Genomic DNA, 109335 nt, shown 5'->3' on the forward strand with positions numbered 1-109335 from the left:
CGCGAACGGCGGCGCGCCGTAGCGCTCGGCGTTGTCCATCAGGTTGCCGAGGGCGCGGCGCAGCAGGCCGGGGCGCACCGTGGCGGACAGGTGCTCCGGCGCGTCGAAGCGCCAGTCGTCCGGGTTCCGGCGCAGCGCCAGCAGCTGGCCGGCCAGCGTGGCCAGGTCGGTCTCGCGCGGCGCCTCGTCGCGGCCGTCGCGCACGAAGGCCAGGCACTGCTCCAGCGCGCCGTCCAGTTCCCGCAGGTCGGCCAGCATCGCGTCGCGCCGCTGCGGATCGTCGGCGTCGCCCAGCTCCAGCGCCAGCCGCAGCCGCGCCAGCGGCGTGCGCAGGTCGTGCGAGATGCCGGCCAGCATCAGCTCGCGCTCGCGCGAGGCGCCGCGCAGCTTCTCGCCGGCGGCGCGGATCGCGCCCGCCAGCCGGCGCACCTCGCGCGGGCTGCCGCGCAGCTGCTCGCGCAGCGGGTCGCCGGCGAGCAGCGCCCCGGCGCCGTCGGCGAGCCGCTCCAGCGGGCGGGTGAGCAGGCGCGCCGCCACCGCGGCGGCGACCAGCGCGATCAGGCCGGCGAGCAGGGTGGTCAGCAGGCTGGAGCGGATCACCTGGCCGCGGTAGCTGGCCGCGTGCAGCACGATCCAGCGGCCCGGGTCGCGCGCGCTGCGGATCCAGATCTGCGACTCGGGCACCTGCGTCACCACCACCCGCGAGGGATCGCCCAGCAACCGCCCCACCGCGCGGCCGACGCCGCGCAGCATCGGCGCGACGCGCACGGTGGGGGGCGGCGGCGCGCCGCGCGAGAAGCGCACGCCGGCCCGTTCCAGCGCAGCCAGCGCGCGGGCGGATTCGGGATCGTCCTGCACCGAGAGATCGTCCGCCGCCGCCGCGGTGGCGGCCACCAGCCGCCCGTAGGTGTCGCCCACCGCGCGCAGCCCCGCGCGCAGCGACAGCGCGCTGGTCAGGCCGAGCGCGAGCAGCAGCGCCAGCGCCACCAGCGCCAGCACCAGCGCGAAGGTGGTGGGCGCGCGCTTCACGGGCCGTCGCCCTCGGGCACGAACACGTAGCCCTCGCCCCACACCGTCTGCAGCCAGCGCGGCTGGCGCGGGTCGTCCTCGATGCAGCGGCGCAGGCGCGAGACCATCACGTCGATGCTGCGGTCGAACGCCTCGTGCTCGCGGCCGCGCGCCAGCGCGATCAGCTTCTCGCGGCTGAGCGTCTGGAACGGGTGCGCCACCAGCACGGCCAGCACGGCGAACTCGCCGCTGGTGAGCTTCACCGGCGCATCGCCGTCGAGCAGCTGGCGCGTGGCGGGGTCGAAGGTGAAGCGGCCGAAGCGCACCGGCGCCTGCTCGGCCTGCGGCGCGCCCACCGGCTGGCGCGGCCGGCGGCGCAGCACGGCGCGGATGCGCGCCACCAGCTCGCGCGGGTTGCACGGCTTGGGCAGGTAGTCGTCGGCGCCGATCTCCAGCCCGACGATGCGGTCCACCTCGTCGCCCTTGGCGGTGAGCATGATCACCGGGGTCTCCACGCCCTCGGCGCGCAGGGCGCGGCACAGCTCCAGGCCGTCGCCGTCGGGCAGCATCAGGTCGAGCACGATCAGGTCGACGTGGTGCTCGGCCAGCGCCTTGCGCATCGCCGCCGCGCTGGCCACCCCGCGCGCGTGCAGGCCCTGCCGGGCCAGGTAGCGTTCCAGCAGGTCGCGCAGGCGCAGGTCGTCGTCGACCACCAGGATGCGGGGCGATTCCATGCGGGCACTATCGCGTGCGCCGCGCGGCGCCGGCAAGCCGGCGGGCGGGCGCTTTGCAAGCGAATGTTTCCGGAGGCGGCGGCCGCAACATCTCTTCACAGCGGCCGGCGCGCCGGACACACCTTCGGCGCCGGCGGGGAGGAAAGTGGCGCCACGCCGCCGGGTCCGTCCGGCTTTCCTCGAACGAACAGGAGTCACGCATGGCCACCACATCCCGTCTCCGCATCGTCCCGCTGCTCGCGTTCTGCCTCGCCGCCGGCAGCGCCCTGCCGGCCAGCGCCGGCGTCCATGGCTTCCGCGCCGCCGGCCCCCTCCGCCAGGCCGGCCATGCCGGGGCGACCTTCCGCAACGGCCAGGGCGGACTGACGCATGTCCGCGGGACGCGCGTCGCCGGCCCCAGCGGCACCGCCGCGCACGGCGCCTACACCTCGGTGAACCCGGACGGCAGCGTGCGGCACCAGGGCGGCACCCGCGTCAACGGCGCCAACGGCGGCGGCTTCAGCGGCAGCAACAGCTACACGCGCGACGCGGACGGCTCGGCCCAGGGCAGCTTCCAGCAGCAGGCCCATACCGCGGCGGGCGGCAGCTACAGCCGCAGCGGCGGCTACGACCGCGACGCCGACGGCAGCTGGAATGCCAGCCGCCAGACCAGCGCCAGCGGCGCACGCGGCAGCTACAACGGCAGCACCACCGCTTCCAACGGCACCGCCACGCACCAGACCACGATCACCGACGCCAGCGGCGACACCTACACGGGCCAGACCAGCTACACCAGGGGGCAGGGCGTGACCCACAGCGGCAGCTGCACGGACGCGCAGGGCAACGCGATCGCCTGCCCGTGACCCGTCCCCGGCGTCCGTCCCAGGGACGGGGCGGATGCCTTCCGGGGCATTCCCGTTCCCGGGCGCCACGCCGCCATTCCGGTCGCCGCCTGCCTGTCCGCGTGGCGCTGGTCGCACGCGGGCGGGCCTTCGAGGAGAACCGCATGCTGCATGGACAACGCCACCACGGCCTGCTCGCCGCGATGCTGCTGCTGGTGCTCGCCGAAGCGGCCTGGCGGCACTTCGGCAGGCGCGGCTACGACGTCCATGAAGCCGCGGCCTCGCTGGGCGTGGCCGCCGGCAACCTCGTCGCCGGCGCGATGGGCGCGGTGGTCGTCGGCATGGCGTATGCGGCGGTCTCTCGCCTGGCACCCGTGCACTGGCCGCTCGACGACTGGCGCAGCTGGCTCGCCGGCTTCGTGCTGGTGGAGTTCGCCTACTACTGGTTCCACCGCTGCAGCCACGCCGTGCGCTGGCTGTGGGCCAACCACGCGGTGCACCACACGCCCGAGCAGATGACCCTGCCGTCCGCGCTGCGGCTGGGCTGGACCAACCTGTTCTCGCTGGGCTGGCTGTTCTACCTGCCGCTGGCGCTGGCCGGCCTCGATCCGCGCATGATCGCGGCGCTGCTGGCGTTCGACCTGCACTACCAGTTCTTCCTGCACACCGAGGCCGTCGGCCGGCTCGGGCCGCTGGAGTGGGTGCTCAACACGCCGGCGCACCACCGCGTGCACCACGCCAGCAACGCCGCCTACCTCGACTGCAACTTCGGCGGCGTGCTGATCGTGTTCGACCGCCTGTTCGGCACCCTCGTCGCGGAGCGCGCGGACGAGCCGATCCGCTACGGGCTGGCCCACCCACTCGGCACGCGCCATCCGTGGCGCATCGCGTTCGGCGAATGGCGGCGCCTGCTGGCCGCCCTGCGCGGGGCGACCGACCTGCGGACGGCCCTGCGCGTGGCGCTGGGCCGCCCTTGAACGACATCCGGCAGACTGCGCGGGAGCGCGAGGCGACGACGATGAGTCAGCACGGCAAGACGGTGGGATGGCTGGTGGCCCTGGCATGGCTGGGCGCGCTGGCGTCGTGGAGCGCCCCGCAGGCGCGGATGGACGGCGTGCATGCCGCGGCCATGCCGGCGGGCGTGGTCGCGCCCGCCGGCACGCGGCAGCTCCGCGACGTGGCCTACGGCGACGACCCGCTGCAGCGCTACGACGTGTACGCCCCCGCCGGCGCCCACGATGCGCCGGTCATCGTGATGGTCCACGGCGGCGGCTGGCGACGGGGCGACAAGGCCATGCCGGGCGTGGTCGTGAACAAGCTCGCGCGCTGGGGCGCGCGCGGCTTCGTGGTGGTGTCGGTGAATTACCGCCTGCTGCCGCGGGCCGACCTGCACGCGCAGCTCGACGACGTGGCGCGGGCGCTGGCCTCGGTCCAGCGGCGCGCGGCCGAGTGGGGCGGCGACGGCCGCCGCGTCGTGCTGATGGGCCATTCGGCCGGCGCCCATCTGGTCGCCCTGCTGGCGGCGCGGCCGTCGCTCGCCTTCGGCCGCGGCGCCTCGCCCTGGCTGGGCACCGTGCTCCTGGACAGCGCGGCGCTGGACGTGCCGGCGATCATGCAGGGGCCGCACTTCCCGCTTTACGACCATGCGTTCGGCCATGACCCGGCGCAGTGGACGGCGCTGTCGCCGCTGCAGCAGCTGCAGGCGCGCGGCGCGCCGGTCCTCGCCGTGTGCTCGTCACGCCGGCTCGAGTCCTGCCCTTCGGCGCAGCGCTTCGCCGCCAGGGCGAACGCGCTGGGCACGCGCGCGGAAGTGCTGGAGGAGGACCTGGGGCATGGCGAGATCAACCGCGAGCTGGGCCTGGATTCGCAATACACGCGCCGGGTCGAGCGTTTCCTTGCCGGCCTCGACCCGCGCGTCGCGCAACTGCTGGGGCAACCGGCCGCCCGGGTGCGCGGGGGTGTCGATGGCGCGCTGCGCTGAGCTCTTGCGTCGCGCGACGGGCGTGCACGGAGCGCTTCCGTAGGGGCTGTCGACCCGCAACGGCAGGATGCCTGCCACCGCTTTCGAGGAGAACGATGAGGTCGCTGGACGGGGATTGGTGGGACTGGCGGGATTCGAACCCACGACCTGTCGCTTAGGAGGCGACCGCTCTATCCAACTGAGCTACAGCCCCGTGCCGGTCGCCAAGCATAGCGGCGGCGGTGCACAAAACGAAGCGCCCGTCGTTCCCGTGGCACGGCATGGCTGCTTCCGGGGGCCCGTTGCGAGTGGAGCCGCCATCGATGGCATGTCGATGACGGCTGGATGCAATTCGGCGCTCGGTCGCCGGCCGGGCGGGGTGGCGGCCGCACGTCGGCGTGCCGAGCGGGAACCGCGGCGATGCCGTGCGCTAGCTGTCCGTCCCGCCGCCGGCCAGCAGGTGCCGGGCGACCTGGAAGGCCGTGGCCGTGGCGTCGCCGTCCCCGCAGGCGAAGCCCGCGTTGCGTCCGCCATAGGGGGCGTAGCGTCGCGGGTCGGTGGCGCCGAACAGGCCGATGGTGGTCGCGCCGGTCGCGGCGGCCAGGTGCATGACGCCGCAATCCGCGCTGACGTAGGTGCCGGCGGCCTCGATGAAGGCGGCCAGCCGGCGCGGGTCGCTGGTGAAATAGGTGGGAAAGGCGTGGTCGAGGCGCGATCGCCCGTCGGCGGGAACCAGCTCGACGACCCGGCGCGGCCCGACGTGGCGGAGCAGCTCGTCCAGGAAAATCCTCCACCATGCGGCGTCGAGGCACTTCGAGCCGGTCGCGTTGGGGAAGACCACCAGCACGGGCGTGCGCTCTTCGCCGGCGTCGCCCTGCAGCACCTGGCGCAGGGTATGCCGGGCCGTCTCGCGTTCGGCCGCCGTCAGGCGCAGGTCCGGCGGTGGCGGCGGGAGCGACGGGTCGGCGCCCAGCGCCCAGCGCAGCGCCTGGACGGGACGCGCGGCGAAGTGCGCCGACGGCGGCATGCCGGCGGCGTCGGCGTGCAACTGGAAGCGCGCCCTGGCCATGGCCGCCGCGATGCGGCCCGAGGAGGAGCCGGCGGCGGCATGGATCACCAAGTCGTAGCGCTTCGCGCGCAGCTTGCGCAGCGTGGCGAGGGTGGACAGCGGATGCGCCAGCGCGCGCCGCTCGAGGAGGAAGAGCTGCCCGAGCGAGGCGAAGCCGGCATAGATGCCCCGGCAGGCGGCGCCGGAGCCGAGCACGTCGACTTCCGCGCCCGGGAATTGCCGCTCCAGCTCGGCCATCAGCGGCGTGGTCAGGACCGTGTTGCCCAGCCGGTGGTTCGGCCGGCAGAGCAGGATCCGGTGGATCCCGGCGCGGGGCAGCTGTCCGGCGCCGACGACGTTGGGAGGCCGCGGCAGCAGCCTGCGCACGCACCAGGCGACGATGCGGCGCCTGAACGCATGGAGCCGGCCATGCAGGGGAACGCGCTTCGCGACGGGCCTGGGCTCGTGGGTGACCTGGATCGACGTGAACATGGGTTTCGGGAGTTTCTGGATGACCGGCCCTCGAGGCGCTGCGTCGCCGGGCGAAGGCTGACCCTCGCGGTTGGCCTGCCGGGGCCGGGCTCGGGCCGATGCCTGCCGGCGTGCGGTGGAGCGGGTGCGGCGGACACGTCGCGGGAGATCGGGCGGCCTCGCCGCGGACGACGCGCCGGTCAGGCGGGACGGGAACGGTGCCGCTTGCCGACCTGTTCCGGCGCGGTCGCCCGGCCTCGCGCCGCCGCGGGGCGGAAGAACGTCCGCCACGTTGCCGGGCCGCGCCCGGCCACCGCCGCGGCGAAGTTTTCGAGCAGGCCGGCCTCGGCGCCTTCGCGCGCGCCGTCGCGCTTCAGTTCGCGCAGCGCAGCAAGCAGGTGGAGCTTCTCGGCGCCGCTGGCCTTGACGAGCCTGCCGTCGGCCTTCGACACCACGTAGAAGCTGCTCCACCATGCCCCGAGGCGCATGGGCATCCGTCGCGCCACCAGGTAGCTGGCGTTCTCGAACAGGACGTCGCAGGGAAGTCGGCGAGACAAGGCGCGTTCTCCGTCCACACTCCGGCGAAGATGCACCCGCATGCTTAGCGGAGGCTTATGGGCGAACGCTTCGTTCTGCGGCAATTCCAAGACCCCCCCTCCCGGCGCGCGGCGCGCCGGCCATGCCGGCCAAGCTAGTGGGCATCCGTGTCGTCCCGGTTACGCCGGTGCTGCGGCGTGGGCGCTGCCTGCGTCCCGTCGGCGGGGGCGACCGGCGTTCCGTCCTCCTTCCGCCAGCGCATGCCGCCGTCGCGGAAGGATTCGGCCGCCACCTGGTAGGCGGCGATGGCCTGCTCGAGCGCCGCCTCGTCGGCGGGCAGCGGCGTCGCCCCGCCGGTCGCGAAGTCGGGGCGCACCTGCTCGGCCCGTTCCGGCGGATAGAGGATGGTGAGCCGGTCCTCCTGCAGGAAGCCGAGCTTCTGGTAGGTGGAAGGGAAGGCGTGCCCGTCCCCGGCCGGCACGCGGGCGATGTCGCGGCCGAAGAAGCGGCTGCGGTAGCTGAAGTCGAGCAGGCCGAGCAGGGTGGGCGGTATGTCGATCTGCGCCATCAGCGTGTCGATGCGGCGCGGCTGGAAGTGCTTCGGCGCGTAGACGATCAGCGGGATGTGGTACTTGTCCACCGGGATCGCGGTGTCGCCCGCGCTGTCGGCGCAGTGGTCGGCGGTGATCACGAACACGGTGTCGTCGAAGTAGGGCTTCTCGCGCATGCGCCGGATGAAGTCGCCGAGCGCCCAGTCGGTGTACTTCACCGCGCCGAGGCGGTGGCCCTGCGGCGCGTCCACGCGACCCGCCGGGAAGGTGTAGGGCCGGTGGTTGGAGGTGGTCATCACGTGCAGGAAGAACGGCCTGCCGCTGGCGTGGATGGCGTCCATCCGGCGCATCGCCAGCGTGAACAGGTCCTCGTCGGAGACGCCCCACACGTTCTCGCCGTGGATGGGCATGTCCTTCGGGATCGCGTCGCGGTCCACCGCGGCGTAGCCGTTGTGCGCGAAGAAGTAGTCCATGTTGTCGAAGTAGCCGAAGCCGCCGTAGACGAACTCCGACGCATAGCCGCGCACGTCGAACACGTCGGCCAGCGAGAACAGCCCTTCGTTGCCGGGCTGGCGCACCAGCGAGTCGCCCGGCGTGGGCGGCACCGACAGCGCCAGCGCCTCCAGGCCGCGCACCGTGCGCGTGCCGTTGGCGTAGAGGCGCGTGTAGAACAGGCCCTGGTCGGCCAGCGCGTCGAGGTTCGGCGTCAGCCCCTTGGTGTTGCCGAAGTGCGCCAGGTAGCTGCCGGACAGGCTCTCGACGCTGATCAGCACGACGTTGAGATGCTTCTCCGGGCCCGCGTTGCGGATCTCCCGCGCGAGGTCGCGCGGACCGGCGCCGATGAAGGTCGCATCCGGCGTGGCCAGCTCGCGGCGCAGGACGGCATAGGCCTTGTCCTGCGGCAGGGCGGGATAGAAACCGCGGTAGTCGAGCCGGTTGCCGCGGAAGGCCGCGAAGAACTGGTAGATGCCGTTGCCGGCCAGGGCGTTGATGTAGGGGTTCTCGAAACGGTCCTTCATGTCGGCGTTCACCGCGACGGTGACCAGCACCGTCGCCGCCGCCCAGCCCAGCGCGACCAGCGAGCGGCCGGTCCAGCGCGAGCCGTCGTCGCGCGCGCGCAGGCCCCGCCGCGTCAGCAGCAGCAGCCCCGCGGCGGCCAGCGCCATCAGCGACAGCCAGCGCGCCATCGGATAGGACTGCTCGATGTTGCCGACCACCTCGTCGGTGTAGACGAGGTAGTCCACCGCGATGAAGTTGAAGCGGGTGCCGAACTCGTCCCAGAACACCCATTCCGCGGTGCCGACGAACAGCAGGAAGAACAGCGCCAGGTAGCCGAAGGCATACAGCACGCGCTGGCCGGCGCGCGAGGCGTAGGTGAACGCCGCCAGCGGCAGCAGGTAGAGGAACAGCAGCAGGACCGGCCAGGTCTGCTTCAGCGTCGCCTGGTAGAGCAGGTGCAGCGCGCCCAGGGCCGCCAGGCACAGCGCCAGCAGCGCCGCGGCGTAGAGGCCCCAGCGCGCCCAGCGGCCGCGCGCGCCGTCGCGCGTGGGCACCAGCCACAGGAACAGCACCATCGGCCAGGCCACGTAGACGAAGGTGGCCAGGTCGTAGCCGAGGCCGACGCCGAAGATGTAGAGCAGGTTCGGCGGGGTGTGCGGCACGCCCGCGCCGGCCTTGGCGAGCAGCAGCAGGCGCACGGCGGAGGCGATGGCGAGGAAGCAGAGGCCGAACCAGGCGAGCGGGAGGAAGCGCTGCCGCAGCGCGGCTGTCTCGGAGGTGGCGGGCATGGCGCTGGAGGTCGCATGCGGGATCGCAGCCGCCTAGGGTAGGAAGCACTTCTTAGCTTTGGCTTAGGGCTTCCCGCGGGCTTCTCCGCCATCAGGCGGAGCGCCCGCACGGGGTGCAGCCGCGTCAGTCCGGCTATACGCGCAGCGCGTCGACCACCAGGGTGAATGCGGGTGAAGGCTGCCGGCGGCTCGGGTAGTACAGGTGGTAGCCGGAGAAGGGCGGGCACCAGTCTTCGAGCACACGCACCAGGCGCCCTTCCCCGATGTGCGGCGCAAATTCTTCTTCCGGCAGGAACGCGATGCCGAGCCCGTCGAGCGCCGCGATGACGATGTGGGGCGACGTGTTGAAGATGAGCTGCCCGTCGACGCGAACGTTCAACGGGCGGCCGCGGCGTTCGAATTCCCACACGTAGAGTCCCCCGCGCGTCGGGAAGCGCAGGTTGATGCAGCGATGGTCCACCAGGTCGCGCGGCGTCTTGGGGACGGGATTTGCGGCGAAGTAGGCCGGCGAGGCGACGGCGGCCATCCGCAGCCTGGGGCCGATCGGCACCGCGATCATGTCCTTGTCGATGGTGTCGCCCAGGCGCACGCCCGCATCGAAGCGGTCGGCGACGATGTCCCTGAGCCCGTAGCTGACGTCGAACTCGATCCGGATGTCGGGATACTCGTGCAGCAGCGGCATGAGCTTGGGCAGCAGCGTCGTTCGCAATACGTGATCGCCGCTGGTGATGCGCACGGTGCCGGCCGGCTTGTCGCGCAATGCGGTCAGCGCGTCCAGCTCGGACTCGATCTCGTCGAGACGATGGCCGATCGCCCGCAGCAGGCGCTCCCCGGCCGGCGTGGGCGAAACGCTGCGCGTGGTGCGCGTGAGCAGGCGGATGTCGAGCTGCGTCTCCAGGCCGCGGATCGCCTGGCTGAGGGCCGATTGCGTCACGCCCAGCAGCGCCGCGGCGCGGGTGAAGCTGCCTTCCCGCGCGACGGTCACGAAGGCCAGCAGATCGTTGAGGTTGCGTCGTGCCATGGCCCAGTCTGGCACGAAGCATTGATTAGATTCACTAATTGGCCATAGAAGCATTCATCGTCTAATCAAGGTGATTCCTCCCGGTCACACTATCCATGTCCGCCATGGGCATGGCATGGGACGGGAGCGCTTTCGATGCGCGTCAAGGCCCATGGCGCCCATGCGGGCGACGCCGAATGCCGCTTCGTGATCGACAACGCCCTGGTGGGCGCGATCGAGGAAAGACCGATGAAAAAGCTGCTTCTCGCGTTGGCCCTTCTCGCCAGCGCATCCATTGCAATGGGGCAAGACATGTCCAAGGGCGCAGACAACTTCTACAGGAGCGACAAGGTGACCTTGCGGAAGGTCAGCTTCGACAACCAGTACAAGATGAAGGTCGTCGGGAACCTGTTCACGCCCAGGGACCTGAAGCCGGGCGTCAGGTATGCCGCGATCGTCGTCGGCCACCCGATGGGCGCGGTGAAGGAGCAGAGCTCGAACCTGTATGCGCAAAAGCTGGCCGAGCAGGGCTTCGTCACCCTGGCGATCGACCAGTCGTTCTGGGGCGAGAGCGAGGGCCAGCCGCGCAACGCCGTCGCGCCGGACATCTATGCCGAGGCGTTCAGCGCGGCGGTGGACTACCTGGGCACGCGGCCGTTCGTCGACAGGAACCGGATCGGCGTGCTCGGCATCTGCGGCAGCGGCAGCTTCGTCATCAGCGCGGCGAAGATCGACCCGCGCATGAAGGCGGTCGCGACGGTCAGCATGTACGACATGGGCGCCGCGAACCGCAACGGGCTCGGTCATTCGCAGACGCTCGAACAGCGCAGGAAGATCCTCGCGGAAGCGGCGGAGCAGCGCTACGTGGAGTTCACGGGCGGCCAGGCCAGGTACACCAGCGGGACGGTGCACGAGCTGACGCCCGACACCCCGGCCATCCAGCGCGAGTTCTACGACTTCTACCGTACCCCGCGGGGCGAATTCACGCCCGCAGGCTCGTCGCCGCAGCTGACCACGCATCCGACGCTGAGCAGCAACGTCAAGTTCATGAACTTCTATCCGTTCGACGACATCGGGACGATTTCCCCGCGTCCGATGCTGTTCATCACGGGCGAGAACGCGCACTCCAGGGAATTCAGCGAGGAGGCGTACCGGCTTGCCGGCGAGCCGAAGGAGCTGGTCGTCGTGCCCGGCGCGGGCCACGTGGATCTCTACGATCGCGTCGACCTCATTCCGTTCGGCAAGCTGACCGCGTTCTTCCGGGCCAGCCTGAAGTAGTTCGCCAGGGAGCCTGGAGCGCGTTCATGCGACGGCACGATGCGAAGCCCGCTTGCGAAGCGATGGATCGTCGCGGGCGTCGGCCCGTGAAGCACGGCACGGGAGGTCCAGGCCCCGGATGGCGCGCCATGCCGCGTATCGCGGCGAGGCCGGCGGTTCCCGCGCGCTTCCTGTTCGCCCTGCTTGCGGCCCATGGGGCCTCCGCGAACGCATCGCCGGCCGCCCCGGGTGGCGCGGAAACGGCGGAAGCGAAAACCGTTCCCTTTCGAGAAGGCAGGCATCGCATGGATATCCGCATGGCCATCGGTTCCACGACGTTGACGGCGACCCTGGACGACAACCCGACGGCGCGGGATTTCGCCGCGTTGCTGCCGTTGACCGTGACGCTGCAGGATTTCCATTCCACCGAGAAGATCAGCGGCGAGCTGCCCGGGCGCCTCTCGCAGGAGGGCGCGCCCGCGAGCGCCGCCGGGGCGGCGGGCGACATCGCGTTTTATGCCCCGTGGGGCAACCTCGCGCTTTTCCACCGGCCCGGCCCCGACGCCCGCGGCCTCATCAAGATGGGAAGGATCGTCTCCGGCATCGAAGCGCTCGAGCGGCCGGGGCCGCTGCGCGTGACGATCTCCCGCGCCGACCAGCGATAAGGAATCGAAGGCATGCACGCAGTGGGATCGAACGACTGTGGCTGCCCCAAGGTCCTGCGCCTGATGGAGCTTCCCGTGCTGCATCCGGCGCGGGGCCAGGTGCGCGCGTCCGCCGGGCTTCTGCCGTTGCGGGTCGCCGCGACGTTCCCCGCGGCCGAGACGGCGGCCACCCATCGGCGCCTTGCCGGGGGCGGCCTGCGTGGGCGCGCCATCCTCGCCTTCGACGAACGGATGAAGCACCGATGACGAACGTCGCTCCCTCCACGGCGGCCGCAGGCAGGGGCGCGTGGAGCGCCGTGTTTGCGATGTCGCTCAGCGCGTTCGCGCTGATCGCATCCGAGTTCATGCCGGTCAGCCTGCTGACGCCGATCGCGCGCGATCTGCACATCAGCGAGGGCAGCGCCGGCCAGGCCATCTCCGTCTCGGGAGCGTTCGCCTTGCTGACCAGCCTCGTCATCTCGACGCTGGCCCGGCGGCTCGACCGCAAGGCGCTGCTGCTGTCGCTGACCCTGCTGACGATCGTCTCGGGCGCCATCGTGGCCTTCGCGCCGAATTACTTCCTCTTCATGGCCGGTCGCGCGCTTATCGGGGTGGTCATCGGCGGCTTCTGGTCGATGTCGGCGGCGACGGCCATGCGGCTGGTGCCGGACGCGCAGGTCCCGCGGGCCCTGGCGATCGTGAACGGCGGGAACGCCCTGGCCACGGTGGTCGCCGCGCCTCTGGGCAGTTTCCTCGGCGCGATCATCGGATGGCGAGGCGCGTTCTTCTGCGTCGTTCCGGTCGCGGCGATCGCCTTCGGCTGGAAGCTGGTGAGCCTGCCCCCGATGAAGGTCGAGCCCGGGGAGAGTTCCGGAAACGCACTCAAGCTGCTGGCGCGGCCCTCGGTCGCGCTGGGCATGGCGGCGGTCAGTCTCTTCTTCATGGGGCAGTTCGCGTTGTTCACCTACCTGCGGCCGTTCCTCGAGACGGTGACCCGCGTCGGGGCCTCCGTGCTTTCGCTCATGCTTCTCGTCGTCGGCGTGGCCGGCTTCGTCGGCACCGCCCTGATCGGGCGGTGCCTGAAGGAAGGCCTCTACCGGACGCTGGCCATCATCCCGGTGTCGATGGCGGCGGTCGCCCTGGCGCTTATCGTTCTTGGCGGCTCGGTTGCCGCGACCGCGGTGCTGCTTGGCATCTGGGGGCTGCTAGCGACGTCGGCCCCGGTGGGCTGGTGGACCTGGCTGGCGCGAACGCTGCCGCGGGATGCGGAGGCCGGGGGCGGATTGATGGTGGCCATCATCCAGCTCTCGATCGCGTTGGGCGCGACGGCGGGAGGCGTCCTGTTCGACCTGCGCGGCTATCGGGCGACCTTCGGCATGAGCTCGGTGCTGCTCGTCGTCGCGGCTGCTCTCGCGGTCCGCACGGCGCGCGCCATGTCGCGCACGGCGCCGGTCAATGCCGTCGCCGCTCGTTGCGAAGCCGGTCTGGGGGAGTAGCGGATGTTGCCGGGCCGGGGCGCAGGCAGGGTTTAGCGGAAATTCCGCGATCGCGTCAGGCATCCCGGCCGATGCGCTATGTGCACGGCGCCTGCCGCCGTCAATCCACTTGGCAGAGCGCCGAGCGCCTGACCGGAGCCGCCCGTGCGCCCCAAGGCTGCCGGCACGCGGAGACCCCAGTTCATCCTGATCGCGCGCCACGGCGGGCGAGGGCCGACGCACGCGCACAACAAAGGCCATTCCTTGCGGAATGGCCCAAGTCGCTGGTTCGATTGGTGGAGCGGAGGAGGATCGAACTCCCGACCTTCGCATTGCGAACGCGACGCTCTCCCAGCTGAGCTACCGCCCCACGCGAGCCGCGCATGTTAGCAGGGCCCCGGCGCGGCGCCAAGCCCTCGGCGTCAGCCGGGCAGCAGGGCCGGCAGGCGGTCGGCGAGCAGCCCGCGGCGCCAGCCGTCGAGGAAGTCCGGCCACTCGGCGGTGACCACGTATTCCTCCAGCACCTTGCGCGGGCACAGCAGGCCGGGCGGCAGGTCGAGCTCGGCGGCGCGCCGGTCGACGAAGTCCTTCATCGCGGCCAGGGCCTGCTTGGCCTGGCCCTGCGGGTATCCGGGAATCGTCGCGGTGGCGGCGATCTCCTCCGCCTCCACCGGCGCGGCCAGCAGCTCGAACAACTGCGCGCGTTGCGCCGAGCGCAGCGCGCGCTGGCCGCGCGCGCGCTGCTCCAGCTCGCCCGGCGTGCGCGGCGGCGACTGGGCGAGGTCGAGCGCGAGCGCATCCTCCAGCAGCCACGGGCGCGGGCGGTCCAGCTCGCGCGCGCTGCGCTCGCGCCACAGCAGGATGCGGCGCAGCAGCGCCTGCTTCTCCGCCGGCCATTCCGCGGCGGCGCGGAAGGCGCGCTGCGGCTGCGGATCGGCCGCGCGCTGGCCGGCGCGGGCCTTCAGGCGCGCGCAGTCCTCGGCGTGCCAGGCGCTGCGGCCGCGCCGCTCCAGGCGCTCGCGCAGTTGCGCGTGCACCGGCTCGAGGTGCACCACGTCGAGGGTGGCGTAGATCTTCTGCGACTCGGTGAGCGGGCGCTGCAGCCAGTCCGAGCGCGTCTCGCCCTTGTCCAGCTCCGCGCCGACCAGTTCCGCGACCAGCGCGCGGTAGCTCAGGCCCAGCCCCATGCCGACGAAGGCGGCGGCGATCTGGGTGTCGAACAGCTCGTGCGGGCCGCCGGGCAGCAGCGGCGCGAGCGCCTCCAGGTCCTCGCTGGCGCTGTGCATCACCACGGTGCGGCTCTCGCGCAGCGGGTGCAGGGACTGGCCGATGTCGAAGGCGAGCGGATCGACCAGCGCGTAGCCGCCGTTCCAGCCGAGCTGCAGCAGCGCGAGCTGCGGATAGAAGGTGTTGCGGCGCATGAACTCGGTGTCCAGGCCCAGCGCGGCGTCGGCGGGCAGTCCGGCCAGCCAGGCGTCGAGGCCGGCGCGGCGGTCGATCCATGCGGCGGCGGGGGCCGCGGGCGTCAGTGACATGCGTGAATCCTTGAGGGCGCGACGCGCGCGCATTGCCCTGTCGTGGGCGGGTGCCATATGGTGAGCGGCGCACGATAGCAGGCCATCGCAGGACGCCCAACCATGCCGAGCAACCAGACCGTCCGCCGCCAGCGCGCCCTGGGAGGGGCGATCGGCGTGATCGTGCTCGGCGGCGCGCTGGTCTACCACTTCTTCCCGCGGGTGTTCCACGTCGAGCCGGGCCGGATGGCGTCGCGCGCGGTGCCCGCGGGCACGACGCTGCCGTATGCCCCGGCCACCTCCGCGCCGGCCGTGGTGGACAACGAGCTGGCGGCCGGCCCGCCGCTGACGCTCGCGCCCAGCGAGGTGATCGCCAAGCGGATGCGCCAAGCCGACCAGCACCTGCCCGAGCAGCGCAGCGAGGACACCCCGGAGGTGCGGGCGCTGGTCGAGCGCGCGGCCAAGGCCCTGCAGGCCGGCCGGCTGACCGGCGAGGACGGCGCCGCCGCGCTGTACGCCCAGGCCGCCAAGCTCAAGCCCGACAGCCGCCGGGCCGCCGCCGGCCTCTACGAGGTGCGCGACCGGCTGGCGGCGCAGGCCGGGCAGGACATCGCGCTGGGCGACGCCGAGACGGCGCAGGACCTGCTGGAGACGCTGCGCGGCCTGCCCGACAGCGCCGGTGCGGTGCGGCAGCTGGAGGCCAGCCTCAGGACCCTGCAGCAGGTGCGCCCGATCCTGACCCGCGCCGCGGCCCTGCTGCAGCAGGGCAAGGCGGACCAGCCGGCCGGGGAGAGCGCGCTGGATCTCTACCGCCAGGTGCAGCAGCTCGATCCGCAGAACGCGGTGGCCGAGCAGGGCGTGTTCCAGGTGCAGCGGGTGGTGCTCGACCGCGCGCTGGCCGCGGTGGCGCAGAACGACTTCGCCGCCGCCGACCGCGCCCTGCAGCAGGCCGAGGCGATCCAGCCCGGCTCGCAGCAGCTCAAGGACGCGCGCGCGCGCGTCGACGGCATCCGCCAGCAGCGCGCCGGCGCCCTGATGGCGCAGGCGCATTCCGCGCTGGACGCCGGCAATCTCGCGCTGGCGGCGCAGCTGGCGACGCAGGCCAAGGCGATCGATCCCGCGCAGGAAGGCTATGCCGAGTTCCAGGAGCGCCTGACCAACGCCCGCCTGTACGCCAGCTACCGGCCGGGCCAGGTGTTCAGCGACCGCTTCGTGGACCAGCCCGGCCAGGCGCCGGCGATGGTGGTGATCCCCACCGGCCGCTTCCGCATGGGCGCGGCGGACGACGAGGATGGGCACACCGATGCCGAGCTGCCGGCGCACGAGGTCGTCATCGCCAAGGGCTTCGCGATGGCGCGCAGCGCGGTCACCGTGGGGCAGTTCCGCGAGTTCGTGCGGGCCAGCGGCTACCAGCCCGACTCGGACCGGCTGGGCGGCGCGAGCGTCTACGACGAGCGCACCGGCGCGCTGCGCGACGACTCCCGCGCCGACTGGCAGGACGACTACGCCGGCCATCCCGCGGCGGACAACCTGCCGGTGGTCAACGTCTCCTGGAACGACGCCCAGGCCTACGCCGCCTGGCTCGGCCAGCGCACCGGCAAGCGCTACCGCCTGCCCAGCGAGGCCGAGTTCGAGTACGCGCTGCGCGGCGGCACCACGACGCGCTACTGGTGGGGCGACGGCAAGCCGGACAAGCCGGTGGAGAACCTCACCGGCTCGGGCGACCGTTCCGCGCGCGGCCGGCGCTGGAGCAACGCCTTCGCCGGCTACCGCGACGGCTACTGGGGGCCGGCGCCGGTGCTGAGCTTCGCGCCCAACCCGTTCGGCCTGTACGACATCAACGGCAACGTGTCCGAGTGGGTGGCCGACTGCTGGCACGACAGCTACCTGCGCGCGCCGCAGGACGGCGGCGCCTGGCTGAACCCCGGATGCAGCATGCACGTGGTGCGCGGCGGCTCCTGGGGCAGCTCGCCCGACCAGGTGCGCTCGGCCTTCCGGCAGGGCACCGACGGCAGCCTGCGCAGCGGCCGCGTCGGCTTCCGCGTGGTGCGCGAGCTGTAGGAAAAGCCTGCCGCGGCAGGCACATGCGCACCGGGCGGCGGACATCCGGCCGACTGTTTTTCGTCACGGAGTTTTGCGAGACTGGTTGCCAGCCGCGCCGGCGGCTGCCTGCAGCTTCAGCACCCTCTCTCGCGTCACCGAGAGGCTCGGCCCCTGTTTCGACAGCTTTCCGAGGAGACGCGCCATGAAGCCGGAAACCATACGCCTGTTCGTTCCCTACAGCACGGAAGCGCCGTGGATCGTGCGCCGCGAGGTGGCCCGCGTGGGCACCTACGCCAGCCGCGACGAGGCGGTCTCGGCCGCGCTCGCCATGCGCCTGAAGCTGATCCGCGCCTGGGGCCGGGCGCATCCGCCGGTGAGCGTGCAGGAGAGCGACGGCAGCTGGCACGACGTCACCGAGGGCGGGCCGGACCGGGCCGGCTGAGACATCTTCCATCGCCTTCTACGCTGCTGACGTGCTCACGGCCCGGCGATTCCGATCTGTACCGCCACCGGGACGGTCGACATCACTGATTCGGCCGCAACGATTTCCCTGACGCTTGCGTGCGGGCCGGGGAAGATCGAAGGCGTGAACGCCGGTCCGCGATGACGCAGCATGGCGGGAGAGCGGGCGAGGGTCGGGCATCGCGGCCGGGGGCCGCTCCCACGAGGCTTGCGAGGCCCCTGTGGGAGCGGACTCCGGCCGCGATCGACCTGGCCGCGGTTCATCCCGCTGGCCTTCCCGGCGATCTTCCCCCGGAAGATTTTGAGCAGGCTCCCAGGGCATGGCGAGGGGACCCGGAGGTCCCCCCGCGAAGTGCCCGGAGCATGCCGGCGCCGCCCGGCGCGCGAGGTCAGCCGCGTATGAACGCGAGCAGGTCGGCGTTGATCGCGTCGGCGTGCGTGGTGTGCATGCCGTGCGGGTAGCCGGGATAGATCTTGAGCGTGCGTTCCGCAAGGCCGGGAGCGGCGCGCTCAGGACCAGATCCGGCCGGCCTCCCGTGGCGGCGATGCTGGCCTTCGCCGCGACGCCGATGTCGACGTCGATCTCGGCCAGCCACTTGGGCAACTGGTAGCCATGCACGCCGCGCACCCGCGCGATCTCCGTGGTGACGGGCAGCGCCAGCACGTGCGCGAAGAAGCTGCGCCGCCGCATGGCTTCCAGCAGCTCCACCAGCGCATGCGAGCCCTGCGCGCCCGGCCGGCGGATGACCACGGCGACGGACGCCTCGTCGTAGGGATCGTTGTCGCAGACCGCATAGGAAAAGAACCAGCCCGGTCCCGGGAAAGGCCCGCAGGGGCTCCAGCGGCGTCGGCAGCGTCGCGCGCAGCCGGTCGATCGGGGTCCGCAGGAGCAGCTGGACGCTGCTGCTGCGGTAGTAGAAGTCCGGCGCCCAGACGGGGCCGACGCGGGAGTCGACCAGCCGCTTGGGTATCCGGTGGAAGAAGTCGATGTCGCCCGCCGCGGGGTCGCGCGCGACCTGGTCCAGGTCCGGGTTCATCCGGAAGCGGTCGTAGTACCCGCCGGCCGGCACCTCGACCGCGTGCCCGCCGAACTCCACTTCGGTGAATCGCCTATCCGCCATGCGGCGCCCCTTCGCGGTCGGGCCCCCGGTCAGGCCGGTCGCCCGCCGGGACCGTAACGTTGAACCGGACTTCGAGGTCAAGCATCGGGCGCCCATCCGTCCCGGGCGTGGTCCGGCGCATGGTCGGCCCGGGCGGAGCGCGCCTGCATCCAGCGGCGATAGCGGCGGGCGCGGCGCCTCGCCCGCGCCTGCGCGAGGACCAGCGCCCAGAGCGGCGAGACGCCGGGCGCCGTGCGCCGCTGGCGTCCGAGGCGGAGCAGCTGGTACTTGACGGCCGCCATGTGCGCCGAGGCGGCGAGCGGCTTGTTCTTCCAGGCGATGGGCCTGAGCCGCGACGCCGCCGGCTGGCCGGCGCGCCAGCGGCGGGGCAGGTCCGGCTCGATGGCGAGCGCGGTGGCGATCCCCACCATGGCGATGCCGCCGTCGAGCACCTTCTCCGCGACCTCGCGCCGCCGGATGCCGCCCGTGACCATGAGCGGCATCGTCGCCACGCCGGCGATGTCGCAGGCGAACTCGAGGAAGTAGGCTTCGCGGGCCAGCGTGCGCTCGTCCCGCGCGGCGCCCATCATCGCCGGCGCCTCGTAGCTGCCGCCGGAGAGCTCGGCCAGGTCGACGCCGAGTGGCGCGAGCATCGCCACCACGGCCCGCGCATCCTCCGGCGAGAAGCCGCCGCGCTGGAAATCGGCCGAGTTGAGGATGCGGATTTTGGGACGAGTGGTATTAAAGCAGCCTTCTTGACGACCGCTTTAATTGGCAGGCAAGGTGGTGCTTGAGGCGTTACGGCGAAGCGAAATGCGGCTTCGGCTAAATAGGGAAGGGGCGTCATGGATCGTTGCGCGAGAAGCCGTGAAATATGCGCAATTGGCGTGCTGATGTTGGCAGTTCGAAGGTGCCGTGCGCGCGCCAACGCGCATCGTGCATTACTACTACACCGATCCTCAGGGCAGCGTCCTGGCCAAGACGGATGTCCAAGGCAACATCATCGCGCGGTCGGCTTCGTTGTGAAGGGAGAGGACGGCAAGCTCTCCGTTCAAAATTCCGGTGATACGAAGAGCGGGGAAACCGTCACGGCGAGAACGGCATCGACAACGATCCCGTCCAGCGCCGTTGCTGGCATTCATGGGCATATCGACAACGGGCCGCACCGCTCAAACGGCATGGTCGACGATCCCAAGAGCAACGGCAATTACGGGGACACTCAATCACTGCGGGCAGGTATGCCAATGGCGACCGTTTCGCGTGGACAAGTGGGCTGGCACGAAATGCAGGATGGTCAACTCCAATTTACCTATCCCGCCGGCGCCCTCAACGGCAGCCAGAACCAGCAGATGCAAAACAATCTGAACGTCGAACAGCTGAACTTCCAGCAGCCGTAACCATGAATATCTGCAAAGCCCTATTGGGTGCTGTTCTGGCGGCTGCTCTGCCGAGCGGCCGCTTGCAAGCCTCTGAACATGAAGCCGCTTTGAGCCCGAGTGCGCTGAATGGCAACCCTTCCCAGTACAACAGGAAAACGGTAACTGTACGGGGTTGCATAACGCTTGTTGCCGAAGGCCGCAACATCTATGAGTCGCAAAATATAAAAGCTGAATTTGACCGCCATGTGGCTGCGGGAGGAGCGGACAACTTCAAGCCGCGGGAATGGGACAAGTATTGCCTGACGATTGCGAATCCAGGGCCAATGGATAAGCATCCATCGGTCTTCGACAAGCAAACGCTGACGATCAAGGGAAAGTTCGTTGATGACTATCTGACCCCGCGAACACTCGACTTGGGCGCGTGCCCGCTTCCAACGGCGATATTCATCGACTACACGGACTTGCGGAAGCGGTATCCCGCGCTCTTTCACGAGGACCGAAGGACCAGGTGCTCGCGATCGCCGTGGACGCAATAAAGGATTGTTTGCGCGGGGTGAGCCACAAGTACGATTTTTACTTCACGACGGGCGAGCCCTATTTCGAAGATTAGCTTTTCGAGCGGGATGCATGGCTCGTCGCACGCTCAGTTGACGTTTTGATTGGCGATGCGGAGCAACTTCTTGTTTGCTCTGCCAGCCGGGCGAGAGCCCGCAACGTGATCGCTCGCAGTCGGAATTGGCCCTTCTTCGGCGCGCCCTTTTGGGCAGCTTTGCGTGCCGCTTTCTTGGTGGCCTTGGGGTTTCGTTGCCCGAGTCCGGCCGGTCGGCCGGGGCCGTGGAAGCCTGCTTCGGGCGCGACGCTGACCTTGAAGCCCGGTTTACGGTCAAGGCGGTTCCGCGGCCGTGCGGCGGCGGGCGGGGCCGCTGCCATGGCTTGGCGGCGCATGCGAGTCGGCGCACAGCCTGGCGGGGAACCGCTACGGCTTGACCATCACCTTGACCGACTCGCGCGCGTCCATGGCGCGATAGCCGGCGGGCACCTGCTCCAGGCCGACCACGCGGTCGAAGACGCGGCCGGGCTCGATGCGGCCCTCCAGCACGTCGGGCAGCAAGTCCTCGATGTAGGCGCGCACGGGGGCGGGGCCGCCGCTCACGGTCACGTTGCCGTAGAAGGCAGGCTGCGCGGCGGGGATGGCGTCGTAGTGCGGCACGCCGACCCGGCCGATGGCGCCGCCGGCGCGGACGATGGCCATGGCGGTCGCCATCGACGTGTCGCTGCCCACGCACTCGAGCACGGCATGCACGCCGAAGCCGCCGGTCAGCTCGCGCACCTTCGCGGCGCCGGCCTCGCCGCGCTCGCCGACCACGCCGGTGGCGCCGAAGGCCCGGGCCAGCGCGATGCGGTCGGCGTGGCGCCCAAGCATGATGATCTGCTCGGCGCCGAGGCGCTTCGCCGCGATGACGCCGCACAGGCCGACGGCGCCGTCGCCGATCACCGCGACGCGCTTGCCCGGAGCGACGCGGGCGGCCAACGCCGCATGGTGGCCCGTGCCCATGACGTCGGACAGGCTGAGCAGTGACGCCGCCAGGGCGTCGTCGGCGGGCGTCGGCAGCACGTAGAGCGTGCCGTCCGCCTGGGGGATGCGCAGTGCCTCGGCCTGGGCGCCGTTCACCCGGCCGCTGCCGAAGAAGCCGCCGTGCACGCACGAGGTCTGCAGGCGCTCCTGGCAGAACTCGCAGGTGCCGTCGGAAAACGCGAACGGCATGATGACGAAGTCGCCGGCCTTCACGCGCCGCACGTCGCGGCCGACGTCCTCGACGACGCCGATGGCCTCGTGGCCCATGCTGCGGCCGCCTTCGACGGGCGGCATGTCGCGGTAGGGCCACAGGTCGCTGCCGCAGATGCAGGCGCGGACGACGCGGACCAGCGCGTCGGTGGGTTCGACGATCGTGGCGTCGGGCACGTGCTCGACGCGAACGTCGCCGGCGCTGTACATGAGGGTGGCGCGCATGGGAAAAGTCCTCGGACGGAATGGTGGAGGGGACGGCTACATCGCGTAGCCGGGTTTCTTGCAGAGCCGTCCGGGATGGGCGGCGATGTCGGGCCGGTAGACCTTTTCGGCCCAGTCGCGGGCCGGGATTTCCTCGAACGCGACCGAGACGGCTTCCTCGCCGTAGCCGGGCACGTCCATCACGTCCCGGGCGATGCGCTCGGCCAGTTCCTGCTTCGGCTGCTCGGTCTTGCCGGGCCAGGCCTTGACGATGACGTGGGGCATGGTTGGCTCCGCTCCTGCGTGGAAGGGCCGTTCGGGCCGGCGCGACGCCCGATCACGGGTTTTCCGCGAACGCCTTGCGCGCGATGCCCACGGCGGTGCTCGCGGCCGGCCAGCCGGCGTAGAACGCCAGGTGCGTGATCTCCTCGACGAGTTCTTCCTTGGTCACGCCGTTCTGCAAGGCGTACTTCAGGTGGAACGGCAGCTCGTTCACGCGGTACTGGGCGATCAGCGCGGCGACGGTGGCCAGGCTGCGGTCGCGCCTGGAGAGGCCGGGGCGTTCCCACACTTCTCCGAACAGCACCTGCTGGGTGATCTGGTCGAGCGCGGGGGCGATGTCCGCATAGGGACCCTGGCGGGTGGGGGACTTGTCGGTCATGGTGTGGGCTCCAGGTAGTGCGGTGCTCATGGGGCTCGATGGCGTTCACGACGCGCGCGGAGGACCCGCCAGGTACTGTTCGTCGGTGACGTGCTCCATCCATTCGACGACCTTGCCGTCGAGCGCTTCCTGGACGGCGATGTGGGTCATCGAGGTGGTGGGCGTGGCGCCGTGCCAGTGGCGGTGGCCGGGCGGGCACCAGATCACGTCGCCGGCGCGGATTTCCTCGATCGGCTCGCCTTCGCACTGCGTCCAGCCGCAGCCGGCGGTGACGATCAGGATCTGGCCGAGCGGATGCGTGTGCCAGGCGGAGCGGGCGCCCGGCTCGAAGGTGACGCTGCCGCAGGCCACCCGCGCGGGCGCCTCCGCGCTCACCAGCGGGTCGATGCGGACGTTGCCGGTGAAGTACGCCGGCGATCCCTTGACGGAGGGCTGGGAGCCGTTGCGGATGAGTTTCATGGGAAGTGCTCCGGATGAACAAAGGGGGGCGGCGGCTCGCCGTCGCCGCGGCCTCGCGCCGGCTCGACTAGCGGCCGGCGCGCGCGGCCAGGTGCGCGGGATAGCGCTCGCCCTGCACCTGGATGTGCGAAAGCGCAGCGTCGATCCTGCGCAAGTCGTCTGCGGTCAGTTCGATGGCCGTGGCGCCGATGTTCTCTCGCAGGCGAGGCGACTTGGTCGTGCCCGGGATCGGCACGATCCACGGCTTCTGCGCAAGCAGCCACGCAAGCGCGATCTGCGCCGGGGTCGCCTGGCGCTCGCCGGCGATGCGGCCGAGCAAGTCGACCAGCGCCTGGTTGGCCTTGCGCGCCTCGGGCGAGAAGCGCGGCACGACGTTGCGGAAGTCGTCCTTGGCGAACGGGGTGTTCTCGTCGATCTTGCCGGTGAGAAAACCCTTGCCGAGCGGGCTGAACGGCACGAAGCCGATGCCCAGCTCTTCGCACAGCGGGAGGATGGCTTTCTCGGGTTCGCGCCACCACAGCGAATATTCGCTCTGCAGCGCCGCGACGGGCTGGACGGCATGCGCGCGCCGGATCGACTCGGCGCCGGCCTCGGACAGGCCGAAGTGCATGACCTTGCCCGCGGCAATCAGGTCTTTGACCGTGCCGGCGACGTCTTCCATCGGCACGCCGGGATCGACGCGGTGCTGGTAGAAAAGGTCGATGCGGTCGGTGCGCAGGCGCTTGAGCGAGGCGTCGGCCACCTCGCGGATGCGCTCGGGCCGGCTGTCCATGCCGGCCCTGGAGTCGCCGTCGCGGAAGCCGAACTTGGTGGCGATCACCACGCGGTCGCGGAACGGCGCTACGGCCTCGCCCAGCATTTCCTCGTTGAGGGCGCCGTAGGCTTCGGCCGTGTCGAAGAAGCCGACGCCTCGGTCGAACGCCTCGCGGATGAGCGCGACGCCTTGCGCGCGCTCGAGGCCGGGACCGTAGCCGAAGCTCAGCCCCATGCAGCCGAATCCGAGCGCGGAGACGACGGGGCCGTGTCGGCCGAGCGTGCGGGTCTGCATGGCGGTGCTCCTGGCGGGTTCGAAACGTCCCCTAGTCTGGTGCCGATGTGCCTATCCGATAAGCCGGGTAATATCGAAAGGACTTATGTTCCGAATAGATGAATAGGCCGGGCATGGGCGGCGAGAACTACAACGACCTGCAGGCGTTCCTCGCCGTGGCGCGAGAGGGCAGCTTCACGCGCGCCGCGGCCCAGCTCGGCCTTTCGCAGTCGGCGCTGAGCCACAAGATCCAGGGACTCGAAGCGCGGCTGGGCCTGCGCCTGCTGACCCGCACCACGCGCAGCGTCTCGCCCACCGAGGCGGGTTCGCGGCTGCAAGAGGCACTGGTCCCGAACTTCGAGAACATCGACGCCGCGCTCGCTGGCCTGAGCGAGCTGCGCGACAAGCCCAGCGGCAACATCCGCATCACCTCGAGCGAACACGCCGCGGCCACGATCCTCTGGCCGGCGCTGGAGAAATTCCTGCCGCAGTACCCGGACATCCGCGTCGAGGTGGTCAGCGATTCCACGCTCACCGACATCGTGGCCGAGCGCTTCGACGCCGGCATCCGCCTGGGCGAGCAGGTCGCGCAGGACATGATCGCGGTGCCGATCGGGCCGCCCACGCGCCTGGTGGTGGCCGGCGCGCCGGAGTACCTCGCCGCATCGCCGCCGATCGCGACGCCGCGCGACCTCACCGCGCACGACTGCATCAACCTGCGTTTCCTGACGCACGGCGGCCTGTATGCGTGGGAGTTCGAGAAGGACGGCCACGCGCTCAACGTGCGCGTGCAGGGGCGGCTGATCTTCAACAGCCTGCAGCGCATCCTCGAGGCCGCGCTGGCGGGCTTCGGGCTCGCCTACCTCCCCGAGGACATGGTCCTGCCGCACATCCGCGGCGGACGCCTGCGCCAGGTGCTGGACGACTGGTGCCCGCTGTTCGCCGGCTACCACCTTTACTACCCGAGCCGGCGGCAGCCTTCGCCGGCCTTCGCGTTGCTGGTCGACGCGCTCCGCTACCGGAAGCGCCGCTGAGGCGGGGTGGGCACCGGCCAGGGCCGGTCCGGGCTCACGGGGGCGCCGCCCAAACAAAAGGCCCCGGAAAGGGGCCTCGGATCACACTGGTACCGGTGATAGGACTCGAACCTACACTCTGTCGCCAGAAGCGGATTTTGAGTCCGCCGCGTCTACCATTCCGCCACACCGGCACGTGGGCAGGCGATTATGCCGGCATCAATGGACCGGGTCGAGCCCCAGCTGGCGCTCGCAGCGCTGGTACCAGTGGTCCTCCGGCAGCGGCTGGAAGACCGCGCAGTGGGTCATGTTGCCCGAGTAGATGTGCAGGCTGACCGCCACCGTGTCCTCGCTGGGATTGCGGATGGTGTGATACTCGTGCGGCGGGATCAGGCTGCCGGCCGAGCCGGGGCCGGCCTGGATCGAGCCGACCGGCTGGAAGCACACGCGCTGCTCGCCGTCGCTCTGCACCCGCTCGTACTGCACCACCTCCAGCGCGCCGCTCCACACGCCTTCCACGCACCACATGCCGCAGTGGTCGTGGATCGGGGTGCCCTGGCCGGGCGCCCAGGTCATCGCCACCACGCAGTAGCCGTGCTCCTCGCTGCGGTACAGCTCGCGGCGGGCGTAGCGGCCCTCGGCGGTCTCGAACACGCAGTCGGGGAGCTTCACCGCGCCGCTGCGGATCAGCTTGCACAGGCTGTTGCGCAGGCTGTCGGTGATGGCGTGGGTGGACTCCTTGCTGACCGCGGTGTCGATCGCGTCGATCAGTTCGTGGCAGCCGGGGAATTCCGTGGTGAGCATGGTGCTTCTCGAATGGCGGCGTCGCGCGCCGATTTTATCAGCGCGGGCCGGAGCCGGCGTGCAGGCGGTTCAGGAAGCCGCCGATGGCGCGGCTGTAGTTGGGGATGTCGACCAGGAAGGCGTCGTGGCCCTGCGGCGAGTCCAGCGCGACGAACTCGACCTCGGCGCCGGCCGCGCGCAGGCCCTCGGCGATCTGCTCCTGCTGCTCCAGCGGGAACAGGATGTCGGTGCTCACGCCGATCACCAGCGCGCGTTCGACGCGGATGCGCTTCAAGCCCTCCAGCACGCTGCCGCCGCCGTACTCGGCCACGTCGAACCAGTCGCTGGCGCGCGACAGGTACAGGTAGCTGTTGGGGTCGAAGGTGCGCACGAAGCGCTGGGCGTGGCCTTGCAGGTAGGACTCCACCTGGAACTCGAAGCCGAACGGCTGCTCCTCGCGCTGCTCGGGATCGAGCCGGATGCGCGCGAAGCGGCCGTTCCATTCCATGGCCGAACGGTAGGTGATCACGCCGAGCTTGCGCGCGATGCTCATGCCGGCGTCGGGGTAGGTGCCGCCCTCGGCCGCGTGGAGGTCGTAGTCGCCGCCGGCCCAGCCCGGATCGAGCCGGATCGCCTCGCGCTGCAGCGAGCGGATCGCGATGGCGAACGGCTGCGCCTGCGGCGCGGTGTCCACGCTGACGTGCGCGCGCACGCTGCCGGGGTGCCGCAGCATGTAGGCCAGCGCGCTCATGCCGCCCATCGAGCAGCCGACCAGGCAGGCCAGCCGCTCGACGCCGAGGCCGTCGCGGACCACTGCGTGCGCGGCGTCGGCGACGTCCTCCAATGACAGTTCCGGGAAGCGCAGCCGGTACGGCCGGCCGGTGGCCGGATCGACCGAGGCGGGGCAGGTGGAGCCCTTGTCGCTGCCCAGCGAGTTCACGCAGACCACGAACCAGCGGTTGGTGTCGATCGCCTTGCCGGGGCCGATCATGCCTTCCCACCAGCCCGGCGAAGGGTCATCCGGGCTGGAGGCGGCGTGCGCGCTGGGCGAGAGGCCGGTGAGGATCAGCAGCGCGTTGTCGCGCGCGGCGTTCAGTGCGCCCCAGGTCTCGTAGGCGACGCGGGCGCCGTGCAGCGCGCCGCCGCGCTTCATCGGGAAGGGCGAGGGCAGGGCGTGGTAGCGGCGCGCGTCCATGGGCGTTCAGTGCACCTTGTCGATGGTGATCCTCACCGGGGCCGCGGCGTTCACGTCGACCACGCCGGCGTCGCCTTCGAGGTCGCCGGGCTGGGCGATGGCCTGGCCGCTCCTGCTGATGCGCGCGCCGACGAACACGCGCGGCACGGAGGACAGCGTGAGCTGCGGCGTCATCGCCATCGCGTCGGTCAGCGTCACCGTGGCCGGCAGCGCGGCGGCGTCGAGCCTGGCCACCGCCAGCGGCATCGGCGGGCCGTGCTCGGCGCGGGCGTAGACGAACAGCGTGTCGCCCTTGCCCACGCGCGCGGCCAGCGCGGGCGCGAGGGCGACCTCGACCTTGAGCTGCGGCCCTTGCGGCGCGGTGGAGGCGGCGCCGCCGGCCGCGTCCGTCGCGCCATCGGTGCCCGCGGGCGCGGCGGCGCTGGCCGGTGCGGCCGGCGACTGGCCGGCGCGCGCGTCGGCCACCGCGATCTGCTCGGCCACCGCCTGCGCGACGCTGGAGCCGGGCTCCAGCAGCGGCTGCAGGCGGCGCCAGAACGCGGCGGCCTCCGCGTAGCGGTCGGCCTGGAAGGCGGCGATGCCGAGCAGCCACAGCCCGCGCTGGTTGGTCGGGTCGAGCTGCACGGAGCGCTGCAGCAGCGCGAGCGCGCGGCCGTCGATGCGGTGGTCGGGGCGCACCTGCGAGTCGGCCTCGGCCCAGCCCACCATCGCGCCGACGTTGTCGGCGTCGAGCTGCAACAGGTGGTCGAAGGCGTCGCGCGCCTCGGCCGGCTGGCGCATCGCGGTCATGCTCTGCGCCAGCAGCGCCCAGCCCTGCGCGTCGCCGGGCTGCTGCCCGAGGTGCTCGCGCAGCTGGGCGATGGCCTGGTCGATGTCCTGCATCGTCGGCTGGCGGCTCACGCCGTCGAGCGCGGCCGGCGTGCCGACCAGCACGTACAGGCCGATCGCCGCCAGCGGCAGCGCGAAGGCCAGGCCCAGCCCCAGCGCGAACACGCCGCGCGGGCGGCCGAGCCGGCGCCCGGCGCGCAGCAGCGGCACCAGCAGCAAGGCCAGCGCCACGACGATCATGGCCGTGGCGATCAGGAAGAAAGCGGTTTTCACCAATCGTCCCCGTTGTCGGTCGGCGCGGTCGCCGCGGCCGGCGCCGCGCGGCTGCGGCGGCGGATGGTGAGCCACACCACCGCGCCGCCGGCCAGCAGGATCAGCGCCGGGCCGAACCACAGCAGCACGGTGCCGCGGTCCAGCGGCGGGTCGTACAGCACGAACCTGGAATAGCGGTCGACCAGGTACTGCTTGATCTCGTCGTCGCTCTTGCCCTGCCGCATCAGGCCGAACACCTCGTGGCGCAGGTCGCGCGCCAGGTCGGCGTTGGAGTCGGCCAGGTTCTCGTTCTGGCAGACCAGGCAGCGCAGCTGGCGCGTCAGGTTCTGGAAGCGCACTTCCTCGGCGCGGTCCCTGAACGGCAGCGGGTCGATCGCCTGCGCTGCGGCGAGGCCGGCGGCGAGCAGCAGGACGCAGGCCAGCAGGCGGAACGGCGCGTGCATCACGGCGCCTCCTTCCGCAGCGCGGCGATGCGCGGCTTCAATTCCTTCTCGATCACCTCGGGGGTGAACGGGCCGATGCGCTTGTAGCGGATCACGCCCCGGGCGTCGATCAGGAAGCTCTCCGGCGCGCCGTACACGCCGAAGTCGATCGCGGTGCGGCCCTCGCGGTCGGCGATCACCAGGTCGTAGGGATTGCCGTGCTGCGCCAGCCAGGCCTTGGCGTCGGCGGGATCGTCCTTGTAGTCGTAGCCGACCAGCGGGATGCCCAGGCTGCGGCCCTCGGCCATCAGCACCGGGTGCTCGTCGCCGCAGGCCACGCACCAGCTGGCAAACACGTTGAGCAGGTAGGGCTTGCCCAGCATGTCGGCCTTGGCGAGCGTCCTGGACGGGTCGTCCAGGTGCGGCAGCGCGTAGGCCGGCGCGGGCTTGCCGATCAGCGGCGAGGGTACCTCGCGCTGGTCGTGGCCGGTGTTCCACCAGATGCCGAAGCCGAACAGCGCCACCAGCAGCAGGAAGGCGAACAGCGGGACCAGCCGGCTCATGCGCGCGACTCCCGTGCGATCGCCGCCGCGGGCGCGGCCTCCGGCTGCGCCGCGCCGGCCGTGCGCCTGGCACGGAAGCGCCTGTCCGCCGCGCTGGCGAAGCCGCCCAGCATCATCAGCAGGCCGCCGGCCCAGATCCAGCGCACGAAGGGCTTTTCGTAGAGCCGCAGCGCCCAGGCGCCTTCCAGGTTGCCCGCGTCCATCGGCTCGCCCAGCGCCACGTAGAGGTCGCGGGTCACGCCCGGGTCGATCGCCGACTCGGTCTGCACCTGGCCGCGCAGGTAGGTGCGCTTCTGCGGGTGCATCACGGCGACGGTGCGGCCGTCCTTGAGCACGGTGACGGTGCCCTGCTCGGCGTGCCAGTTCGGGCCGCGGGTGGCGTGCACGCCGTCGAAGCGGAAGCGGTAGGCGCCGATGGCCTGCTCGTCGCCCGGCGCCATGCGCACGTCGCGCGTCACGCTGAGCGATTCGGACAGCAGCACGCCGACCAGGAACACGCCCACGCCGAAGTGCGCCAGCAGCATGCCGGCCATCTCGGCCGGGTAGCGGCGGCCGCGCGGCATCTCGCGCCAGCGCTTGTAGACGTAGAGCAGGGTACCCACGCCGACCCACGCCGCGCCGGCGGTGCCGGCGATGGCCTTGGGCTGGCCGCCGACCAGGAAGGCGGCGACGACGGCGCCGGCCACCGCCGCCACGGCCACGCGCAGCAGCACGCTCCTGAGCAGGCCGGTGTCGCCCGCGCCACCCCAGCGCAGGAACGGGCCGAACGGCAGCAGCACCACCACCGGCAGCATCAGCAGGGTGAACAGGAAGCCGAAGTAGGGCGGGCCCACCGAAACCTTGCCCAGGTCCAGCGCGTCGCCCACCAGCGGGAACAGCGTGCCGAGCAGCACCATCGCCGCGGCCACGGCGAGCATCAGGTTGCCGACCAGCACCGCGCTCTCGCGCGAGACCGCGCCGAACGGCTTGCCGCCGGCCACCTTGGGCGCGCGCAGCGCGTACAGCAGCAGCGAGCCGCCCACCACCACGGCGAGGAAGCACAGGATGAACAGGCCGCGCCGCGGGTCGGAGGCGAAGGCGTGCACCGAGGTGAGCACGCCCGAGCGCACCAGGAAGGTGCCCAGCAGCGAGAGCGAGAAGGCGAAGATCGACAGCAGGATGGTCCAGGCGCGCAGCGAGCCGCGCTTCTCGGTCACCGCCTGCGCGTGCACCAGCGCGGCGCCGACCAGCCAGGGCATGAAGCTGGCGTTCTCCACCGGGTCCCAGAACCACCAGCCGCCCCAGCCGAGCTCCGCGTAGGCCCACCAGCTGCCGGCCACGATGCCGGCGGAGAGGAAGCCCCAGGCCACGTTGGTCCACGGCCGCGACCAGCGCACCCAGGCCTGCTCCAGCTCGCCGCCGAGCAGGCCGGCGATGGCGAAGGCGAAGGCCACCGAGAAGCCCACGTAGCCCATGTAGATCACGGGCGGGTGGAAGGTCATGCCCGGGTCCTGCAGCACCGGGTTGAGGTCGCCGCCGTCGGCGGGCATCGGCAGCAGGCGCTCGAACGGGTTGGAGGTGAACAGGATGAAGGCGAGGAAGCCCGCCGCGATCAGCCCCAGCACGCCCACCACGCGGGCCAGGAAGGGCTCCGGCAGCGAGCGGCTCAGCGCGATCAGCGCCACCGTCCACACGTCGAGGATCGCCACCCACAGCAGCATCGAGCCCTCGTGCGCGCCCCACACCGCGGCGATGCGGTAGTACCAGGGCAGCGCGAGGTTGGAGTTGTCGGCGACGTAGCGCACCGAGAAGTCGAACTGCAGGAAGGCCCACACCAGCAGCATGAACGCGGTGCCCACGAACACCGCCTGGCCCGCCGCGGCGGGGCGCGCCAGCGCCATCAGCGCGCGGTTGCCGCGCCAGGCGCCGAGGATCGGCAGGACGCCCTGCGCCAGCGCCAGCAGCAGGGCGAGGACCAGCGCGAGTTGGCCGAGTTCGGGGATCATGGGGAGGATGGCCGCAAAGCGGTGGACGGGCAACGCGCGCCACGGCGGCGCGGGCGTGGGGCGTGGGCCGGCCGGGGCGGGGGCAGGGCGTGCATGGCTCGGTTCATTCCCGCGTCCCCCGTTCCGCGTCCCCGCCTCCCACCTGCTTCCCCTGGTGCGCCTTCGCCATCGCTTCCTTCAGCTCCTTCGGCATGTAGGTCTCGTCGTGCTTGGCGAGCACCTCGGTGGCGACGAAGTGGGCGTTGTCCATGTGGCCGGTGGCGATCACCGACTGGTTGTCGCGGAACAGGTCCGGCAGGATGCCGGTGTACTCCACCGGCATCGCGCCATTGGCGTCGACCACGGTGAAGGTGACCTTGAGCGAGTCCGGCGAGCGCTGGATCGAGCCGGCCTTGACCATGCCGCCCAGGCGGAAGGTCTGGTAGGCGCTGGCCTCGCCCGACTGCACCTGGCTCGGGGTGAACAGGTAGTTCATGTTCCGCTGCAGCGCGAACACGGCCAGGCCGATCGCCACGGCGGCGGCGGCGAGCACCAGCAGGACCAGGATGAGGCGGCGTTTGCGGGCGGGGTTCATCGTTCGCTCGGCAGGGATCCGGGGGCCGGCGCGCGCTGGCGGCGCGCCTGGCGGGCGAGGCGCGCGCGCAGCTCGCGCAGGATGCGGCGGCGACGCAGCGCGGGGGAGAGGAAGTCGGCGGCCAGCACCAGCAGGAACACCGCGTAGGCCGGCCACACGTAGGCGGCGTAGCCGCCCATGGCGAAGAAGCCGTTCATGCGCGCTCCTCCGCCTCGGCGATGCGCCGCACCCAGTCCTTGCCGCCTTCCAGCTCCAGCAGGTCGGCGCGCACGCGGCCGCACAGGCTGGCGAGGTAGTAGCACTTGGTCGCCACCATCATGGTCAGCAGCGGCCACAGCATGTCGCCGCTGATCTTCGAGGGGCCGAGGATGCGCACGGTGGAGCCCTGGTGCAGGGTGTTCCACCAGTTCACCGAGAAATGCACGATCGGCACGTTGACGATGCCGATGAGGGCGAGGAAGGCGGCGGCGCGCGCGCCCTGGCGGCGGTCCTCGAAGGCGTGGTACAGCCCGATCACGCCCAGGTACAGGAACAGCAGCACCAGCTCGGAGGTGAGCCGCGCGTCCCAGGTCCACCAGGTGCCCCACATCGGCTTGCCCCACAGCGAGCCGGTGACCAGGGTGACGAAGGTGAAGGCCGCGCCGATCGGCGCCGACTCCATCGCCACCACCTCGGCCAGCTTCACCCGCCACACCAGCGCGACGAACGAGGCCACGGCCATCGCCCCGTAGATGAACAGGCTCATCCACGCGCAGGGCACATGGATGAAGATGATCCGGTAGGCATCATGTTGATACCGGTCCTGTGGTGCCAGCACTAGCCCGCCGTACAGCGCCACCGCGCCGAGCAGCGCGGCCAGCGCCAGCGCCCACGGGCGCACCGCGCCGGCGAAGCGGTAGAAGATCGGCGGCGAGCCGAGCTTGTGCACCCAGAGCGGGATCCAGTTGGCCATCTCAAGCGTCCAGCGCGATACGTAGAGCGACGGCGCAGGCCAGCGGAGCCAGCACCAGCGCCAGCGCGAGGCCGGCGCCGAGCCAGGCGACGGGCGCGGACCACGGCAGCCCTTGCTGAGCGGCGGCCACGGCGCCGGCGGCGAAGATCACCACCGGCACGCACAACGGCAGCAGCATCAGGGCCAGCAGCATACCAGAGCGCCGCGTGCCAGCCGTCAGCGCCACCAGCACCGCGCCGAGCAGGCTGAGCAGCGGCGTGGCCAGCAGCAGCGCCAGCAGCAGCGCCGGCAGCACCGCCGCGGGTAGGTGCAGCATGCCGGCCAGCAGCGGCGCCACCACGATCAGCGGCAGCGCGGTGGCCAGCCAGTGGGCGAGGATCTTCATGCCCAGCAGCGGCGCCAGCGGCTGCGGCGAGAGCACCAGCTGCTCCAGCGAGCCGTCCTCCAGGTCGCTGCGGAACATGCCGTCGAGCGCCAGCAGCATCGCCAGCAGCACGGTCACCAGCACCACGCCGCCGGCGATGCGTTGCAGCAGCGCGTCCTCCGGGCCCAGCGCGAAGGGGAACAGCGTGGCCACGATCAGCGCGTACAGCACCGGCATGGCGAGGTCGCCGCGGCGGCGCCAGGCCAGCACCAGGTCGCGGCGCAGCACGGCGGCGCAGGCGCGGGACAGCGGCGCGCCGCTCATGCGTGCATCCTGATCCGCCGCGGCTCGCCGCCGTGGAAGCTCACCGCGCCGTGGCTGGTCACCAGCGCGCTGCCGCCGCCGTCGACGTGCCGTTCCAGCACGCGGTTGACCAGCGCGATGCCGGCGCGGTCGAGGTTGGCGTAGGGCTCGTCCAGCAGCCACAGCGTGCCGGGCAGCAGCAGCAGGCGGGCCAGCGCGGCGCGCTTCTTCTGGCCGGCGGAAAGGCGGCGCACCGGCTCGTCCTCGTAGCCGGCCAGGCCCACCTCGTCCAGCGCGCCGGCCACGCTGGCGCCCTCGCGCGCGCCGTGCAGGCCGGCGGCGATGGCGAGGTTCTCGCGCGGGCTGAGGTCGCCCTTCAGGCCCAGCTGGTGGCCGAGCAGCAGCGTCTCGCCCGCGCAGGCCTCGCGCCGCCACGGCGCGCCGCGCCAGTAGAGCTCGCCGGCGCCCACGTGCAGCAGGCCGGCGAGCAGGCGCAGCAGGGTGGTCTTGCCGCTGCCGTTGTCGCCTTCCACCAGCGCCAGCTCGCCCTCGCCGAGGCTGAAGTCCAGCGGGCCGAACACGGGCTCGTCCGCGCGGAGGAAGGACAGGGCCCGTGCCTCGAGCAGCGGGACGGCGGTGGCGGCGGCGGTCATCCGCGCGATTGTCCGCAATGCGCGGCGGGCTTGTCCATGCGGCGCAGTGCCGCCGCCGGGGGGCCGGGGCAGGTATCGGGGCCTGTCCGCGACAGTGGGCGGTGGTCCGCCACTTCGCGGCCGGAGGCCGCTCCCGCAGGAGTCCGGCAAGCCTTGCGGGAGCGGCCTCCGGCCGCGATCACCCTGGCCCGAGACCACCGACGGCCGGACGCCGCATCTCCACGCCACCGCGGTTCATCCCGCTGGCGGGGTCCAGCGCAGTCGGGCGGGAGCGTCGCCGCGGCCGTGCAGGTAGGCGTGCTGGCCGAAGCGGCGCATCAGCGCGTCCAGCGCGGCGGTGTCCGGGCCGACCACGAACAGGCTGGGCTCGTGCCAGCCGTCGCCGCCCAGGCCGATGGCGGGCAGGACGCGCACGGTCGCGGGGTGCCGGCGCAGCGCCGCCAGCAGCTCGCGCTGCGCGGCGCGGTTCTCCTCGTCCGTGCACCGCTCCGAGCGCGGGTTGCAGGCGGTGACGAAGCCCCAGGCGGCCTCGCCCACGACCGCCTGGAGGGCGGGCGGCAGCGGCCGGTCGGGCGCGAGGCGCGCCCACTCGGCCGGCTCCACCCAGGCGAGGTAGTCGGCGGCGCGGTAGTCGGCGGCGAGCGCCTCATCCATGCGGCAGCGGTGGCAGGGCGGCCCGCAGCTGCGCCACCGCAGCGTCGAGGTCCACCCGCGCCGGGTCGCCGCCGGCCTCGCCCAGCAGGCGGTCGAGCAGGGCGTCCTGCGCGCGGCCGCGCTCCAGCGCGTAGGCGTAGGGCAGGTGGGTGAAGGTGACCATGCGGTAGCGCGCCATGAAGTGCCGCGGCTCGCGCTCGGCCAGCTTCAGGCCGAGCTCGCGGCGGGCCAGGTAGCGCGGGTCGGCCACCGAGTCGCGCATCTCCACGTAGTTCTCCAGCGCCATCCGCGCGATGGCGTCGGCGTTGGGCTGGCGGATGCGCTGGAACTCGGCGAAGGCGCCGGCGGTGTCGCCACCGCAGCCGGCCAGCAGCTCGGCCAGCGCCACGGTGTCCTCGAAGCCGCAGTTCATGCCCTGGCCGTGGAACGGCACGATGGCGTGCGCGGCGTCGCCCACCAGCACGGCGTGGCCGTCCAGGTGCCAGCGCTCGAGGTACAGCGTGGCCAGCGTGCCCACCGGGTGGGCGTCGTAGTCCGCGGCGAAGCGCGGGATCAGCGGCAGCAGGTCGGTGAACTCCTCGCGGAAGAAGGCCGCGGCCGCGGTGGCGTCGGGCAGGCTGGCGAAGCTGGGGTGCGGCCCCTGCGCGGGCAGGAACAGGGTGACGGTGAAGCTGCCCTCGGTGTTGGGCAGGGCGATGCACATGTAGCCGCCGCGCGGCCAGATGTGCAGGGCGTTGGGCTCGATGGCGAACTGCTCGCGGCCGCCGCCGTCGCGCGGCGGCGCGGCCGGCAGCTCGCGGGCGGGCGGGATCTCCAGCTCCTTGTAGCCGTGGCCCAGCCATTCGGTGCGCTCGCCGAGGTCGGCCTGCGCGTGCATCGCCGCGCGCAGCGCGGAGCCGGCGCCGTCGGCGCCGACCAGCACGCCGGCGTCGCATTCGCGCTCGACGCCGCGCTCGTCGGCGAGGCGGATGCGGCGGCGCCCGAAGTCCGCGCCGGCCAGCGCCTGGCCGAAGTGGAAGCGCACCCCGGCGGCCTCGGCGGCGTCCAGCAGCAGCATGTTCAGCGCGCCGCGCGAGACCGACCAGATCACCTCGCGGTCGTCCACGCCGTAGCGCTGCAGGCCGCCGCCGCCGTCGCGCGCGTGCACCATGCGGCCGCGCATCATCACCGCGCGGCGCAGCACCTCGTCGGCCAGGCCGGCGCTGCGCAGGGCGTGCAGGCCGCGTTCGGCCAGGGCGAGGTTGATCGAGCGCCCGCCGGCGAAGCCCGCGGTGCGCGGGTCGGGGCGCTTCTCGAACACGTCGACGGCGAAGCCGCGCCCGGCCAGCTGCCGGGCGAGCAGGGCGCCGACCAGGCCGCCGCCGACGAGGGTGATGGGTGGATGCGACATGGGCGATCCCGCGCTCAGGATCGCGCCACTGTTCCGCAAGCCGCGTACCGCCGCAAGCCGGACGGCGCGGGCGTCAGCCCTTGCGGCCGCCCTTGCCGCCGGCGGCGGGTCCCGGTCCCTGCTGCGCCTGCGTGGCGGCGTCGAGGAAGCCGCGCTGCATCGACTTCCACATGTCCAGGTTGCGCTCGGTCAGGTCGTTGAGCATGGCCCACGGCGTCTGCCCCATCAGGCTGTTGAGCTGGCTGCGGAACTGCTGCTGCTGGTCCAGGAACACCTGCAGGCTGCGCTCGAGGTAGGGGCCCATGAAGCCCTGCAGCGAGTCGCCGTAGAAGCGGATGATCTGGCTGAGCAGCTGCGGCGAGAGCATCGGCTGGCCCTTCTCCTCGTGCTCGGAGATGATCTGCAGCAGCACGGAGCGGGTCAGGTCCTCGCCGCTCTTGGCGTCGCGGACCTCGAAGCTCTCGCCGTCCAGCACCAGCTGGCGCACCTCTTCCAGCGTGATGTAGCTGGAGATCTCGGTGTCGTAGAGACGGCGGTTGGGATACTTCTTGATGATGCGGGTTGTTTGTGCCATGCGGCAAACCTAGCAGAAGGTATTGCGCCGCACCAGTCGCCCCCGTGATGGCGGATGCTGCACTTCCGGGTGCAGCAATCCGCCCGCTTGCGCGTCGCGTCAATGGCCCATCGCGCCGCCGGCGCTGCCGAACGGCGGGCGCGCGAACCACAGCACCGGGATCAGCGCCACGAACAGCACCGCGCAGCCGAAGAACACGTCGTTCACCGCCAGGGTCAGCGCCTCGCGGTTCACCAGCTGGTCGGCCAGCCCCAGCACCTGCCGCGACAGCAGGCCCCAGTGGCCGGCCGTCTGCAGGAAGCCGGTGGCGGCCGGGTGGTCCGGCGACACGCTCTCGGTGAGCACCGCATGGTGGAAGGTGCCGCGGTGCTCCCACAGCGTCACCGTGATCGCGGTGGACATGCTCGAGCCCATGGTGCGGAAGAAGTTGGCCAGGCCCGAGGCGCTGGCGATGTCCGTCGCCGGCAGCCCCGCCAGGTAGATCTGGTTGAGCGGGATGAAGAAGCAGGGGATCGCCAGACCCATCACGAAGCGCGGCAGCACCAGGGTGGAGAACGAGGCCGAGCTGTCGAAGGTGGAGAACCAGTACGAGGTGGCCGCGAACATCACGAAGGCGAAGGTCACCACCGCGCGCAGCTCCAGCCGGTGCATGTTGCGGCCGAGCAACGGCGAGACCAGGAAGGCCAGCACGCCCACCGGCGCGGTCGCCAGGCCGGCCCAGGTGGCGGTGTAGCCCAGCGTGGTCTGCAGCCACAGCGGGAACACCACGTTGATGCCGAAGAAGGCGAACATCCCCAGCGACAGCGCCAGCACGCCCACGGTGAAGTTGCGCTGGCGGAACAGCGACAGGTCCACCACCGGGTGCTTGGCGTGCAGCTCCCACACCACCAGGAAGGTGAGGCAGACCAGCGCCACGATGCCCAGCGTGGTGATCATCGGCGAGGCGAACCAGTCGTGGTCGTTGCCGTTGTCCAGCATGAACTGCAGCGCGCCCACGCCGACCACCAGCAGGCCCAGGCCGACCATGTCGATCGGCATGCGCACGGTCCTGGTCTCGCGCTTGCGCAGCAGCGCCCAGGTGATCGCCGCGGCGAGCAGGCCCACCGGCAGGTTGATGTAGAAGATCCAGGGCCAGGAGAAGTTGTCGGTGAGGTAGCCGCCGAGGATCGGGCCGAAGATCGGCGCCACCACCACGGTCATCGCCCACAGCGCCAGCGCGATGCCCTGGCGCTCCTTCGGGTAGCTGGACAGCAGCAGCGTCATCGACAGCGCCACCATCGGGCCGGAGCCGGCGCCCTGCATCAGGCGCGCGAACACCAGCATCGGCATCGAGGTGGCCAGGCCGCACAGCATGGAGAACACCACGAACAGCAGCACCGAGGCGACGAAGGTCCGCACCTCGCCGAAGCGCTTGGCCACCCAGCCGGTGAGCGGCTGCATGATGGCGCTGGCCATGGCGTAGGAGCTGATCGTCCAGGTGCCCTCGCTGGGGCTCACGCCCAGGCTGCCGGCGATGTGCGGCACGGCGACGTTGACGATGGTCATGTCCAGCACCTCCATGAAGGTGCTGAACGCGACCGCGGCGGTGAGCAGCACCAGCGCGCCGCCGTGCAGCGGCTTCGGCGGCGGCGCGGCCTCGTTGGGGACGGCGGCCATGGCGGCGGCTCAGTCGGCGCGGGGCAGGTTGGCGCGGATGATCTTGTCCGCTTCCTCGTCCGCCTGCGCGGCCATGCGCGCGTAGACGTCCGTCTCGGCCACCGGCTGCCGCGCCGGCGCGGCCGGCAGCACCGGGCCCTTGTCGTCGGTGACGTCCACGGTGACGTCGGTGGACAGGCCCAGGCGCAGCGGGTGCTTGTCCAGCTCCTTGTCGTCCAGCGCGATGCGCACCGGCACGCGCTGCACCACCTTGATCCAGTTGCCGGTGGCGTTCTGCGCCGGCAGCAGCGAGAACACGCTGCCGGTGCCGGCGCCGATGCCGACCACCTTGCCGTGGTACTCCACGCCGCCGCCGTACACGTCGGCCTCGATTTTCGCCGGCTGGCCGATGCGGATGTGGCGCAGCTGGCCCTCCTTGAAGTTGGCGTCGATCCACAGGTCGTGCAGCGGCACCACGGTCATCAGCTGCTGGCCGGGCTGCACGCTGTTGCCGACCTGCACGCTGCGCTGGGCCACGTAGCCGGTCACCGGCGCGTAGATCGCGTTGCGTTGCGCGGCCACCCAGGCGGCGCGGAAGTTGGCGCGCGCCTGCTCCACCGCGGGGTTGTCGGCGATCACCGTGCCCTCGATCGCGGCGTGGGCGGCGGCGGCCTGCGCCCTGGCCGCGTCCAGCGCGGCCTGCGCCTGCTGCACGCCGTCGCGCAGGTGCTGCACGATCTCCGGCGACTCGGCCTGCGCGGCGACCAGCGGCAGGTGGCGGGCGAGGTCCGCCTGCGCCTTCTTCAGCGCGATCTCGCTCGCCGCGACCTGGGCGTCGGCGCTGCTGGCCGAGCTGGTCTGCTGGCGCACGCCGCGCACCGCCTGGGCGAGCGCGCTGCGCGCCTGCTGCAGGCGCACGTCGGCGTCGGTGCTGTCGAGCCTGACCAGCACCTGGCCGGCCTCCACGCGCTGGGTGTCGTCGGCCAGGATCGCCACCACCGTGCCGGGCACCTGGGCGGAGATCGCCACCTGGTTGCCGCCCACGTAGGCGTTGTCGGTCTTGACCCGGGTGGAGAACACGAACAGCCACAGCAGGAACCAGCCGAGCGCGGCCAGCACGAAGATCGCGGTGACGAGCAGCAACGCGCGGCGGCGCTTGGCCGGGTCCTTGGCCGCCATGCCGCTGTCGTTGCCGGCGGGCGTGCCGTTCTTGGAGGTGGGGTCAGTGGCGCTCATCGGCGTCTCCGGAATGGGTCGTGGGGGCGGTGGGGGCGGAAGCGTTGGCGGCGACGGCGGGCGGCTGCTCGGCCATGCGGTAGCCGCCGCCCAGCGCCTTGACCAGCGCCAGGTCGGCGGCGACCGCCTGCGCGTGCAGCTGGGTCTCGCTGTCGCGCTGTTGCAGCAGCTGCGCCTGCGCGGCCAGGCTCTCGCGGGCGTCGCTCACGCCCTGGCGCACGCGCGCCCGGGCGCTGTCGGCCAGCTGCCGGTCGGCGGCGAGCTGCGCCTGCTGCTCGTCGCGGCGCGCGGCCAGCGTCTGCGCCGTCAGTGTCTGGGTGGAGACCTCGCGCGCCGCGGCCAGCACCGTGCTTTCGTACTGCGCCACCGCGCCTTCCAGCTGCGCCCGGCTGATGCCGTAGTTGGCCTTGAGCAGGCCGCTGTTGAAGATCGGCAGGTGCAGCGCCGGGGTCAGCGAGAAGACGCGGCTGCCGGTGGTGAACAGCTTGTCCAGGTCGATGCTGGACAGCCCGGCCATGGCGCCGAGGCTGAGGTCGGGCAGGAACTGCGCGCGGGCGACGTCGGTCTGGCGCAGCGCCGCCTCGACCTGCCAGCGGGTGGCGGCGATGTCCGGCCGGCGCGCGATCAGGTCGATGCCGGCGTTGGCCGGCAGGCCGCCGGCGATCGCCGGCAGCGGCCGCGGGTGCAGCGTCGGCAGTTCCGCCGGGGAGACGCCGACCAGCGCCGCCAGCGCGGCGAGGCGGATGCTGGCCGAGCCGGCCAGCGCCGCGCGCATCTCGCGCGCCGCGGCCAGCTGCGCGCGGGCCTTCTGCGCCTCGTCCGGGCGGTCCACGCCCTGCCGCACGCGCAGCTCGGCGATGCGCAGCAGGCCCTGCTGCACGGCGAGCTGCTGCTCGGCCAGCTGCAGGCGCGCCTGGTCGGCCTGCCAGCCGAAGTAGGTGTCGGCGACGGCGTACTGGATCGCCAGCGCGGCGGCGCTCTGCTGCGCCTGCGCGGCGCGGGCCTGGTCCAGCGCCGATTCGACCTCGGCGCGGTGCTTGCCCCACCAGTCGATGTCGTACTGCAGCTGCACGCCGAGGTCGCCCTGGTTGTACCAGCTGAAGCCGAGGAACTGCGACGGGATCAGGCCGTGGTCGCTCATGCGCTGGCGGGTGACCTGGGCGCTGCCGTTGACCGTGAGGCCGGCTTCTGCCGCGGCCGCCCGTGCCGACTGCTCGGCGCCGCGCAGGCGGCTCTGCGCCAGCGCCAGGTCGGGCGCCTGGCGCATCGCGCGCTCGATCAGGTCGTCCAGCTGCGGGTCGCGGTAGGCGCGCCACCAGGCCGGGTCCGGCCAGTCGGCCTGCGCGCGCGTCGGCAGGCCGGCCAGCGGTACGTCGTCGCGCAGGGCCGGATGTTCGAGCCGCGGCGGGACGGCGCAGGCCGCCACGGCCAGCGCCAGCGCCGCGGCCAGCAGCGTCCGCGCCGTCGGCAATGCGTGCTTCATCGGGATGTGCTTCATGGGGGGAGGGGTTCCAGGCGGTCGAGGTTGTCGGCCAGCTTGCGCAGCAGCCGGCCCAATTCGCGCTTGTCCGCCGCGGTGAAGCCCTCGTACATGGCGGACAGGCGGGGGAACATCGGCGGCAGCATCTTCTGCACGAAGCGCCGCCCGGCCGGCGTGATGCGGATCTGCACGCGGCGGCGGTCCTCGCGGCTGGCGCCGCGGGTGATCAGCCCGCGCTGGGTCAGCGCGTTGGCGATGCGGGTCATGTTGGTGGCGCCCTGGCTGGTGAACTCGCACAGCTCGCCCGGCGTGGAGCTGCCGTCCGGGCGGCTGTACAGGATCATCAGGGTGAGGAACTCGCTGTGGTTGAGCTTGTGCGGCTTGAGCTTGCGCTCCAGCTCCTCCAGCACGTGGCTGCCGACCATCGCCAGCAGCCGGCACAGGCGCGCCTCCTCGCCGGGCATCCCGGGCATGATCTGGCCCATCCGGCCGATGCCTTCGTCCATCATCGAGATGCAGGTGCTCAGGCGGGACATTTCACCAACGCATATTTCACCAGTGAACGAAGTATGGACGGGGCGGCGCGCCGGAGGCAAGTGCCGCGGCGCTCAGGCGAGCGAGAGGCCGAACAGGCGGTCCGCGTTGGCGGTGGTCGCGGCGGCGATTTCCTCCGGCGCCTGTCCGCGCAGCCCGGCCACGCAATGCAGCACCTCGGGCACGCGGGCCGGTTCGTTGCGCTGGCCGCGGTGGGCGGCGTCGGGCTGGTCGGGCGCGTCGCTCTCCAGCAGCAGGAACTCCAGCGGCATCGCCGCCACGATGCGGCGCAGCCGCTGCGCGCGCCCGTAGGTCACCGGCCCGCCGATGCCGAGGTGGAAGCCCAGCCGCCACAGCTGGCGAGCCTGCTCCTCGCTGCCGGAGAAGCTGTGCACCACGCCGCGCAGGCCAGGATGGGCGCGCAGGGTCAGGATCACTTCCTCCAGCGCGCGGCGCGCGTGCAAGATCACCGGCAGGCGGAGCTCGCGCGCCAGTTGCAACTGGCGCCGGAAGCAGTCGCGCTGCAAGCCGGCGTCGGCGTCGCCGTGGTAGAAGTCCAGCCCGATCTCGCCGACCGCCACCGCGCGGTGGCGCTCCAGCCACCCGGCGAGCGCCTCGACGTGCCCGGGCTGGTGCCGCGCCATGTACAGCGGGTGCAGGCCGTAGGCGGCATGCACGCCGTCATGTTGCCGCTGCAATGCGTCGATGCGGTCCCAGCTGGGGCGGTCGACGGCGGGCACGACCAGCGCGCGCACGCCGGCTGCCAGGCTGCGCGCCAGCACGGCCTCGCGGTCGGCGTCGAAGGCCGCGTCGTCGAGGTGGACGTGACTGTCGACCAGGGCTGGCATGCGCGATCCGGGGCGGGAATATCCAGGTTGTGATGCACTTCCGCCTCGCGCGGCGCGTTAAGGCCGCGTGACGGGAACGGTCTAAGTCGGATTCAGTATGGTAGAGGTTCAATGGCGACGCAGGTGAGGGGCCCTGCGACCGCATGGTGCCTCGCCATTTCCACCCGAGGAGAAATTCCATGAACAGGTTGACGGTCAATGTGCTTAATGTGGGGATCGCGGCGGCGCTCGCGATGAGCCTTTCGGCTTGCAACCGGGAAGCCAGCGCGGACGCCGGCGCAGCAGGCGCCACGGCCGCGCAGGAAAGCGCGCCGGCGCCCGCCGCCGCTCCGGCCGCGGAGGACAGCGGACCGAAGTACGCCAAGGTGGTCAGCGTCGATCCGGTGCGGCAGACGGTGAATACGCCGCGCCAGGTCTGCCACGACGAGGTCGTCAGCCACACCGAGCCGCCGAAGGACCAGCACCAGATCGCCGGCACCGCCATCGGCGCCGTGGTCGGCGGCGTGCTGGGTAACCAGGTCGGCGGCGGCAAGGGCAAGACGCTGGCCACCGTGGCCGGCGCGGTCGGCGGCGGCTATGCCGGCAAGAAGATCCAGGAGAGCCGCCAGCACGGCACCACCACCACCACGACCGAGCGCCGCTGCGAGACCGTCACCGACTCGTCCACCAAGGTGGTCGGCTACGACGTGCGCTACGAGTACAACGGCGTGACCCGCACCGTGCGGATGGACCACGATCCGGGCGACCGCGTGCAAGTGCAGGAGGGCGTGGTCGCGGTGTCGGATGCCCATTGACGATGACTTGCCAGAAGGAAGGAGGTGCGCGATGACGGTCCGCTTCAACGGATGGGCCCTGGCCTCGATGCTGGTCGCCAGCCTGGCGCTGGCCGGCTGCGAGACCAGCGGCCCCAGGTATGGCACCACCTACTCGTCGTCCGGCTACGGCTACAACGGCGGGCGCTGCAGCACCTGCGGCGTGGTGCAGAGCGTGCAGCAGGTGTACGTGCAGGGCGGCAACAACGGCACGCTGGGCGCGGTGATCGGCGCGGTGGCGGGCGGCGTGCTCGGCAACACCGTCGGCAAGGGCGACGGCCGCAAGGCCGCCACCGTGGGTGGCGCGGTGGTCGGCGGCGTGGTCGGCAACCAGGTCGGCAAGAACAGCGGCGGCGGCGACGTCGCCTGGCGCGTCGAGGTCCGCCTGGACAACGGCCAGTACGCCACGGTCACCCAGCGCGAGGACCCGGGCGTGCGCAACGGCGACTACGTCGAGGTGCGCGGCGACCGCGTGTATGCCAGGTGATTGGACGTCTGGACGTCCATTGAAAAAGCAGAAAGGCCATCCTCGCGGATGGCCTTTTCCTTTGTGAGGCGGCGCGGATGGCGCGCTTTCAGTTGACCGCGTAGAAGCGGTGCTCGCCGATGGTCGTGCCGGCGCGGTTGAGCGACCAGGACGGCGCGATGGCGACGGTGGCGAAGTGGTCGGCGTGCGGCACGTAGAGCCGGCGCTCCTTGAGCGGAAGCTCCCAGTTGTTGAGCGACTGCCCGGCGATCTGCCACGCCTTGCGGAAGGCGGCGAGGTTGTTGATGTCGAACGAGCCGGGCGTGGTGGTCACGGCGAACTGGTGCGGCGCGGTCACCACCTTGCAGACGGTGTCGCCCCACAGGCCGCGCTCGCGCCGCCGCAGCGCGACCTCGGCCACGGCCATCTGCCCCACGGTGGATTCGCTGCGCGACTCCAGATAGACCGTCGTCGCCAGGCAGGCCTGGTCGGCGACGGGCTGGGGGAGCACGGACGCTACCCACATCAGCAGGGAAAGTTTCATTGTCTGCCTCCAACGTGCTGTACGCGCCGGACGGAACCGCTGTCCGGCGCGCCGTTGCGGTGGACGGGCGGGCAGGCCGTTCCACCTGGATGGATCGCGCGGAGAAACTCTCAAGAGTCGCGCGACTTGCCACGGGATTGTGGCTCCCGACGGCTGATCCGGTGCCGGCGGGGCAAGTACTGCCTGGCGTTGTGCGGACCCTTTCGGTCCCTGGCACTGCATCGCTTCGCGCGGTGCGCGGAGCGGAACGCTCGTCTCCGGCTTTCGCCGGGTCGCGCCGATCCGGACCCCTCCGGTTCGTCGCGTCTTCCGGCACCCGTGGGCGATGGGTGCCGCCAAATTCGATCGGCGGAGCCTAGTGTCCGATGCCGGCTCTGGCAAGTGCCGGGTCGGCCCGGTTCATCTTTTGCTCACGTTTGTTTCACGCATCACGCGCGCATCGGCGACGTGCGCGCGTCGGCGAGCACGATGCCCACGCCGTCGATCGCCAGGGCGCCGCCTGCGAGTTGCTGTGCGTCGTCGTCGTGCATCACGGCGAGCGCTTCGCAACCGTCGCCGGCGGGCATCGCGTCGAGCACAACGATCTCGCGCACGCCGTCGCGCAGCAGGCTGCCCGGCGGCAGCGGCCGCGACAATACGACATGCTGCATATGCCGCTTGTGGCCGCCGCGATAGTGCAGGCGCGCGACGATTTCCTGCCCGGGATAGCAGCCCTTGTCGAGCGCGGTGGCGTGCAGCGCGTCCAGCGAGAGCGCGGGCGGCAGGAAGGTGTCCAGCGCCGCGGACGGAAGCCATGGCCAGCCTGCGCGGATCTGCGGCAAGCGCCATGCGTCGTCGCGCTGCGCGCCGACCACCAGCGAGTGCGTTCCGCAGCCGAACCGCAACACGCCGTCACCTGCTTCGACGGCGTGCACGGGCATCGCTTCGGACGTGCCCAGCGGCAGAGCGGAACCTGCGGCGAGCCTGACCCTGGCGCGCAGGACGTAGCGTTGCAGCGCGCCCGCGAGCGCGACCGCCTCGCCGCCGCGCAGCAGCAGCAGCAGGCGTTCGTCGGCCAGCCTGGCGAGATGGAACAGCGCGCGCACGCGCCCCTGCGGGTCGAGCCAGGCGCTGAACTGCCAGCGCCCGGTCTCGAGCGCGGCGAGGTTGCTGCTGAATTGCGCCTGCGCGAAGGCGACGGCGTCGGCGCCCTCGATCGATACGGTCTCGGCGGAGTAGTGGCTGGGCATGCGTGCGAGGTGGGGACGGCAGCGGCGGGGCACAAGCGCTTCCGATACCGGCGCGCGCGCGGGGCGTCAAGGTTGTGCCGACCCGGCCGCAGGTATTAGGCTTTTGCGGCTAACAACCATGTCCGATACATCCTCTCAAACCGGTTCCGAGCCCGTCGCCGCCGACATTGCGGAGCGTCCGGCTGCGCCCGCCATCCCGGCGGGCGGCAAGGAGCGGACGGAGCGAACGGCGCCGGATCCCACCCGCTACGGCGATTGGGAAAAGAACGGGCGCTGCATCGACTTCTGAGGTCGTCGGGCCGGCGTCTGCCGTCGACCCGCGGACCGCGGAAGCAGGGCGGTCGGGCATCAGCGATTCCACTCAAGGATAGCCGCCATGGCAGACACGCGACGACCGCTCTCTCCGCATCTCCAGATCTACAAATGGCAAGTGCAGATGGTGACCTCCATCCTGCACCGCGCCACCGGCATCGCCCTCTCGGTCGGAACCCTGCTCGTGCTGTGGGGGGTGTTCTCCCTCGCCAGCGGCGAAGACAGCTACAACCGCTTCAAGGCCTGCATCGGCAGCCCGGTCGGCATGGTGCTGCTGCTCGGCTGGACGTGGTCGCTGTTCTACCACCTGTGCAACGGCATCCGCCACCTGTTCCAGGACGGCGGCATGGGCTACGCCATCCCGCAGTTCGTCCGCTCCAGCTGGCTCTCCATCGTCGGCAGCATCGTGCTGACCCTCGTCGTGTGGGCCTACGTGCTGAGCTCGGGAGGTGCGGCATGAGCGCGAACGGACAGCAGCACGACGTGCGCAGCCAGCTGCGCAATCCCCTGAAGCGCGCGCGCGGCCTCGGCTCGGCGCATTCCGGCGTCGGCCACTGGTGGACGCAGCGCGTCACGGCCGCCGCCCTGGTGTTCCTCGCCCTGTGGTTCGTCGTGACGGTGCTGGGCGCGCTGCACGCCGACTACGCGACGGCGAGGAGCATCGTCGCCAGACCGTGGAACGCGGTGCTGCTGGTGGCCTTCGTGCTCACCGTGTGCTGGCACGCCGTGCTCGGCCTGCAGATCGTGATCGAGGACTACGTCCATACCCGCTGGAAGGAAGTCGCCCTCCTGGTGCTGGTGAAGTTCATTGCGGTGCTCGGCACGCTGGCGACGCTGATGGCCGTGCTGCACGTGGCGCTGGGAGCCTAAGGTCGATGGAAAGCTACAAGATCCAACAGCACAAGTACGACGTGATCGTGGTCGGCGCCGGCGGCGCGGGCCTGCGCGCCACCTTCGGCCTGGCCGAGAAGGGCCTCAAGGCCGCGTGCATCACCAAGGTGTTCCCGACCCGCTCGCACACCGTGGCGGCGCAGGGCGGCATCTCCGCCGCGCTGGGCAACATGGGCGAGGACGACTGGCGCTTCCACTTCTACGACACCATCAAGGGCTCGGACTGGCTGGGCGACCAGGACGCCATCGAGTACATGTGCCGCGAGGCGATCCCGGCGATCATCGAGCTGGAGCACTACGGCGTGCCGTTCTCGCGCACCGAGGAGGGCAAGATCTACCAGCGCCCGTTCGGCGGCATGACCACCCACTACGGCAAGGGCACCGCGCAGCGCACCTGCGCCGCGGCCGACCGCACCGGCCACGCCATCCTGCACACGCTGTACCAGCAGGCGCTGGCGCACGACGCCACGTTCTTCATCGAGTACTTCGCCATCGACCTCATCTTCGACGACGAGGGCGTGTGCCGCGGCGTGCTGGCGCTGGACATGAACGAGGGCACCTTGCATTTCTTCCGCGGCCAGGCGGTGGTGCTGGCCACCGGCGGCTACGGCCGCGCCTACTTCAGCGCCACCTCGGCGCACACCTGCACCGGCGACGGCGGCGGCATGGTGCTGCGCGCGGGCCTGGCGCTGCAGGACATGGAGTTCGTGCAGTTCCACCCGACCGGCATCTACGGCTCGGGCTGCCTCATCACGGAAGGCGTGCGCGGCGAGGGCGGCTACCTCACCAACTCCAACGGCGAGCGCTTCATGGAGCGCTACGCGCCGAACGCCAAGGACCTGGCCTCGCGCGACGTGGTCAGCCGCGCGATGACCATGGAGATCCGCGAGGGCCGCGGCGTGGGCGAGCACAAGGACCACATCCACATCAACCTGATGCACCTGGGCGCGGACGTGATCCACGAGCGCCTGCCGGGCATCGCCGAGTCGGCGCGCATCTTCGCCGGCGTGGACGTGACCAAGGAGCCGATCCCGGTCATCCCCACCGTGCACTACAACATGGGCGGCATCCCGACCAACTACCACGGCGAGGTGGTGCAGAAGCGCGGCGACGACGTGGACGCGGTGGTGCCCGGCCTGTTCGCCATCGGCGAGGCGGCCTGCGTGTCGGTGCACGGCGCCAACCGCCTGGGCTCCAACTCGCTGCTCGACCTGGTGGTGTTCGGCCGCGCGGCGGCGCTCCGCTGCGCCGAGATCATCCAGCCGGGCGCGCCGCACAAGGACCTGCCGGCCAGCGTGCTGGACAAGGCGCTGGCGCGCTTCGACGGCCTGCGCCATGCCAAGGGCGAGCTGCCCACCGCGAAGATCCGCCTGGAGATGCAGCGCACCATGCAGTCCGACGCCGCGGTGTTCCGCACCGGCGAGTCGCTCAAGGAGGGCTGCCGGAAGATCTCGAAGGTGTATGAGTCCTTCAAGGACGTCGGCGTCAGCGACCGCTCGCTGGTGTGGAACTCCGACCTGATCGAGACGCTGGAGCTGTCCAACCTGCTGGGGCAGGCCGTGGCCACCATGTACTCGGCCGAGCAGCGCACCGAGAGCCGCGGCGCGCACGCCCGCGAGGACTTCCCGGAACGCGACGACCACAACTGGCAGAAGCACACGCTGGTGTCGGTCGACGAGAACGGCGGGACCCGCTTCGACTACCGTCCGGTGCACATGTACACCATGACGGGCGACGTCGAGGTGGTGCCGCCCAAGAAGCGCGTCTACTGACTTGAGCACGGAACCCTAGCGGTTCTTCCGAACGTTGTACCGGCGCTCGCTAGCCGAGCCGTTGAGGCCAGCACGAACCTGTGAGGCAAACGTGGCAGAGTTTTCGCTACCCAAGAATTCCAAGGTCCAGCCGGGCAAGCACTATCCGGCGAAGGGCGCCAAGAAGCCGCGCACCTTCCGCATCTACCGCTGGAACCCGGACGACGGCCAGAACCCGCGCATCGACACCTACGAGGTCGACCTGGCCGCGTGCGGCCCGATGGTCCTGGACGCGCTGCTGAAGATCAAGAACGAGATCGACCCGACGCTCACCCTGCGCCGCTCGTGCCGCGAGGGCATCTGCGGCTCGTGCGCGATGAACATCGACGGCACCAACACGCTGGCCTGCACCAAGGCCATCGAGGACTGCGCCTCGGGCGACGTGAAGATCTACCCGCTGCCGCACATGCCGGTGGTGAAGGACCTGGTGCCGGACCTCACGCACTTCTACGCGCAGTTCGCCTCGATCCGCCCGTGGCTGCGCACGCAGAGCGCGGCGCCGGACCGCGAGCGCCTGCAGTCGCCGGAGGACCGCAAGAAGCTCGACGGCCTGTACGAGTGCATCCTGTGCGCCTGCTGCTCGACCAGCTGCCCGAGCTACTGGTGGAACGGCGACCGCTACCTCGGCCCGGCGATCCTGCTGCAGGCCTACCGCTGGATCGTCGACAGCCGCGACGAGGACACCGGCGCCCGCCTGGACGACCTGGAAGACCCGTTCAAGCTGTACCGCTGCCACACCATCATGAACTGCGCGCGCACCTGCCCGAAGGGCCTCAACCCGGCCAAGGCGATCGCGGAGATCAAGAAGCTGATCGTGGAGCGCCGCTCGTAAGAAGCGTCGCCGCAAAGCGGCGACGCCGTTCTTCCTTCCCCCCTCCGGGGAGAAGGTGCCCGCAGGGCGGATGGGGGGCGGGCGCTCGCGGCAGGGCCGATCGAAGGCTTTTCTTGGATATGGGCATATCGCAAGATCGGCCCCTCACCTCAATCCTCTCCCCGGCGGGGAGAGGAGGCGAAGGAGGCGCTTCGCGCATCGTTTCTTTATGGAAGAGGCCCGCATCAAGCGCCTGCGCTGGCGCACGCGCCGCGGCACCCGCGAGCTCGACGCGCTGTTCGGCGGCTGGCTGGACGAACGCTTCGCCGATGCCGACGAGGCGCAGCGGCAGGCCTTCGACGAACTGCTCGACGTGCAGGACCCGGACCTGTGGGACTGGGTGATGGGCCACGCGCGCGCGCCGCGCGCGGACTGGCAGGCGATCATCGATGACATCCGCGCCCGCCATCGGCTTTGAGTACCGGCCCTCGCGGCTGTTCGTGCGCGTGGCGCTGGCGGTCGCCGCGCTGGCGCTGCTGGCGGTGCTGCTGTGCGGGCTGGCCGGATGGCTCAAGGCGGCGCTCGCCATCCTGCTCGCGGCGGCCACCTGGCGCGCGTTGCGGGTGGCGTCGCGCGTGCCGGTGACGGCCGCGGGCTGGGCCGGCGACGGCCAGTGGACGCTGCGCCTGGCTTCCGGCGCCGACGTGCCGGCGACGCTGGCCTCGCACCGCGTGATCGGCTCGCTGGTGCTGCTGCGCCTGCATGCGCGGGAGCTGGGCGAGGTCGCGCTGCTGCTCGGCGGCGACAACAGCGACGCGGACCTGCGCCGCCGCCTGCGCATGCGGCTGGCCCTGCCGCAGCCCGGCACGGGGGACTGACGGCACTTTCCCGGGGCAGCGCTGTCCCAGCGAATGCCTGATAATGCGCCCACGGGCGGCCCGCCCACCGACTCCACTGCGACCGCCCATGTTCCGACCGCTCGAGCTCTTCATCGGCCTGCGCTACACCCGCGCCAAGCGGCGCAACCAGTTCATCTCCTTCATCTCCGCGGTGTCGGTGGTGTGCATCGCGATCAGCGTGACCGCGCTGATCACCGTGATGTCGGTGATGAACGGCTTCGACGACGAGCTGCGCTCGCGCATCCTGGGCGCGATCTCGCACGCCACCGTGTCGGGCCTGCCCGGCGAGAGCGTGCAGGACTGGCGCAGCGCGGTGAAGGTGGCCGAGGCCAACCCGCACGTGAAGGGCGCCGCGCCCTACGTGGAGACCGAGGCCTTCCTGCAGGCGCGCCGTCCCAGCGGCGCGCTGGTGCGCGGCGTCGAGCCGGGCGAGGAGCCCAAGGTGTCCGACATCGGCCGCCACATGGTCGAGGGCAAGCTGTCCGACCTCACCCCGGACAGCTGGAACATCGTGCTCGGCAAGGAGCTGGCGCTGCAGCTGGGCGTGGGCGTGGGCGACCGCGTCACCATGGCGGTGCCGGAGTTCCGCGCCACGCCGATGGGCAGCGTGCCGCGCCTGCGCGCCTTCCACGTCAGCGGCATCTTCGAGATGGGCATGCAGGAGTTCGACTCCGGCCTGGCGCTGGTCAACATGGGCGACGCCGAGAAGCTCAACGGCCTGGACGGCCCCACCGGCATCCGCCTCAAGCTCGACGACCTGTTCAACGCGCGCCCGGTGGCGCGCGAGCTGGCCGGCGCGCTGGGGCAGGTCTACCGGGTGGAGACCTGGATGGACAGCCACGCCAACTTCTTCTCCGCGATCTCGATGGAGAAGAAGGTGATGTTCATCATCCTCTCGCTGATCATCCTGGTGGCGGTGATCAACCTGATCTCGATGCTGATGATGCTGGTGACCGACAAGCAGGCCGACATCGCGATCCTGCGCACGCTGGGCTCCACGCCGCGCAGCATCATGGGCATGTTCATGGTGCAGGGCGTGCTGGTGGGCCTGGTCGGCACCGCCTTCGGCGTGGGCCTGGGCTCGCTGCTGTCGTGGCGGTTGCCGGGCATCGTCAGGTGGATCGAGCACGTCACCGGCGTGACCTTCCTCTCGCCCGACGTGTATTACATCAGCGAGCTGCCCAGCAAGCTGCAGGCCGGCGACGTGGGCTGGGTGGCGCTGGTCACCTTCCTGTTCTCGCTGCTCGCCACGGTCTATCCGGCGTGGCGCGCCTCGCGCACCCAGCCGGCGCAGGCCCTGCGCTATGAGTAAGCCGATGACCGCCATGCCAGACGCCGTCCTGCGCGCCAGCCACGTCGCCAAGACCTACGAGGAGGGCGACCTCAGGACCCCGGTGCTGACCGACGTCAGCTTCGCGCTGAAGCGCGGCGAGACGCTGGCGATCGTCGGCGCCTCCGGCTCGGGCAAGAGCACGCTGCTGCACATCCTCGGCGGCCTGGACACGCTGTCCGGCGGCGAGGTGGAGGTGGACGGGCGCGTGCTGTCGAGGCTCTCCGACGCCGAGCGCGGCCGCGTGCGCAACCGCTCGCTGGGCTTCATCTACCAGTTCCACCACCTGCTGCCGGAGTTCACCGCGCTGGAGAACGTGTGCATGCCGCTCTTGATCCGCGGCACCGCGATCGGCGAGGCGCAGCAGCGGGCGATCGCGCTGCTGGAGCGGGTGGGGCTGGGCGCGCGCCTGCACCACAAGCCGGCGGAGCTCTCCGGCGGCGAGCGGCAGCGCTGCGCGGTGGCGCGCGCGCTGGTCACGCGGCCGGCCTGCGTGCTCGGCGACGAGCCCACCGGCAACCTCGACGAGGCCAACGCGGCGCAGGTCTACGCGCTGATGCTGGAGCTCAACCGCGAGATCGGCACCAGCTTCATCCTGGTCACCCACGACAACCGGCTGGCCGCGCGGATGGACCGCACGCTGCGGCTGCACAACGGGGTGCTGGAGTCCTACAGCCACGATTGAGCCGTGGCGGGTTCCGGGATCGCGGCCGGAGGCCGCTCCCACAGGAGAGGGGCGGCGACATGGTGGGAGCGGCCTCCGGCCGCGATGACCCACGCATGCCGCGCGGCCTGCCTACACGACTTTCAGCCGCTTCCCCGCGCCGACCGCGCTAGCCTGCCCGCATTCCGGCCATGGACGGGGAACGGAGCGCAGGGATGCCGCGCGCGACCACAACGGCGATCGCCTTCCTGCTCGGCGTGCTCGCCGTGCAATGGCTGCCGCGGCTGCCGCCGGGCTGGAGCCTCGCGCTGCTGGCGCCGGTTGCGGCGCTCGCCGGCTGGCGCTGGCCGCGCCTGCGTCCGCTCGCGCTGTGCCTGCTCGGCTTCGCATGGGCCACCTGGCGCGGCGGCCTGGCGATGGACCTGCGCCTGCCGCGCGAGCTGGAAGGGCGGGACGTGCTGGTGACCGGCCGCGTCGACGGCCTGCCGCTGGTCCGCGACGATGCGACGCGGCTGGCCTTGACGGTCGAGCGGGCCGCGCTGGATGGCCGGCCGTTGCCATTGCATGGGCGGATCGAGCTGTCCTGGTACGACCGCGCGCCGCCGGTGCCGCCATGCTCGCGCTGGCAACTGCTGCTGCGCCTGAAGCGCCCGCGCGGGCTGCTCGATCCGGGCGCGAGCGACGCCGAGCGCGCGGCGCTGGAGCGGCGCGTCGCGGCGGTCGGCTACGTGCGCGAGGACCCGCGCAACCGTTCCCTCGGAGAACCGTCGGCCTGCCTCGACGGGCTGCGCGACCGCATCGCCGCCGGCATCGCCGCGCGCGTGCGCGATCCGCACGACGCGGCGCTGCTGCGGGCCTTCACGGTGGGCGACACGCGCGGCCTCGACCGGCACGACTGGGCGGTGGCGCGCGCCAACGGCATCCCGCACCTGATCGCGATTTCCGGCTTCCACGTCGGCGTGGCGGCGATGGCCGGGGCGGGGCTGGTGGGCCTGTGCTACTGGCTGTGGCCGGCGCTGGCGCTGCGCGTGCCGCGACTGCCCGCACAGGCGCTGAGCGCGGTGGCCTCCGCGGCCGGGTACGGCGCGCTGGCCGGCTTCGGCCTGCCCACGGTGCGCACGCTGCTGATGATCGCGGCCGTGGCCGGCGCCCGCTGCGGCCGGCGCCACGCGGGCGGCGCCCACTCGCTCGCGCTGGCCCTGCTGGCGATGCTGCTGGCCGATCCGCTGGCGGTGCTGGCGGCCGGCTTCTGGCTGTCGTTCCTCGGCGTGGCCTTCCTGATGCTGTGCCTGTCGGCGCGCGGCCGCGGCCTGCGCGGCTTCCTGCACGAGCTGTCGGCCGGGCAGCTGGTGATGACGGTGGCGCTGCTGCCGCTGGGCATGTGGTTCTTCGGCGAGGCCTCGCTGGTCGGCGCGCTGTCCAACCTGGTCGCGGTGCCGTTCGTGAGCTTCGTGATCGTGCCGCTGGCGCTGGCCGGCATGGCGCTGCTCGGGCTGGGCCCGCCGCTGGCCGGTCCGGTGCTGCGCGGGGCGGGCTGGCTCGCCCACGCGCAGTGGTGGCTGCTCGAGCGCATGGCGCAATGGCCCGGCGCGCACTGGTACCTGCCGGAGGTGCGGCCGTGGGCGCTGGTGCTGGCGCTGCTGGGCGCGCTGTGGCTGTTCGCGCCGCGCGGCCTGCCGCTGCGCGCCTGCGGCGCGCTGCTGTTCCTGCCCCTGCTGTGGCCGCCGCGGGAGGCGTTGCCGGACGGCGCCTTCCGCGCCTGGGTGCTGGACGTGGGGCAGGGCCTGTCGGCGGTGGTGCGTACCGAACACCACGCGCTGGTCTACGACGCCGGCGCGGCCTATCCGTCCGGCTTCGACCTGGGCGAGGCGGTGGTGGCGCCGGCGCTGCACGCGCTCGGCATCGGGCGGCTGGACGTGCTGATGGTCAGCCACGCCGACAACGACCATGCCGGCGGCGCGGCCGCGGTGGCGGAGGCCTTCCCGGAGGCGGCGCGCTACGCCGGCGAGCCGGAACGCATGGCGTTGCCGATGCAGGGCTGCCGCGCCGGGCAGGCGTGGCAGTGGGATGGCGTGCGCTTCCGCGTGCTGTGGCCGGCCGCAGGAACGGGACAGGCGAAGGACAACGACCGCTCCTGCGTGCTGCTGGTGGAAGGCGCGGGCGGCCGTCTGCTGCTGACCGGCGATATCAGCGGCCGCGTCGAGCCGCAGGTGGCCGCGGCGCTCGGGGACGGCGACGGCCGCGCGCTGGCGCTGCTGGTGCCGCACCACGGCAGCCGCACTTCCTCGGGCGCGGCCTTCATCGCCGCGCTGCGGCCGTCGCTGGCGCTGGTGTCGGCCGGCTGGCGCAACCGCTTCGGGCATCCGCATCCGCTGGTGCTGCGGCGCTACGCGCAGGCCGGCGTGCCCGTGCTGAACACCGCCGAGGCGGGCGCGATCATGCTCGACGCGCCGGCGGACGGGCCGCCGCGGGCGGCGGAGCTCCGGCGGATGCGCGAGCGGCGCTACTGGCGCGAGTAGTCCGTCGCAAAACCGCAGGGTGCGCCCCCCGCCGGAAGCGCGGACGCGCGGGCCCGGACTGCTATGATGACGCCCCCTTCCACCGACCGCAGCGTGCGGGAGTCGTCGTGCTCGAGATTCTGATGGCTGGCGGGTGGGCGATGCTGCCCATCCTGATCTGTTCGGCGGTCGCCCTGGCGATCGTGCTGGAGCGTTGCTGGACCCTGCGCCGCAAGTCGGTGCTGCCCGAGGGCCTGGGCGACGAGGTGCGCCAGTGGGCGCGCACCGGCCAGCTCGACCCGGCGCACCTGCAGGCGCTGTCCGAGGGCTCGCCGCTGGGCCAGCTGCTGGCCGCCGCGCTGTCGGTGCGCAACCGCCCGCGCGAGCAGATCAAGGAGCGCATCGAGGACACCGGCCGCCACGTGGTGCACCGCATGGAGCGCTACCTGAACACGCTGGGCACCATCGCGCTGATCGGCCCGCTGCTCGGCCTGCTCGGCACGGTGATCGGCCTGATCCGCATGTTCATGCAGGTGATGGCCGGCGGCATGGCCGACCCGACCAAGATGGCCGGCGGCATCGGCGAGGCGCTGATCTGCACCGCCACCGGCCTGATCGTGGCGATCCCGGCCTACGTGCTGCACCGCTACTTCCGCTCCAAGGTGGCCGGCTACTGCGTGGCGATGGAGCAGCAGGCCACGCTGCTGCTGGACGAGCTGACCGCCGCGCCGGCCGCGGCGCCGCGCGCGCGCCGCGCCGCGGCGGCGGCCGAGCAGGGCGCGGGCTGATCGCATGCGCATCGGCAACGACCGCCGCGGCGACGACTTCGAGATCAACGTGGTCTCGCTGATCGACGTGCTGCTCACCCTGCTGATGTTCTTCGTGCTCACCACCACCTTCGTGCAGCACTCGCGCATGCAGGTGACCCTGCCCAGGGCCAGCACCGAGGACCGCGACATGCAGGCGCCCGCGCTGACCGTGATGATCGACCGCGACGGCCACAGCTACGTGGGCAGCGACGAGGTGCTGGGCGAGGGCGTGGAGCCGCTCAAGCAGGCGATCGCCCGCGCGGCGGGCGACGACCGCGAGCGCCCGGTGGTGATCCGCGCCGACGCGATGACCCCGCACCAGTACGTGGTGACCGCGATGGACGCGCTGGGCCAGCTCGGCTTCACCCGGCTGTCGATCGCCACCACGCCGGACCGCGCGGCGGACAAGCCGTGAGCCAGCCGAAGAAGAAGATCGACTGGGCGCAGACCTGGAGAGTCTACCGGCGCCTGCTCGGCTACCTGGTGCCGTACCGCTGGATCGGCGTGGGCACCATCGTCGGCCTGATCCTCGACGCGCTGGGGCAGACCGCCTTCGTGCAGTTCATCAAGCCGATGATCGACGACCTGTTCGTCAAGAAGGACACGCAGGCGATCTTCTGGCTGCCGATCTACATCCTGGCGGTGGCGGTGGTGCGCGGCGTCGCCTCGTACGGCTCAGACTACGGCATGGGCATCCTGAGCCGCGGCGTGGTGCAGGACATCCGCAAGGACGTGTTCGCCAGCTACCTGCGCCTGCCGGTGCGGTACTTCTCGCAGGAGGCCTCCGGCCAGCAGATCTCGCGCATCACCTACACCGCCGACCAGGTGGCCAAGGCCTCCACCTCCGCCTTCAAGTCGATGCTGCAGGACAGCCTGCTCGCCATCGGCATGGTGGCCACCATGCTCTACAACAGCCCCTACCTGGCCCTGGCGCTGCTGGTGCTGGTGCCGGCGATGGTGTGGCTGGTCACCTGGATCAGCCGGCGCTACCGGCGCATCAGCCGGCGCGTGCAGGACACCATGGGCACGGTGGCCGGCGCGGTGCGCGAGGTGGTGGACGGCCACCGCGAGGTGCGCATCTTCGGCGCCCAGGCCAGCGAGCAGCGCCGCTTCGACGAGGTGGCCGAGCGCACCGCGAGGTTCAACCTGAAGATCTCCTCCACCAGCGCGCTGTCCAGCGCGATGGTGCAGACCACCGCGGCGCTGGCGCTGGCCGGCATCGTGTGGCTGGCGACGCTGCCGTGGGAGATCGGCCGCATGACCGCGGGCACCTTCACCGTGGTGATGTTCGCGATGATCGGCCTGATGACGCCGCTCAAGCGCCTGACCAACGTGCAGGGCGACATCCAGCGCGGCGTGGCGGCGGCGGAGGAGCTGTTCGAGATCATCGATCTGCCGGCCGAGCGCGACACCGGCAACCGCGTCGTCGAGCGCAGCCGCGGCGACGTCCGCTTCGAGGGCGTCAGCCTCGCCTACACCGAGGCCGCCGGCAACGTGCTGCACGGCATCGACCTGCATTGCCCGGCCGGCTCGGTGACCGCGCTGGTCGGCCGCTCCGGCAGCGGCAAGACCAGCCTGGTCAGCCTGCTGCCGCGCTTCCTCGTGCCCACCGGGGGGCGCATCCTGCTGGACGGCGAGGACTACCTCTCCCTCACCCTGGACTCGCTGCGCCGCCAGATCGCCTGGGTGGGCCAGGACGTGATGCTGTTCGACGGCACCGTGGCCGAGAACATCGCCTACGGCGAGCTGGCCGGCGCCAGCGAGGCGGAGATCGTGCGGGCGGCCGAGGCCGCCAACGCGATGGAATTCGTGGCGCGGCTGCCGCAGGGCATCCATTCGCCGATCGGCGAGGCCGGCAGCCTGCTGTCCGGCGGGCAGCGCCAGCGCATCGCCATTGCCCGCGCGATCCTCAAGAACGCGCCGATCCTGATCCTGGACGAGGCCACCAGCGCGCTGGACACGCATGCGGAACGGCTGATCCAGCAGGCGCTGAACGAGCTGATGCGCAACCGCACCACGCTGGTCGTGGCGCACCGGCTGTCCACCATCGAGGGCGCCGACCAGATCGCGGTGATGGACCAGGGACACATCGTCGAGCGCGGCACCCACGCGCAGCTGCTGGCGCTGGGCGGGCACTACGCGATGCTCCACCGCATGCAGTTCCACGACCGTCCGGCCGACTGAGCCCCGCGCCATGGCGATCGAGGACACGCTTGCCTCGGCCTGGTACGGCGATGCGCGTCCCCCCTGGTGGACCCGTCCGCTGGCCGCGCTGTACGGCGGCGTGGCGGCCTGCCGGCGCCGGCTGTACGGCAGCGGCCTGCTGCGCAGCGAGTGCCTGCCGGTGCCGGTGCTGGTGGTCGGCAACCTCACCGCCGGCGGCACCGGCAAGACCCCGCTGACCATCGCCCTGGCCGAGGCGCTGCGCGAGCGCGGCCGGCGCCCCGGCGTGGTCAGCCGCGGCTACGGCGGCCGCCGGCGCGGACCGCTGCTGCTCGGCGACGAGCCGGACCCGGCCGAGGTCGGCGACGAGCCCTGCCTGATCCGCGCCGCCGGCGTGCCGGTGGCGGTGGGGCGCGACCGTCCGGCGGCGGCGCGCCTGCTGGCCGAGGCCGGCTGCGACGTGGTGATCGCCGACGACGGCCTGCAGCACTACCGGCTCGCGCGCGACGTGGAGATCTGCGTGGTGGACGGCGCGCGCCGCTTCGGCAACGGCCGCCTGCTGCCGGCCGGCCCGCTGCGCGAGCCGCTGGCGCGGCTGCGGACGGTGGATTTCGTGGTCTGCAACGGCGCCGCGATGGAAGGCGCCGCGACCATGCGGCTGGAGGGGGCGGAAGCGGTCGCGCTGGCCGGCGGAGCCCGCAGGCCGCTGGCGGATTTCGCCGGGCGCGCGGTGCATGCGGTGGCCGCCATCGGCAACCCGCAGCGCTTCTTCGACGCCCTGCGCGCGCGCGGCATCGAGGTGATCGGGCACGCCTTTCCCGACCACCACGCCTTCGCGCCCGCCGACCTCGCGTTCGGCGACGACCGGCCGGTGCTGATGACCGACAAGGACGCGGTGAAATGCCGCCGCTTCGCGCAGCCGCACTGGTGGCGCGTGCCGGTGCGCGCCGAGTTGCCGGCAGGATTCATCGAAGCCGTGGCCGCCCGGCTGGAGGCGGCGCGGAAGCCGGCGGTGCGGGGCGGCGGCGCCTAGAACGTTTCCGGTCCCGGAGCGCAAGGCATCCGGGCAGACCCGGTCCGTAAGAGGTTGTTCACGGTTTCCCGTGCCCGCCGGAGCTGCCTGTGCGTGGGCCAGGGAAGCGCGAAGGCACACGGAGAGGCGCCATGGGTGGCGCCGGCTTTGAGGCGCGAAGAGTGGACGCCGCTCCGCGACTGCGCGGCATGGCGGAACGGGGGGATGGCCGGGGCATCGCGGCCGGAGGCCGCTCCCACAAGGCTGGCGGGGCCCCGTGGGAGCGGCCTCCGGCCGCGATCAGCCCGATGCCTGCACGGCAGATGGCCTCGAAGGAGCGGGCGCAGCGAGTCACCCGGCTAGGTGCGCCGCGCGAGGCACGCCAACCCCCGGTTCCGCGCACCCGGGTTGCGACGCCCGCCGCCATACCCTATGATGCGTTCCATCGTATTAACGCATTAGTACATTATGAAGCGCCGTTCGCTCGATCCCGAAACGCCGGTGGAGTCCGCCGAGCAGAGCCTGTGCGAGGCACTGCTCTCGCTGCGCAGCGCGGAGGAGATGCAGGCCTTCCTGCACGACCTGTGCACGCCGGCCGAGCTGGAGGCGCTGGTGGACCGCTGGCGGGTGGTGCCGTACCTGCTGGACGGGCTGTCCTACCGCGAGATCCACGAGCGCACCGCGGTGAGCATCACCACCATCGGCCGGGTGGCGCGCTTCCTCAACCAGGGCAGCGGCGGCTACCTCGCCGCCGCCGCCCGCGCCGCGCGCCGCCGCGCGGCCGCACGCAAGGCCAAGGCATGAAGACCCGCGACCGACTGCGCATCGCCATGCAGAAATCCGGCCGGCTCACCGAGCCGGCGCTGGAGCTGCTCAAGCGCTGCGGACTCACCTTCCGGCAGAGCCGCGACAAGCTGTTCTGCTTCGGCGAGGGCGAGCCGGTGGACCTCTTGCTGGTCCGCGACGACGACATCCCCGGCCTGATCGCGCAGGGCGTGTGCGACCTCGGCATCGTCGGCCGCAACGTGCTCGACGAGTTCGCGCTCACCGCCGGCCGCGACGTGGCGCCGCTGGCCGAATGGCGCGCGCTGGGCTTCGGTCGCTGCCGGCTGTCCATCGCGGTGCCGCAGGAGATGGACTATCGCGCGCCGTCGGACCTGGCCGGGCTGCGCATCGCCACGTCCTATCCCGGCCTGCTCGGCGCATGGCTGCGCGGCCAGGGCGTCGGGGCGGGCGTGGTGACGCTGGCCGGCTCGGTGGAGATCGCGCCGCGCCTGGGCACGGCGGACCTGATCTGCGACCTGGTGCAGAGCGGCGGCACGCTGGCCGCCAACCAGCTGCGCGAGACCGAGGTGCTGCTGGAGAGCGAGGCGGTGCTGGCCGGGCCGCAGACGCTGCCGGCCGACGAGCGCGGCGACATGATCGAGCTGCTGTTCCGGCGGCTGGACGGCGTGATCCAGGTGCGCGAGTCGCGCCTGCTGCTGCTGCAGACCTCGCGCGGCGCGCTCGACGCGGTGGTGCGGCTGCTGCCGGGCGGCCCGCAGCCCACGCTGCTGCCGGTGGCCGGCCAGCCCGACCAGCTGATGCTGCAGGCGCTGTGCGCGGGCGAGGTGAGCTGGCGGCAGCTGGAGGAGATCAAGAAGGCCGGCGCGCGCGAGATGTTCGTGCTGCCGGTGGAGAAGATGCTCGCATGAGGGCTGATTCTCGCTCTGGTCGCCATCCCGGCGGAAGCCGGGTTCCAGTGGCTCCGGGCAGTCGGAGGCAAAGGCACTGGATGACCAGCCCTTCGGCTGTTGAAAGGCGCCTCCTGCTTTCGCAGGAATGACGGGTGGAAGCCGGATTGCTTGGACCATTCTCGAGATGCAGACCGACATGAAAAACGTGGCTTGCGCGAAGGGCCGGATGGCATGAGACGGATCGACTGGAACGCGCTCGACGACGCCGGCCGGCGCGAGGCGCTGGCGCGTCCCGCGCAGTCGCGCGCCGCGGAGCTGAAGGCCGGCGTCGCCGCCATCGTCGCGCAGGTGCGCGCGCGCGGCGACGCGGCGCTGCGCGAGCTGAGCGCGGAATACGACGGCGCCGCGCTGGATGCGCTCGAGGTTTCCGAAGCGGAGTTCGACGCCGCCGAGGCCGCGCTGGACGAGCCGCTGAAGGCGGCGATCCGCGAGGCGGCCGCGCGCATCGAGGCCTTCCACCGCGCCGCCGCGCCGCAGCCGGTGGCGGTGGACACCGCGCCGGGCGTGCGCGTGGAGCGCGTGCTGCGCCCGATCGCCCGCGTGGGCCTGTACGTGCCCGCCGGCAGCGCGCCGCTGCCCTCGACCGCGCTGATGCTGGGCGTGCCGGCGAGGATCGCCGGCTGCCGCGAGGTGGTGCTGTGCTCGCCCGCGCGCGCCGACGGCCGCTGCGACGCCGCCGTGCTGTACGCCGCGCGCGTCACCGGCGTGCGCCGCGTGTTCAAGCTGGGCGGCGCGCAGGCGATCGCCGCGATGGCCTACGGCACCGGCAGCGTGCCCAGGTGCGACAAGCTGTTCGGTCCCGGCAACGCCTGGGTGACCGAGGCCAAGCTGCAGGTCTCGGCCGAGCCGGACGGCGCGGCCATCGACATGCCGGCCGGCCCGTCGGAAGTGCTGGTGATCGCCGACCAGGCGGCCGATCCGGCCTTCGTCGCCGCCGACCTGCTCTCGCAGGCCGAGCACGGGCCGGATTCGCAGGTGATCCTGCTGTCCGACTCGGCCGCGCAGCTCGACCGCGTGGCCGCCGAGGTGGCGCGCCAGTGCGCGGCGCTGCCGCGCGGCGCCATCGCCGGGCGCGCGCTGGCGCAGAGCCGGTTGATCCTGGTGGATTCGCTGGCGCAGGCGGTGCAGGTGAGCAACCTCTACGCGCCCGAACATCTGATCCTGCAAGTGACGCAGCCGCGTGCGCTGCTGCCTGCGGTCGAGAGCGCCGGCTCGGTGTTCCTCGGCGCCTGGACGCCCGAGTCGGTGGGCGACTACTGCAGCGGCAGCAACCACGTGCTGCCGACCTACGGCTACGCGCGCAGCTACAGCGGCGTGTCGGTGGCGAGCTTCCAGAAGCAGATCACCGTGCAGGAGCTCAGCGCCGACGGCCTGCGCGCGATCGGCCCGTGCACCGCCACGCTGGCCGCCGCCGAGCAGCTGGAGGCGCATCGCCGCGCGGTGGCGCTGCGGCTGGCCGCGCTCGACGGCGCCGCCGCGGAGCGCCGCGCATGAGCGTGCTCGATCTCGCGCGGCCGGACATCCGCGCCCTCCAGCCGTATTCCTCGGCGCGCATGGAGGCCAGCGGCGGCCGGGTGCTGCTCAACGCCAACGAGTCGCCGCTGGCGCCGTTCGGCGACGAGGGCCTCGGCGCCAACCGCTATCCCGATCCGCAGCCGGCCGCGCTGGTCGGGGCGCTGGCCGCGCTGTACGGCGTACGCCGCGAGCAGGTGCTGGTCGGCCGCGGCAGCGACGAGGCGATCGACCTGCTGGTGCGCGCGTTCTGCCGCGCTGGGCAGGACGCGGTCCTGGTGCAGCCGCCGACCTTCGGCATGTACGCGGTGTGCGCGCGCATCCAGGGCGCGGCGGTGCTCGAGGCGCCGCTGGCCGCGGATTTCTCGCTCGACGCCGAGGCGCTGCTCGCCGCGGTGACGCCGGCGGTGAAGCTGGTGTTCGTCTGCGCGCCCAACAACCCCAGCGGTCGCGGCGTGCCGCGCGCGACCGTCGAAAGGCTGGCGCAGGCGCTCGCCGGCCGCGCGCTGCTGGTGGTGGACGAGGCCTACGTCGAGTTCGCCGACGAAGGCAGCGTGGCCGACCTGCTGGACCGCCACGAGCACCTCGCCGTGCTGCGCACGCTGTCCAAGGCCTGGGCGCTGGCCGGCGCGCGCGTCGGTGCGCTGCTGGCCGACCCGCAGGTGATCGGCCTGCTTCGCCGCATCCTGCCGCCGTACCCGCTGCCGCTGCCCTGCGTGCAGGCCGCGCTGCGCGCGCTGTCCGGCGAGGGCCGGGCGCAGACCGCCGCGCGCGTCGCGCAGGCGCGCGCCGAGCGCGCGCGCATGGCCGCGGCGCTGGCCGCGCTGCCGGGCGTGCGCGCAGTGCTGCCCTCGCAGGCCAACTTCCTCGCCGTGCGCTTCGACGACGCGGGCGATGCCTACCGCCGCCTGCTCGACGCCGGCATCGTGGTGCGCGACGTGCGCCGCTATCCCGGCCTGGCCGACGCGCTGCGCATCACCATCGGCACGCCGGAGGAGAACGACCGCGTGCTGGACGTGCTCGCTTCCGGTCGGAACGCTGCCGGCGAAGCGGCCCTTTTGAAGGGGCCGGTCCTGGAGGGCCGGGGTTTTGCCGAGGGGCCGGCATCATGAACGCGACCCGCAAGATCCTCTTCGTCGACCGCGACGGCTGCCTGATCGTCGAGCCGCCCGACGAGCAGATCGACAGCTACGACAAGCTGGACCTGCTGCCCGGCGTGGTCGCCGCGCTGCAGCGCTTCGTCGCCGCCGGCTACGAGCTGGTGATGGTCACCAACCAGGACGGGCTGGGCACCGACGGTTTTCCCGAGGAACATTTCCGTGGGCCGCACGAGCTGCTGATGCGCATCCTCGCCTCGCAGGGCATCCGCTTCCGCGAGGTGCTGATCGATCGCAGCTTCCCGCACGAGGGCCGGGACACGCGCAAGCCCGGCACCGGCCTGCTGCGCCACTACCTCGCCGACGACGGCTGGAGCCGCGCCGCCTCGGCGATGGTGGGCGACCGCGAGACCGACCTGCAGTTCGCCGCCAACCTGGGCGTGCGCGGCTTCCGCGTGGGGCCGCAGGGCATCGGCTGGGCCGAGGTGGCGCACCGGGTGCTCGACGCGCCGCGCATCGCCAGCGTGCAGCGGAACACCAGGGAGACGCGCATCAGCGTGCGCGTGGACCTGGACCAGGCCGCCGAGCCGAGGGTGCGCACCGGCCTGGGCTTCTTCGACCACATGCTGGAGCAGATCGGCAAGCACGGCGGCTTCGCGCTGGAGCTCGACTGCGACGGCGACATCCACATCGACGAGCACCACACCATCGAGGACTGCGCGCTGGCGCTGGGCCAGGCGCTGAGGCAGGCGCTGGGCGACAAGCGCGGCATCGGCCGCTACGGGTTTTCGCCGGACGATCTGCCGTTGCAGGAAACCCAGGCATCCGGCAGGCTCGGCTTCACGCTGCCGATGGACGAGTCGCGCGCCAGCGCCGCGCTGGACCTGTCCGGCCGCCCGTACTTCGTGTTCGAGGGGCGGTTCCCGCGCGAGCGCGTGGGCGAGGTGCCCACCGAGCTGGTGCCGCACTTCTTCCGCTCGCTGTGCGAGACGCTGGGGGCCAACCTGCACCTGTCCGTGCGCGGCGAGAACGCGCACCACATGGTCGAGGGCTGCTTCAAGGCGGTGGCGCGCGCGCTGCGCCAGGCGATCCGCCGCGAGGGCAGCGAGCTGCCCAGCACCAAGGGGGCGCTCTGATGGCGGTGGTCCTGGTCGACGCCGGCGGCACCAACATCGGCTCGGTGCGCTACGCGCTGCAGCGGCTGGGCGTGGACGCCGAGCTGACCGCCGACGCGGAGGCGATCCGCGCCGCCGACAAGGTGATCCTGCCCGGCGTGGGCGCGGCGGGGCCGGGCATGGCGCGGCTGCGCGAGCTGGGGCTGGTGGACGTGGTGCGCGGCCTCGCCCAGCCGGTGCTCGGCGTGTGCCTGGGCATGCAGCTGCTGTGCGCGCATTCGGAGGAGGGCGACACCGCCTGCCTCGGGCTGATCGACGCGCCGGTGCGCCGCTTCCAGGAGAGCGCCACGCTGCGCGTGCCGCAGATGGGCTGGAACCGGCTCGCGCAGGCCAGGCCGCATCCGCTGCTCTCGGGGCTGGGCGAGGACGACTGGGCCTACTTCGTGCACAGCTACGCCGTGCCGGTGGGCCCGTGGACCCTGGCCACCGCCGATTACGGCGGGCCGTTCTCGGCGGTGGCCGCGCAGGGCAACTTCCACGGCATGCAGTTCCACCCCGAGCGCTCGGCCGCGGTCGGCGCGAAGCTGCTCGGCAACTTCCTCAGGCTATGAGCTTCCAGACCATTCCCGCGATCGACCTGCGCGGCGGCAAGGTGGTGCGCCTGAAGCAGGGCGACTACGCGCAGCAGACCACCTACGGCGACGACCCGCGCGCCCTCGCCGCGCGCTACGCGCAGGCCGGCGCGTGCTGGCTGCACCTGGTCGACCTCGACGGCGCGCGCTCGGGCAGCCTGGAAAACCTCGCGGTGATCGAGGCGATCGCGCGCCTGGGGCTGAACGTCCAGGCCGGTGGCGGCGTGCGCGTGCAGGCCGACGCGCGGCGCCTGTTCGACGCCGGCGTGGCGCGCGTGGTGCTGGGCAGCGTGGCGATCCGCGAGCCGGAGACCGTCGCGTCGTGGCTGGCCGAATACGGCAGCGAACGCCTCGTCATCGCGCTCGACACGCGCCGCGTCGACGGCCGCTGGACCCTGCCAAGCGACGGCTGGACCGAGACCGGGGCGCGCACGCTGGACGAGCTGGCGCCGTGGTACGCCGCGCATGGCGCGCGGCACCTGCTGTGCACCGACATCGACCGCGACGGCATGCTGGCCGGCTTCAACCTCGACCTCTACCGCCACCTCGCGGACGTCGCGCCGCAGCTCGCCGTGCAGGCCTCCGGCGGCGTGCGCTCGCTGGACGACATCCGCGCCGCGCGCACGGCCGGCGCGCGCGGGGTGATCCTCGGCCGCGCGCTGCTGGAAGGGCGCTTCACGGTGGAGGAGGCGCTGGCATGCTGAGCCGCCGCATCATTCCCTGCCTGGACGTGCGCGAGGGCAAGGTGGTCAAGGGCGTGCGCTTCCGCGACCACGTGGTGATGGGCGAGATCGTCGACCTCGCGCTGCGCTACCGCGACGAGGGCGCCGACGAGCTGGTGTTCTACGACATCACCGCCAGCCCCGAGGGCCGCAGCGTGGATCGCGCCTGGATGGAGCGGGTGGCGCGCGCCATCGACATCCCGTTCTGCGTCGCCGGCGGCATCCGCAGCGTGGAGGAAGCGCGGGCGGTGCTGCATGCCGGCGCGGACAAGGTCTCGGTGAACTCGCCCGCGCTGGAGCGCCCCGGGCTGATCGACGAGCTGGCCGCCGCGTTCGGCGTGCAGTGCGTGGTGGTGGGCATCGACAGCCTGCGCGACGCCGACGGCGAATGGCGCGTGCGGCAGTACACCGGCGATCCGGGCAAGACGCAGGCGCTGGCGCGGCGCACGCTGGACTGGATCGACGAGGCGCAGCGCCGCGGCGCGGGCGAGATCGTGCTCAACTGCATGGGCAGCGATGGCGTGCGCCGCGGCTACGACCTGGAGCAGCTCTCGGTGGCGCGGGCGGTGTGCCACGTGCCGCTGGTGGCCTCGGGCGGCGCCGGCGCGCCGGAGCATTTCCGCGATGCGTTCGTCCAGGCCGACGTGGACGGCGCGCTGGCCGCCAGCGTGTTCCATGCCGGCGCCATCGCCATTCCCGCGCTCAAGCGCTACCTGCGCGGGCAGGGCGTGACGGTGCGGCTTTAAAGGCAGGAGAGAGTGCAGAGGAGTGAGAGAAAGCCTTGCTCTTGCCCACTCCTCATTCCTCTGCACTCTCTTCCAGATCAAGGGCACCGGACATGAATGCCACCGATTCCAATCCACAAGCGCCCGACTGGACCAAGGGTGATGGCCTGCTGCCGGCGATCGTGCAGCACTGGCTGACCGGCGAGGTGCTGATGCTGGGCTACATGAACGCCGAGGCGCTGGCCGAAACGCGGCGCAGCGGTCGCGTCACCTTCTGGAGCCGCAGCAAGGGCCGCCTGTGGACCAAGGGCGAGACCTCGGGCCACGTGCTCGCGCTCAAGGCCATCCGCCTCGACTGCGACGCCGACACGCTGCTGGTGCAGGCCGGACCGCACGGCCCGACCTGCCACAACGGCACGTCGAGCTGCTTCGGCGACGACGTGCGGCCGCCGCTGGGCTTCCTGGCCGAGCTGGATGCGCTGGTTGAGCGTCGCCATGCCGAGCGGCCCGAGGGCAGCTACACCACCCGGCTGTTCGAGGGCGGCGTGCGCCGCATCGCGCAGAAGGTGGGCGAGGAGGGTGTGGAGACCGCGCTGGCGGCCGTGGCGCAGGACGACGACGCGCTGCTCGGCGAAGCGGCGGATTTGCTGTTCCATCTCGCCGTGCTGCTGCGCTCGCGCGGGCTTGCGCTGGCCGATGCGGTGAAGGTGTTGGCCGCGCGGCACAAGCCGGAGTAACGCGCCTTTCTCTCGACGCACAGCGGGCGGCCTTGCTTGTCTCCGCTCTCCCATCGGGAGAGGGGCCGGGGGCGAGGGTACGGTCCTTGCGGGTGCCGACCGGATGACGCAGGCCTTCGGCGCCGCCGCCTGCCGGCACCCTCTCCCGGAGGGAGAGGGATTCGGACTCCGGAGGGAGAGGGAGGGCGTGGAGATACGGCGGGCGTGCGGTCAGTTGTTCGATGCCGGCGCGAACGGCACCGCCGTGCCTTGCGGCACGCCCTTGCGCCACTGCGCCAGCTTGTCGGCGATGCCTTCGCCGATGTCGATCTGCGGCTCGGAAGGCTGGAACCTGTCCTTGCGCTCCCACTGCGCGATCTCGCCCTGCGCCTGGCGGAACGCGGCGATGAGGTCGTCCGTGCGGTTCAGCGCGTCCACCAGCCAGGCGCGGCCGAAGTAGGTGATGTCCGAATCGCTGCCGCAGCCGAAGGAGCTGCGGTCGGCGCGCGCGGCGGTGAGCACCAGCGTGCCCGGGCCGCGCAGCTCGGGCACGAAGCCGCCGGTGTAGCAGGCATTGACCACCACCACCTTCCACTTGAACGGCCGCCTGCGCAGAATGTCGCCCAGGTCCTGCGCGCCGATCTGGTCCAGCGGCAGCGGGTCCATGTCCACCAGCAGGCTGTGGTCCTCGCCGCCGTGGCTGGTGAGGTAGAGCACGAGGATGTCCTGCGCCGGGTCCATCGTGGCGGGCAGCGCGTCGAGCGCGGCCTCCAGGTTGCTCCAGTTCGCCAGCGGGCGGCGGTCCAGCGTGGCCGGGTTGTTCTCCAGCACCAGCGCGTGCGCGGTCGGGCCGAAGCGCTCCACGAACAGCCGGGTGGCGTATTCGGCCTCGTTGCGGAACACGTCCTCGGCGCCGTCGCCGGCGAAGGCGAGCAGGTAGAGGTTGGGCCTGCCGGGCACGCGCGGCGTGAGGTGCGCCAGCGCGGACTTGAGCAGGCGCGGCTGCGCGTAGATCACCTGTTCGGGCGTGGGCGCGTCGTCCGGCCAGGCGTCGTCCGGCTCGTCCTCGTCCGCTTCTTCCGGCGCTGGCGCCGGCGCGGACGCGGCAACGGCCGGCCGGGCGGACGCGGCAGCGTGGCGGGGCGCCACGGGATGCAGCGCGAGCATCAGCAGCACGCCGGCGGCGAAGGCGAGCAGTGCGGTCAGGGCGACGCGCATGGCGGACTCCTGCCGGCTCAGGGGAGGACGACGGCGTCGAAGTCGGGATAGGCCGGATGCCGCGGCGCCTCCGGCGGGGCCTGCGGCGGCCGCACCAGCCAGCCGGTGCGCAGCCCGGCGGCGGCGGCGGCGTCCAGCTCCTCCACCACGTCGGAGAGGAACAGCACGTGCTCGGGGCGCTCGCCGATCGCCTCGACGATCCGCTCGTAGGAGGCGCGTTCGCGCTTCGGCCCGGTCTCGGTGTCGAAATAGCCGGCGAACATCGGGGTCAGGTCGCCCGCCTCGCTGTAGCGGAAGAACAGCTTCTGCGCCTGCACCGAGCCGGAGGAATACACGTACAGGTGCAGCCCGTCGGCGCGCCAGGCGTGCAGCCGCGCGGAGACTTCCGGATAGACGTGGGCGCGGTAGTCGCCGGCCTCGTAGCCTTCCTGCCAGATCATGCCCTGCAGAGCCTTGAGCGCGGTGGACTTGCGGTCCTCGTCGATCCAGCGCAGCAGCAGCTCGATCACCTCCTGCCGGCTGGCCTCGACCAGCCCGGCCTCCCTGGCCGCCTCGTGCAGCCAGTGCTGCACCTCGGGCCGGTCCGCATGGGTTTCCACGAAGGCCGGCAGGCGCTTGCGCGCGTAGGGAAACAGCACGTCCTTGACGAAGCCGATCGAGCTGGTGGTGCCTTCGATGTCGGTGACGATGGCGCGGATGACGGTCATGGCGGCGGCGCGGGGGAGGGGACGGCTAGTTTAACCGCCCCGCGCGGGGCGTCAGGGCGGCCGTCCATGGCAGCCGTGGGAGCGGCCTCCGGCCGCGAGGGAGTGCCGCAAGCATCGGCATTGCAGGCATCGCGGCCGGAGGCCGCTCCCACCGGGTCCCGCAGGGCTGGCCTTCCGCTCAGCGCGCCGTCGCGGCCACCGGCGCCATGCGCGGGAACTTCTCGGCGATGTCCGCGCCGGTGAAGTTGGCCACCCAGCCGTCCTTGTTGGTGAACAGGCGGATCGCAACGAAGTAGGGCGACTCGCTCATGTCGAACCAGTGGCGGGTGCCGTCGGGCACGCCGATCAGGTCGCCCTGCTCGCACAGCACGTCGTAGACCCTGTCGCCGATGTGCAGGGTGAACTGCCCCGCGCCGGCCACGAAGAAGCGCACCTCGTCCTCGCTGTGGGTGTGTTCGCTCAGGAACTTCCGCCGCAGCGCCGCGCGGTCGGGGTGGTCCGGCCGGAGGCTGATCACGTCCACCGACTGGTAGCCTTCCTCGGCCATCAGGCGGTCGATGTCGGCGCGGTAGGCGGCGATCACCTCGTCCTGGCTGGCGCCCGGCTGCACCGGCCGGGCGGCTTCCCAGCGCTCGAAGCGCACGCCCACGCGGCCCAGCTCGCGGGCGATGGCGGCGTGGTCGTCGAGGACGGACAGCGGGGCCTCGGGACGGGCCTCGTCGAAGATGCGCAGGCGGCTCATGCGGACAGTCTCCTCAGGTCGAGCTCGCAGCCGAGCAGGAATTCCAGCGCTTCCAGGTGGCGGCGCGCCTCGGGCATGTCGCGGCCCCAGGCGTAGATGCCGTGGCCGTCGATCAGGTAGGCGTGCAGCGGCCTGCCGGCGTCGAGCCAGGCGTCCACCCGCGCCTCCAGCTCCGGCATGTACTGGGTGTTGGGGAACACCGGGATCTCCAGCACGCTCTCGTGCGTGGTGTAGCCGGTGATGGCCTTCTGCAGCTCCCAGCCTTCCAGCCGCACCACGCCCTCGCGCGCGAACAGGCGCGAGGCGACGCTCTGCGTGCGCGAGTGGGTGTGCAGCACCACGCCGATCTCCGGCCGGCGCCGGTAGACCTGGGTGTGCAGGCCGGTCTCGGCGCTGGGCCGGGCGTCGGTGCCGACCGGCCGGCCATGCAGGTCGATCAGCATGATGTCGTCGCGGCCGAGCCGGCCCTTGTCGCGGCCGGAGATCGTGATGGCCGCGTGATCGGCGTCCACGCGCATCGAGAAGTTGCTGCTGGTCGCCGGCGTCCAGCCCAGCGCCGCCAGCTCGCGCGCCGCGGCGGCGATGGCGTCGGCGCAGCGGCCGAACTCGGCGGCGGCGATGGTCTGTGGCAGGGCCTGGGGCATGGGATTTGGACGTCCAAACGGCGGATGACTATAGCACGCCGCCCCCGCCGCGGTCGGGCTAATGCGATTCATTCGCGGGGCGCCTTATGCAGCGGCGTACCATCGGCGCGGGCCGCCGGTCATATGCGGCGGTGTTGCTGAAGACGGAGGTTTACCAATGTCGCACGAGAAAGATATCGAGTCGCGTCGCCGCTTCCTGAAGATCGCCGCCGGCACGACGGCGGCCGCGCTGGTGGTGGGAGGCGTGCCGCGCTTCGCGCGCGCCGCCGATCTGCCGCACCTGGCGGAGACGGATCCGACCGCGAAGGCGCTCGGCTACGTGGAGGATGCGTCGCAGACCAAGGACCCCAAGCACAAGGCCGGCGACACCTGCGCCAACTGCCAGTTCTACAGCGGTGGTCCCACCGGCTACGGGCCGTGCCAGCTGTTCCCCGGCAAGGCGGTCAGCTCCAAGGGCTGGTGCGTGTCGCACTCGCCCAAGAAAGCCTGAGATCGTCCCGTCCACCGATGCCCGAGAGGCCGGCCTCGAGCCGGCCTTTTCGCGTGCGCGCGCGGAAGCGGCGGCCACTGCCGGCGCCGGGCAACGAACGAGGGGAGGGGGAGCGCAAGAGCAGGCTAGAAGTGCTGCCCGAGCGCGTCAGGCTGAGGAGCTGAAACCCGCCTGACGCGCCGGGCGGCGATCCGGGGCCCACTGCCAAGTGATCAACCCGCGGACCTGGGATGATACTCCTGGCCGGCCGGAAATGGGGGACGCCCTGCCGCCATTTGTGACGTCCGTCGGATAAGTCATTGTATGTCAATGACTTATTTGTAAAACTTGATCCGATCCCCGAGCATGGTCTGCCCCAAGGTAATCCGCCAAGATCGAAGCTTTTTCAAGAAATTTAACGAAATTTGGCGAAGATGACGGCTTATGGAGGGGCTGGCGCCCGGTGCAACCGGCTGTGCCGCAGGCCATAGCCGAAATAGATCGCCAGCCCGAGCACGGTCCAGACGATCATCAGCAGCCAGTTGAACCAGGCCATGAAGCCGAGCAGGGCCAGGCAGCTGAGCACGCCGGCCGGGCAGATCACCCAGGCCCACGGCACGCGGAAGCCGCGATGCAGCTGCGGCGCGGTGTAGCGCAGGATCAGCACGCCGGCGCAGACCGCCACGAAGGCGATCAGCGTGCCCATCGAGGTGAGGTCGGCCAGCAGGTCCAGCGGGAACACCGCGGCCAGCACGGCGATGCCCACGCCGGTGATCACCGTGTTGATGTGCGGCGTGCGGTGGCGCGGGTGGATGCGGTTGAACACCGGCGGCAGCAGGCCGTCGCGCGACATGATCATGAAGATGCGCGGCTGCGCGATGATCATCACCAGGATCACCGAGGACAGGCCGATCAGCGCGCCGATCTCCACCACCAGGCGCAGCCAGCCCAGCTGCGGGTAGCTGCGGATCGCGGTGACCACCGGCTCGCTGGTGCCGAGCTGGGTGTAGGGGATCAGGCCGGTGAGCACCGCCGCCATGGCGAGGTAGAGCACGGTGCAGATCACCAGCGAGACCAGCGTGCCGAACGGCAGGTCGCGCTGCGGGTTCTTGCATTCCTGCGCCGCGGTGGAGGTGGCCTCGAAGCCGATGTAGGCGAAGAACACCATCGCCGCGCCGCGCATGATGCCCGACCAGCCGTACTTGCCGGGGCTCTCGTTGGCGGGGATGAACGGATGCCAGTTGGCCGGGTCGACGTAGCGGTAGCCGGCCACCACCACGATCACGATCAGGCCGACCTTGAGCGCGACCATCAGCACGTTGAGGCCGGCGGACTCGCGGATGCCGACGTAGCACAGCGCGGTGAGCGCCAGCACGATCGCCACCGCGGGCAGGTTCATCAGGTGCCCGGTGACCACCAGGCGGCCGTCGGTGAACGCCAGCGGCGCCTCGGTGAGCGCCTGCGGCAGGTGGATGCCCGCGTGGTCGAGCAGGCTGGTGAAGTAGCCGGTCCAGCTCGCCGCCACCGCCGAGGCGGAGATGCCGTACTCCAGCACCATGTTCCAGCCGATGAACCAGGCCACCAGCTCGCCGAGGGTGGCGTAGGCGTAGGAGTAGGAGCTGCCCGAGATCGGGATCAGCGTGGCGAACTCCGCGTAGCACAGCGCGGTGAAGCCGCTGCAGATCGCCGCCAGCACGAACGAGATCAGCACCGCCGGCCCCGCGTGCTCGGCCGCCGCCTGGCCGGTGACCACGAAGATGCCGGTGCCGATCACCGCGCCGATGCCCAGCGCGGTGATGCCCCACGGGCCCAGCGTGCGGCGCAGGGTGGGCCCGTGCGAGGGATCGTCGGCGTCGGAGAAATCGGTCTTGCGGGCTAGGAGCTGCTTCAGCATGGGCTTCCCGGACATGAAGCCGGCACGGTTCTCACCGTGCCGGCGGGGGAGGTTGCGATCCTGGCGCGCCGGCTCAGTCCGGCTCGGTGCCGTTGGCGAGGTGGCTCTTGCGGACGCCGTAGAGCTGGTACACCACCAGGCCCACGGCCGCCCAGGCGAAGAACACGACCAGCGTCTTGGTGGACAGGTTGAAGAACAGCAGCAGGCAGCCCAGCACGGCCAGCGGGCACACCACCCAGGCCATCGGGGTGCGGAACGAGCGCGGCCGCTCCGGCTGGGTCACGCGCAGGATCAGCACGCCCAGCGCCACCATCATGAAGGCGAACAGGGTGCCCGAGTTGGTGATGTCGGCCAGCGCGCCCACCGGGAACAGCGCGCCGAACAGCGAGACGAAGATGCCGGTGATCAGCGTGATCACGTACGGCGTGTGGTAGCGCGGGTGGATCTTGGCCAGCGAGCCCGGCAGCAGGCCGTCGCGCGCCATGGTGAAGAAGATGCGGGTCTGGCCGTAGGTCATGGTGAGGATCACCGAGGGCAGCGCGATGCTGGCCGCGGCGCCGACCAGGTCGCCCCAGGTCGTGTGGTGCAGCACGCGCAGCACGTGGGCCAGCGCCTCCTTGCTGCACACCAGCGCCTCGGAGCCCTTGCAGGCCGCCGCCATCTCCGGCGTGCCCGGCTGCAGCGCCACGCCGTCGGGGCCGAGCACCGGCTGCGCGCCCACCGAGCCGATCGCGCCGTAGCTCACCAGCAGGTAGTAGATGGTGCACACGCCCAGCGAGCCGATCAGGCCGATCGGGATGTTGCGGTTCGGGTTCTTGGTCTCCTCGGCGGCGGTGGACACCGCGTCGAAGCCCACGTAGGCGAAGAAGATCGAGGCCGCCGCGCCCAGCACGCCGATGCCGCCCATCGGGCTGCCCCAGCCGTTCGGGGTGAACGGATGGAAGTTGGCGTCCTGCGTCTTGGGCAGGGCGAGCACGATGAAGACGGTCAGCGCCAGCACCTTGATGAGCACCAGGAAGGTGTTGACCATCGCCGACTTCGAGGTGCCGATCACCAGCAGCAAGGTGATGGCCAGGCCGATCAGGAAGGCCAGCAGGTTGAAGCTGCCGCCGTCCAGCGGGCCGACGCGCAGGAAATCGGGCAGGCCCATGCCGTGGCTGGCGAGCAGGCCGTTCACGTAGCCGGCCCAGCCCACGCACACCGTGCTGGCCGCGATGGTGTATTCGAGCACCAGCGCCCAGCCGACCACCCAGGCCAGCCGCTCGCCCATCACGCCGTAGGTGTAGGTGTAGGCGGAGCCGGCCACCGGCACCATCGAGGCCAGCTCGGCGTAGGCCAGCGCGGCCAGCGCGCAGACCACCGCGGCGACCACGAACGCCACCATCATGCCCGGGCCGGCCTTCTGGCCCGCCTCGGCGGTCAGCACGAAGATGCCGGTGCCGATGATGGCGCCGATGCCGAGCATGGTGAGCTGGACGGGGCCGAGCTGCCGCTTGAGCGCTTTCTTTTCGGCAGTGGCAAGGATCAGGTCGAGCGGTTTGACGCGCTTGAAGAGCATGCGGTGATTTCCCCGTGGATGGCCGCCCTGTTCTTCGATCCACGGCTTCATGAAGGAGACGTGACGAGCAGGCGATTCGCCCAACCTTAGCGGAGCGGCGGAGGGGGTACAAGCGCCGGTCGGCATGTACCATGCGCCGCTCTTTTCATGCTGCGGCGCATCCAACGCGAGCCCATGCACATCCTTTCCGCCTCGCTGCGCGACTATGCGCGCACGCATGTGGACGACGCCGTCGCGGCCGAGTTCCTCGCCTTCCTCGCCTCCTCGCCCGCGGTGTTCGAGCGCACGCACGCGGCGGGCCACTTCACCGCTTCGGCCTGGCTCGTCGGCGCCGACGGCGCGCGCGTGCTGCTCACCCACCACCGCAAGCTCGGCCGCTGGCTGCAGCTCGGCGGCCATGCCGACGGCGACGCCGACCTCGCGCGGGTGGCGCTGCGCGAGGCGGAGGAGGAATCGGGCCTGGCCGGGCTGCGCGTGGAGGGCGGCATCTTCGACCTGGACCGCCACCGCATTCCCGCGCGCGGCGGCGAGCCGGAGCACTGGCACTACGACGTGCGCTACGTGGTGCGCGCGTGCGGCGGCGAGGCGTTCGCGGTCAGCGCGGAGTCGCTGGCGCTGGCCTGGGTGCCGGTGCGCGCGCTGGCCGGCGATCCGGCCGTCGATGCGTCGCTGCGGCGCATGGCGCGCCGGTGGCTGGCGCGAGGGTGAGGGCGGGGCGGGAGCGATCGTCTCGGGTGTGCCCATCGCGGCCGGAGGCCGCTCCCCCAAGGTCGCCGCAGCCCTGTGGGAGCGGCCCCCGGCCGCGATGGGCAAGCCATCGAGGCAGCTTCGCGCACCCGCTCAGGCGTACTTCTCCGGCGCCGGATTGAGATACCCGCAAGCCTTGCAGGTCCGCGCCTCGCGCGAGCGGTAGAAGCGCTCGAACACCGGCGGGAAGTCGCGCTCGATGCTGTCGAGCACGAAGTACTCCTCGTACAGCTTGTGGTTGCAGCGCTCGCAGAACCACAGCAGGCCGTCCCGCTCGTGCGGCAGGCGGCGGCGCTCGATCACCAGCCCGACCGAGCCGGGCATGCGCTGCGGCGAATGCGGCACGCGCGGCGGCAGGTAGAACAGCTCGCCGGCGCGGATCGGGATGTCGCGCGCCGCGCCCTCGTCCTGCACCTTCAGCACCATCTCGCCCTCGAGCTGGTGGAAGAATTCCGGCCCCTCGTCGTAGTGGTAGTCGGTGCGCGCGTTCGGGCCGCCCACGATCATCACGATGAAGTCGCCGTCGACGATGCACTTGTTGCCCACCGGCGGCTTGAGCAGGTGGCGGTGCTCGGCGATCCAGCGCTTCAGGTCGATGGGCGGTGTCAGGGCCATGCGCAATGCCTCGTTATGGGCGCTTTGCTTCCTCTCCCCGCCGGGGAGAGGGAGTGAAGATGTTCACACCTCCAGGGTGGCGAGGTCGCCCTTTTCCTCCAGCCAGCTCTTGCGGTCGGCGGCGCGCTTCTTGGCCAGCAGCATGTCCATCAGCTTGGCGGTGGCCGCGTCGTCGTCCACGGTGAGCTGCACCAGGCGGCGGGTGTCGGGGTGGATGGTCGACTCGCGCAGCTGCGCCGGGTTCATCTCGCCCAGGCCCTTGAAGCGGGTCACGGTGACCGCGCCCTTCATCTTCTCGCGCTCGATGCGGTCCAGCATCGCCTGCTTCTCGCTCTCGTCCAGGCAGTAGAACACCTGCTTGCCCACGTCCACGCGGAACAGCGGCGGCATCGCCACGAACACGTGGCCCTCGCGCACCAGCGCGGGGAAGTGCCGGAGGAACAGCGCCGAGAGCAGGGTGGCGATGTGCAGGCCGTCGGAGTCGGCGTCGGCGAGGATGATGACCTTGCCGTAGCGCAGGCCGGAGAGGTCGTCCTTGCCCGGGTCGCAGCCGATCGCCACCGCCAGGTTGTGCACCTCCTCGGAGGCCAGCACCGAGGTGGATTCCACCTCCCAGGTGTTGAGAATCTTGCCGCGCAGCGGCAGGATCGCCTGGAACTCCTTGTCGCGCGCCTGCTTGGCGCTGCCGCCGGCGGAGTCGCCCTCGACCAGGAACAGCTCGGTGCGGGTGAGGTCGGTGGCGGTGCAGTCGGCCAGCTTGCCGGGCAGCGCCGGGCCCTGGGTGATCTTCTTGCGCACCACCTGCTTGGCCGCCTTCAGGCGCGCGCTGGCGCGCTCGATGGCGAGCTGGGCGATGCGCTCGCCCAGCTCCACGTGCTGGTTCAGCCACAGGCTGAAGGCATCGTGCACCACGCCCTCGACCAGCGCGGCGGCCTGGCGCGAGGACAGGCGCTCCTTGGTCTGGCCGGCGAACTGCGGGTCCTGCAGCTTGGCGCTGAGCACGAAGGCCAGGCGCTCCCACACGTCCTCCGGCGCCAGCTTCACGCCGCGCGGCAAGAGGTTGCGGATGTCGCAGAACTCGCGGATCGCGTTGGTGAGGCCGCTGCGCAGGCCGTTGACGTGGGTGCCGCCCTGCGCGGTGGGGATCAGGTTGACGTAGCTCTCCTGCACCAGCTCGCCCTCGGGCACCCAGGTCAGCGCGACGTCCAGCCCTTCGGTCTCGCGCTGCACCTGGTGCACGAACAGCTCGGCGGGGATCGCCTCGGCGCCGTCCAGCTCGCCGCGCAGGTAGTCGCGCAGGCCGTCCTCGTAGTGCCACTCGCAGACCTCGCCGCTGGCCTCGTCGGTGAGCTTCACGTGCAGGCCGGCGCACAGCACGGCCTTGGCGCGCAGCAGGTGCTTGAGCTTCGGCAGCGAGATCTTCGGCGAGTCGAAGTATTTCGGGTCCGGCCAGAAGCGCACGGTGGTGCCGGTCTTCTTCTTCGGCACGGTGCCGACCACTTCCAGCTCGCTGGCGCGGTCGCCGTGGGCGAAGGCCATGCGGTACTCGCTGCCGTCGCGGCGGATGGTCACCTCCACCCGGCTGGACAGCGCGTTCACCACCGACACGCCCACGCCGTGCAGGCCGCCGGAGAAGCTGTAGTTCCGGCCGCTGAACTTGCCGCCCGCGTGCAGCCGGGTGAGGATCAGCTCGACGCCGGGGATGCCTTCCTCCGGATGGATGTCCACCGGCATGCCGCGGCCGTCGTCGGCCACCGTGACCGAGCCGTCCGCGTGCACGACCACCTCGATGTTGCGCGCGTGGCCGGCCAGCGCCTCGTCCACCGAGTTGTCGACCACCTCCTGCGCCAGGTGGTTCGGGCGCGAGGTGTCGGTGTACATGCCGGGGCGGCGCTTGACCGGGTCAAGGCCGGAGAGGACTTCGATGTCGGCGGCGTTGTAGCGGCTGCTCATGCGGGGGGACTGGCCAGACGGAACGGCGCAGGATGGCGGCGGCCGCGGCAGGGGTCAAGCCAATGCGCGGCGCGCGCGTCCGCGCCGCGGCGCGAGGCCGCTGGCAGCCAGCGCCGCGGCCTGCACCAGCATGCAGGCGGCCGGCGGCCACCACAGGCCGGCCAGCCGCAGCAGCAGCAGCGCGGCCACCGGCGCCAGCGGCAGCCCCGCCAGCGCCGCGAGCCAGGGGCGCCGCAGGCCGGGCCAGCCATACGGCAGGCTCGCCAGGGCCAGCACCGCGATGCCGACCAGGAACTGCTCGGTGAAGCCCAGCGGCGTCACCAGCAGGCCGCGGCGCAGCGACTCGAGCACGTTGGCCTGGTACTCCACGCCCGGCATCAGGCCCCGCGGCGTGGGCAGGATGTCGCGCATGCCCTCGGCGGTGGCGCCCACCAGCACCAGCCGGTCGCGCAGCAGTCCGGCCGGCAGCGCGCCGTCGAGCACGTCGGTGTAGGAGACCCGGCCGAAACTGCCGGACGGACCGGCGTAGCGCAGCAGCACGTAGTGGTCGCGCACCCACAGGTAGGGCGAGGCGTCGCCCGGCTCCGGGTTGCGCAGGCCGGGCAGCGCGGCGCCGCGCGCGGCGCCGCCGGCCAGGCGATCCACCGCCAGCGCCAGCGAGGGCCAGTACGCGCGGCCCAGTCCGGCTTCGAGATAGGCGCCGCGGGTCACGCCGTCCGGCCCGCCGGGGGTGTCGACGTGGCCGAGCGCGGCGGCGGTCTGCGCCAGCGCGGGAACCGGCAGCAGCTCCTGCAGCGGGCCGTCGAGCTCGCCCGGCTCGGCGAATACCGGCATCGCCACGCGCCCCGCGCGCCGCATCGCCGCGGCCAGGGCCAGATCGTCCTGCGGGTGGGCCTGGTCGGCGTCGGCCATGATGATGTCCAGGCCCACCGCGCGCACGCCGGCGGCGGCGAGGCGGTCGAGCAGGCGCGCATGCACGCCGCGCGGCCACGGCCATTGGCCCAGCGCGTCCAGGCTCTTCTGGTCGATCGCCACGACCACCACGTCGTCGCCGGCGGCGTAGCCCCAGTGGCGCATGTGCAGGTCGTACAGCGCGTCGTCGGCGCGCGTGGCGACGCCGCTGGCCAGCAGCAGCGCGAAGCACCCGCAGGCGGCCAGCCAGGCCGCGCCGCGCACCAGCCAGGCGAAGCCGTCGCGCATCAGGCGGGCGCGCGGGCGCGACGGCGGTGCGGGACGGGCGTCGGCTTCACCGGCGGCTCACAGCAGCAGCCACAGCAGGGCCGCGCCGCCCGTGCCGAGCGCGATGCGGCAGGGGATGCAGGGCAGCCGGACCTTCTGCGCCGGCCCCCAGGCGCCGGCGAATTCGTCGTCGTCGACCACGCGCAGGCGCACGTACCAGGTGCCGGAGGCCGGCTTGCGCAGGGTCAGCGAGGGCTGCTCCACGGTGCTGTCGACGACCGGATGGGCAAAGTCCGGGTCGCGCGCCATCTGGATGCGGTAGCGCTGCCCGGGCGCGCCGGCCGACCAGCCCAGCGTCAGCCCGTCGCCGGAGCGCTTCAGCGTGGCCAGCGCGGGGGCGGGCGGCGCGTCGGCGCGGTCGAAGGGCAGGGCGTCGGTGTACGGTCCCAGGCGGCCTTCGCGGTCGCGGCTGGCCACGCGCCAGTAGTAGCGTCCCGGCGGCAGCGCTGCCGGCGCGCGCACGCGGTTGTCGGCGAGGTCCTGCCGCTCGGCCAGCAGCTGCCGGAACTGCGGGTCGGCGGCGAGCTGCCACGCGTAGGACGCGGCCTCGCTGCTCTCGGTCCAGCGGAAGCGCGGGCGCTCGGCGCGCGCCGTGCCGCCGGGCTGCGGCTCCTGCACCAGCGGTGGCTGCGGGTGGGTGGCGATGCGCAGCGCGCAGGTGGCGTCCAGGCCCTCCAGCCGGTCCGGCTCGATGCCGCGCACGCGCAGCAGGTAGTCGCCGTTGGGCAGGTCCGGCAGGCTCGCGTGCGGCAGCGCGTCGGTGACGTGGTCGTACAGCAGCGCGGCGAAGCGCCGGTCGTGCGCGATCTGCACCCGGTAGGCGGCGGCGCCCGGCTGCGCCTGCCAGTCCAGCGCGTAGGCCGGCCGCACCACCGGCGCGGCAGGGCAGCGCAGCGCGGGCGCGGGCAGCAGGCGGCGAACCCGGCCGGGCCGCCGGCCTTCCTCGACCGCCACGCCGGAGCCCTTGCGGACCTGCACATGGCGCCGGTCGCCGGTCACCTCCACGCGGCCGCCCAGCACCTCGACCTCGGTCCGCGCCCGGGCGTCGTCGGCGGCCACGCGGAAATGCGTGCCGCGCACGCTGGATACGGCGCCCGGGGTCTGCACGACGAAGTGCGCGGCGTTGCCGGGCATCGGCGTGACGTCGTTGACGACGCGGCCGCGCTGCAGGCGCACGCGGGTGTCGGCCATGCCGGTGCGGCCATAGGCGCTCATCCGGTCCAGGCTCACCTCGCTGCCGCCCTGGACCAGCATGCGCGAACCGTCGGCGAACTCCAGCGTCAGGCTGGCGTCGGTGCCGGTCTCCACGCGTGCGCCGTAGCCCAGCCGCATGCCGGGCGTCACCGGCACCGGCTGCGCCTGCCCGGGCAGCCAGGCGCGCGCGTCGCCGATCGCCGCGGCCACGGTGGCGCTGGCCGGTTCCACCCGCAGCCACTGGACCGGGATGCGCAGGCGCGAGCCGGGCAGCAGGTGGTAGGGGTCGGCGACGTGGTTGTAGTCCTGCAGCTGCTGCCACGGCACGTCCGCCTTCAGGTAGCGGCGGGCCAGCGTCCAGATGTTGTCGTCCGGGTGCACGCGGTAGGTCCAGTCGCCGGCGCGGGCGGGGAGCACGGCCAGGCCGGCCAGCAGCGTCGCGGCAAGCCAGATCGGGTAGGGGGGGCGCGGGTGGTGGCGGGCGTGCATGTGTCGAATCCTTGCAGGTCCACGCCGGCCGGGCCGGCATGGCGGAACGCCCCCTGCGTCCCGGACGGACCGCTGCATGCATGCCGCATCCTCGGCATCCCCTTGACGGCCCGGACTGGGCAAATTCTGCGCGAGCGCCCGGCAAAATGCCAACTGCGTCCGGTTTTCGCGGCGGATCAGCCCGCGGCGGCGGCCTCGCCCGCCATCCGTTCGAGCAGGCCGCGCAGCTCGCCCAGGCCCGCGGCGCAGGCGTCCAGGGCCGCGCGGGGATGCTCGCCCTCCAGCGCGCCGAGCAGGCGGCGCGCCCGGTCCAGCGCCGGGTCCTCGCCGAACACGGCCAGTGCGCCGAGCAGGCGGTGCAGGCGCTGCGCGGCCAGCGCGGCGTCGCCCGCGCCAGTGGCGCGCTCGATGGCATCGAGATCGGCCTGGCCGGTTTCCCACAGCAGGCGGCGCAGTTCGCCGTGCAGGCGCGGCCCGTCGGCCGCCTGCGGCGCCGCGTCGGCGCGCAGCCAGGCCGCCAGCTTTTCCTCCAGCGCACGCAGCTGCACCGGCTTGCTGAGGTAGTCGTCCATGCCCGCCTCGCGGCAGCGGGCGATCTCGCCGTCCAGCGCATGCGCGGTCATGGCGATGATCGGCAGGCGGCGCGCGCGGCCCAGCCCCGCTTCGTGGCGGCGCCAGGCGGCCGCCAGCTGGTAGCCGTCCATCGAGGGCATCCGGCAGTCGGTCATCAGCAGCGCGTAGTCGCGCCGGCACAGCGCCCGGAAGGCGGCGTGGCCGTCGTCCACCACCTCGCAGTCCCAGCCCAGCAGGGCCAGCTGCCGGCGGACCAGCGCCTGGTTCACGGGGTGGTCCTCGGCGACCAGGATGCGGCCTCGCCCCGGCTGGGCGGGGTGCGCCGTGGCCGGCGCGGCGGCGGCAGGCGGGAGGGGCGGCGGCGACGTGCGCGCCGGCGGCAGCAGCGCCAGCTCGCAGGCGCGCACCACGCCCTGCCATTTCAGCGGCATCGCGCCGAGCACGATGCGCCCGTCGCTCTCGAACGGCATCGCGGGGGCGTCCGGGCCGCTGTCGAGGGCGACCACCCGGGCCGCCACGCGGGCCGGACTGTCGTGGTCGCCCGCATCGACGAACAGCAGGTTGGCGGCGATGCCGCTGCGCAGCGGCTGCTCGGGCGGCACCCGCTCCACGCTGTGCCCCAGCGCGACCAGATGGTCGGCCAGCGCCGCGGCCAGCGCGGGCGAGGCGAGCCGCACCACCGCGTGCCGGCCGAGGTGGGGGGCGGCGGCCTCGAGGTCGCGCCGGGCCACCGGCAGGCGCAATTGCACGGTCACCGTGGTGCCGGCGCCGGGCTCGCTGGCCAGCTCGATCTCGCCTTCCATCAGTTGCACCAGGTGGCGGCAGATGGCCAGGCCCAGGCCGGTGCCGCCGTAGCGGCGCGCGGTCCCCGGCTCGGCCTGCGCGAACGGGCTGAACAGGCCCACCTGCCGATCGGCGGGAATGCCGATGCCGGTGTCCTGCACGCGCAGGCGCAGGCGCTGGCTGTCGCCGTCGTCGCCGAGCACCCGCAGCGAGACCGCGATGCCGCCGCGCTCGGTGAACTTGCCGGCGTTGCCGAGCAGGTTCAGCAGGATCTGCCGGATGCGCACGCCGTCGCCGAGCAGCCGGCCGGCCAGCGCGGCATCCATCGCCAGCGACACGTCGAGCCCCTTGCCGCGCAGGCCGCCCGCGGCCAGACCGACCACGTTGTCCAGCAGCACGCGCGGGTCGAACGGCGCCGGGTCCAGGCGCAGGTTGCCGGCCTCCAGCTTGGAGAAGTCCAGCACGTCGTTGAGGATCTGCAGCAGCACCCCGGCGGAATCCTCCACCGCGCGCAGCAGCTCGCGCTGGTCGGCGTCCAGCGATGTGTGGCCGAGCAGCTCCAGCATGCCGAGCACGCCGTTCATCGGCGTGCGGATCTCGTGGCTCATGGTGGCGAGGAAGTCCGCCTTGGCCTTGGAGGCGCGCTCGGCCGCGTCGCGCGCGGCGCGCAGGCTCTGGTTGTGCGCGTTGAGGCGGGTGGTGTCGATGAGGTAGCCGCTCCAGCAGGTCTCGCCGTTCGCCTCGCGGTGCGAGGCCAGGATCATGCGGATCCAGCGCAGGCCCTCGGCGCCATAGGCGCGGAAGTCGAATTCCACCGCGCCGGCATGCCGCACGGCGCGGCGCAGCTGGCGTTGCAGCGCCTCCTGGTCCTCGGGGTGGACGCGGTCGTGGAAAGGCCATTCGCGCAGCACGTCGCCGCCGGCCAGCAGGTCTCGGCGTTCCAGTCCGAACAGTGCCCGCAGGTCGCCGGCCAGGAAGCCCAGCCGGTAGTTGCGTTCGCGCCCCCGGCGCACGGCGAACACCACCACCGGGATCCGCCGGGTGATCTCGCGCAGGGTTTCACCCACGGCGTCGGCATGGCGCGCGGCCTGGTCGCGGCGGGCGAGCTCCTGCGCCTGCTGCTGCAGCTTGCGCTCGGCCTGCGCCGCCCGCCGGCGCTGCAGCCAGAGCGCCCGCAGCAGGCCCAGCGCCAGCAGTCCGCTCAGCAGCAGCAGGCCGGCGAGCAGCTCGATGCTGGTCCGCACCGGCAGCGCGCCGGGCAGCAGCGCCAGGCATGCCGACGGCGCCGGCGGGGCGCTTGCGCAAAGCGCGTCGCGGCACGGGGCGGGGGGCGTCATACGCCGGCGCATGGCGGAATCATTCGTCAGCGGCGTGCAGCTTTTTTTGGAGGAAAAATGCAACTTTCGCAGGCATGCTACTGCAAATGGAGGCGGCGCCACGGGGGGCGGTTCCAGGGGACCAGGATCATGGCGGGCAACGACAGGACCTTGAGGATCATCGTCGCCGACGACCACCCGGTGGTCGTGCTCGGCATCAAGGCGTTGTTGCGCGAGCACGCCGCCGGCATGCGGGTGGTCGGCGAGGCCGGCGGCGGCCGCGAGCTGCTGGCACTGCTGGCGCGCTGCGAGTGCGACCTGCTGATCACCGACTACTCGATGCCCGATGCCGCCGGCGCCGAGGACGGCATGGCCTGGCTCAGGCGTCTGCGCCGCGAGCATCCGGCGCTGCCGGTGATCGTGCTCACCATGCTGCGCAATCCGGCGCTGGTGCGGGGCATGCTGGGCGTGGGCGTGAACGGCGTGGTGGGCAAGGCCGGGATGACGCGCGAGCTGCTGCTGGCGATCGGCGCGGTGCTGGCCGGGCGCACCTATGTGGGCGAGCAGGTGCGCGAGGCGCTGGCCGAGGCGCCGGGCCCGGATGCCGGCCCGGACCGCGTGCTCGCCGGCGCTGACCTTTCCATGCTGTCGCGCCGCGAGGCCGAGGTGGTGCGCCTGTACGCCTCGGGCCTCACGGTCACCCAGATCGCCGAGCGCGTGTGCCGCAGCGTGAAGACGGTGAGCCAGCAGAAGAACGACGCCATGCGCAAGCTGGGCCTCACCAGCAACAGCCAGCTTTACGAGTACGCGCGGACCTGGGGCCTGCTCACCTGAAGCTGGGAGACCGGCTGCCGCGATGGCGCGGCGGCGCCGTCGCCGCCTTCCCGGCGCGCCGTTTTTGGGAATCGTCCGATCACATCCCGCGCGCCGGGCTGGCATCCTGTTCCCGGCACGAGGCGGGCGTGTCGCGCTGCGCGGCACGCCGGGCGCCCCGTGCATTCCCGCATGCCGAGGGGGCGGCATGGTTCGACGCCGTGTGGCGTCGACGGCAGCCCGGCCCCGCGTGCGCGGGGACCGCTGCCGGGATCCGTTCACGATGCGGGCGTGGCGAGGCCGTTTCTCGCACGACCGCCAGAGGATGCGCGGCGCCACCGCATCCGGATCTTCGCGGTCGACTCGCCGCAGGTCCGGTCGTTGCGGGCGCAGCCGTATGCGACGGGAGGTGTGCCTGGCTATGACGAGTGGCATCGCGCCAGTGAAAGTGGTGATTGCCGACGATCATCCGGTGGTGCTGGTGGGCATGAAGGCCATGCTGCACCAGGACGGCCGTTGGCGCGTGGTGGGCGAGGCCGGCAGCGGCAGGGAGCTGCTCGGCCGGCTCGGCGGCTGCGAGTGCGACCTGGTGATCACCGACTTCTCGATGCCCCGCGAGGGCAGCGAGGACGGACTGTTGCTGCTGCGGCGCCTGCAGCGGCTGCGTCCCGGCCTGCCGGTGATCGTGCTGACCATGGTGCACAACGGCGCGCTGGTGCGCGGCATGTTCGCGGCCGGCGCGGCCGGCGTGGTGGCGAAGACGGCCATGACGCGCGAGCTGCTGGTGGCCTGCCACGCCGTGGCCAACGGCCGCGGCTACCTGAGCGAGCCGATGCGCAAAGGCCTCGAGGCCGTGCCGTGGCTGGACGGCGCGCGGTCGCAGGCGCTGTCGCCCGAGGCCGCCCTCTCCAGCCTGTCGCCGCGCGAGGCCGAGGTGGTGCGCAGGTACGTCGGCGGCCAGAGCGTGTCCGAGATCGCCCGGCAATTGAGCCGCAGCGTGAAGACGGTGAGCCAGCAGAAGAACGACGCCATGCGCAAGCTGGGGCTTGCCAACCACAGCCAGCTGTACGAGTTCGCGCGCAACGTCGGGCTGTCGAGCTGACCGGTCCGCCGGCTTTTTAGGAAACGTCTGATCCCATTGGCCGGCGAATCGGCCCAGCATGATCGTGTGGCCCGCCGCCCCAACGTGTCGCAAGCGGACGGCGGCCAAGCGCTTCCCCAGGGCCCAGGATGGGCACAGGCTGGCGAGATTACGCCAGCGACAGGTCGCGGTTGTTCCCCTGCACCCGCCTGTCGGGATTTCAATGTCCAGAGGCGTCGCCAGGCATGGCGGCGCCTTTCTTTTGTGGGTCGCCGCATGCCTGCGCGAGGGCCCGAAGTTCCGGAATCGTCCGGTTCATTCCGTGATCCGCATCGCATTATCGTGCCGCCGCCGGTTGATGCCGGGCGCGGATCCCGGTGATCCGCGCGGACGGGGGCATGGCTTTTGCGCAGCCGGCATGCGGCGCATGGCCGGGTGCCAGCGGACCTCCCCTGCGTTTTTCAATGCATGGCATGCATAGGGACATACCAGTGAAAACATCGATACTCGCTTCCACCCTCGTGGCGACCGGTGCGCTGCTCGCCTCGCCGATGGCGGCGCGCGCCGCCGACGGCACCATCACCTTCAACGGCGACATCACCGGCCAGACCTGCGACATCAACGGCAACGGCACCGGCGGCAAGGACTTCACCGTGACGTTGCCGACGGTGTCCAAGAGCACGCTGGCGGCGGCCGGCTCGTGGGCGGGCCGCACGCCCTTCACCATCGCGCTGAGCCATTGCTCGCCGGCCACCGGCAACGTCGCGACCTACTTCGAGCCGGGCGCCAGCGTGGACCTGACCACCGGCCAGCTGATCGTGGACGGCGGCGCGAACGCCGCCACCAACGTGCAGCTGGCGCTGCTCAACGGCGACACCAGCCAGATCCGCGTGGGCGCCACCACCGGCGGCGCCGACAGCTCGGGCTCGAAGAGCGTCGCGCTCTCCAACGGCGCGGCCACGCTGAACTACTACGTGCAGTACGTGGCGCACAACGGCGCGGCGACCGAAGGCAGCGTCACCAGCCGGGTCAACTACACCATCGTCTACAACTGACGGGGCCGGGCGGCCGGGCTGCGCCGGCCGCCCCCTCGCGCCTTCACAGGGCCATCCATCGATGAAACCGTTGCTGCCATTCGCGGCGGGCCTGCTGCTGTCCGCGTGCCTGGCTTCGCCGTCCCGCGCGGACGTGGTGATCAGCGGCACCCGGGTGGTCTATCCGGGCCAGGCGCGCGAGGTCACCGTCCAGCTCACCAACAACGGTGCCACGCCCTCGCTGGTGCAGGCCTGGCTGGACGGCGGCGACCCGAAGGTGGCGCCGGACCAGAGCGACGCGCCGTTCGTGCTGACCCCGCCGATCTTCCGCATCGACCCGCACCGCGGCCAGACGCTGCGGCTGATGTACGCCGGCAGCCCGCTGCCGCAGGACCGCGAGAGCGTGTTCTGGCTCAACGTGCTGGAGGTGCCGCCGGTACCGACAGGCGAGGCGGGCAAGAACTACCTGCAACTGGCCTTCCGCTCGCGCATCAAGGTGTTCTTCCGGCCGCCCGGCCTGCAGGGCCGGGCCAACGAGGCGCCCGACAGGCTGCGCTGGCGGGTGGTGCGCGCGCCGGACGGGCGCGGCTACGCGCTGCAGTGCGAGAACCCCACCCCCTACCACGTCTCCTTCAGCCGCATCGGCCTGGCGGCGGGCGGCCGCGAGTACCGCCACGACAAGGGCGGCATGGTCGACCCGATGGCGAGCGCCGTGTTCCCGCTGGAAGGCCTCGCCGCGGCCCCCGCGCCCGGGGCCAGGGTCGCTTTCGACGCGATCAACGACTACGGCGCCAACGTGCCGCACCAGGCGGCGCCGATGCCCTGACGGCAGCCGTCGCGTCCCAAGGAATGGAGCCCGATCCGTGAACAGACAGTCGACCCCCGTCCCGCGCGTACTCTGGCGACGCCCGCTGGCGGCGCTGATCGCCGGCGCGCTGGGGGCGGCGCCGCTGGCGGCGCCGGCGGCCGATGCGGCGGCCGCCGCCGGTCCGGCCGAGGCTTCGTTCAACAGCCGCTTCCTGATGGGCGGCACCCGGCGCGTGGACCTGTCGCGCTTCGAGCGCGGCAACCCCGTGCTGCCGGGCGTCTACCTGGTGGACGTCTACGTGAACGGCGACCGCGCGGGCAGCGGGAACGTGCAGTTCCGCGATTCCGGCGCGGCCGACGGCGCGCACCCGTGCTTCGGCCTGGAGCAACTGCAACGCTACGGCATCGATGCGTCCCGGCTGGCCGCGACGGCCACGCAGCCGGAGGCTTGCCGCAGCATCGAGCAGTGGATTCCCGATGCGGCTGCCCGCTACGACGGTTCGCAGCTGCGCCTGGACCTGAGCGTGCCGCAGGCGGCGATGCAGCGCAGCGCGCGCGGCTACGTGCCGCCGCAGTACTGGGACCGCGGCATCGCCGCCGGCATCCTGGGCTACGCCTTCAACGCGTTCCGCATGCGCAACGACGCCGCCGACGTGGCCGGCGACGGCCGCGTGCGCGCACCGGACGGCAGCACCGTCGCGCCGGGTGCCGCGATACCCGTGGGCAGCACCCTCGATGGCGCGGCCGTGCCGGCGGGCAGCGTGTTCGGCGCCGACGGCCGCGTGATCGGTCCGGACGGCAGGCCGCTGGCCCCGCCGGCGCGCGGGCAACGCGTGGCCCAGGACTCGGCCTACCTCGGCCTCAACGCGGGCCTGAACGTCGGCGACTGGCAGCTGCGCCACGACTCGGCGCTGACCTGGCAGAGCGGCGGCGGGCGGCACTGGCAGGCCATCGCCACCTACGCGCAGCGCAACCTCGCCGGCATCCGCAGCCAGCTCACCGTGGGCGAGTCCAGCACCAGCGGCGAGCTCTTCGACAGCGTGTCGTTCCGCGGCGTGCGCCTGGCGACCGACGACCGCATGCTGCCCGACTCGCTGCGCGGCTACGCGCCAGTGGTGCGCGGCGTGGCGGCGGGCAACGCCAGGGTGGAGATCCGCCAGAACGGCTACCTGATCTACCAGACCACGGTGGCGCCGGGGCCGTTCGAGATCGACGACCTCTATCCGACCGGCTATGGCGGCGACCTGCAGGTGACCGTCACCGAGGCCGACGGCAGCCAGCAGCGCTTCGCCGTACCGTACTCGTCGGTGGCGCAATTGCTGCGGCCGGGCATCGGCCGCTACGACCTCACCGCGGGCCAGGTGCGCGACGTCTACCTGCACGGCCATCCCTACCTGGTGCAGGGCAGCTACCAGCGCGGCCTCTCCAACCTGGTGACGGGCTATGGCGGCGCGGTGTTCAGCCAGGGCTACGGCGCGCTGCTGGCGGGCGCGGCGTTCAACACGCGCGCCGGCGCCTTCGCGCTGGACCTCAGCCATGCGCGCACCCGGTTCGCGGGGACGGGCGGTTCCGGCGGGCAAAGCCTCAAACTCGGCTACAGCAAGTTCCTGACCGGGACCGGCACCAATTTCTCGGTGGCGGCCTACCGCTACTCCACGTCGGGCTACCTGGGCCTGCAGGACGCGCTGCTCACCCGCGACCTGGCCCGGCGCGACCTGGGCACCGAGGCCATCCGCCGCCAGCGCAGCCGCTTCGAGCTGATCCTGAACCAGACCCTGGGCGGCGCCGGCTCGCTGTACGTCACCGGCTCGCTGGCGCGCTACTGGAACGCGCCCGGCTCGGACCTCCAGTACCAGGCCGGGTACAACAGCCACCTCGGCATCCTGAGCTACACGCTGTCCGCCTCGCGCACACGCGATGCGCTGGGCCAGCGCGAGACGCGGTACTTCCTGAGCCTCTCGCTGCCGCTGGGGCACGGCGCGCACGCGCCCTCGCTCAACGGCATGTTCGCGCACAGCGACCGCGGCTACAGCACCAGCCAGCTGGGGCTGAGCGGCAGCGCAGGCCGGGACGGCGCGTTCAGCTACGGCGCCAGCGCCAGCGACGACACCCGCGCCGGCAGCAGCGGCGCGGTGAATGCGCAGTACCGCAGCCCGTACAGCACGCTCAGCGCCTCCTACGCGCAGGGTTCGGGCTACCGGCAGGCCTCGGTGGGCGCCAACGGCGCGCTAGTGGTGCACGCCGGCGGGGTCACCTTCAGCCCGCAGCAGGGCGAGACCATGGCCCTGGTCGAGGCCAAGGGCGCCAGGGGCGCGCGGGTGACCAACTACTCCGGCGTGCGCGTGGACGGCGAAGGCTATGCCCTGGTGCCCTACCTCATCCCGTACCGCTACAACACGGTGCAGCTCGATCCGGCGGGTACCGCCACCGACGTCCAGCTGCAGAGCACCAGCCAGCAGGCGGCGCCGTACGCGGGCGCGGTGGTGCGGGTGGTGTTCCACACCGACCGGGGCCGCGCGGCGCTGATCGTGGCGCGCGATGCCGCGGGCGGCCCGCTGCCGTTCGGCGCCGACGTGCTCGACGGGCAGGGGCGGGAAGTGGGCGTGGTCGGGCAGGCCAGCCGGTTGTTCCTGCGCGGCCTGGCCGACCGCGGCAGCCTGTTCGTGAAATGGGGCGGGCAGCCCGACCAGCAGTGCCGGATCGACTACGTGCTGCCGCCGCGCGACGGCCATGCCTACTACGACAGCCTCCACGCCACGTGCCGTCCCTCGGGCGACGCGCCCGCAACCCTTCCTTCCAGGCCGGTGAGCTCGCCATGATCCCCAGACCGCCGCGCACCGCCCCGCTCCCGTGGCTGGCGGCCCTGCTCCTGCTGCTGGCGACGCCCGCGGCATGGGCCGGCTGCACCATGAACCCCACCTGGCGCGACCCGCACGTGGACATGAACCTCGGGCGCGTGGTCATCCCCAGCGACCTGCCGGTGGGCGCCACCATCACCACCTGGCAGACCCAGATCAGCCAGCCCGGCACGGCCATGAGCTGCGACAGGCAGGGCGGTGCCACCGTGTACGCCGACGTGGTGCAGGGGCAGCCGGTGCCGGGCTACGGCAAGGTGTACACCACCGGCGTGGCCGGCGTCGGCATACGCATGTCGCGCAGGACCGCGAATGCCTCGACCTCGATGGTGTATCCGGCCACCTTCTCCGCCCAGGCGAACACCAACTACACCCTGGACGCCAGCACCTTCGTCGTCGAGCTGATCAAGACCGCGCCCACCACCGGCAGCGGGCCGCTGGTGGCCGGCCAGTACTCGAGCTACCACCTCAACTCGGACCCCGCGCATCCGCTGCTGACCACCTGGGTGGAAGGCGAGGGCATCACCATCGTCTCGCCCTCGTGCTCGGTCGACGCCGGCTCCAGGAACATCGCGGTGAACTTCGGGGCCGTGCCGCAGGCGCAGTTCCGCGGCGTCGGCACCACCGCGGCGGAACGCGACTTCACCATCGGCCTGCGGTGCCAGCAGAGCCCGGGCAGCGTGTACGTGCGGCTGGACGCCACGCCCGACCCGTCCAACAGCCCGGGCGTGCTGCAGATCGCCCAGGGCAGCCAGGCGGCCCAAGGCGTCGGTATCCAATTGCTCGACGCCCGCGACGGCCAGCCGGTGCGCTACGGCGGCGACATCGGCGCGGGCAGCAGCCCGGCCGGCCCCAGCCTGCTGCAGGTGCCATTCAAGGCCCGCTACTACCAGACCGGCGGCACGCTCGTCCCCGGCGCCGCCAACGGCATCGCCACGTTCACCATCGACTACCAGTAGCCGCGGCGTTCAGCCGCCCAGCGGCGCGCAGTGCCGCTCCAGCCAGCTGAGGTCGGCGTCCTCCAGCAGCGGCGCCAGCGCGGCGCGCACGGTGGCATGGTAGTCGTCCAGCCAGGCGCGTTCCTCGGGGCTGAGCAGGCCGGGTTCCAGCGCGCGGCGGTCGAACGGGCACAGGGTCAGGGTCTCGAACGCGCAGAAGTCGCCGAACTCGGTGTGCTCGGCCTCGACCACCACGGCCAGGTTCTCGTGGCGGATGCCGTGGCGGCCGGGCTTGTACAGGCCCGGCTCGATCGAGGTGATCATGCCCGGCTCCAGCGGCACCAGCGCGCCGCCGGGCACCGGCGGGCGGATCGACTGCGGGCCCTCGTGCACGTTGAGGAAGTAGCCCACGCCATGGCCGGTGCCGTGGCCGTAGTCCATGCCGCCGGCCCACAGCGGCGCGCGCGCCAGCGCGTCCAGCTGCGGGCCGCTGGCGCCCTTCGGGAAGCGCGCGCGGCTCAGCGCGATCAGACCCTTCATCACCAGCGTGGCGTCGCGGCGCTGCTCGGCGGTGGTCTCGCCCAGCGCCAGCACGCGGGTGACGTCGGTGGTGCCGCCCAGGTACTGGCCGCCGGAATCGACCAGCAGCAGCCCCTTGCGCGCCAGCGCGCCGTGCGACCCGGGCGTGGCGCGGTAGTGCGGCAGCGCGCCGTTGGCCTGGTAGCCGGCGATGGTGGCGAAGCTCTCGCCGACGAAGCCGGGCTGCGCGGCGCGCTCCTCGCGCAGCAGCGCGTCCACGTCCAGTTCGGTCTGCGCCATGCCGGCGGCGAGGCGGTCCTCCAGCCGGCGGAAGGCGCGCACCAGCGCGGCGCCGTCGCGGCGCATGGTCTCGCGGACGTGGTCCAGCTCGGCGGGGCTCTTGCGCGCCTTGGCCAGGGTGCTGGGGTTGGCCGCCTCGATGCGCCGCACCGCCGCCGGCAGCGCGTCGGCCACCGCGCAGACCACGCGGGCGGGATCGAGCAGCAGCGCGTCGCCGGCGCCGAGCTCGGCCAGCGCGTCGACCACGGTGGCGTAGTCGGCCAGGCGCACGCCGTCGGCGGCCAGCGCGGCGACGAGGGCGTCGTCGAACTTGCCGCGGTCGGCGAACAGCGTGGCCGGGCCCCCGGCCTGCACCAGCAGGTGGGCGAGGAACACCGGGTTGCATTCCACGTCGCTGCCGCGCAGGTTGGTCAGCCAGGCGACGTCGTCCAGGCTGGACACCAGGTGGTGGGTGGCGCCGTGCTTGCGCAGGCTGGCGCGCAGGCGTTCCAGCTTCTCGGCGCGCGGGACGCAGGCGTAGGCCGGCGGGTGCTCGACCACCGGCGCCTTCGGCAGGGCGGGGCGGTCCGGCCAGACCTCGGCGGGCAGGTCCAGGTCGGTGCGCAGCGCGGCGCCGGCTTCGCCCAGCAGGCGCTCGATCTGCCGCCGCGCCGCCAGCGACAGGCTGTCGCCGGCCACCGCCGCCGTCTCGCCTTCGCGCAGGTGCTGCTGCAGCCAGGCCAGGTGCTCGGGCGCATGGGCCACCTTCTGCCTCATCAGGGCGATGCCGCTGCCGGCCAGCTCGCGCTCGGCCTGGGCGAAGTAGCGCGAGTCGGTCCACAGCCCGGCCTCGTCCGCGGTGACCAGCAGCGTGCCGGCCGAGCCGGTGAAGCCGGACAGCCACTCGCGCGCCGCCCAGCGGGCGGGCAGGTACTCGGACAGGTGCGGGTCGGCGGTGGGCACGAGGCAGGCGGCGACGCCGTGGCGGCGCATGGCCTGGCGCAGGGCGGCGAGGCGGGCGGGGACGGAGGGGGCGGCGAGGGCGTTCATGGAGCGATGCTAGCAGTCGGGGGAGGAGCGAGGGGTTGAGTAGCGAGGGCGCGCGCATGCAGGCGTGAGGAACCGTGCAGGCCGCGCGCAGAGCGCGAGCCCCCGTCCCCCCAGGCGCGGCGCGCGGTCTTCGCGCCCTCGCTACTCGCCCCTGCTTAACTGCCCCGCCGCGCCCCTCGCCCCCCGCCCGATCACCCGCTAAAATACCTATTTCCGGCACGGCTGCATTCCATGACCCCCCTGATTTTCGTCACCGGCGGTGTGGTGTCCTCGCTCGGCAAGGGCATCGCGGCGGCGTCGCTCGCGTCCATCCTCGAGGCGCGCGGGCTCTCGGTCACCATGATGAAGCTCGATCCCTACATCAACGTGGATCCGGGCACCATGAGTCCCTTCCAGCACGGCGAGGTCTACGTGACCGACGACGGCGCGGAGACCGACCTGGACCTGGGCCACTACGAGCGCTTCGTCCACACCCGCCTCACCGGCAAGAACTCGGTCACCACCGGCAAAATCTACGAGAGCGTGATCCGCAAGGAGCGCCGCGGCGACTACCTGGGCGCCACCGTGCAGGTGATCCCGCACATCACCGACGAGATCAAGCACTGCATCCACGAGGCCACCCGCGGCTTCGACGTGGCGCTGGTGGAGATCGGCGGCACGGTGGGCGACATCGAGTCGCTGCCGTTCCTGGAGGCGATCCGCCAGCTGCGCATCGAGCACGGCCCGGAGAAGTGCCTGTTCATGCACCTCACCCTGGTGCCGTACATCAAGGCCGCCGGCGAGATCAAGACCAAGCCGACCCAGCACTCGGTGAAGGAGCTGCGCTCCATCGGCATCCAGCCCGACGTCCTGCTGTGCCGCTGCGAGCAGCCGCTGCCGGAGGGCGAGCGGCGCAAGATCGCGCTGTTCACCAACGTGCCGGAGAACGCGGTGATCAGCGCGGTGGACGTGGACGTGATCTACAAGACCCCGCTGTGGCTGCACAGCCAGGGCCTGGACGACATCGTGGTCAAGCGCCTGGGCCTGGACGCCCGCCCGGCCGACCTGTCCGCCTGGCAGCGCACGGTGGACGCGGTGGTGCACCCGAGGGACGAGGTCACCATCGCCATCTGCGGCAAGTACGTCGAGCACAAGGACGCCTACAAGTCGCTGGGCGAGGCGCTGCGCCACGGCGGCATCAAGCAGCAGACCCGGGTCAACCTGAAGTGGATCGACTCCGAGCAGATCGAGGCCGAGGGCGCGCCCCAGGTGCTCGGCGACGCCGACGCGATCCTGGTGCCGGGCGGCTTCGGCAAGCGCGGCTTCGAGGGCAAGGTGCTGGCGTCCAGGTACGCCCGCGAGCACGGCGTGCCGTACTTCGGCATCTGCTACGGCATGCACGCGGCGGTGGTGGACTTCGCCCGCCACGTGGCCGGCCTGAAGGACGCCGACTCCAGCGAGAACGACCGCAACACGCCCGACCCGGTGATCGCGCTGATCACCGAGTGGACCACCGCCAGCGGCGAGGTGGAGACGCGCAGCGAGCGCTCGGACCTGGGCGGCACCATGCGCCTGGGCGCGCAGGAGTGCCGCCTGAAGGCCGGCACGCTGGCGCGCGAGCTGTACGGCCAGGACGTGGTGCGCGAACGGCACCGCCACCGCTACGAGTTCAACAACCGCTACCGGCAGTCGTTCGAGGACCTGGGCCTGGTGATCTCCGGCAAGTCGATGGACGACCTGCTGGTCGAGATGATCGAGCTGCCGCAGCAGCGGCACCCGTGGTTCCTGGCCTGCCAGGCGCACCCGGAGTTCACCTCCACCCCGCGCGACGGCCACCCGCTGTTCATCGGCTTCGTGCAGGCCGCCCGCGAGTACAAGGCGGTGCGCGAGGGCGGGAAGCTGGCCGGGGCGAAGGCGACGGCATGACGCGGCCGCGCCGCGCCCGCGCCGCCGCCGTCACCGCGCCAGCGGGAGTCCGCTTCCGGCGGCCGGCCGGAGGCGCCATGGATGCCCGCCCGCGCGGGAATGAAGGTCGGAAAGACGGCGGCCGCGTTGCGGCACGCCACGCATCGAACGAGGAGTGCCCATGAAGCTGTGCGGATTCGAGGTCGGCCTGGACCGGCCGCTGTTCCTGATCGCCGGCCCGTGCGTGGTCGAGTCCGAGCAGCTGCAGCTGGACACCGCCGGCCGGCTCAAGGAGATCACCGACCGGCTCGGCGTCAACTTCATCTTCAAGTCCAGCTTCGACAAGGCCAATCGCTCCTCGGCCGGCAGCTTCCGCGGGCCGGGCATGGAGGAGGGCCTGCGCATCCTGGCCGAGGTGAGGCGCCAGATCGGCGTGCCGGTGCTCACCGACGTGCACGAGTACACCCCGATGGACGAGGTGGCCGCGGTGGTGGACGTGCTGCAGACGCCCGCCTTCCTGTGCCGGCAGACCGACTTCATCCAGAACGTGGCGCGCGCCGGCCGGCCGGTGAACATCAAGAAGGGCCAGTTCCTCGCGCCGTGGGACATGAAGAACGTGGTCGACAAGGCCAGGGCGGTCGGCAACGACGACATTCTGGTCTGCGAGCGCGGCGCCAGCTTCGGCTACAACAACCTGGTCTCGGACATGCGCTCGCTCAGCGTGATGCGCGGCACCGGCTGCCCGGTGGTGTTCGACGCCACCCACTCGGTGCAGCTGCCCGGCGGGCAGGGCACCAGCTCGGGCGGCCAGCGCGAGTTCGTGCCGGTGCTGGCGCGCGCGGCGGTGGCGGCGGGCGTGGCCGGCCTGTTCGCCGAGACCCATCCCGATCCCTCCAAGGCGCTCAGCGACGGCCCCAACGCCTGGCCGCTGGACAAGATGGAAGCGCTGCTGGAGACCCTGCTCGAACTGGACCGGGTGACCAAGCGCCACGCTTTCCTCGAACATACGCTCTGAACCGGCGCGGGCGCGTCCCGCACGAAGCCTTCCTCCCGTTTCCGCCCCCAAAACGCAAGCCAGGAATCCCATGAGCACAGAGATCGTCCGCATCCACGCCCGTGAAATCCTCGATTCGCGCGGCAACCCCACGCTGGAAGCCGAAGTGACCCTGGCCGGCGGCGGCTTCGGCCGCGCCGCGGTGCCCAGCGGCGCCTCCACCGGCACCCGCGAGGCGGTCGAGCTGCGCGACGGCGACAAGGCGCGCTACGGCGGCAAGGGCGTGAAGAACGCGGTGGGCCACGTCAACGGCGCCATCGCCAGCGCGCTCAAGGGCTTCGACGCGGCCGACCAGGGCGGCCTGGACGCCAGGCTGATCAACCTCGACGGCACGCCGAACAAGGGCAGGCTGGGCGCCAACGCCATCCTCGGCGTGTCGATGGCCGCCGCGCATGCCGTGGCCGCGCAGAAGCGCGAGCCGCTGTGGCGCTATCTGGCTTCCATCAACGGCACCACCGGCGAGCCGGGCGCGCTGCCGGTGCCGATGATGAACATCATCAACGGCGGCGCCCACGCCGACAACAACGTGGACGTGCAGGAATTCATGATCCTGCCGGTGGGTGCGCCCAGCTTCGCCGAGGCGCTGCGCGCCGGCGCGGAGATCTTCCACGCGCTGAAGGGCGTGCTGAAGAACAAGGGTCTCAACACCGCGGTGGGCGACGAGGGCGGCTTCGCGCCCAACCTGCGCTCCAACGAGGAAGCCATCGAGACCATCCTGGAGGCGATCGGCAAGGCCGGCTACAAGGCCGGCGGCGAGGTCTTCCTGGGCCTGGACGCGGCCGCCTCCGAATTCTTCCACGACGGCGTGTACGACCTGGCCGGCGAGGGCAAGAAGTACGACGCGGCCGGCTTCGTCGACGTGCTGGCCGGCTGGTGCGACAAGTACCCGATCCTCACCGTCGAGGACGGCATGGCCGAGCAGGATGGCGAAGGCTGGAAGCTGCTCACCCAGCGCCTGGGCAAGCGCGTGCAGCTGGTGGGCGACGACAACTTCGTGACCAACCCGGCGATCTTCCGCAAGGGCATCGACGCGGGCATCGCCAACGCGATCCTGATCAAGGTGAACCAGATCGGCACGCTGTCGGAGACGCTGGAGACCATCGCAATGGCCGACGCGGCGAAGTACGCGGCGGTGATCTCGCACCGCTCGGGCGAGACCGAGGACACCACCATCGCCGACATCGCGGTGGCGACCACCGCCACCCAGATCAAGACCGGCTCGCTGTGCCGCACCGACCGCGTGGCCAAGTACAACCAGCTGCTGCGCATCGAGGAGGCGCTGGGCCCGTCCGCCCGCTACGCCGGCCGCGACGCCTTCCCCAGCCTGGGCCGCCTGCCGGGCTGACGCCCGCGCCGCCGCATGCTGCGCTGGGTCGCGCTGATCCTGCTGGCTCTGCTGGTCGGTCTGCAGTTCAAGCTGTGGACCGGCAGCGGCGGCATGCGCGAGGTGGACGCGCTGCGCGCGGCGGTGAAGAAGCAGTCCGACGAGAACGACCGCCTGCGCCAGCGCAACCAGGCGCTGGCCGCCGACGTGGAGGACCTCAAGCACGGCGAGCAGGCGGTGGAGGCGCGCGCGCGTTCGGAGCTGGGCCTGATCAAGCCGGGCGAGACCTTCTACCAGGTGGTCGAGCGCCCGGCCGCCGCGGCCAGCGCGCCGCCGCCCGCCGACGGCGGCCACTGACATGGCCGGCTTCTGGTGCGTGGTGCCCGCGGCGGGGCGCGGCATGCGGGTGGGCGGCGACCGGCCCAAGCAGTACCTGCCGCTGGCCGGCCGGCCGCTGATCGAGCACACGCTGGAGCGGCTGGCCGCGCACTCGCGCGTCGCCGGCCTGCTGGTGGTGCTGGCGGCGGACGACCCGCTGTGGCCCGGCCATGTGCAGCTCCGCGGCAAGCCGGTGCGCACCGTGGCCGGCGGCGCCGAGCGCAGCGACTCGGTGCTGGCCGGGCTGGACGCCCTGCCGGCGGAGGTCGCCGCCGGCGACTTCGTGCTGGTCCACGACGCCGCGCGGCCCTGCGTGCGCCACGCCGACATCGACCGCCTGCTCGACCTGGCCGGCGCCGCGGACGGTGGCCTGCTCGGCGCGCCGCTGCGCGACACGCTCAAGCGCGCCGACGCGCGGGGCCGCAGCGTGGCCACCGAGCCGCGCGAGGCGCGCTGGCGCGCCTTCACGCCGCAGATGTTCCGCCGCGGCCCGCTCGCCGCGGCCCTGCGCGAGGCGGCGCGGCGCGGCCTCGCGCCCAGCGACGAGGCGATGGCGATGGAGCTGGCGGGCCACGCGCCGCTGCTGGTGGAAGGCGCCGAGGACAACCTCAAGGTGACCACCGCGGCCGACTTCGCGCTGGCCGAGTTCCTGCTGGCGAAGACCGCGGGAGGCGCCCATGGCTAGCCGCCGCGCCGCGGGACGGGCCCTGCCGCCGGCGCGGCGGCGTCATCGTCCCGCCACGTATCGGCATACACTGCTTGCCGCTTTTCCGTTCCGCGGGCGGACCGCCCGCGACCTTCCCGGCCTGCCACCCACGGGCACATCCTGATGCGCATCGGCAACGGCTTCGACGTGCATGCCTTCGGCGAGGGCGACCACGTGACCCTGGGCGGCGTGAGGGTGCCGCATCACCACGGCGTGCTGGCGCACTCGGACGGCGACGTGGTGATCCACGCGCTGTGCGACGCCATCTTCGGCGCGCTGGCGCTGGGCGACATCGGCACGCACTTCCCGCCCTCCGACGAGCGCTGGCGCGGCGCCGACAGCCGCCGTTTCCTGCGTCACGCCGCGGCGCTGATGCGCGAGCGGGGCTACCGGCTCGGCAACGCCGACGTCACGGTGATCTGCGAGGCGCCCAAGGTCGGCCCCCACGCGCAGGCGATGCGCGAGAACCTGGCCGCCGACCTGGAATGCGGCATCGACCGCATCAGCGTGAAGGCCACCACCACCGAGAAGCTCGGCTTCGCCGGCCGCCGCGAGGGCATCGCCGCGCAGGCCAGCGTGCTGCTGGAGCGCGCATGAGCGAGCCGGAGGCGCGCGGCCCGCACCGCCTGCACGAGCAGCTGGAGGCGGTGGTGGAGCTGCTGCGCCGGCAGAAGCTGGTCGAGCAGGTCGCGCACGGCCAGCACGGCGCGCACCAGGACCTGGTCGACGCGCTGGTGCACCGGCAGAACCAGGCCGAGCTGCAGCGCCACCTGGACGCGCTGCATCCGGCCGACATCGCCCGCCTGCTGGAGGCGCTGCCGCTGGACGACCGCCTGGCGGTCTGGCAGCTGGTGAAGGCCGACCGCGACGGCGAGATCCTGCTGGAGGTCTCCGACGCGGTGCGCGAGTCGCTGATCGCGGACATGGACGACCGCGAGATCCTCGCCGCCGCCGGCTCGCTGGACGCCGACGAGCTGGCCGACCTGGTCGAGGACCTGCCGACCGAGGTGCTGCCCGAGCTGATGGCCAGCCTCGACGCGCAGCAGCGCGAGCGGGTGCAGTCGGCGCTGTCCTACGAGGACGACCAGGTCGGCGCGCTGATGGACTTCGAGATGGTGACCATCCGCGAGGACGTCAGCCTGGAGACCGTGCTGCGCTACCTGCGCCGCTTCGACGAGCTGCCCGAGCAGACCGACAAGCTGTTCGTGGTCAACCACGAGAACCTGCTCACCGGCGTGCTGCCGCTGCACTGGCTGCTGGTCAACCCGCCGGAGAAGATGGTCAGCGAGGTGATGGCGCCCGACGTCAACACCTTCCACCCGGACGACAAGGCCGCCGAGGTGGCGCAGGCGTTCGAGCGCTACGACCTGGTCACCGCGCCGGTGGTGGACGCCAGCGGGCACCTGATCGGCCGCATCACCGTCGACGCCATGCTCGACGTGATCCGCGAGAAGGGCGAGAGCGAGGCGCTGAGCCGCGGCGGCCTGCGCGAGGAGGAGGACATCTTCGCCTCGGTGTGGGCCTCGGTGCGCAACCGCTGGTCGTGGCTGGCGATCAACCTGGTCACCGCCTTCGTCGCCTCGCGCGTGATCGGCCTGTTCGAGGGCTCGATCCAGAAGCTGGTGGCGCTGGCCACGCTGATGCCCATCGTCGCCGGCATCGGCGGCAACTCGGGCAACCAGACCATCACCATGATCGTGCGCGCGCTGGCGCTGGGGCAGATCGCGCCGGACAGCGCCAGGCGGCTGTGGCGCAAGGAGCTGGCGGTGGCGCTGCTCAACGGCCTGATCTGGGGCGGCGTGATCGGCGCGGTCGCCTGGATGCTGTACGGCCACCTGGCGCTGGGCCTGGTGATGACCGCGGCGATGACGCTCAACCTGCTGCTGGCCGCCTTCGCCGGCGTCGGCATCCCGATGCTGATGATGAGGTTCGGCCGCGACCCGGCGCTGGGCTCCAGCGTGATGATCACCGCGATGACCGACAGCGGCGGCTTCTTCATCTTCCTGGGGCTGGCCACGCTGTTCCTGATGTGAAGGGCGTTTCGGCGGCCCTGCGCCCGGTGCGCGGGCGCGTGGTGAGCGCCTGCGTCGCGGCGATGCGGACCGTCGGCTTGCCATGGCCGCCATGTTCGCTGGAACGGGCATCCGTGCCATGCTTCGCTTTTCGCCGTCATTCCGGCGCAGGCCGGAATCCAGCAGCGATGTCGCCTGTCCGGGCCGTGTCGTCACTGGATTCCGGCCTGCGCCGGAATGACGCCATTTGAGGATGAGGCGCGCCGCCCGGACCCCGCGCCGCGGCCGCACGGCATCGCGTGCGAAACGGCCCTGGGCTGCGCCTCCCCGAAGCCATGCTTGATGCGTCCCGGACGGCGATGCGCCCGTGCGGGCACGATGAGCGAGACCGGATGAACCTGCCCATGCACGAACTCCCCCACGCCCACGGCGGCCCGCCGCTCGCCGCCCGCCTGCGCGTCGCGCCGGAAGACTTCGTGGTCGAGGAAATCCTCGGCTACGAGGCCGACGGCGCGGGCGAGCACGCCCTGTTGTGGGTGGAGAAGCGCGGCGCCAACACCGACTGGGTGGCGCGCGAGCTGGCGAGGTTCGCCGGCGTGCCGCCGCTGGCCGTGGGCTACGCGGGCCTGAAGGACCGCCACGCGGTGACGCGGCAGGCCTTCAGCGTGCAGCTCGCCGGCCGGCCGGACCCGGACTGGTCGGCGTTTCCGCATGCGGAAGCGAAGGTGCTGGCGGCCGCGCGGCATGGCCGCAAGCTCAAGCGCGGCGCGCTGCGCGGCAACCGCTTCGTGCTCACGCTGCGCGAGGTGCGGGGCGGCCGCGCGGCGGCGGAGGCCGTGCTGGAAAGGATCGCCGCGCGCGGCGTGCCCAACTACTTCGGCGAGCAGCGCTTCGGCCGCGGCGGCGGCAACGTGGAGCAGGCGCGCGCGATGTTCGCCGGCCGGCGCGTGGACCGCGACAGGCGCGCCTTCCTGCTGTCGGCGGCGCGTTCGCACATCTTCAACGAGGTGCTTGCGGCGCGCGTGGAGCGCGATGCGTGGGACCGGCCGCTGGACGGCGAGATCTGGTCGCTGGCCGGCTCCCGTTCGTGGTTCGGGCCGGAGCCGTTCGGCGACGCGCTGGCCGCGCGGCTGGCGCAGGGCGACATCCATCCGTCCGGGCCGCTGTGGGGGCGGGGCGAGCCGCCCGCGACGGCGGAAGCGGGCGGGCTGGAACGCGCGGTGGCCGCGGCGAACGACGATCTCGCGCGCGGCCTGGCCGACGCGCGCATGGACCAGGAGCGCCGCCCGCTGCGCCTGCTGCCGAAAGGGCTGCGCTGGCGCTGGCCCGCGGACGACGTGCTGGAGCTGGCGTTCGAGCTGCCGGCCGGGGCCTATGCCACGGTGGTGGTGCGCGAAGTGGCGGAGCCGGATGCGGCCTGACGTCGCCGGCTCAATGCGCCGCCGCCGGCTCGAGGCGCTGGACCACCTTGCCGTCGGCATCGAGGAAGGCGAGGCTGGGCGTACCCTCGGCGGGCACTTCCAGCAGTAGGCGCCTGCGGCCGGCGCCGTCCATCAGCGCCAGCGCGGCGGTGCCGTCCTCGTCCTTGCCGATCCAGATGCGGCGGTGGCCGGGCGCGTTCTCCGGGCTGTCGGAGACGGCCAGCCCGTCCATGCGGTCCTCGTGGTCGTCCACGCCGAGCAGCTGCACGATCTGGTTGGCGTTGTAGCGGTCGAACGACAGGCTGCCGCCCGAGTCCACGACTTCTCCCTGCGCGTTGCGGCGGCCGCCGAAGATCAGGCCGCCGTTCTCCGACCCTTCGTCGTTGTAGAACAGCATGCCGGCCTGCGGGCGGTCGAAGGCCCGTTCCTGGCCTTTCACGATGATGCCCGGCAGCCGGGCGTGGCTGGAGATCACCATGCGCAGCGTGCCGTCGGGCTCGCGCACGTTGATGCGCTGCACGTCGAGCGTGTCCAGCCGCTCCGTGCGCGGAACGGCGAATCCGCACAGCACGGTGGCGGCGAAGGCGGCGGTGAGGATGCCGGCATAGATCATCAGGAAGCGTTGGCCGAGCGTCTGCATGGGGCGTTCCTCGCGGTTTCTTTGTCAGGGATGGGATTCAACGCGGCGGCCGCAGCAGCACGACCACCGCGCCGGTGCCCCCCTGCATCGGCCGCGCCGAGGCGAACGCGACCACGTCGTCGCGCCGGCGCAGCAGGCGGTCGGTGAGCGCCTTCAGCACCGGGCCGCCGGCCTGCGAGCGCAGGCCCTTGCCGTGCACGATGCGCACGCAGCGCAGGCCGCGCCGGCGCGCCTCGGCGAGGAAGTCGGCGATGCTGGCCTGCGCCGCCGCGGCGTTCATCTGGTGCAGGTCGATGTCGTCCTGCACGCTGTACTGCCCGCGCTTGAGCGCCTTGAGCAGCTTCGGCGGATAGCCGTCGCGCAGGTAGGACAGCTCCTCGCCGACTTCCAGCAGGGCGGGGTCGAAGGCCAGGTCCAGCAGCTCGCCCGGCACGGCCGCCTCGTCGGCCTCGAGCATGCGCGGCTCCGGCGCGGGCTTCGGCGCCGCGGGCGGCGCGTCGGCCGGCTGCAGCGTGCGCACCCGGCCGACCGCCTCGCGGAACAGGCGCGCGTCCTCGTCGCTGGGTTCGGTGGGCGGCCGGCGTTTCATCGCGCACATGCTAGCAAGCCGTCCGCGCTGCGCGAGGCGCCGCGAATCGAGTGAAACCGGCAGGCCGCTCGGGTAGACTCGGGAGTCTGCACGCGCGGCCGGCGGATGCGGCGGCCGGCGCCTCGCGCAAGGGGTTTCGACGGAGCAGCATGCGAGTTCTGGTAAGCAATGACGACGGCGTGGATGCCCCGGGCATCCGCGTGCTCGCCGAGCGTCTCGGCGCCTTCGGCCAGGTGACGGTGGTGGCGCCCGACCGCGACCGTTCCGGCGCGAGCAATTCCCTCACCCTGGACGCGCCGATCCGCGTGCTGAGGATGGACAACGGCTACTACCGCGTCGCCGGCACGCCCACCGACTGCGTGCACCTGGCGCTGGCCGGCCTGCTCGACGAGGAGCCGGACATCGTGGTGTCGGGCATCAACAACTCCTCCAACCTCGGCGACGACGTGATCTACTCGGGCACGGTGTCGGCGGCGATGGAGGGGCGCTTCCTCGGCCTGCCGGCGATCGCGGTGTCGCTGGTCAGCCAGGACCACAAGGGCGTGCACTACGAATCGGCCGCGCAGGCGGTGCTGCTGCTGATGCGGCGCCTGCTGGTCGACCCGCTGCCGGCCGACACCATCCTCAACGTCAACGTGCCGGACCGGCCGTGGGGCGAGATCCGCGGCTTCGAGGTCACCCGGCTGGGCAAGCGCCACCGCTCGGCGCCGTGCATCGCGCAGACCGACCCGCGCGGCCGGCCGATCTGGTGGATCGGCCCGGCCGGCAGCGCCGAGGACGACGGCCCCGGCACCGACTTCCACGCGGTGCGGCGCGGCTACGTCTCGGTGACGCCGATCCACGTCGACCTCACCCGCTACCAGGCGCTGGAGAAGGTCAGCGGCTGGGTGCAGGCGATGACCGACGCGATGAACGACGAGGCGGCCTGAGCGATGAACATCCATCCGCTGCCGCCGTCGGCATTCAAGGGCGAGGGCATGACCTCGCAGCGCGCGCGCGACCGCCTGGCCGCCAAGCTCAGGGAGGAGGGCATCCGCGACCAGCGCGTGATCGACGTGATCCGCAACACGCCGCGCCACCACTTCATCGACCAGGCGCTGCACTCGCGCGCCTACGAGAACACCGCGCTGCCGATCGGCCACGGCCAGACCATCTCGCAGCCGTGGGTGGTGGCGCGCATGACCGAGGCGCTGCTGGAGTTCGGCGTGCCGCGCAAGGTGCTGGAGATCGGCACCGGCTCGGGCTACCAGGCCGTGGTGCTGGCGCAGCTGGTGCCGCAGGTCTACACGGTGGAGCGCATCGAGGAGCTGCTGCGCCAGGCGCGCCGGCGCTTCCGCCAGCTCGGGCTCACCAACATCCGCTCGCGCCACGACGACGGCAAGCTGGGCTGGCCGGACGAGGCGCCGTTCGACGCCATCATCCTCACCGCCGCGGGCGACGCCATCCCGAGCCAGGTGCTCGACCAGCTCTCGCCCACCGGCGTGCTGGTGGCGCCGGTGGGCTCGCCCAGCAGCCAGACGCTGATCCGCATCCGCGGCGACGGGCAGGGCGACTACGTGCAGGAGGAACTCTGCGCGGTGAGCTTCGTCCCGCTGCTCGGCGGCATCGGCTGATGCGCGCCGCCACACGACAGGGAAGCCGCTGATGCGCCTGTTCGGAGCCTTGTACGCGCGCGCGCTGGCCTGGGCGCGCCATCCGCGGGCGGTGTACTACCTGTGCGGGCTGAGCTTCGTCGAGGCCTTCATCTTCCCGGTGATGCCGGAGGTGATGCTGGCGCCGATGATGCTGGGCAAGCGGCACAAGGCGTTCCGCTACGCCAACCTGAGCCTGCTGTTCTCGCTGCTCGGCTCGCTGGTCGGCTACGCGCTGGGGCACTTCGCCTACGAGGCGGTGCGCCCGTTGTTCAGCCCGCACATGCAGCAGACCGTGGCGGTGTGGGTGGACAACCTGCGCGATGACATGAGCCGGCACTGGCTGGCGATGCTGGGCGTGCTGATGCTGGCGGCGCTGCAGCCGGTGATGCCGATGAAGTTCGTCACCTGGGCGGCCGGCATCGTCGGCGTGCCGGTGCTGCCGTTCCTGGCCTGCATGGCGGTGGGGCGCGGCAAGCGCGTGTGGCTGCTGGCGCTGCTGATCCGCCTGTTCGGCGAGCGCGCCGAGCGCATCCTGCACCGGCACATCGAGTGGATCGGCTGGGCCGCGCTGGCCGCGCTGGCGGCCGCGCTGGCCTGGTGGCTGTGGCTGCGCTGAGCGGCGTATGAAAATCCCGCGGGAGCTCGCTATGCTCGGGCGCATGAATGGACTGATCCGATGCCTCGCGGCCGGCGGCGCCGCGCTCGTACTGGCCGCGTGCGGGATCACGCGCAGCTCGGTGGTGGTCGAGCCGGCCGGTCAGGGCGGCTACGCGCGGCCGGCGCCGGCGCCGGCCGCGCATCCCGCCGCGCCCGGCGGCAGCTATCGGGTGGTCCGCGGCGACACGCTCTACTCGATCGCCTTCCGCAACGGCGTCGACTTCCGCCAGCTCGCCGAATGGAACGGCATCGCGCCGCCCTACACCATCTGGCCGGGCCAGGTGCTGCGGCTGTCGCCGTCAGGCGCCGGCGCGGCGGCAGCGAACGCGCGTCATGCGGCGCCGCGCGCGCCGGCCGCGGGCGCGCCGGCGAATGCCGCACCGACGGCGCCGGTCTTCCAGCCGGTCGAGTCCGCGCCCGCCGTGGCCGCCACGGCTACGCCCAGGCCCGCCGCGACCCGGCCGAGCGGAACGCCGGCGCCGGTCGCCGCGCCGCCTGCGCCGGCTCCCGCGCCGGCCGCGGCCACCACGGTGGTGCCGGTGGCCGGCGTCGCCGCGACCCGTCCGCCGCCGGCCACCACGCCGACGGAAACCGCCGGCGCCACCCGCTCGGCCGGCGGCATCGTCTGGCGCTGGCCGGCCGACGGCAGCGTGATCAAGGGTTTCCGCAGCGGCGACGCCATTCCCGGCATCGAGCTGGCCGGCAAGGCCGGCGACCCGGTGCGCGCGGCGGCCGACGGCGTGGTGGTGTACAGCGGCAACGGCCTGGTCGGCTACGGCGAGCTGATCATCATCAAGCACAACGACAGCTTCCTGTCGGCCTACGGGCACAACCGCCGGCGGCTGGTGAAGGAAGGCCAGCGCGTCAGCGCCGGCCAGCAGATCGCCGAGATGGGCGCCACCGGCGCCTCGCGCGACGAGCTGCAGTTCCAGATCCGCAAGGACGGCAATCCGGTCGATCCGCTGGGCTACCTGCCGCCGCGCTGACGGGGCGCATCAGCGGCCTCTGCGGGAGCGGCCTTCTTCGTGGGCGCGGCCTGCGGCCGCGCTGGGGTTCGCGGAAGCGGCGATCGCGGCCGGAGGCCGCTCCCCCAGAGGCCATCCCCACGGCGGGATTCTTTTCAGCCTTCCGGCAGGATGAAGGCGGCGACCACGCGCCGCCCCTCGCCCGCGAGCAGGTCGTAGGTGCGCGCGGCGGCCGCGTTGTCCATCACCTCGATGCCGATGCCGCGGCGCAGGAAGCCGGCCAGGAAGGCGGCGTCCGGGAACACCTGCCGCACGCCGGTGCCCAGCAGCACCAGTTCCGGCCCCAGGGCGAGGATGTCTTCCACGTGCGCGGCGGCGAGCGCCCGCGCGCTGGTCACCGGCCAGTCCTCCACCGCGCGCTCCGGGGCCAGCAGGAAGCTGCGGCGCAGCTCGCGGTCGACCACGGTGACGCCGCGCTCGCCCACGCGGCGCACGAACAGGTAGTCGCCGGGGCGTTCGAGCGACAGGTCCATGGGCTCAGCGCGGCAGGGCGAGCTTGGGCTCGTCCTCGTTGCGGCGGAACAGCACCACCACGTGGCCGATCCGCTGCACGTCCTCGGCGCCGGTGCCCTCGACCAGGAAGGCGACCTGCGCCGCGCGCTCGTCCTTGTCGCCGCCGGACAGCTTCACCTTGACCAGCTCGTGGCGGTCCAGCGCCACGTCCAGCTCCTTCACCACGGCCGCGGTCGCCCCCTTGGCGCCGAGCAGGATGACCGGGTGCAGGTCATGGGCGAGGCTGCGCAGATAGCGGCGCTGCGAGGGGGAAAGGGCCATGCGTTCAGTCTCGGATTCGCGGCGGAAGAGTGGCGCAGGGTATCATGCGGGCCGTGTTTCCCCTCGTGAACGTTGCCGGATGTCCCGCAGCAAGAGCAGTTCCCGCTGGCTGCGGGAGCATTTCGACGACCCCTACGTGAAGAAGGCGCAGGCCGAGGGCCTGCGCTCGCGCGCCGTGTTCAAGCTGGAGGAGCTGATCGAGCGCGACCGGCTGCTCAAGCCGGGCATGCGGGTGGTCGACCTGGGCGCCGCGCCCGGCGGCTGGTCGCAGCTGGTGCGCCAGCGGCTGGGCGACGGCGGCACCGTGGTGGCGCTGGACATCCTGCCGATGCAGGGCATCGCCGGGGTGGACTTCATCCAGGGCGATTTCCGCGAGGAAGGCGTGCTGCGGGCGCTGGAGGCGCGCCTGGGCGGCCATCCGGTCGATCTTGTGCTGTCGGACATGGCCCCCAATATGAGTGGCGTGGCGCTGGCCGACCAGATCCGCGCGATGGACCTGGCCGAGCTGGCCCTGGATTTCTGCCGGCACTGGCTGCGGCCGGGCGGGTCGTTCCTGATCAAGCTGTTCCAGGGCGCCGGCTTCGACGATTACCTGCGCAGCTTGCGCGCGGAGTTCACGCGCGTGACTATGCGTAAACCCAAGGCCTCCCGCGCCCGTTCGCGGGAGGTGTACGCGCTTGCCACCGGGCACAAGGCCACGGGCAAGGCATCCGGCGAGAACCGTGCATGAACGAAATGGCAAAAAACCTGCTGCTCTGGGTGATCATCGCGGTGGTGCTGCTCACCGTGTACCAGAGCTTCAATCCGCACGGGGGCTCGTCCGACCTGCCGTACAGCAGCTTCGTGCAGAGCGTGGAGTCGGGCAACGTGGCCAGCGCCAGCATCAGCGCCGACAACCCCGCCACCATCACCGGCAAGCTCAAGGACGGCAGCTCCTTCCGCACGGTCGCGCCGGTGCTCGGCTTCTCCACCAACGGGGTGGTCAAGCAGATGCAGGACAAGGGCGTGATCATCACGCAGGAGCCGTCCGGCAACGGGCTCACCTTCGTCAGCCTGCTGATCAACTGGCTGCCGGTGATCCTGATCGTCGGCGTGTTCATCTGGTTCATGCGGCAGATGCAGGCCGGCGCCGGCGGGCGCGGGGCGATGAGCTTCGGCCGCTCGCGCGCCAAGCTGCAGGGCGAGGACCAGGTCAAGGTCAACTTCGGCGACGTCGCCGGCTGCGACGAGGCCAAGGAGGAGGTCGGCGAGCTGGTCGAGTTCCTGCGCGATCCCGGCAAGTTCCAGAAGCTGGGCGGCAAGATCCCGCGCGGCGTGCTGATGGTCGGCCCGCCCGGCACCGGCAAGACCCTGCTGGCCAAGGCGATCGCCGGCGAGGCCAAGGTGCCGTTCTTCTCGATCTCCGGCTCCGACTTCGTGGAGATGTTCGTCGGCGTGGGCGCCAGCCGCGTGCGCGACATGTTCGAGCAGGCCAAGAAGCACGCGCCGTGCATCATCTTCATCGACGAGATCGACGCGGTGGGCCGCCACCGCGGCGCCGGCCTGGGCGGCGGCCACGACGAGCGCGAGCAGACCCTCAACCAGCTGCTGGTGGAGATGGACGGCTTCGAGGGCACCGAGGGCATCATCGTCATCGCCGCCACCAACCGGCCGGACGTGCTCGACCCGGCGCTGCTGCGCCCGGGCCGCTTCGACCGCCAGGTCGTGGTCGGCCTGCCGGACGTGAAGGGCCGCGAGCAGATCCTCAAGGTGCACATGCGCAAGGTGCCGGTCGCGGCGGACGTCAACGCCATGACCATCGCGCGCGGCACGCCGGGCTTCTCCGGCGCGGACCTGGCCAACCTGGTCAACGAGGCGGCGCTGTTCGCCGCGCGCGAGAACGCGCGCGAGGTGCGCATGAGCCACATGGACAAGGCGCGCGACAAGATCCTGATGGGCACCGAGCGCCGCTCGATGGCGATGAGCGAGGACGAGAAGAAGCTTACCGCCTACCACGAGGCCGGCCACGCCATCGTCGGCCGCCTGGTGCCCGAGCACGACCCGGTCTACAAGGTGACGATCATCCCGCGCGGGCGCGCGCTCGGCGTGACCCAGTTCCTGCCGGAGAACGACAAGTACAGCATCAACCGCGTGGCGATCCAGTCGCAGCTGTGCTCGCTGTACGGCGGCCGCGTCGCCGAGGAGCTGATCTTCGGCAACGACAAGGTCACCACCGGCGCCTCCAACGACATCGAGCGCGCCACCAAGATGGCGCGCAACATGGTCACCAAGTGGGGCCTGTCCGAGGAGCTCGGGCCGATGACCTACGGCGAGGACGAGGACGAGGTGTTCCTCGGCCGCACCGTGACCCAGCACAAGAACGTCTCCAACGAGACCGCGCGCAAGATCGACGAGGAGGTGCGCTCGATCCTCGACCAGGCCTACGCGCGCACCAAGCAGCTGCTCACCGAGAACATCGACAAGCTGCACCTGATGGCCGACGCGCTGCTGCAGTACGAGACCATCGACGCGCACCAGATCGACGAGATCATGGCCGGCCGCGTGCCGGGGCCGCCGGCCGACTGGTCGAAGACCGGCACCACCACCGGCACGGTGCCGCCGCCTCCGCCGCCGCGCGGCGACGCCGGCTCGGCGAAGGTCGGCGACCCCGCCACGCAGAGCCGCTTCAGCAGCTGAGGCGACGGCGAAGGGCGGCCATGGGCCGCCCTTCGCTTGTCCGGGAACATCGGCGGGGCCGTTGGCGTTTGGACGTCCAAACGCCAGGACGCCGCGGTGGCCGCGGCGACGGGGGGATGAGCGCCCGGCAACGACGTCAAAAAAAATGTCGGAAAAGTGTTGACGCGCTCGCCCGGTATCTGAATAATTCCGCTTCTCGCTGCGGCGGCAACACTTCGGGGTTGCCGGTCGGGGCGGAAGGGTTCACCGCGCGCCCGTAGCTCAGTTGGATAGAGTACCAGGCTACGAACTTGGTGGTCGGGAGTTCGAATCTCTCCGGGCGCGCCATTTTTAGCGGGATGCGACGTTCGC

General features: G+C 72.0%; 109 protein-coding genes, 4 tRNA genes and 1 pseudogene (1 of these 114 cut by a window edge). 60 read left to right on the forward strand and 54 right to left on the reverse strand.

The features are described 5' to 3' along the window. Together C7456_RS01130 and ompR are read right to left on the reverse strand one after the other, a co-directional pair. Positions 1 to 1029, reverse strand: partial view of an ATP-binding protein gene (locus C7456_RS01130; RefSeq protein ID WP_109721934.1) — the 5' portion only. It extends 261 nt beyond the left edge of the window; 1029 of the gene's 1290 nt are visible here — the first part of the coding sequence; the start codon lies at positions 1027 to 1029; the stop codon falls past the left edge of the window. Further along, a complete protein-coding gene (ompR, locus tag C7456_RS01135) occupies positions 1026 to 1742 on the reverse strand; it encodes an osmolarity response regulator transcription factor OmpR (protein WP_109721935.1) in 717 nt (238 codons plus the stop codon). The genes C7456_RS01130 and ompR overlap by 4 nt, the downstream gene beginning before the upstream one ends. A gap of 200 nt (positions 1743 to 1942) precedes the next feature. Between ompR and C7456_RS01140 the strand changes: the two genes are divergently transcribed. The 3 genes from C7456_RS01140 (at position 1943) to C7456_RS01150 (ending at position 4544) form a co-directional block, all read left to right on the forward strand. Continuing rightward, on the forward strand, positions 1943 to 2584 hold the full coding sequence (locus tag C7456_RS01140) for a hypothetical protein (protein WP_109721936.1): 642 nt from the start codon (positions 1943 to 1945) through the stop codon (positions 2582 to 2584). Between the two features lie 143 nt (positions 2585 to 2727). Further along, positions 2728 to 3540 (forward strand): sterol desaturase family protein, encoded by an 813-nt coding sequence (locus tag C7456_RS01145; protein ID WP_109722111.1) that lies wholly within the window; start codon positions 2728 to 2730, stop codon positions 3538 to 3540. A gap of 41 nt (positions 3541 to 3581) precedes the next feature. Continuing rightward, positions 3582 to 4544, forward strand: a complete 963-nt coding sequence (locus tag C7456_RS01150) for an alpha/beta hydrolase (RefSeq protein WP_109721937.1) — start codon at positions 3582 to 3584, stop codon at positions 4542 to 4544. Positions 4545 to 4660: 116 nt separating this feature from the next. On the opposite strand, the gene C7456_RS01155 is transcribed toward C7456_RS01150, so the two are convergent. From C7456_RS01155 to C7456_RS01175, 5 genes are all read right to left on the reverse strand, one after another. Further along, positions 4661 to 4737, reverse strand: a tRNA-Arg gene (locus C7456_RS01155). Between the two features lie 216 nt (positions 4738 to 4953). Next, the gene (locus tag C7456_RS01160) at positions 4954 to 6063 is read right to left on the reverse strand and encodes a glycosyltransferase family 9 protein (protein ID WP_109721938.1); all 1110 of its coding nucleotides are present in this window, start codon (positions 6061 to 6063) and stop codon (positions 4954 to 4956) included. Between the two features lie 179 nt (positions 6064 to 6242). Next, positions 6243 to 6689, reverse strand: coding sequence for a hypothetical protein (locus tag C7456_RS16770; RefSeq protein ID WP_139942867.1), 447 nt, complete (start codon positions 6687 to 6689; stop codon positions 6243 to 6245). Between the two features lie 44 nt (positions 6690 to 6733). Next, the gene (locus C7456_RS01170; protein ID WP_109721940.1) at positions 6734 to 8917 is read right to left on the reverse strand and encodes an LTA synthase family protein; all 2184 of its coding nucleotides are present in this window, start codon (positions 8915 to 8917) and stop codon (positions 6734 to 6736) included. 133 nt (positions 8918 to 9050) lie between these two features. Continuing rightward, positions 9051 to 9938 (reverse strand): LysR family transcriptional regulator, encoded by an 888-nt coding sequence (locus C7456_RS01175; protein WP_109721941.1) that lies wholly within the window; start codon positions 9936 to 9938, stop codon positions 9051 to 9053. A 228-nt stretch (positions 9939 to 10166) separates the two neighbouring features. Between C7456_RS01175 and C7456_RS01180 the strand changes: the two genes are divergently transcribed. The 4 genes from C7456_RS01180 (at position 10167) to C7456_RS01195 (ending at position 13314) form a co-directional block, all read left to right on the forward strand. Next, positions 10167 to 11195: an alpha/beta hydrolase gene (locus C7456_RS01180; RefSeq protein WP_109722112.1), complete on the forward strand. Its 1029-nt coding sequence runs from the start codon at positions 10167 to 10169 to the stop codon at positions 11193 to 11195. A 128-nt stretch (positions 11196 to 11323) separates the two neighbouring features. Continuing rightward, entirely contained in the window at positions 11324 to 11839 is a 516-nt protein-coding gene (locus C7456_RS01185; RefSeq protein ID WP_211306188.1) for a cyclophilin-like fold protein, read from the forward strand. A 12-nt stretch (positions 11840 to 11851) separates the two neighbouring features. Next, entirely contained in the window at positions 11852 to 12085 is a 234-nt protein-coding gene (locus C7456_RS01190; RefSeq protein ID WP_139942868.1) for a hypothetical protein, read from the forward strand. Continuing rightward, positions 12082 to 13314 carry an MFS transporter gene (locus tag C7456_RS01195; RefSeq protein WP_109721944.1) on the forward strand — a complete coding sequence of 411 codons (1233 nt, stop codon included), beginning with the start codon at positions 12082 to 12084 and terminating at the stop codon, positions 13312 to 13314. The genes C7456_RS01190 and C7456_RS01195 overlap by 4 nt, the downstream gene beginning before the upstream one ends. Before the next feature lie 273 nt (positions 13315 to 13587). Here the strand turns inward: C7456_RS01195 and C7456_RS01200 are convergent. Both C7456_RS01200 and C7456_RS01205 read right to left on the reverse strand, forming a co-directional pair. Beyond that, positions 13588 to 13663 (reverse strand) — tRNA-Ala (locus C7456_RS01200). A gap of 52 nt (positions 13664 to 13715) precedes the next feature. Further along, entirely contained in the window at positions 13716 to 14828 is a 1113-nt protein-coding gene (locus C7456_RS01205) for a ribonuclease D (RefSeq protein ID WP_109721945.1), read from the reverse strand. Positions 14829 to 14930: 102 nt separating this feature from the next. Here C7456_RS01205 and C7456_RS01210 point away from each other — a divergent pair, with 102 nt between their 5' ends. Together C7456_RS01210 and C7456_RS01215 are read left to right on the forward strand one after the other, a co-directional pair. Continuing rightward, positions 14931 to 16868, forward strand: a complete 1938-nt coding sequence (locus C7456_RS01210; protein WP_109721946.1) for a formylglycine-generating enzyme family protein — start codon at positions 14931 to 14933, stop codon at positions 16866 to 16868. Positions 16869 to 17052: 184 nt separating this feature from the next. Continuing rightward, positions 17053 to 17292: a hypothetical protein gene (locus C7456_RS01215; protein ID WP_109721947.1), complete on the forward strand. Its 240-nt coding sequence runs from the start codon at positions 17053 to 17055 to the stop codon at positions 17290 to 17292. Positions 17293 to 17701: 409 nt separating this feature from the next. Here C7456_RS01215 and C7456_RS17420 read toward each other — a convergent pair whose 3' ends face one another. Then, the gene (locus tag C7456_RS17420) at positions 17702 to 18514 is read right to left on the reverse strand and encodes a hypothetical protein (protein ID WP_245889732.1); all 813 of its coding nucleotides are present in this window, start codon (positions 18512 to 18514) and stop codon (positions 17702 to 17704) included. After that, positions 18511 to 19128: pseudogene (locus C7456_RS01225) on the reverse strand (2,4-dienoyl-CoA reductase); the annotation flags it as partial. The pseudogene C7456_RS01225 and the gene C7456_RS17420, both read right to left, overlap by 4 nt. A 129-nt stretch (positions 19129 to 19257) precedes the next feature. On the opposite strand from C7456_RS01225, the gene C7456_RS16775 reads away from it, so the two are divergent. Both C7456_RS16775 and C7456_RS16780 read left to right on the forward strand, forming a co-directional pair. Continuing rightward, positions 19258 to 19809: a hypothetical protein gene (locus C7456_RS16775; protein ID WP_146203576.1), complete on the forward strand. Its 552-nt coding sequence runs from the start codon at positions 19258 to 19260 to the stop codon at positions 19807 to 19809. Positions 19810 to 19811: 2 nt separating this feature from the next. After that, positions 19812 to 20327, forward strand: coding sequence for a hypothetical protein (locus C7456_RS16780; RefSeq protein ID WP_139942870.1), 516 nt, complete (start codon positions 19812 to 19814; stop codon positions 20325 to 20327). Positions 20328 to 20767: 440 nt separating this feature from the next. Here the strand turns inward: C7456_RS16780 and C7456_RS01230 are convergent, their stop codons facing one another. The 5 genes from C7456_RS01230 to C7456_RS01250 all read right to left on the reverse strand — a co-directional run bounded on the left by C7456_RS01230 (position 20768) and on the right by C7456_RS01250 (position 23949). Further along, positions 20768 to 21802 (reverse strand): zinc-binding dehydrogenase, encoded by a 1035-nt coding sequence (locus C7456_RS01230; RefSeq protein WP_109721948.1) that lies wholly within the window; start codon positions 21800 to 21802, stop codon positions 20768 to 20770. A 36-nt stretch (positions 21803 to 21838) separates the two neighbouring features. Further along, positions 21839 to 22066, reverse strand: coding sequence for a tautomerase family protein (locus C7456_RS01235; protein ID WP_109721949.1), 228 nt, complete (start codon positions 22064 to 22066; stop codon positions 21839 to 21841). Positions 22067 to 22118: 52 nt separating this feature from the next. Further along, positions 22119 to 22442: a carboxymuconolactone decarboxylase family protein gene (locus tag C7456_RS01240; RefSeq protein ID WP_109721950.1), complete on the reverse strand. Its 324-nt coding sequence runs from the start codon at positions 22440 to 22442 to the stop codon at positions 22119 to 22121. A 45-nt stretch (positions 22443 to 22487) separates the two neighbouring features. After that, the gene (locus C7456_RS01245) at positions 22488 to 22901 is read right to left on the reverse strand and encodes a (R)-mandelonitrile lyase (protein WP_109721951.1); all 414 of its coding nucleotides are present in this window, start codon (positions 22899 to 22901) and stop codon (positions 22488 to 22490) included. A gap of 67 nt (positions 22902 to 22968) precedes the next feature. Beyond that, positions 22969 to 23949, reverse strand: a complete 981-nt coding sequence (locus C7456_RS01250) for an aldo/keto reductase (RefSeq protein WP_109721952.1) — start codon at positions 23947 to 23949, stop codon at positions 22969 to 22971. Between the two features lie 113 nt (positions 23950 to 24062). Between C7456_RS01250 and C7456_RS01255 the strand changes: the two genes are divergently transcribed. After that, positions 24063 to 24962 carry a LysR family transcriptional regulator gene (locus C7456_RS01255; RefSeq protein ID WP_109721953.1) on the forward strand — a complete coding sequence of 300 codons (900 nt, stop codon included), beginning with the start codon at positions 24063 to 24065 and terminating at the stop codon, positions 24960 to 24962. 87 nt (positions 24963 to 25049) lie between these two features. Here the strand turns inward: C7456_RS01255 and C7456_RS01260 are convergent. The 20 genes from C7456_RS01260 to C7456_RS01355 form a co-directional block, all read right to left on the reverse strand. Then, a tRNA-Leu gene (locus tag C7456_RS01260) sits at positions 25050 to 25135 on the reverse strand. A 25-nt stretch (positions 25136 to 25160) separates the two neighbouring features. Continuing rightward, a complete protein-coding gene (locus tag C7456_RS01265; RefSeq protein ID WP_109721954.1) occupies positions 25161 to 25745 on the reverse strand; it encodes a cysteine dioxygenase family protein in 585 nt (194 codons plus the stop codon). A gap of 37 nt (positions 25746 to 25782) precedes the next feature. Next, the gene (gene metX / locus C7456_RS01270) at positions 25783 to 26919 is read right to left on the reverse strand and encodes a homoserine O-acetyltransferase MetX (protein WP_109721955.1); all 1137 of its coding nucleotides are present in this window, start codon (positions 26917 to 26919) and stop codon (positions 25783 to 25785) included. A 6-nt stretch (positions 26920 to 26925) separates the two neighbouring features. Then, positions 26926 to 28020 (reverse strand): tetratricopeptide repeat protein, encoded by a 1095-nt coding sequence (locus C7456_RS01275; RefSeq protein ID WP_109721956.1) that lies wholly within the window; start codon positions 28018 to 28020, stop codon positions 26926 to 26928. Beyond that, a complete protein-coding gene (locus C7456_RS01280; protein ID WP_170120143.1) occupies positions 28017 to 28463 on the reverse strand; it encodes a cytochrome c-type biogenesis protein in 447 nt (148 codons plus the stop codon). The genes C7456_RS01275 and C7456_RS01280 overlap by 4 nt, the downstream gene beginning before the upstream one ends. After that, on the reverse strand, positions 28463 to 29005 hold the full coding sequence (locus tag C7456_RS01285; RefSeq protein WP_109721957.1) for a DsbE family thiol:disulfide interchange protein: 543 nt from the start codon (positions 29003 to 29005) through the stop codon (positions 28463 to 28465). The genes C7456_RS01280 and C7456_RS01285 overlap by 1 nt, the downstream gene beginning before the upstream one ends. Beyond that, entirely contained in the window at positions 29002 to 30990 is a 1989-nt protein-coding gene (locus tag C7456_RS01290; protein ID WP_109721958.1) for a heme lyase CcmF/NrfE family subunit, read from the reverse strand. Before C7456_RS01290 ends, C7456_RS01285 begins: the two co-directional genes overlap by 4 nt. A gap of 103 nt (positions 30991 to 31093) precedes the next feature. Continuing rightward, positions 31094 to 31564, reverse strand: coding sequence for a cytochrome c maturation protein CcmE (gene ccmE / locus C7456_RS01295; protein ID WP_109721959.1), 471 nt, complete (start codon positions 31562 to 31564; stop codon positions 31094 to 31096). Then, positions 31561 to 31761 (reverse strand): heme exporter protein CcmD, encoded by a 201-nt coding sequence (gene ccmD / locus C7456_RS01300; protein ID WP_109721960.1) that lies wholly within the window; start codon positions 31759 to 31761, stop codon positions 31561 to 31563. The genes ccmE and ccmD overlap by 4 nt, the downstream gene beginning before the upstream one ends. Further along, entirely contained in the window at positions 31758 to 32516 is a 759-nt protein-coding gene (locus tag C7456_RS01305; RefSeq protein ID WP_109721961.1) for a heme ABC transporter permease, read from the reverse strand. The genes ccmD and C7456_RS01305 overlap by 4 nt, the downstream gene beginning before the upstream one ends. A gap of 1 nt (position 32517) precedes the next feature. After that, on the reverse strand, positions 32518 to 33204 hold the full coding sequence (gene ccmB, locus C7456_RS01310; RefSeq protein ID WP_109721962.1) for a heme exporter protein CcmB: 687 nt from the start codon (positions 33202 to 33204) through the stop codon (positions 32518 to 32520). Then, entirely contained in the window at positions 33201 to 33836 is a 636-nt protein-coding gene (ccmA, locus tag C7456_RS01315; protein WP_109721963.1) for a cytochrome c biogenesis heme-transporting ATPase CcmA, read from the reverse strand. Before ccmA ends, ccmB begins: the two co-directional genes overlap by 4 nt. 234 nt (positions 33837 to 34070) lie before the next feature. Then, on the reverse strand, positions 34071 to 34490 hold the full coding sequence (locus C7456_RS01320; protein ID WP_109721964.1) for a DUF3293 domain-containing protein: 420 nt from the start codon (positions 34488 to 34490) through the stop codon (positions 34071 to 34073). Then, positions 34483 to 35880, reverse strand: coding sequence for an FAD-dependent oxidoreductase (locus C7456_RS01325; protein ID WP_109721965.1), 1398 nt, complete (start codon positions 35878 to 35880; stop codon positions 34483 to 34485). The genes C7456_RS01320 and C7456_RS01325 overlap by 8 nt, the downstream gene beginning before the upstream one ends. A gap of 73 nt (positions 35881 to 35953) precedes the next feature. Further along, entirely contained in the window at positions 35954 to 36454 is a 501-nt protein-coding gene (phaR, locus tag C7456_RS01330) for a polyhydroxyalkanoate synthesis repressor PhaR (RefSeq protein ID WP_109721966.1), read from the reverse strand. A 99-nt stretch (positions 36455 to 36553) separates the two neighbouring features. Then, a complete protein-coding gene (locus tag C7456_RS01335; RefSeq protein WP_109721967.1) occupies positions 36554 to 38110 on the reverse strand; it encodes a DHA2 family efflux MFS transporter permease subunit in 1557 nt (518 codons plus the stop codon). A 9-nt stretch (positions 38111 to 38119) separates the two neighbouring features. Continuing rightward, complete coding sequence (locus C7456_RS01340; RefSeq protein ID WP_109721968.1) at positions 38120 to 39325, reverse strand: HlyD/EmrA/EmrK family protein; 1206 nt, start codon at positions 39323 to 39325, stop codon at positions 38120 to 38122. Then, positions 39312 to 40823, reverse strand: coding sequence for an efflux transporter outer membrane subunit (locus tag C7456_RS01345; protein WP_245889733.1), 1512 nt, complete (start codon positions 40821 to 40823; stop codon positions 39312 to 39314). Before C7456_RS01345 ends, C7456_RS01340 begins: the two co-directional genes overlap by 14 nt. Beyond that, a complete protein-coding gene (locus C7456_RS01350) occupies positions 40820 to 41341 on the reverse strand; it encodes a MarR family winged helix-turn-helix transcriptional regulator (RefSeq protein ID WP_109721970.1) in 522 nt (173 codons plus the stop codon). Before C7456_RS01350 ends, C7456_RS01345 begins: the two co-directional genes overlap by 4 nt. Before the next feature lie 72 nt (positions 41342 to 41413). Next, positions 41414 to 42187: a TatD family hydrolase gene (locus C7456_RS01355; protein WP_109721971.1), complete on the reverse strand. Its 774-nt coding sequence runs from the start codon at positions 42185 to 42187 to the stop codon at positions 41414 to 41416. 179 nt (positions 42188 to 42366) lie between these two features. Between C7456_RS01355 and C7456_RS01360 the strand changes: the two genes are divergently transcribed. Both C7456_RS01360 and C7456_RS01365 read left to right on the forward strand, forming a co-directional pair. After that, a complete protein-coding gene (locus C7456_RS01360; protein WP_109721972.1) occupies positions 42367 to 42981 on the forward strand; it encodes a glycine zipper 2TM domain-containing protein in 615 nt (204 codons plus the stop codon). Positions 42982 to 43012: 31 nt separating this feature from the next. After that, positions 43013 to 43486, forward strand: a complete 474-nt coding sequence (locus tag C7456_RS01365; RefSeq protein ID WP_109721973.1) for an outer membrane lipoprotein — start codon at positions 43013 to 43015, stop codon at positions 43484 to 43486. Positions 43487 to 43574: 88 nt separating this feature from the next. Here the strand turns inward: C7456_RS01365 and C7456_RS01370 are convergent, their stop codons facing one another. Together C7456_RS01370 and ygfZ are read right to left on the reverse strand one after the other, a co-directional pair. Next, positions 43575 to 44009 (reverse strand): cell wall hydrolase, encoded by a 435-nt coding sequence (locus tag C7456_RS01370; protein WP_109721974.1) that lies wholly within the window; start codon positions 44007 to 44009, stop codon positions 43575 to 43577. Positions 44010 to 44437: 428 nt separating this feature from the next. Beyond that, entirely contained in the window at positions 44438 to 45238 is an 801-nt protein-coding gene (gene ygfZ, locus C7456_RS01375) for a CAF17-like 4Fe-4S cluster assembly/insertion protein YgfZ (protein ID WP_109721975.1), read from the reverse strand. Between the two features lie 118 nt (positions 45239 to 45356). Here ygfZ and C7456_RS01380 point away from each other — a divergent pair, with 118 nt between their 5' ends. From C7456_RS01380 to hisIE, 23 genes are all read left to right on the forward strand, one after another. Beyond that, entirely contained in the window at positions 45357 to 45527 is a 171-nt protein-coding gene (locus C7456_RS01380; protein WP_109721976.1) for a DUF1674 domain-containing protein, read from the forward strand. Between the two features lie 87 nt (positions 45528 to 45614). Beyond that, the gene (gene sdhC / locus C7456_RS01385; protein ID WP_109721977.1) at positions 45615 to 46010 is read left to right on the forward strand and encodes a succinate dehydrogenase, cytochrome b556 subunit; all 396 of its coding nucleotides are present in this window, start codon (positions 45615 to 45617) and stop codon (positions 46008 to 46010) included. Beyond that, positions 46007 to 46420: a succinate dehydrogenase, hydrophobic membrane anchor protein gene (gene sdhD / locus C7456_RS01390; RefSeq protein WP_109721978.1), complete on the forward strand. Its 414-nt coding sequence runs from the start codon at positions 46007 to 46009 to the stop codon at positions 46418 to 46420. The genes sdhC and sdhD overlap by 4 nt, the downstream gene beginning before the upstream one ends. Positions 46421 to 46425: 5 nt before the next feature. Further along, positions 46426 to 48213: a succinate dehydrogenase flavoprotein subunit gene (gene sdhA, locus C7456_RS01395; protein ID WP_109721979.1), complete on the forward strand. Its 1788-nt coding sequence runs from the start codon at positions 46426 to 46428 to the stop codon at positions 48211 to 48213. 91 nt (positions 48214 to 48304) lie between these two features. Next, a complete protein-coding gene (locus tag C7456_RS01400) occupies positions 48305 to 49084 on the forward strand; it encodes a succinate dehydrogenase iron-sulfur subunit (RefSeq protein ID WP_109721980.1) in 780 nt (259 codons plus the stop codon). Positions 49085 to 49292: 208 nt separating this feature from the next. Continuing rightward, entirely contained in the window at positions 49293 to 49541 is a 249-nt protein-coding gene (locus C7456_RS01405; protein WP_109721981.1) for an FAD assembly factor SdhE, read from the forward strand. After that, positions 49513 to 49941, forward strand: coding sequence for a hypothetical protein (locus C7456_RS01410; protein WP_109721982.1), 429 nt, complete (start codon positions 49513 to 49515; stop codon positions 49939 to 49941). The genes C7456_RS01405 and C7456_RS01410 overlap by 29 nt, the downstream gene beginning before the upstream one ends. 88 nt (positions 49942 to 50029) lie before the next feature. After that, positions 50030 to 51274: a lipoprotein-releasing ABC transporter permease subunit gene (locus C7456_RS01415; RefSeq protein WP_109721983.1), complete on the forward strand. Its 1245-nt coding sequence runs from the start codon at positions 50030 to 50032 to the stop codon at positions 51272 to 51274. 13 nt (positions 51275 to 51287) lie between these two features. Then, entirely contained in the window at positions 51288 to 51977 is a 690-nt protein-coding gene (gene lolD / locus C7456_RS01420; protein WP_245889734.1) for a lipoprotein-releasing ABC transporter ATP-binding protein LolD, read from the forward strand. 194 nt (positions 51978 to 52171) lie between these two features. Beyond that, positions 52172 to 54475 carry a DNA internalization-related competence protein ComEC/Rec2 gene (locus C7456_RS01425; RefSeq protein WP_109721985.1) on the forward strand — a complete coding sequence of 768 codons (2304 nt, stop codon included), beginning with the start codon at positions 52172 to 52174 and terminating at the stop codon, positions 54473 to 54475. 122 nt (positions 54476 to 54597) lie between these two features. Beyond that, positions 54598 to 55242, forward strand: coding sequence for a MotA/TolQ/ExbB proton channel family protein (locus C7456_RS01430; RefSeq protein WP_109722114.1), 645 nt, complete (start codon positions 54598 to 54600; stop codon positions 55240 to 55242). A gap of 4 nt (positions 55243 to 55246) precedes the next feature. Continuing rightward, positions 55247 to 55678 carry an ExbD/TolR family protein gene (locus C7456_RS01435; RefSeq protein WP_109721986.1) on the forward strand — a complete coding sequence of 144 codons (432 nt, stop codon included), beginning with the start codon at positions 55247 to 55249 and terminating at the stop codon, positions 55676 to 55678. Further along, positions 55675 to 57447, forward strand: a complete 1773-nt coding sequence (gene msbA, locus C7456_RS01440; RefSeq protein ID WP_109721987.1) for a lipid A export permease/ATP-binding protein MsbA — start codon at positions 55675 to 55677, stop codon at positions 57445 to 57447. Before C7456_RS01435 ends, msbA begins: the two co-directional genes overlap by 4 nt. Positions 57448 to 57457: 10 nt before the next feature. Then, the gene (lpxK, locus tag C7456_RS01445) at positions 57458 to 58459 is read left to right on the forward strand and encodes a tetraacyldisaccharide 4'-kinase (RefSeq protein ID WP_109721988.1); all 1002 of its coding nucleotides are present in this window, start codon (positions 57458 to 57460) and stop codon (positions 58457 to 58459) included. Positions 58460 to 58906: 447 nt separating this feature from the next. Then, entirely contained in the window at positions 58907 to 59242 is a 336-nt protein-coding gene (locus tag C7456_RS01450; protein ID WP_109721989.1) for a YerC/YecD family TrpR-related protein, read from the forward strand. Then, the gene (hisG, locus tag C7456_RS01455) at positions 59239 to 60132 is read left to right on the forward strand and encodes an ATP phosphoribosyltransferase (protein ID WP_109721990.1); all 894 of its coding nucleotides are present in this window, start codon (positions 59239 to 59241) and stop codon (positions 60130 to 60132) included. The genes C7456_RS01450 and hisG overlap by 4 nt, the downstream gene beginning before the upstream one ends. 213 nt (positions 60133 to 60345) lie before the next feature. Next, positions 60346 to 61668: a histidinol dehydrogenase gene (gene hisD / locus C7456_RS01460; RefSeq protein WP_109721991.1), complete on the forward strand. Its 1323-nt coding sequence runs from the start codon at positions 60346 to 60348 to the stop codon at positions 61666 to 61668. Next, positions 61665 to 62798: a histidinol-phosphate transaminase gene (gene hisC, locus C7456_RS01465; RefSeq protein WP_109721992.1), complete on the forward strand. Its 1134-nt coding sequence runs from the start codon at positions 61665 to 61667 to the stop codon at positions 62796 to 62798. The genes hisD and hisC overlap by 4 nt, the downstream gene beginning before the upstream one ends. Then, positions 62795 to 63919 carry a bifunctional histidinol-phosphatase/imidazoleglycerol-phosphate dehydratase HisB gene (hisB, locus tag C7456_RS01470; protein WP_109721993.1) on the forward strand — a complete coding sequence of 375 codons (1125 nt, stop codon included), beginning with the start codon at positions 62795 to 62797 and terminating at the stop codon, positions 63917 to 63919. The genes hisC and hisB overlap by 4 nt, the downstream gene beginning before the upstream one ends. After that, positions 63919 to 64509: an imidazole glycerol phosphate synthase subunit HisH gene (gene hisH, locus C7456_RS01475; protein ID WP_109721994.1), complete on the forward strand. Its 591-nt coding sequence runs from the start codon at positions 63919 to 63921 to the stop codon at positions 64507 to 64509. The genes hisB and hisH overlap by 1 nt, the downstream gene beginning before the upstream one ends. Further along, entirely contained in the window at positions 64506 to 65234 is a 729-nt protein-coding gene (gene hisA / locus C7456_RS01480) for a 1-(5-phosphoribosyl)-5-[(5-phosphoribosylamino)methylideneamino]imidazole-4-carboxamide isomerase (protein WP_109721995.1), read from the forward strand. The genes hisH and hisA overlap by 4 nt, the downstream gene beginning before the upstream one ends. Then, positions 65228 to 65998, forward strand: coding sequence for an imidazole glycerol phosphate synthase subunit HisF (gene hisF, locus C7456_RS01485; RefSeq protein ID WP_109721996.1), 771 nt, complete (start codon positions 65228 to 65230; stop codon positions 65996 to 65998). The genes hisA and hisF overlap by 7 nt, the downstream gene beginning before the upstream one ends. Before the next feature lie 92 nt (positions 65999 to 66090). Continuing rightward, complete coding sequence (gene hisIE, locus C7456_RS01490; protein ID WP_109721997.1) at positions 66091 to 66714, forward strand: bifunctional phosphoribosyl-AMP cyclohydrolase/phosphoribosyl-ATP diphosphatase HisIE; 624 nt, start codon at positions 66091 to 66093, stop codon at positions 66712 to 66714. A gap of 210 nt (positions 66715 to 66924) precedes the next feature. On the opposite strand, the gene C7456_RS01495 is transcribed toward hisIE, so the two are convergent. The 4 genes from C7456_RS01495 to C7456_RS01510 form a co-directional block, all read right to left on the reverse strand. Continuing rightward, positions 66925 to 67911, reverse strand: a complete 987-nt coding sequence (locus tag C7456_RS01495) for a C13 family peptidase (RefSeq protein ID WP_109721998.1) — start codon at positions 67909 to 67911, stop codon at positions 66925 to 66927. Between the two features lie 17 nt (positions 67912 to 67928). Continuing rightward, positions 67929 to 68618: an acireductone synthase gene (gene mtnC, locus C7456_RS01500; protein ID WP_109721999.1), complete on the reverse strand. Its 690-nt coding sequence runs from the start codon at positions 68616 to 68618 to the stop codon at positions 67929 to 67931. Between the two features lie 178 nt (positions 68619 to 68796). Further along, a complete protein-coding gene (locus C7456_RS01505; protein WP_109722000.1) occupies positions 68797 to 69360 on the reverse strand; it encodes a 1,2-dihydroxy-3-keto-5-methylthiopentene dioxygenase in 564 nt (187 codons plus the stop codon). Then, entirely contained in the window at positions 69357 to 70004 is a 648-nt protein-coding gene (locus C7456_RS01510) for a methylthioribulose 1-phosphate dehydratase (protein WP_109722001.1), read from the reverse strand. The genes C7456_RS01505 and C7456_RS01510 overlap by 4 nt, the downstream gene beginning before the upstream one ends. A gap of 157 nt (positions 70005 to 70161) precedes the next feature. Here C7456_RS01510 and C7456_RS01515 point away from each other — a divergent pair, with 157 nt between their 5' ends. Continuing rightward, positions 70162 to 70494, forward strand: a complete 333-nt coding sequence (locus C7456_RS01515) for a high-potential iron-sulfur protein (RefSeq protein WP_109722002.1) — start codon at positions 70162 to 70164, stop codon at positions 70492 to 70494. Between the two features lie 421 nt (positions 70495 to 70915). Here C7456_RS01515 and C7456_RS01520 read toward each other — a convergent pair whose 3' ends face one another. Together C7456_RS01520 and C7456_RS01525 are read right to left on the reverse strand one after the other, a co-directional pair. Next, positions 70916 to 72367 carry an amino acid permease gene (locus C7456_RS01520; protein ID WP_109722003.1) on the reverse strand — a complete coding sequence of 484 codons (1452 nt, stop codon included), beginning with the start codon at positions 72365 to 72367 and terminating at the stop codon, positions 70916 to 70918. A 73-nt stretch (positions 72368 to 72440) separates the two neighbouring features. Further along, complete coding sequence (locus tag C7456_RS01525; protein WP_109722004.1) at positions 72441 to 73925, reverse strand: amino acid permease; 1485 nt, start codon at positions 73923 to 73925, stop codon at positions 72441 to 72443. A 174-nt stretch (positions 73926 to 74099) separates the two neighbouring features. Between C7456_RS01525 and C7456_RS01530 the strand changes: the two genes are divergently transcribed. Beyond that, entirely contained in the window at positions 74100 to 74633 is a 534-nt protein-coding gene (locus tag C7456_RS01530) for an NUDIX hydrolase (protein WP_211306190.1), read from the forward strand. Positions 74634 to 74765: 132 nt separating this feature from the next. Here the strand turns inward: C7456_RS01530 and C7456_RS01535 are convergent, their stop codons facing one another. From C7456_RS01535 to C7456_RS01555, 5 genes are all read right to left on the reverse strand, one after another. Next, the gene (locus C7456_RS01535) at positions 74766 to 75287 is read right to left on the reverse strand and encodes a 3-hydroxyanthranilate 3,4-dioxygenase (RefSeq protein ID WP_109722006.1); all 522 of its coding nucleotides are present in this window, start codon (positions 75285 to 75287) and stop codon (positions 74766 to 74768) included. A gap of 63 nt (positions 75288 to 75350) precedes the next feature. Then, positions 75351 to 77240, reverse strand: coding sequence for a DNA topoisomerase IV subunit B (gene parE / locus C7456_RS01540; protein WP_109722007.1), 1890 nt, complete (start codon positions 77238 to 77240; stop codon positions 75351 to 75353). 54 nt (positions 77241 to 77294) lie between these two features. Continuing rightward, positions 77295 to 78440, reverse strand: a complete 1146-nt coding sequence (locus tag C7456_RS01545; protein WP_109722008.1) for a CHASE2 domain-containing protein — start codon at positions 78438 to 78440, stop codon at positions 77295 to 77297. Positions 78441 to 78497: 57 nt separating this feature from the next. Next, positions 78498 to 80162 carry a FecR domain-containing protein gene (locus tag C7456_RS01550; protein ID WP_170120144.1) on the reverse strand — a complete coding sequence of 555 codons (1665 nt, stop codon included), beginning with the start codon at positions 80160 to 80162 and terminating at the stop codon, positions 78498 to 78500. Between the two features lie 176 nt (positions 80163 to 80338). Further along, positions 80339 to 82867: an ATP-binding protein gene (locus C7456_RS01555; RefSeq protein ID WP_245889735.1), complete on the reverse strand. Its 2529-nt coding sequence runs from the start codon at positions 82865 to 82867 to the stop codon at positions 80339 to 80341. 117 nt (positions 82868 to 82984) lie between these two features. Here C7456_RS01555 and C7456_RS01560 point away from each other — a divergent pair, with 117 nt between their 5' ends. The 6 genes from C7456_RS01560 to C7456_RS01585 all read left to right on the forward strand — a co-directional run bounded on the left by C7456_RS01560 (position 82985) and on the right by C7456_RS01585 (position 90383). Beyond that, positions 82985 to 83668 carry a response regulator gene (locus C7456_RS01560; protein WP_109722010.1) on the forward strand — a complete coding sequence of 228 codons (684 nt, stop codon included), beginning with the start codon at positions 82985 to 82987 and terminating at the stop codon, positions 83666 to 83668. Positions 83669 to 84089: 421 nt separating this feature from the next. Next, entirely contained in the window at positions 84090 to 84749 is a 660-nt protein-coding gene (locus tag C7456_RS01565; RefSeq protein ID WP_245889736.1) for a response regulator, read from the forward strand. Positions 84750 to 85219: 470 nt separating this feature from the next. Beyond that, positions 85220 to 85783 (forward strand): fimbrial protein, encoded by a 564-nt coding sequence (locus C7456_RS01570; protein ID WP_281268496.1) that lies wholly within the window; start codon positions 85220 to 85222, stop codon positions 85781 to 85783. 61 nt (positions 85784 to 85844) lie between these two features. Then, positions 85845 to 86588 carry a fimbria/pilus periplasmic chaperone gene (locus C7456_RS01575; protein WP_109722013.1) on the forward strand — a complete coding sequence of 248 codons (744 nt, stop codon included), beginning with the start codon at positions 85845 to 85847 and terminating at the stop codon, positions 86586 to 86588. 37 nt (positions 86589 to 86625) lie between these two features. Then, positions 86626 to 89388: a fimbria/pilus outer membrane usher protein gene (locus C7456_RS01580; RefSeq protein ID WP_109722014.1), complete on the forward strand. Its 2763-nt coding sequence runs from the start codon at positions 86626 to 86628 to the stop codon at positions 89386 to 89388. Then, complete coding sequence (locus tag C7456_RS01585; protein ID WP_170120145.1) at positions 89385 to 90383, forward strand: fimbrial protein; 999 nt, start codon at positions 89385 to 89387, stop codon at positions 90381 to 90383. The genes C7456_RS01580 and C7456_RS01585 overlap by 4 nt, the downstream gene beginning before the upstream one ends. Before the next feature lie 9 nt (positions 90384 to 90392). Here the strand turns inward: C7456_RS01585 and C7456_RS01590 are convergent, their stop codons facing one another. Next, the gene (locus C7456_RS01590) at positions 90393 to 92210 is read right to left on the reverse strand and encodes an aminopeptidase P family protein (protein WP_109722016.1); all 1818 of its coding nucleotides are present in this window, start codon (positions 92208 to 92210) and stop codon (positions 90393 to 90395) included. A gap of 231 nt (positions 92211 to 92441) precedes the next feature. Between C7456_RS01590 and C7456_RS01595 the strand changes: the two genes are divergently transcribed. From C7456_RS01595 to truD, 8 genes are all read left to right on the forward strand, one after another. Further along, positions 92442 to 94115, forward strand: a complete 1674-nt coding sequence (locus tag C7456_RS01595) for a CTP synthase (RefSeq protein ID WP_109722017.1) — start codon at positions 92442 to 92444, stop codon at positions 94113 to 94115. 160 nt (positions 94116 to 94275) lie between these two features. Next, on the forward strand, positions 94276 to 95109 hold the full coding sequence (kdsA, locus tag C7456_RS01600; protein ID WP_109722018.1) for a 3-deoxy-8-phosphooctulonate synthase: 834 nt from the start codon (positions 94276 to 94278) through the stop codon (positions 95107 to 95109). A gap of 70 nt (positions 95110 to 95179) precedes the next feature. Then, positions 95180 to 96493: a phosphopyruvate hydratase gene (eno, locus tag C7456_RS01605; protein ID WP_109722019.1), complete on the forward strand. Its 1314-nt coding sequence runs from the start codon at positions 95180 to 95182 to the stop codon at positions 96491 to 96493. Positions 96494 to 96508: 15 nt separating this feature from the next. Beyond that, entirely contained in the window at positions 96509 to 96829 is a 321-nt protein-coding gene (gene ftsB, locus C7456_RS01610) for a cell division protein FtsB (protein WP_109722020.1), read from the forward strand. A 1-nt stretch (position 96830) separates the two neighbouring features. Next, a complete protein-coding gene (ispD, locus tag C7456_RS01615; RefSeq protein WP_109722021.1) occupies positions 96831 to 97535 on the forward strand; it encodes a 2-C-methyl-D-erythritol 4-phosphate cytidylyltransferase in 705 nt (234 codons plus the stop codon). A gap of 144 nt (positions 97536 to 97679) precedes the next feature. Then, positions 97680 to 98153 carry a 2-C-methyl-D-erythritol 2,4-cyclodiphosphate synthase gene (gene ispF, locus C7456_RS01620; protein WP_109722022.1) on the forward strand — a complete coding sequence of 158 codons (474 nt, stop codon included), beginning with the start codon at positions 97680 to 97682 and terminating at the stop codon, positions 98151 to 98153. Beyond that, positions 98150 to 99589: a magnesium transporter gene (gene mgtE / locus C7456_RS01625; protein ID WP_109722023.1), complete on the forward strand. Its 1440-nt coding sequence runs from the start codon at positions 98150 to 98152 to the stop codon at positions 99587 to 99589. The genes ispF and mgtE overlap by 4 nt, the downstream gene beginning before the upstream one ends. A 383-nt stretch (positions 99590 to 99972) precedes the next feature. After that, positions 99973 to 100989 (forward strand): tRNA pseudouridine(13) synthase TruD, encoded by a 1017-nt coding sequence (truD, locus tag C7456_RS01630; RefSeq protein WP_109722116.1) that lies wholly within the window; start codon positions 99973 to 99975, stop codon positions 100987 to 100989. Positions 100990 to 100999: 10 nt separating this feature from the next. On the opposite strand, the gene C7456_RS01635 is transcribed toward truD, so the two are convergent. Next, a complete protein-coding gene (locus C7456_RS01635) occupies positions 101000 to 101629 on the reverse strand; it encodes a hypothetical protein (protein WP_109722024.1) in 630 nt (209 codons plus the stop codon). 37 nt (positions 101630 to 101666) lie between these two features. After that, positions 101667 to 102218, reverse strand: coding sequence for a Smr/MutS family protein (locus C7456_RS01640; RefSeq protein ID WP_109722117.1), 552 nt, complete (start codon positions 102216 to 102218; stop codon positions 101667 to 101669). A 149-nt stretch (positions 102219 to 102367) separates the two neighbouring features. On the opposite strand from C7456_RS01640, the gene surE reads away from it, so the two are divergent. From surE to C7456_RS01660, 4 genes are read left to right on the forward strand one after another with little or no spacing between them, the layout of a single operon-like run. Beyond that, positions 102368 to 103147, forward strand: coding sequence for a 5'/3'-nucleotidase SurE (surE, locus tag C7456_RS01645; RefSeq protein WP_109722025.1), 780 nt, complete (start codon positions 102368 to 102370; stop codon positions 103145 to 103147). A gap of 3 nt (positions 103148 to 103150) precedes the next feature. Further along, on the forward strand, positions 103151 to 103831 hold the full coding sequence (locus C7456_RS01650; RefSeq protein ID WP_109722026.1) for a protein-L-isoaspartate(D-aspartate) O-methyltransferase: 681 nt from the start codon (positions 103151 to 103153) through the stop codon (positions 103829 to 103831). A 31-nt stretch (positions 103832 to 103862) separates the two neighbouring features. After that, the gene (locus tag C7456_RS01655; RefSeq protein ID WP_109722027.1) at positions 103863 to 104468 is read left to right on the forward strand and encodes a YqaA family protein; all 606 of its coding nucleotides are present in this window, start codon (positions 103863 to 103865) and stop codon (positions 104466 to 104468) included. A gap of 31 nt (positions 104469 to 104499) precedes the next feature. Continuing rightward, positions 104500 to 105495: a peptidoglycan DD-metalloendopeptidase family protein gene (locus C7456_RS01660; protein ID WP_109722028.1), complete on the forward strand. Its 996-nt coding sequence runs from the start codon at positions 104500 to 104502 to the stop codon at positions 105493 to 105495. A gap of 134 nt (positions 105496 to 105629) precedes the next feature. On the opposite strand, the gene C7456_RS01665 is transcribed toward C7456_RS01660, so the two are convergent. Next, a complete protein-coding gene (locus C7456_RS01665) occupies positions 105630 to 106007 on the reverse strand; it encodes an Mth938-like domain-containing protein (RefSeq protein WP_109722029.1) in 378 nt (125 codons plus the stop codon). A 4-nt stretch (positions 106008 to 106011) separates the two neighbouring features. Next, complete coding sequence (yhbY, locus tag C7456_RS01670; RefSeq protein ID WP_109722030.1) at positions 106012 to 106308, reverse strand: ribosome assembly RNA-binding protein YhbY; 297 nt, start codon at positions 106306 to 106308, stop codon at positions 106012 to 106014. A 79-nt stretch (positions 106309 to 106387) separates the two neighbouring features. On the opposite strand from yhbY, the gene rlmE reads away from it, so the two are divergent. From rlmE to C7456_RS01685, 3 genes are all read left to right on the forward strand, one after another. After that, on the forward strand, positions 106388 to 107038 hold the full coding sequence (rlmE, locus tag C7456_RS01675) for a 23S rRNA (uridine(2552)-2'-O)-methyltransferase RlmE (protein ID WP_109722031.1): 651 nt from the start codon (positions 106388 to 106390) through the stop codon (positions 107036 to 107038). Further along, on the forward strand, positions 107035 to 108984 hold the full coding sequence (gene ftsH / locus C7456_RS01680) for an ATP-dependent zinc metalloprotease FtsH (RefSeq protein ID WP_211306193.1): 1950 nt from the start codon (positions 107035 to 107037) through the stop codon (positions 108982 to 108984). The genes rlmE and ftsH overlap by 4 nt, the downstream gene beginning before the upstream one ends. 250 nt (positions 108985 to 109234) lie before the next feature. Further along, positions 109235 to 109311 (forward strand) — tRNA-Arg (locus C7456_RS01685). Positions 109312 to 109335 lie beyond the last annotated feature (24 nt).

Origin of the sequence: Fulvimonas soli, from assembly GCF_003148905.1 — a bacterium.
GTDB lineage: Bacteria > Pseudomonadota > Gammaproteobacteria > Xanthomonadales > Rhodanobacteraceae > Fulvimonas > Fulvimonas soli.

Excerpts from the sequence above, each read along its gene's own strand:
- C7456_RS01350 (WP_109721970.1), bottom strand. The coding sequence starts at position 41,341 with ATGTCCCGCCTGAGCACCTGCATCTCGATGATGGACGAAGGCATCGGC.
- sdhC (WP_109721977.1), top strand. The coding sequence starts at position 45,615 with ATGGCAGACACGCGACGACCGCTCTCTCCGCATCTCCAGATCTACAAA.
- hisG (WP_109721990.1), top strand. The coding sequence starts at position 59,239 with ATGAAGACCCGCGACCGACTGCGCATCGCCATGCAGAAATCCGGCCGG.
- C7456_RS01530 (WP_211306190.1), top strand. The coding sequence starts at position 74,100 with ATGCACATCCTTTCCGCCTCGCTGCGCGACTATGCGCGCACGCATGTG.
- C7456_RS01190 (WP_139942868.1), top strand. The coding sequence starts at position 11,852 with ATGCACGCAGTGGGATCGAACGACTGTGGCTGCCCCAAGGTCCTGCGC.
- ygfZ (WP_109721975.1), bottom strand. The coding sequence starts at position 45,238 with ATGCCCAGCCACTACTCCGCCGAGACCGTATCGATCGAGGGCGCCGAC.
- C7456_RS01665 (WP_109722029.1), bottom strand. The coding sequence starts at position 106,007 with ATGGACCTGTCGCTCGAACGCCCCGGCGACTACCTGTTCGTGCGCCGC.
- ftsH (WP_211306193.1), top strand. The coding sequence starts at position 107,035 with ATGAACGAAATGGCAAAAAACCTGCTGCTCTGGGTGATCATCGCGGTG.
- C7456_RS01305 (WP_109721961.1), bottom strand. The coding sequence starts at position 32,516 with ATGGCCAACTGGATCCCGCTCTGGGTGCACAAGCTCGGCTCGCCGCCG.
- C7456_RS01380 (WP_109721976.1), top strand. The coding sequence starts at position 45,357 with ATGTCCGATACATCCTCTCAAACCGGTTCCGAGCCCGTCGCCGCCGAC.
- ccmB (WP_109721962.1), bottom strand. The coding sequence starts at position 33,204 with ATGAGCGGCGCGCCGCTGTCCCGCGCCTGCGCCGCCGTGCTGCGCCGC.
- C7456_RS01160 (WP_109721938.1), bottom strand. The coding sequence starts at position 6,063 with ATGTTCACGTCGATCCAGGTCACCCACGAGCCCAGGCCCGTCGCGAAG.
- hisB (WP_109721993.1), top strand. The coding sequence starts at position 62,795 with ATGAACGCGACCCGCAAGATCCTCTTCGTCGACCGCGACGGCTGCCTG.
- metX (WP_109721955.1), bottom strand. The coding sequence starts at position 26,919 with ATGGACGCGCGCCGCTACCACGCCCTGCCCTCGCCCTTCCCGATGAAG.
- C7456_RS01185 (WP_211306188.1), top strand. The coding sequence starts at position 11,324 with ATGCCGCGTATCGCGGCGAGGCCGGCGGTTCCCGCGCGCTTCCTGTTC.
- C7456_RS01650 (WP_109722026.1), top strand. The coding sequence starts at position 103,151 with ATGAACATCCATCCGCTGCCGCCGTCGGCATTCAAGGGCGAGGGCATG.
- yhbY (WP_109722030.1), bottom strand. The coding sequence starts at position 106,308 with ATGGCCCTTTCCCCCTCGCAGCGCCGCTATCTGCGCAGCCTCGCCCAT.
- hisH (WP_109721994.1), top strand. The coding sequence starts at position 63,919 with ATGGCGGTGGTCCTGGTCGACGCCGGCGGCACCAACATCGGCTCGGTG.
- C7456_RS01335 (WP_109721967.1), bottom strand. The coding sequence starts at position 38,110 with ATGGCCGCCGTCCCCAACGAGGCCGCGCCGCCGCCGAAGCCGCTGCAC.
- C7456_RS01205 (WP_109721945.1), bottom strand. The coding sequence starts at position 14,828 with ATGTCACTGACGCCCGCGGCCCCCGCCGCCGCATGGATCGACCGCCGC.
- C7456_RS01230 (WP_109721948.1), bottom strand. The coding sequence starts at position 21,802 with ATGCGCGCCACCCTCATGTACAGCGCCGGCGACGTTCGCGTCGAGCAC.
- C7456_RS01255 (WP_109721953.1), top strand. The coding sequence starts at position 24,063 with ATGGGCGGCGAGAACTACAACGACCTGCAGGCGTTCCTCGCCGTGGCG.
- mtnC (WP_109721999.1), bottom strand. The coding sequence starts at position 68,618 with ATGACCGTCATCCGCGCCATCGTCACCGACATCGAAGGCACCACCAGC.
- C7456_RS01285 (WP_109721957.1), bottom strand. The coding sequence starts at position 29,005 with ATGAGCCGGCTGGTCCCGCTGTTCGCCTTCCTGCTGCTGGTGGCGCTG.
- C7456_RS01180 (WP_109722112.1), top strand. The coding sequence starts at position 10,167 with ATGAAAAAGCTGCTTCTCGCGTTGGCCCTTCTCGCCAGCGCATCCATT.
- C7456_RS01415 (WP_109721983.1), top strand. The coding sequence starts at position 50,030 with ATGTTCCGACCGCTCGAGCTCTTCATCGGCCTGCGCTACACCCGCGCC.
- parE (WP_109722007.1), bottom strand. The coding sequence starts at position 77,240 with ATGAGCAGCCGCTACAACGCCGCCGACATCGAAGTCCTCTCCGGCCTT.
- ispF (WP_109722022.1), top strand. The coding sequence starts at position 97,680 with ATGCGCATCGGCAACGGCTTCGACGTGCATGCCTTCGGCGAGGGCGAC.
- sdhA (WP_109721979.1), top strand. The coding sequence starts at position 46,426 with ATGGAAAGCTACAAGATCCAACAGCACAAGTACGACGTGATCGTGGTC.
- C7456_RS01535 (WP_109722006.1), bottom strand. The coding sequence starts at position 75,287 with ATGGCCCTGACACCGCCCATCGACCTGAAGCGCTGGATCGCCGAGCAC.
- C7456_RS01360 (WP_109721972.1), top strand. The coding sequence starts at position 42,367 with ATGAACAGGTTGACGGTCAATGTGCTTAATGTGGGGATCGCGGCGGCG.
- C7456_RS01515 (WP_109722002.1), top strand. The coding sequence starts at position 70,162 with ATGTCGCACGAGAAAGATATCGAGTCGCGTCGCCGCTTCCTGAAGATC.
- C7456_RS01575 (WP_109722013.1), top strand. The coding sequence starts at position 85,845 with ATGAAACCGTTGCTGCCATTCGCGGCGGGCCTGCTGCTGTCCGCGTGC.
- C7456_RS01240 (WP_109721950.1), bottom strand. The coding sequence starts at position 22,442 with ATGACCGACAAGTCCCCCACCCGCCAGGGTCCCTATGCGGACATCGCC.
- C7456_RS01405 (WP_109721981.1), top strand. The coding sequence starts at position 49,293 with ATGGAAGAGGCCCGCATCAAGCGCCTGCGCTGGCGCACGCGCCGCGGC.
- C7456_RS01410 (WP_109721982.1), top strand. The coding sequence starts at position 49,513 with ATGACATCCGCGCCCGCCATCGGCTTTGAGTACCGGCCCTCGCGGCTG.
- C7456_RS01150 (WP_109721937.1), top strand. The coding sequence starts at position 3,582 with ATGAGTCAGCACGGCAAGACGGTGGGATGGCTGGTGGCCCTGGCATGG.
- C7456_RS01370 (WP_109721974.1), bottom strand. The coding sequence starts at position 44,009 with ATGAAACTTTCCCTGCTGATGTGGGTAGCGTCCGTGCTCCCCCAGCCC.
- hisC (WP_109721992.1), top strand. The coding sequence starts at position 61,665 with ATGAGCGTGCTCGATCTCGCGCGGCCGGACATCCGCGCCCTCCAGCCG.
- eno (WP_109722019.1), top strand. The coding sequence starts at position 95,180 with ATGAGCACAGAGATCGTCCGCATCCACGCCCGTGAAATCCTCGATTCG.
- C7456_RS01235 (WP_109721949.1), bottom strand. The coding sequence starts at position 22,066 with ATGCCCCACGTCATCGTCAAGGCCTGGCCCGGCAAGACCGAGCAGCCG.
- C7456_RS01550 (WP_170120144.1), bottom strand. The coding sequence starts at position 80,162 with ATGCACGCCCGCCACCACCCGCGCCCCCCCTACCCGATCTGGCTTGCC.
- C7456_RS01560 (WP_109722010.1), top strand. The coding sequence starts at position 82,985 with ATGGCGGGCAACGACAGGACCTTGAGGATCATCGTCGCCGACGACCAC.
- C7456_RS01425 (WP_109721985.1), top strand. The coding sequence starts at position 52,172 with ATGCCGCGCGCGACCACAACGGCGATCGCCTTCCTGCTCGGCGTGCTC.
- C7456_RS01320 (WP_109721964.1), bottom strand. The coding sequence starts at position 34,490 with ATGGATGAGGCGCTCGCCGCCGACTACCGCGCCGCCGACTACCTCGCC.
- C7456_RS01245 (WP_109721951.1), bottom strand. The coding sequence starts at position 22,901 with ATGAAACTCATCCGCAACGGCTCCCAGCCCTCCGTCAAGGGATCGCCG.
- C7456_RS01640 (WP_109722117.1), bottom strand. The coding sequence starts at position 102,218 with ATGAAACGCCGGCCGCCCACCGAACCCAGCGACGAGGACGCGCGCCTG.
- C7456_RS01170 (WP_109721940.1), bottom strand. The coding sequence starts at position 8,917 with ATGCCCGCCACCTCCGAGACAGCCGCGCTGCGGCAGCGCTTCCTCCCG.
- C7456_RS01430 (WP_109722114.1), top strand. The coding sequence starts at position 54,598 with ATGGCTGGCGGGTGGGCGATGCTGCCCATCCTGATCTGTTCGGCGGTC.
- C7456_RS01585 (WP_170120145.1), top strand. The coding sequence starts at position 89,385 with ATGATCCCCAGACCGCCGCGCACCGCCCCGCTCCCGTGGCTGGCGGCC.
- C7456_RS01495 (WP_109721998.1), bottom strand. The coding sequence starts at position 67,911 with ATGCGCGTCGCCCTGACCGCACTGCTCGCCTTCGCCGCCGGCGTGCTG.
- C7456_RS01250 (WP_109721952.1), bottom strand. The coding sequence starts at position 23,949 with ATGCAGACCCGCACGCTCGGCCGACACGGCCCCGTCGTCTCCGCGCTC.
- C7456_RS01145 (WP_109722111.1), top strand. The coding sequence starts at position 2,728 with ATGCTGCATGGACAACGCCACCACGGCCTGCTCGCCGCGATGCTGCTG.
- lolD (WP_245889734.1), top strand. The coding sequence starts at position 51,288 with ATGCCAGACGCCGTCCTGCGCGCCAGCCACGTCGCCAAGACCTACGAG.
- truD (WP_109722116.1), top strand. The coding sequence starts at position 99,973 with ATGCACGAACTCCCCCACGCCCACGGCGGCCCGCCGCTCGCCGCCCGC.
- C7456_RS16780 (WP_139942870.1), top strand. The coding sequence starts at position 19,812 with ATGAATATCTGCAAAGCCCTATTGGGTGCTGTTCTGGCGGCTGCTCTG.
- C7456_RS01595 (WP_109722017.1), top strand. The coding sequence starts at position 92,442 with ATGACCCCCCTGATTTTCGTCACCGGCGGTGTGGTGTCCTCGCTCGGC.
- C7456_RS01340 (WP_109721968.1), bottom strand. The coding sequence starts at position 39,325 with ATGAGCGCCACTGACCCCACCTCCAAGAACGGCACGCCCGCCGGCAAC.
- C7456_RS01435 (WP_109721986.1), top strand. The coding sequence starts at position 55,247 with ATGCGCATCGGCAACGACCGCCGCGGCGACGACTTCGAGATCAACGTG.
- C7456_RS01345 (WP_245889733.1), bottom strand. The coding sequence starts at position 40,823 with ATGAAGCACATCCCGATGAAGCACGCATTGCCGACGGCGCGGACGCTG.
- C7456_RS01545 (WP_109722008.1), bottom strand. The coding sequence starts at position 78,440 with ATGCGCGACGGCTTCGCCTGGCTGGTGCGCGGCGCGGCCTGGCTGGCC.
- C7456_RS01210 (WP_109721946.1), top strand. The coding sequence starts at position 14,931 with ATGCCGAGCAACCAGACCGTCCGCCGCCAGCGCGCCCTGGGAGGGGCG.
- C7456_RS01590 (WP_109722016.1), bottom strand. The coding sequence starts at position 92,210 with ATGAACGCCCTCGCCGCCCCCTCCGTCCCCGCCCGCCTCGCCGCCCTG.
- mgtE (WP_109722023.1), top strand. The coding sequence starts at position 98,150 with ATGAGCGAGCCGGAGGCGCGCGGCCCGCACCGCCTGCACGAGCAGCTG.
- C7456_RS01215 (WP_109721947.1), top strand. The coding sequence starts at position 17,053 with ATGAAGCCGGAAACCATACGCCTGTTCGTTCCCTACAGCACGGAAGCG.
- surE (WP_109722025.1), top strand. The coding sequence starts at position 102,368 with ATGCGAGTTCTGGTAAGCAATGACGACGGCGTGGATGCCCCGGGCATC.
- ccmE (WP_109721959.1), bottom strand. The coding sequence starts at position 31,564 with ATGAACCCCGCCCGCAAACGCCGCCTCATCCTGGTCCTGCTGGTGCTC.
- hisA (WP_109721995.1), top strand. The coding sequence starts at position 64,506 with ATGAGCTTCCAGACCATTCCCGCGATCGACCTGCGCGGCGGCAAGGTG.
- ompR (WP_109721935.1), bottom strand. The coding sequence starts at position 1,742 with ATGGAATCGCCCCGCATCCTGGTGGTCGACGACGACCTGCGCCTGCGC.
- C7456_RS01355 (WP_109721971.1), bottom strand. The coding sequence starts at position 42,187 with ATGCCAGCCCTGGTCGACAGTCACGTCCACCTCGACGACGCGGCCTTC.
- C7456_RS16775 (WP_146203576.1), top strand. The coding sequence starts at position 19,258 with ATGGATCGTTGCGCGAGAAGCCGTGAAATATGCGCAATTGGCGTGCTG.
- ccmD (WP_109721960.1), bottom strand. The coding sequence starts at position 31,761 with ATGAACGGCTTCTTCGCCATGGGCGGCTACGCCGCCTACGTGTGGCCG.
- phaR (WP_109721966.1), bottom strand. The coding sequence starts at position 36,454 with ATGGCACAAACAACCCGCATCATCAAGAAGTATCCCAACCGCCGTCTC.
- sdhD (WP_109721978.1), top strand. The coding sequence starts at position 46,007 with ATGAGCGCGAACGGACAGCAGCACGACGTGCGCAGCCAGCTGCGCAAT.
- hisIE (WP_109721997.1), top strand. The coding sequence starts at position 66,091 with ATGAATGCCACCGATTCCAATCCACAAGCGCCCGACTGGACCAAGGGT.
- ccmA (WP_109721963.1), bottom strand. The coding sequence starts at position 33,836 with ATGACCGCCGCCGCCACCGCCGTCCCGCTGCTCGAGGCACGGGCCCTG.
- C7456_RS01555 (WP_245889735.1), bottom strand. The coding sequence starts at position 82,867 with ATGCGCCGGCGTATGACGCCCCCCGCCCCGTGCCGCGACGCGCTTTGC.
- C7456_RS01140 (WP_109721936.1), top strand. The coding sequence starts at position 1,943 with ATGGCCACCACATCCCGTCTCCGCATCGTCCCGCTGCTCGCGTTCTGC.
- C7456_RS01655 (WP_109722027.1), top strand. The coding sequence starts at position 103,863 with ATGCGCCTGTTCGGAGCCTTGTACGCGCGCGCGCTGGCCTGGGCGCGC.
- C7456_RS01265 (WP_109721954.1), bottom strand. The coding sequence starts at position 25,745 with ATGCTCACCACGGAATTCCCCGGCTGCCACGAACTGATCGACGCGATC.
- lpxK (WP_109721988.1), top strand. The coding sequence starts at position 57,458 with ATGGCGATCGAGGACACGCTTGCCTCGGCCTGGTACGGCGATGCGCGT.
- ispD (WP_109722021.1), top strand. The coding sequence starts at position 96,831 with ATGGCCGGCTTCTGGTGCGTGGTGCCCGCGGCGGGGCGCGGCATGCGG.
- C7456_RS01505 (WP_109722000.1), bottom strand. The coding sequence starts at position 69,360 with ATGAGCCGCCTGCGCATCTTCGACGAGGCCCGTCCCGAGGCCCCGCTG.
- C7456_RS01325 (WP_109721965.1), bottom strand. The coding sequence starts at position 35,880 with ATGTCGCATCCACCCATCACCCTCGTCGGCGGCGGCCTGGTCGGCGCC.
- rlmE (WP_109722031.1), top strand. The coding sequence starts at position 106,388 with ATGTCCCGCAGCAAGAGCAGTTCCCGCTGGCTGCGGGAGCATTTCGAC.
- C7456_RS01520 (WP_109722003.1), bottom strand. The coding sequence starts at position 72,367 with ATGCTGAAGCAGCTCCTAGCCCGCAAGACCGATTTCTCCGACGCCGAC.
- C7456_RS01450 (WP_109721989.1), top strand. The coding sequence starts at position 58,907 with ATGAAGCGCCGTTCGCTCGATCCCGAAACGCCGGTGGAGTCCGCCGAG.
- C7456_RS01635 (WP_109722024.1), bottom strand. The coding sequence starts at position 101,629 with ATGCAGACGCTCGGCCAACGCTTCCTGATGATCTATGCCGGCATCCTC.
- C7456_RS01660 (WP_109722028.1), top strand. The coding sequence starts at position 104,500 with ATGCTCGGGCGCATGAATGGACTGATCCGATGCCTCGCGGCCGGCGGC.
- C7456_RS01290 (WP_109721958.1), bottom strand. The coding sequence starts at position 30,990 with ATGATCCCCGAACTCGGCCAACTCGCGCTGGTCCTCGCCCTGCTGCTG.
- hisD (WP_109721991.1), top strand. The coding sequence starts at position 60,346 with ATGAGACGGATCGACTGGAACGCGCTCGACGACGCCGGCCGGCGCGAG.
- C7456_RS01280 (WP_170120143.1), bottom strand. The coding sequence starts at position 28,463 with ATGCACGCGCCGTTCCGCCTGCTGGCCTGCGTCCTGCTGCTCGCCGCC.
- ftsB (WP_109722020.1), top strand. The coding sequence starts at position 96,509 with ATGCTGCGCTGGGTCGCGCTGATCCTGCTGGCTCTGCTGGTCGGTCTG.
- C7456_RS01525 (WP_109722004.1), bottom strand. The coding sequence starts at position 73,925 with ATGCTCTTCAAGCGCGTCAAACCGCTCGACCTGATCCTTGCCACTGCC.
- kdsA (WP_109722018.1), top strand. The coding sequence starts at position 94,276 with ATGAAGCTGTGCGGATTCGAGGTCGGCCTGGACCGGCCGCTGTTCCTG.
- C7456_RS01195 (WP_109721944.1), top strand. The coding sequence starts at position 12,082 with ATGACGAACGTCGCTCCCTCCACGGCGGCCGCAGGCAGGGGCGCGTGG.
- C7456_RS01510 (WP_109722001.1), bottom strand. The coding sequence starts at position 70,004 with ATGCCCCAGGCCCTGCCACAGACCATCGCCGCCGCCGAGTTCGGCCGC.
- hisF (WP_109721996.1), top strand. The coding sequence starts at position 65,228 with ATGCTGAGCCGCCGCATCATTCCCTGCCTGGACGTGCGCGAGGGCAAG.
- C7456_RS01365 (WP_109721973.1), top strand. The coding sequence starts at position 43,013 with ATGACGGTCCGCTTCAACGGATGGGCCCTGGCCTCGATGCTGGTCGCC.
- C7456_RS01175 (WP_109721941.1), bottom strand. The coding sequence starts at position 9,938 with ATGGCACGACGCAACCTCAACGATCTGCTGGCCTTCGTGACCGTCGCG.